The sequence below is a fragment of the Shewanella sp. 1CM18E genome, assembly GCF_023161665.1.
Classification (GTDB): domain Bacteria; phylum Pseudomonadota; class Gammaproteobacteria; order Enterobacterales; family Shewanellaceae; genus Shewanella.
In genome coordinates this window covers 1-115343 of record NZ_JALNTW010000012.1, presented here as the reverse complement: position 1 = coordinate 115343, position 115343 = coordinate 1, and the positions used below count along the sequence as shown (strand labels likewise).

General features: G+C 43.0%; 100 protein-coding genes and 1 other RNA gene (1 of these 101 running past the window's edge). 46 read left to right on the top strand and 55 right to left on the bottom strand.

The window, feature by feature from the left end:
- From MSG37_RS15450 to MSG37_RS15425, 6 genes are all read left to right on the top strand, one after another.
- On the top strand, positions 1-267 hold the 3' portion of the coding sequence (locus MSG37_RS15450) for a pilus assembly protein PilP (protein ID WP_248471561.1). The gene continues 249 nt to the left of window position 1, outside the view; 267 of the gene's 516 nt are visible here — the last part of the coding sequence; its start codon lies beyond the left edge, outside the window; the stop codon is at positions 265-267.
- A 21-nt stretch (positions 268-288) separates the two neighbouring features.
- Complete coding sequence (locus MSG37_RS15445; protein ID WP_248471545.1) at positions 289-2337, top strand: type IV pilus secretin PilQ family protein; 2049 nt, start codon at positions 289-291, stop codon at positions 2335-2337.
- A gap of 214 nt (positions 2338-2551) precedes the next feature.
- Positions 2552-3067 carry a shikimate kinase AroK gene (gene aroK / locus MSG37_RS15440; RefSeq protein WP_248471544.1) on the top strand — a complete coding sequence of 172 codons (516 nt, stop codon included), beginning with the start codon at positions 2552-2554 and terminating at the stop codon, positions 3065-3067.
- A 3-nt stretch (positions 3068-3070) separates the two neighbouring features.
- Entirely contained in the window at positions 3071-4150 is a 1080-nt protein-coding gene (gene aroB, locus MSG37_RS15435) for a 3-dehydroquinate synthase (RefSeq protein ID WP_248471543.1), read from the top strand.
- A 150-nt stretch (positions 4151-4300) separates the two neighbouring features.
- On the top strand, positions 4301-5740 hold the full coding sequence (locus MSG37_RS15430; protein ID WP_248471542.1) for an AAA family ATPase: 1440 nt from the start codon (positions 4301-4303) through the stop codon (positions 5738-5740).
- Between the two features lie 53 nt (positions 5741-5793).
- Positions 5794-6633 (top strand): Dam family site-specific DNA-(adenine-N6)-methyltransferase, encoded by an 840-nt coding sequence (locus MSG37_RS15425; protein ID WP_248471541.1) that lies wholly within the window; start codon positions 5794-5796, stop codon positions 6631-6633.
- Between the two features lie 44 nt (positions 6634-6677).
- Here MSG37_RS15425 and MSG37_RS15420 read toward each other — a convergent pair whose 3' ends face one another.
- Together MSG37_RS15420 and MSG37_RS15415 are read right to left on the bottom strand one after the other, a co-directional pair.
- Positions 6678-6863, bottom strand: a complete 186-nt coding sequence (locus MSG37_RS15420) for a DUF2970 domain-containing protein (protein ID WP_248471540.1) — start codon at positions 6861-6863, stop codon at positions 6678-6680.
- 7 nt (positions 6864-6870) lie between these two features.
- Positions 6871-7203 (bottom strand): hypothetical protein, encoded by a 333-nt coding sequence (locus MSG37_RS15415; RefSeq protein WP_248471539.1) that lies wholly within the window; start codon positions 7201-7203, stop codon positions 6871-6873.
- A 201-nt stretch (positions 7204-7404) separates the two neighbouring features.
- On the opposite strand from MSG37_RS15415, the gene rpe reads away from it, so the two are divergent.
- Genes rpe through trpS form a run of 3 tightly spaced genes read left to right on the top strand, consistent with a single transcriptional unit; the run spans position 7405 to position 9797 of the window.
- A complete protein-coding gene (rpe, locus tag MSG37_RS15410) occupies positions 7405-8079 on the top strand; it encodes a ribulose-phosphate 3-epimerase (RefSeq protein WP_248471538.1) in 675 nt (224 codons plus the stop codon).
- 3 nt (positions 8080-8082) lie between these two features.
- Entirely contained in the window at positions 8083-8781 is a 699-nt protein-coding gene (locus tag MSG37_RS15405; protein WP_248471537.1) for a phosphoglycolate phosphatase, read from the top strand.
- A 5-nt stretch (positions 8782-8786) separates the two neighbouring features.
- Positions 8787-9797, top strand: a complete 1011-nt coding sequence (trpS, locus tag MSG37_RS15400) for a tryptophan--tRNA ligase (RefSeq protein WP_248471536.1) — start codon at positions 8787-8789, stop codon at positions 9795-9797.
- Between the two features lie 65 nt (positions 9798-9862).
- Here the strand turns inward: trpS and MSG37_RS15395 are convergent, their stop codons facing one another.
- Entirely contained in the window at positions 9863-10735 is an 873-nt protein-coding gene (locus tag MSG37_RS15395; RefSeq protein ID WP_248471535.1) for a LysR substrate-binding domain-containing protein, read from the bottom strand.
- A 143-nt stretch (positions 10736-10878) separates the two neighbouring features.
- Here MSG37_RS15395 and MSG37_RS15390 point away from each other — a divergent pair, with 143 nt between their 5' ends.
- A complete protein-coding gene (locus MSG37_RS15390; protein ID WP_248471534.1) occupies positions 10879-11763 on the top strand; it encodes a DMT family transporter in 885 nt (294 codons plus the stop codon).
- A 28-nt stretch (positions 11764-11791) separates the two neighbouring features.
- Here MSG37_RS15390 and MSG37_RS15385 read toward each other — a convergent pair whose 3' ends face one another.
- The 4 genes from MSG37_RS15385 to MSG37_RS15370 form a co-directional block, all read right to left on the bottom strand.
- Entirely contained in the window at positions 11792-12361 is a 570-nt protein-coding gene (locus tag MSG37_RS15385) for a BON domain-containing protein (RefSeq protein WP_248471533.1), read from the bottom strand.
- Positions 12358-12951: a phosphoheptose isomerase gene (locus MSG37_RS15380; RefSeq protein WP_202723307.1), complete on the bottom strand. Its 594-nt coding sequence runs from the start codon at positions 12949-12951 to the stop codon at positions 12358-12360. Before MSG37_RS15380 ends, MSG37_RS15385 begins: the two co-directional genes overlap by 4 nt.
- A gap of 62 nt (positions 12952-13013) precedes the next feature.
- Positions 13014-13352, bottom strand: a complete 339-nt coding sequence (locus MSG37_RS15375; RefSeq protein WP_248471532.1) for a YraN family protein — start codon at positions 13350-13352, stop codon at positions 13014-13016.
- A 113-nt stretch (positions 13353-13465) separates the two neighbouring features.
- Positions 13466-15340, bottom strand: coding sequence for a penicillin-binding protein activator (locus MSG37_RS15370; RefSeq protein WP_248471531.1), 1875 nt, complete (start codon positions 15338-15340; stop codon positions 13466-13468).
- A gap of 102 nt (positions 15341-15442) precedes the next feature.
- On the opposite strand from MSG37_RS15370, the gene rsmI reads away from it, so the two are divergent.
- Both rsmI and rnpB read left to right on the top strand, forming a co-directional pair.
- A complete protein-coding gene (gene rsmI, locus MSG37_RS15365; RefSeq protein ID WP_248471530.1) occupies positions 15443-16285 on the top strand; it encodes a 16S rRNA (cytidine(1402)-2'-O)-methyltransferase in 843 nt (280 codons plus the stop codon).
- Between the two features lie 156 nt (positions 16286-16441).
- Positions 16442-16785: RNase P RNA component class A (rnpB, locus tag MSG37_RS15360), an RNA gene on the top strand.
- Positions 16786-17281: 496 nt separating this feature from the next.
- Here the strand turns inward: rnpB and MSG37_RS15355 are convergent.
- Positions 17282-18490: an NAD(P)/FAD-dependent oxidoreductase gene (locus tag MSG37_RS15355; RefSeq protein ID WP_248471529.1), complete on the bottom strand. Its 1209-nt coding sequence runs from the start codon at positions 18488-18490 to the stop codon at positions 17282-17284.
- 441 nt (positions 18491-18931) lie between these two features.
- On the opposite strand from MSG37_RS15355, the gene MSG37_RS15350 reads away from it, so the two are divergent.
- A complete protein-coding gene (locus MSG37_RS15350) occupies positions 18932-21427 on the top strand; it encodes an Ig-like domain-containing protein (RefSeq protein ID WP_248471528.1) in 2496 nt (831 codons plus the stop codon).
- A 161-nt stretch (positions 21428-21588) separates the two neighbouring features.
- Here MSG37_RS15350 and MSG37_RS15345 read toward each other — a convergent pair whose 3' ends face one another.
- Complete coding sequence (locus MSG37_RS15345; protein ID WP_248471527.1) at positions 21589-22458, bottom strand: LysR substrate-binding domain-containing protein; 870 nt, start codon at positions 22456-22458, stop codon at positions 21589-21591.
- 278 nt (positions 22459-22736) lie between these two features.
- Between MSG37_RS15345 and MSG37_RS15340 the strand changes: the two genes are divergently transcribed.
- The 4 genes from MSG37_RS15340 (at position 22737) to MSG37_RS15325 (ending at position 25981) form a co-directional block, all read left to right on the top strand.
- On the top strand, positions 22737-23003 hold the full coding sequence (locus MSG37_RS15340) for a DksA/TraR family C4-type zinc finger protein (protein WP_248471526.1): 267 nt from the start codon (positions 22737-22739) through the stop codon (positions 23001-23003).
- Positions 23004-23239: 236 nt separating this feature from the next.
- Entirely contained in the window at positions 23240-24370 is a 1131-nt protein-coding gene (locus tag MSG37_RS15335) for an S-(hydroxymethyl)glutathione dehydrogenase/class III alcohol dehydrogenase (protein ID WP_248471525.1), read from the top strand.
- 95 nt (positions 24371-24465) lie between these two features.
- Entirely contained in the window at positions 24466-25305 is an 840-nt protein-coding gene (gene fghA / locus MSG37_RS15330; protein ID WP_248471524.1) for an S-formylglutathione hydrolase, read from the top strand.
- Between the two features lie 349 nt (positions 25306-25654).
- Positions 25655-25981, top strand: a complete 327-nt coding sequence (locus MSG37_RS15325) for a multidrug efflux SMR transporter (RefSeq protein ID WP_220778443.1) — start codon at positions 25655-25657, stop codon at positions 25979-25981.
- Between the two features lie 159 nt (positions 25982-26140).
- Here the strand turns inward: MSG37_RS15325 and MSG37_RS15320 are convergent, their stop codons facing one another.
- Together MSG37_RS15320 and MSG37_RS15315 are read right to left on the bottom strand one after the other, a co-directional pair.
- Positions 26141-26785 (bottom strand): hypothetical protein, encoded by a 645-nt coding sequence (locus MSG37_RS15320; RefSeq protein WP_248471523.1) that lies wholly within the window; start codon positions 26783-26785, stop codon positions 26141-26143.
- Between the two features lie 59 nt (positions 26786-26844).
- Complete coding sequence (locus MSG37_RS15315) at positions 26845-27540, bottom strand: HupE/UreJ family protein (RefSeq protein WP_248471522.1); 696 nt, start codon at positions 27538-27540, stop codon at positions 26845-26847.
- Positions 27541-28360: 820 nt separating this feature from the next.
- Between MSG37_RS15315 and MSG37_RS15310 the strand changes: the two genes are divergently transcribed.
- Entirely contained in the window at positions 28361-28780 is a 420-nt protein-coding gene (locus MSG37_RS15310) for a DUF6491 family protein (RefSeq protein WP_248471521.1), read from the top strand.
- A gap of 6 nt (positions 28781-28786) precedes the next feature.
- Here MSG37_RS15310 and MSG37_RS15305 read toward each other — a convergent pair whose 3' ends face one another.
- Positions 28787-30427 (bottom strand): ShlB/FhaC/HecB family hemolysin secretion/activation protein, encoded by a 1641-nt coding sequence (locus MSG37_RS15305; protein ID WP_248471520.1) that lies wholly within the window; start codon positions 30425-30427, stop codon positions 28787-28789.
- 178 nt (positions 30428-30605) lie between these two features.
- Complete coding sequence (locus MSG37_RS15300; RefSeq protein ID WP_248471519.1) at positions 30606-31826, bottom strand: threonine/serine exporter family protein; 1221 nt, start codon at positions 31824-31826, stop codon at positions 30606-30608.
- Positions 31827-32032: 206 nt separating this feature from the next.
- Here MSG37_RS15300 and MSG37_RS15295 point away from each other — a divergent pair, with 206 nt between their 5' ends.
- The 3 genes from MSG37_RS15295 to MSG37_RS15285 all read left to right on the top strand — a co-directional run bounded on the left by MSG37_RS15295 (position 32033) and on the right by MSG37_RS15285 (position 35538).
- Complete coding sequence (locus tag MSG37_RS15295) at positions 32033-32431, top strand: MAPEG family protein (protein WP_220778433.1); 399 nt, start codon at positions 32033-32035, stop codon at positions 32429-32431.
- 259 nt (positions 32432-32690) lie between these two features.
- Positions 32691-35084 (top strand): YgiQ family radical SAM protein, encoded by a 2394-nt coding sequence (locus MSG37_RS15290; protein WP_248471518.1) that lies wholly within the window; start codon positions 32691-32693, stop codon positions 35082-35084.
- Positions 35085-35196: 112 nt separating this feature from the next.
- Complete coding sequence (locus tag MSG37_RS15285; protein ID WP_220778428.1) at positions 35197-35538, top strand: YkvA family protein; 342 nt, start codon at positions 35197-35199, stop codon at positions 35536-35538.
- 14 nt (positions 35539-35552) lie between these two features.
- Here the strand turns inward: MSG37_RS15285 and lpxL are convergent, their stop codons facing one another.
- From lpxL to MSG37_RS15250, 7 genes are all read right to left on the bottom strand, one after another.
- Positions 35553-36482, bottom strand: coding sequence for an LpxL/LpxP family Kdo(2)-lipid IV(A) lauroyl/palmitoleoyl acyltransferase (lpxL, locus tag MSG37_RS15280; RefSeq protein WP_248471517.1), 930 nt, complete (start codon positions 36480-36482; stop codon positions 35553-35555).
- A 132-nt stretch (positions 36483-36614) separates the two neighbouring features.
- The gene (locus MSG37_RS15275) at positions 36615-37676 is read right to left on the bottom strand and encodes a porin (protein ID WP_248471516.1); all 1062 of its coding nucleotides are present in this window, start codon (positions 37674-37676) and stop codon (positions 36615-36617) included.
- Positions 37677-37819: 143 nt separating this feature from the next.
- Positions 37820-38791, bottom strand: coding sequence for a formate dehydrogenase subunit gamma (locus MSG37_RS15270; RefSeq protein WP_248471515.1), 972 nt, complete (start codon positions 38789-38791; stop codon positions 37820-37822).
- Positions 38792-38898: 107 nt separating this feature from the next.
- Complete coding sequence (locus tag MSG37_RS15265; protein WP_248471514.1) at positions 38899-39489, bottom strand: molecular chaperone TorD family protein; 591 nt, start codon at positions 39487-39489, stop codon at positions 38899-38901.
- Positions 39489-40034: a 4Fe-4S dicluster domain-containing protein gene (locus MSG37_RS15260; protein WP_248471513.1), complete on the bottom strand. Its 546-nt coding sequence runs from the start codon at positions 40032-40034 to the stop codon at positions 39489-39491. Before MSG37_RS15260 ends, MSG37_RS15265 begins: the two co-directional genes overlap by 1 nt.
- Positions 40035-40044: 10 nt before the next feature.
- Positions 40045-42258: a molybdopterin-dependent oxidoreductase gene (locus MSG37_RS15255; RefSeq protein WP_248471512.1), complete on the bottom strand. Its 2214-nt coding sequence runs from the start codon at positions 42256-42258 to the stop codon at positions 40045-40047.
- A gap of 205 nt (positions 42259-42463) precedes the next feature.
- Positions 42464-43429, bottom strand: a complete 966-nt coding sequence (locus tag MSG37_RS15250) for a LysR family transcriptional regulator (RefSeq protein WP_248471511.1) — start codon at positions 43427-43429, stop codon at positions 42464-42466.
- Positions 43430-43971: 542 nt separating this feature from the next.
- Here MSG37_RS15250 and MSG37_RS15245 point away from each other — a divergent pair.
- The 3 genes from MSG37_RS15245 (at position 43972) to MSG37_RS15235 (ending at position 48518) form a co-directional block, all read left to right on the top strand.
- Positions 43972-44667 (top strand): 4Fe-4S dicluster domain-containing protein, encoded by a 696-nt coding sequence (locus MSG37_RS15245; RefSeq protein WP_248471510.1) that lies wholly within the window; start codon positions 43972-43974, stop codon positions 44665-44667.
- Positions 44668-44676: 9 nt separating this feature from the next.
- The gene (locus MSG37_RS15240; protein ID WP_248471509.1) at positions 44677-47712 is read left to right on the top strand and encodes a molybdopterin-dependent oxidoreductase; all 3036 of its coding nucleotides are present in this window, start codon (positions 44677-44679) and stop codon (positions 47710-47712) included.
- 224 nt (positions 47713-47936) lie between these two features.
- On the top strand, positions 47937-48518 hold the full coding sequence (locus MSG37_RS15235; RefSeq protein WP_248471508.1) for a hypothetical protein: 582 nt from the start codon (positions 47937-47939) through the stop codon (positions 48516-48518).
- A gap of 115 nt (positions 48519-48633) precedes the next feature.
- Here MSG37_RS15235 and MSG37_RS15230 read toward each other — a convergent pair whose 3' ends face one another.
- The 3 genes from MSG37_RS15230 to MSG37_RS15220 all read right to left on the bottom strand — a co-directional run bounded on the left by MSG37_RS15230 (position 48634) and on the right by MSG37_RS15220 (position 52018).
- Positions 48634-49200, bottom strand: coding sequence for a lipid-binding SYLF domain-containing protein (locus MSG37_RS15230; protein WP_248471507.1), 567 nt, complete (start codon positions 49198-49200; stop codon positions 48634-48636).
- A 189-nt stretch (positions 49201-49389) separates the two neighbouring features.
- Entirely contained in the window at positions 49390-50934 is a 1545-nt protein-coding gene (locus MSG37_RS15225) for an MFS transporter (RefSeq protein WP_248471506.1), read from the bottom strand.
- A gap of 55 nt (positions 50935-50989) precedes the next feature.
- Positions 50990-52018 carry an HlyD family secretion protein gene (locus MSG37_RS15220; protein ID WP_248471505.1) on the bottom strand — a complete coding sequence of 343 codons (1029 nt, stop codon included), beginning with the start codon at positions 52016-52018 and terminating at the stop codon, positions 50990-50992.
- A 203-nt stretch (positions 52019-52221) separates the two neighbouring features.
- Here MSG37_RS15220 and MSG37_RS15215 point away from each other — a divergent pair, with 203 nt between their 5' ends.
- On the top strand, positions 52222-52815 hold the full coding sequence (locus MSG37_RS15215; protein ID WP_248471504.1) for a TetR/AcrR family transcriptional regulator: 594 nt from the start codon (positions 52222-52224) through the stop codon (positions 52813-52815).
- A 44-nt stretch (positions 52816-52859) separates the two neighbouring features.
- Here the strand turns inward: MSG37_RS15215 and MSG37_RS15210 are convergent, their stop codons facing one another.
- Complete coding sequence (locus tag MSG37_RS15210; protein WP_248471503.1) at positions 52860-53765, bottom strand: hypothetical protein; 906 nt, start codon at positions 53763-53765, stop codon at positions 52860-52862.
- 156 nt (positions 53766-53921) lie between these two features.
- Positions 53922-56582 carry an ATP-binding protein gene (locus MSG37_RS15205; RefSeq protein ID WP_248471502.1) on the bottom strand — a complete coding sequence of 887 codons (2661 nt, stop codon included), beginning with the start codon at positions 56580-56582 and terminating at the stop codon, positions 53922-53924.
- 102 nt (positions 56583-56684) lie between these two features.
- Between MSG37_RS15205 and MSG37_RS15200 the strand changes: the two genes are divergently transcribed.
- Both MSG37_RS15200 and MSG37_RS15195 read left to right on the top strand, forming a co-directional pair.
- Complete coding sequence (locus MSG37_RS15200) at positions 56685-57173, top strand: hypothetical protein (protein ID WP_248471501.1); 489 nt, start codon at positions 56685-56687, stop codon at positions 57171-57173.
- 2 nt (positions 57174-57175) lie between these two features.
- The gene (locus MSG37_RS15195) at positions 57176-58213 is read left to right on the top strand and encodes a porin (protein WP_248471500.1); all 1038 of its coding nucleotides are present in this window, start codon (positions 57176-57178) and stop codon (positions 58211-58213) included.
- A 281-nt stretch (positions 58214-58494) separates the two neighbouring features.
- Here the strand turns inward: MSG37_RS15195 and MSG37_RS15190 are convergent, their stop codons facing one another.
- The 14 genes from MSG37_RS15190 to MSG37_RS15125 all read right to left on the bottom strand — a co-directional run bounded on the left by MSG37_RS15190 (position 58495) and on the right by MSG37_RS15125 (position 73704).
- A complete protein-coding gene (locus MSG37_RS15190; RefSeq protein WP_248471499.1) occupies positions 58495-59514 on the bottom strand; it encodes a hypothetical protein in 1020 nt (339 codons plus the stop codon).
- A 101-nt stretch (positions 59515-59615) separates the two neighbouring features.
- The gene (locus MSG37_RS15185) at positions 59616-61097 is read right to left on the bottom strand and encodes a DUF3131 domain-containing protein (protein WP_248471498.1); all 1482 of its coding nucleotides are present in this window, start codon (positions 61095-61097) and stop codon (positions 59616-59618) included.
- Positions 61098-61116: 19 nt separating this feature from the next.
- Positions 61117-61443 carry an Hpt domain-containing protein gene (locus MSG37_RS15180; protein WP_248471497.1) on the bottom strand — a complete coding sequence of 109 codons (327 nt, stop codon included), beginning with the start codon at positions 61441-61443 and terminating at the stop codon, positions 61117-61119.
- Between the two features lie 43 nt (positions 61444-61486).
- A complete protein-coding gene (locus MSG37_RS15175) occupies positions 61487-62764 on the bottom strand; it encodes a glycosyltransferase (RefSeq protein ID WP_248471496.1) in 1278 nt (425 codons plus the stop codon).
- Between the two features lie 144 nt (positions 62765-62908).
- Positions 62909-63847, bottom strand: a complete 939-nt coding sequence (locus MSG37_RS15170; protein WP_248471495.1) for a hypothetical protein — start codon at positions 63845-63847, stop codon at positions 62909-62911.
- Entirely contained in the window at positions 63844-65226 is a 1383-nt protein-coding gene (locus MSG37_RS15165) for a DUF3131 domain-containing protein (protein ID WP_248471494.1), read from the bottom strand. Before MSG37_RS15165 ends, MSG37_RS15170 begins: the two co-directional genes overlap by 4 nt.
- A gap of 8 nt (positions 65227-65234) precedes the next feature.
- Positions 65235-66629, bottom strand: coding sequence for a DUF3131 domain-containing protein (locus tag MSG37_RS15160; RefSeq protein ID WP_248471493.1), 1395 nt, complete (start codon positions 66627-66629; stop codon positions 65235-65237).
- Between the two features lie 10 nt (positions 66630-66639).
- Entirely contained in the window at positions 66640-67965 is a 1326-nt protein-coding gene (locus MSG37_RS15155) for a DUF3131 domain-containing protein (protein WP_248471492.1), read from the bottom strand.
- Entirely contained in the window at positions 67952-69808 is a 1857-nt protein-coding gene (locus MSG37_RS15150; RefSeq protein WP_248471491.1) for a cellulose synthase catalytic subunit, read from the bottom strand. Before MSG37_RS15150 ends, MSG37_RS15155 begins: the two co-directional genes overlap by 14 nt.
- A 70-nt stretch (positions 69809-69878) precedes the next feature.
- Positions 69879-70322: an ATP-binding protein gene (locus MSG37_RS15145; protein ID WP_248471490.1), complete on the bottom strand. Its 444-nt coding sequence runs from the start codon at positions 70320-70322 to the stop codon at positions 69879-69881.
- Between the two features lie 10 nt (positions 70323-70332).
- Complete coding sequence (locus MSG37_RS15140) at positions 70333-71526, bottom strand: sugar phosphate nucleotidyltransferase (protein WP_248471489.1); 1194 nt, start codon at positions 71524-71526, stop codon at positions 70333-70335.
- 16 nt (positions 71527-71542) lie between these two features.
- Positions 71543-71875 carry an STAS domain-containing protein gene (locus MSG37_RS15135; protein WP_248471488.1) on the bottom strand — a complete coding sequence of 111 codons (333 nt, stop codon included), beginning with the start codon at positions 71873-71875 and terminating at the stop codon, positions 71543-71545.
- Positions 71876-71888: 13 nt separating this feature from the next.
- Positions 71889-73091 (bottom strand): SpoIIE family protein phosphatase, encoded by a 1203-nt coding sequence (locus MSG37_RS15130; RefSeq protein WP_248471487.1) that lies wholly within the window; start codon positions 73089-73091, stop codon positions 71889-71891.
- Positions 73092-73308: 217 nt separating this feature from the next.
- On the bottom strand, positions 73309-73704 hold the full coding sequence (locus tag MSG37_RS15125) for a nitrous oxide-stimulated promoter family protein (protein ID WP_248471486.1): 396 nt from the start codon (positions 73702-73704) through the stop codon (positions 73309-73311).
- 638 nt (positions 73705-74342) lie between these two features.
- On the opposite strand from MSG37_RS15125, the gene MSG37_RS15120 reads away from it, so the two are divergent.
- From MSG37_RS15120 to MSG37_RS15080, 9 genes are all read left to right on the top strand, one after another.
- Positions 74343-76886 carry a TonB-dependent receptor gene (locus MSG37_RS15120; protein WP_248471560.1) on the top strand — a complete coding sequence of 848 codons (2544 nt, stop codon included), beginning with the start codon at positions 74343-74345 and terminating at the stop codon, positions 76884-76886.
- 112 nt (positions 76887-76998) lie between these two features.
- Positions 76999-79008, top strand: coding sequence for an EAL domain-containing protein (locus MSG37_RS15115; protein ID WP_248471485.1), 2010 nt, complete (start codon positions 76999-77001; stop codon positions 79006-79008).
- A 193-nt stretch (positions 79009-79201) separates the two neighbouring features.
- Positions 79202-80185 (top strand): hypothetical protein, encoded by a 984-nt coding sequence (locus MSG37_RS15110; RefSeq protein ID WP_248471484.1) that lies wholly within the window; start codon positions 79202-79204, stop codon positions 80183-80185.
- Between the two features lie 134 nt (positions 80186-80319).
- Positions 80320-80613: a hypothetical protein gene (locus MSG37_RS15105; protein WP_248471483.1), complete on the top strand. Its 294-nt coding sequence runs from the start codon at positions 80320-80322 to the stop codon at positions 80611-80613.
- A gap of 77 nt (positions 80614-80690) precedes the next feature.
- Positions 80691-82184 (top strand): protein adenylyltransferase SelO, encoded by a 1494-nt coding sequence (locus tag MSG37_RS15100; protein WP_248471482.1) that lies wholly within the window; start codon positions 80691-80693, stop codon positions 82182-82184.
- 41 nt (positions 82185-82225) lie between these two features.
- On the top strand, positions 82226-82522 hold the full coding sequence (locus tag MSG37_RS15095; RefSeq protein WP_248471481.1) for a DUF3630 family protein: 297 nt from the start codon (positions 82226-82228) through the stop codon (positions 82520-82522).
- Positions 82523-82573: 51 nt separating this feature from the next.
- Entirely contained in the window at positions 82574-83599 is a 1026-nt protein-coding gene (locus tag MSG37_RS15090) for a serine/threonine protein kinase (RefSeq protein ID WP_248471480.1), read from the top strand.
- 130 nt (positions 83600-83729) lie between these two features.
- Entirely contained in the window at positions 83730-84341 is a 612-nt protein-coding gene (locus MSG37_RS15085; RefSeq protein WP_248471479.1) for a thiol:disulfide interchange protein DsbA/DsbL, read from the top strand.
- 371 nt (positions 84342-84712) lie between these two features.
- The gene (locus MSG37_RS15080) at positions 84713-84925 is read left to right on the top strand and encodes a DUF1107 domain-containing protein (protein WP_248471478.1); all 213 of its coding nucleotides are present in this window, start codon (positions 84713-84715) and stop codon (positions 84923-84925) included.
- A gap of 14 nt (positions 84926-84939) precedes the next feature.
- Here MSG37_RS15080 and zapB read toward each other — a convergent pair whose 3' ends face one another.
- Complete coding sequence (gene zapB, locus MSG37_RS15075) at positions 84940-85143, bottom strand: cell division protein ZapB (RefSeq protein ID WP_248471477.1); 204 nt, start codon at positions 85141-85143, stop codon at positions 84940-84942.
- A gap of 180 nt (positions 85144-85323) precedes the next feature.
- Here zapB and MSG37_RS15070 point away from each other — a divergent pair, with 180 nt between their 5' ends.
- Complete coding sequence (locus MSG37_RS15070) at positions 85324-86805, top strand: Na+/H+ antiporter NhaC family protein (RefSeq protein ID WP_248471476.1); 1482 nt, start codon at positions 85324-85326, stop codon at positions 86803-86805.
- A 65-nt stretch (positions 86806-86870) separates the two neighbouring features.
- Here MSG37_RS15070 and MSG37_RS15065 read toward each other — a convergent pair whose 3' ends face one another.
- The gene (locus MSG37_RS15065) at positions 86871-87491 is read right to left on the bottom strand and encodes an outer membrane beta-barrel protein (RefSeq protein ID WP_248471475.1); all 621 of its coding nucleotides are present in this window, start codon (positions 87489-87491) and stop codon (positions 86871-86873) included.
- 238 nt (positions 87492-87729) lie between these two features.
- Here MSG37_RS15065 and MSG37_RS15060 point away from each other — a divergent pair, with 238 nt between their 5' ends.
- The 5 genes from MSG37_RS15060 to MSG37_RS15040 all read left to right on the top strand — a co-directional run bounded on the left by MSG37_RS15060 (position 87730) and on the right by MSG37_RS15040 (position 93653).
- Positions 87730-89085 carry an alpha/beta hydrolase gene (locus tag MSG37_RS15060; protein WP_248471474.1) on the top strand — a complete coding sequence of 452 codons (1356 nt, stop codon included), beginning with the start codon at positions 87730-87732 and terminating at the stop codon, positions 89083-89085.
- Positions 89086-89309: 224 nt separating this feature from the next.
- Positions 89310-90203: a virulence protein gene (locus tag MSG37_RS15055; protein ID WP_248471473.1), complete on the top strand. Its 894-nt coding sequence runs from the start codon at positions 89310-89312 to the stop codon at positions 90201-90203.
- Between the two features lie 44 nt (positions 90204-90247).
- Entirely contained in the window at positions 90248-91156 is a 909-nt protein-coding gene (locus MSG37_RS15050) for an alpha/beta hydrolase (protein ID WP_248471472.1), read from the top strand.
- Positions 91153-92454, top strand: coding sequence for a DUF4056 domain-containing protein (locus MSG37_RS15045; RefSeq protein ID WP_248471471.1), 1302 nt, complete (start codon positions 91153-91155; stop codon positions 92452-92454). Before MSG37_RS15050 ends, MSG37_RS15045 begins: the two co-directional genes overlap by 4 nt.
- On the top strand, positions 92451-93653 hold the full coding sequence (locus tag MSG37_RS15040; RefSeq protein ID WP_248471470.1) for a BamA/TamA family outer membrane protein: 1203 nt from the start codon (positions 92451-92453) through the stop codon (positions 93651-93653). The genes MSG37_RS15045 and MSG37_RS15040 overlap by 4 nt, the downstream gene beginning before the upstream one ends.
- Before the next feature lie 73 nt (positions 93654-93726).
- Here MSG37_RS15040 and MSG37_RS15035 read toward each other — a convergent pair whose 3' ends face one another.
- The 5 genes from MSG37_RS15035 to MSG37_RS15015 form a co-directional block, all read right to left on the bottom strand.
- Positions 93727-94470, bottom strand: a complete 744-nt coding sequence (locus tag MSG37_RS15035) for a cupin domain-containing protein (protein ID WP_248471469.1) — start codon at positions 94468-94470, stop codon at positions 93727-93729.
- Positions 94471-94880: 410 nt separating this feature from the next.
- A complete protein-coding gene (locus MSG37_RS15030) occupies positions 94881-95954 on the bottom strand; it encodes a DcaP family trimeric outer membrane transporter (RefSeq protein ID WP_248471468.1) in 1074 nt (357 codons plus the stop codon).
- Positions 95955-96227: 273 nt separating this feature from the next.
- Positions 96228-97355, bottom strand: coding sequence for a hypothetical protein (locus tag MSG37_RS15025; RefSeq protein WP_248471559.1), 1128 nt, complete (start codon positions 97353-97355; stop codon positions 96228-96230).
- Positions 97356-97400: 45 nt separating this feature from the next.
- A complete protein-coding gene (locus tag MSG37_RS15020) occupies positions 97401-97769 on the bottom strand; it encodes a cytochrome c3 family protein (RefSeq protein ID WP_248471467.1) in 369 nt (122 codons plus the stop codon).
- On the bottom strand, positions 97769-99292 hold the full coding sequence (locus MSG37_RS15015; protein WP_248471466.1) for a flavocytochrome c: 1524 nt from the start codon (positions 99290-99292) through the stop codon (positions 97769-97771). The genes MSG37_RS15020 and MSG37_RS15015 overlap by 1 nt, the downstream gene beginning before the upstream one ends.
- A 340-nt stretch (positions 99293-99632) precedes the next feature.
- Here MSG37_RS15015 and MSG37_RS15010 point away from each other — a divergent pair, with 340 nt between their 5' ends.
- A complete protein-coding gene (locus MSG37_RS15010; RefSeq protein WP_248471465.1) occupies positions 99633-100406 on the top strand; it encodes a TetR/AcrR family transcriptional regulator in 774 nt (257 codons plus the stop codon).
- A gap of 89 nt (positions 100407-100495) precedes the next feature.
- Here the strand turns inward: MSG37_RS15010 and MSG37_RS15005 are convergent, their stop codons facing one another.
- Positions 100496-100846: a cytochrome c3 family protein gene (locus MSG37_RS15005; RefSeq protein WP_248471464.1), complete on the bottom strand. Its 351-nt coding sequence runs from the start codon at positions 100844-100846 to the stop codon at positions 100496-100498.
- A gap of 10 nt (positions 100847-100856) precedes the next feature.
- A complete protein-coding gene (locus MSG37_RS15000) occupies positions 100857-102359 on the bottom strand; it encodes a flavocytochrome c (RefSeq protein WP_248471463.1) in 1503 nt (500 codons plus the stop codon).
- A 96-nt stretch (positions 102360-102455) separates the two neighbouring features.
- Between MSG37_RS15000 and MSG37_RS14995 the strand changes: the two genes are divergently transcribed.
- Positions 102456-103310, top strand: a complete 855-nt coding sequence (locus tag MSG37_RS14995; RefSeq protein WP_248471462.1) for a TetR/AcrR family transcriptional regulator — start codon at positions 102456-102458, stop codon at positions 103308-103310.
- 120 nt (positions 103311-103430) lie between these two features.
- Positions 103431-104522: a branched-chain amino acid aminotransferase gene (locus MSG37_RS14990; protein ID WP_248471461.1), complete on the top strand. Its 1092-nt coding sequence runs from the start codon at positions 103431-103433 to the stop codon at positions 104520-104522.
- Positions 104523-104579: 57 nt separating this feature from the next.
- On the opposite strand, the gene MSG37_RS14985 is transcribed toward MSG37_RS14990, so the two are convergent.
- The 7 genes from MSG37_RS14985 to MSG37_RS14955 all read right to left on the bottom strand — a co-directional run bounded on the left by MSG37_RS14985 (position 104580) and on the right by MSG37_RS14955 (position 113260).
- Positions 104580-104981, bottom strand: coding sequence for an energy transducer TonB (locus MSG37_RS14985; RefSeq protein WP_248471460.1), 402 nt, complete (start codon positions 104979-104981; stop codon positions 104580-104582).
- 309 nt (positions 104982-105290) lie between these two features.
- Positions 105291-106241, bottom strand: a complete 951-nt coding sequence (locus MSG37_RS14980; protein WP_248471459.1) for an acyltransferase — start codon at positions 106239-106241, stop codon at positions 105291-105293.
- A 7-nt stretch (positions 106242-106248) separates the two neighbouring features.
- Positions 106249-107151 carry an acyltransferase gene (locus MSG37_RS14975; protein WP_248471458.1) on the bottom strand — a complete coding sequence of 301 codons (903 nt, stop codon included), beginning with the start codon at positions 107149-107151 and terminating at the stop codon, positions 106249-106251.
- A 188-nt stretch (positions 107152-107339) separates the two neighbouring features.
- The gene (locus MSG37_RS14970) at positions 107340-108827 is read right to left on the bottom strand and encodes an EAL domain-containing protein (RefSeq protein WP_248471457.1); all 1488 of its coding nucleotides are present in this window, start codon (positions 108825-108827) and stop codon (positions 107340-107342) included.
- A gap of 446 nt (positions 108828-109273) precedes the next feature.
- Entirely contained in the window at positions 109274-110794 is a 1521-nt protein-coding gene (locus MSG37_RS14965; protein ID WP_248471456.1) for a YifB family Mg chelatase-like AAA ATPase, read from the bottom strand.
- 569 nt (positions 110795-111363) lie between these two features.
- On the bottom strand, positions 111364-112620 hold the full coding sequence (locus MSG37_RS14960; protein WP_248471455.1) for a HAMP domain-containing sensor histidine kinase: 1257 nt from the start codon (positions 112618-112620) through the stop codon (positions 111364-111366).
- Positions 112592-113260: a response regulator transcription factor gene (locus tag MSG37_RS14955; RefSeq protein WP_248471454.1), complete on the bottom strand. Its 669-nt coding sequence runs from the start codon at positions 113258-113260 to the stop codon at positions 112592-112594. The genes MSG37_RS14960 and MSG37_RS14955 overlap by 29 nt, the downstream gene beginning before the upstream one ends.
- 93 nt (positions 113261-113353) lie before the next feature.
- Between MSG37_RS14955 and MSG37_RS14950 the strand changes: the two genes are divergently transcribed.
- Positions 113354-114541 carry a DUF5666 domain-containing protein gene (locus tag MSG37_RS14950; protein ID WP_248471453.1) on the top strand — a complete coding sequence of 396 codons (1188 nt, stop codon included), beginning with the start codon at positions 113354-113356 and terminating at the stop codon, positions 114539-114541.
- Positions 114542-115343: the final 802 nt, after the last annotated feature.

The following is a 115343-nucleotide window of genomic DNA, read 5'->3' as shown; positions in this document are numbered from 1 at the left end:
CTAAAACGCCGTAAAGGCCGACTAGAGACCTATGCACTTGATAACTTGAAAATGCGCGGAACATTGAGTGAACAGCAAGATATTTGGGCATTGCTTGAAACCACTGACGGCAGTGTATACCGATTAGGAGTGGGACAGTTTCTAGGTCTTTACCACGGAAGAATTGCTAAGGTAACCCCGCAAACTGTAGAAATAATAGAGTTGATTCCAGATGGTTCTGGTTGCTGGACTGAAAGATACAGCAGCATGGATTTGACTGGAGAATAATTAGAGATGACTGAGGGAATAATGAGATCTTTAACCACGCTAGCAACCAGTTATAAGGATATGTCTTTGTTTAAGGCTATTATTGGTGTCGCATTAATTCTTGGTATGACTCAGCATTCGTATGCCGCTAACCGACTTGTTGATGTTAAATATCATGCAGTGGTAGACCACCAACTTGAATTACAACTGATCTTTGAAAATGATATCCAAGCTCCGGAGATAGCTCTTAACGCTGATCCGGCACAAATTATCTTAGGTTTTAGCGATAGTATTTCTGGATTAGACAAACAGACTCTGCCTATTGATACCGTGGGGGTTGAAACTGTGAGTACCGTGCCTAAAGGCCGTGATTTACAAGTTTTCATTGGTCTCGAAAAGGTAAAGCCTTACCAAGGTAAAGTGGTTGGCAATACTTATCGCTTAACCATTAATGATGAGATCGCGAGTCAAGGCACAGATGCTAATCCATTCGTAAACAGTATTGAGAAGATTGATTTTCGTCGGACCGCTGATGGTGGCGGCGAACTGTTAGTGAAGCTAAATAACAGCTCTGTGGCGGCTAACGTCGAACAAATTGGCGCTAAGCTCGAACTTAAGCTTTATAACACAGACATGGATAGCGATTTTTTATATGTCATGGATGTGTATGACTTTGCTACTCCAGTTAAAAGCTTTGAAACCTTTAAAGAAGATTTAACTGCTAGGTTCCTTATTGATATTGAAGGTAACTATGAATACAACTACCAGCAAGACGGCAGCTTATTCAAGTTAACCATGAAAAAAGCTGAAAGGATGAATATTGTTAAGGAAGAAAAGAAATACGAAGGGCGTTCGCTATCGTTAAACTTCCAAAATATTTCGGTTCGTACAGTTCTGCAAATTATCGCCGACTATAACAATTTCAACTTAGTCACCAGTGACACGGTTGAGGGGGACATCACGCTTAGACTGGATGATGTGCCTTGGGACCAAGCGCTTGATTTGATTTTACAAGCTAAAGGACTAGATAAGCGTATTGAAGGCAATATCTTGATGATTGCGCCAAGTGAAGAAATAGCAATTCGTGAAAGCCAAGAGCTTAAGAATAAGCAAGAAGTTAAGGAGTTGGCTCCGCTGTACTCTGAGTATTTGCAGATCAATTATGCCAAAGCGACCGATATTGCTGGGTTGCTTAAAAGCGAAGACTCAAGTTTATTAAGCGCTCGCGGCAGTGTGGCTGTTGATGAACGAACTAACACTTTATTGGTTAAAGATACTGAAGAGACTTTAGAGAACATTCATCGCCTAATTGAAGTACTGGATATTCCAATCAAGCAGGTATTAATTGAAGCCAGAATGGTAACAGTTAAGGATGATGTTTCAGAAGACTTAGGTGTTCGCTGGGGTATTACAGATCAGCAAGGTGATAAAGGTACCTCGGGGAGCTTAGAAGGCGCTAACGATATCGCCAACGGTACAATTCCGAGTATTGGTGACCGGTTAAACGTTAACTTGCCTGCGGCAGTAGCGAATCCAACCAGTATCGCGTTTCATGTTGCAAAGCTTGCTGACGGAACGGTATTGGATTTAGAACTTAGCGCGTTAGAGCAGGAAAACAAAGGTGAGATTATTGCTAGTCCGCGCATTACCACCTCTAATCAAAAAGCAGCGTTTATTGAGCAGGGTGTCGAGATCCCTTATGTAGAAGCCAGTTCTAGTGGTGCGACAACAGTAACGTTTAAAAAAGCGGTACTCTCTTTACGTGTTACACCGCAAATTACGCCGGATAATCGAGTCATCTTAGATTTAGAGATTACTCAAGATTCTCAAGGTAAAACGGTTGATACACCAACAGGTCAGGCGGTGTCTATTGATACACAGCGTATTGGTACGCAAGTGCTGGTGGATCACGGTGAAACCATTGTGCTTGGTGGTATTTATCAGCAACAATTGATTAGTCGAGTCAGTAAAGTACCAATTCTGGGTGACATTCCGTACTTGGGCTTTATGTTTAGAAATACTTCGGATAAAAATGAGCGCCAAGAGCTACTCATCTTTGTGACGCCAAAGATCGTTTCAGAGGCGCTATAAAATATTCAAGCAGATAAAGCTAGTGCATAACACTAGCTTTATCATTTAGCTCGATACATTTTTGATAGAAATGCATTCCCCGCTTGCCTTAGATGGCACTTAGCTGAGATAATCAGCGGTCAAGTCTCAATAGAGCAAGGTAAGATTAAAGGTCAACTCCGTTTATTTGAGTTGACATAGGCAAACTTAAATAAGATTCAGACGTATAAATCAAATGGCCGAGAAACGTAATATTTTCCTAGTAGGCCCTATGGGGGCTGGTAAAAGCACTATAGGCCGTCATCTGGCACAGATGCTGCACTTAGAGTTCCACGATTCAGATCAAGAAATTGAAAGCCGTACAGGTGCTGATATCGCTTGGGTTTTTGATGTTGAAGGTGAAGAGGGTTTCCGCAACCGTGAAACACAGGTTGTCGCTGATCTAACCGAAAAACAGGGTATCGTCTTAGCAACAGGCGGTGGCTCGATTCAAAGCAAAGAGATCCGTAACAATCTTTCTGCGCGTGGTATCGTTGTTTACCTAGAAACAACTATCGACAAGCAAGTTGCACGTACGCAAAGAGATAAGCGTCGTCCATTACTTCAAGTTGAAGATCCACGAGAAGTGCTAGAAAACCTAGCAGAGGTGCGCAATCCTCTATATGAAGAGATTGCAGACGTCATCGTTAAGACTGACGAGCAAAGCGCCAAAGTGGTTGCAAACCAAATTATCGAACAATTAGGTTTTTAAGATATGACGAAACAAGTTCTGGTTGAGCTCGAAGAGCGTAGTTACCCAATTGAAATTGGCCAGAATTTGTTTAGTAGTAGCGAGCATCTAGCTCGCTATCTTCAACATAAAAACATTCTAATCGTTACCAATGAAACGATAGCGCCTCTCTACCTTGATCAGGTAGAAGCTATGCTGTCGGATTTCGCGTGCGTGACGCCGGTGATATTACCTGACGGTGAGCAATACAAAACGCTTGAGCAGATGAATGTTATTTTCACTTCACTGCTAGAGCAAAACCTTGGTCGTGATACCGTTTTAGTCGCCTTAGGCGGTGGAGTCATTGGTGATATGACAGGCTTTGCAGCTGCCAGTTACCAACGTGGTGTCGATTTCATCCAAATTCCGACTACGCTGTTATCGCAAGTAGATTCGTCTGTTGGTGGTAAAACTGCAGTTAACCATCCGCTAGGTAAAAATATGATAGGTGCATTCTATCAGCCTAAGTGCGTGTTAATTGATACCAACTGTCTCAGCACGCTACCAAAGCGTGAGTTTGCAGCAGGTATGGCTGAAGTTATCAAATATGGTGTTATTTGGGACGCAGACTTTTTTCAATGGCTTGAAAATAACGTCGACGCCCTACGAGCACTGGATACTGATGCACTTGAATATGCGATTAGTCGTTGTTGTGAAATCAAAGCCGAAGTAGTTGAAAAGGACGAAACAGAACAAGCGGTACGCGCGCTGTTAAACCTTGGACACACCTTTGGTCATGCTATTGAAGCAGAGATGGGCTACGGTGTTTGGCTGCACGGTGAAGCTGTTTCTGCTGGCACAGTACTTGCTGCAAAAACATCAAACAAGCTTGGGTTAGTCGATGAGTCAATAGTTTGTCGTATTACTGCGTTATTAGCGGTATTTGATTTACCGACATCAGCACCTGAGACTATGCATTTTGAGCAATTCATTAAGCATATGCGCCGAGACAAGAAGGTACTTAAAGGTCAATTACGATTAGTATTACCTGAGGCAATAGGCCAAGCAGGGATCTATAGTGATGTGACTGATGAGTTACTGGAAGAGGTTATCAACTGCGCATAAACGATGTTGCAGGTGATCGGTGAACTCTAAATTACAAATTAGCAATCATAATTCTAACTCTCCTTATTTAGCTCCAGCTCTTGCTGGTAGTTACTCGTTTTCATTACCTGAAATAACGTATCACTTTTTTGCTAGTTGGGATCGTATTTGATGCCGTTTACAGAATCGACTTTGTTGCCAAGCCAAGATGCATTACTGCAGCGTTTGTTGCATCTAAGTACCTATGGCCAGCAACTTATGGTGCTAACTGGGGAAGATGGAGCTGGCAAGACAACCTTAGTCACAGCATTACTGAGTGAGCTGGAGCAGCATAGCTCGGCATTAGTGATGTGCCCTAAACACTGCGATAGCGCCGAGATCCGTCGCAAAGTATTAGTCCAGCTGTTAAATGATCCGGTATTTGACGATGAGATCCCACTGCCAGAATGCCTGCTCAGTGTCAGTGATTCATTACCAAGTGAGAGTTGTATTGTTTTAGATGATGCTCACTGGTTGCCATTAGAGATTTGGGCTGAGTGTATAGTGCTTAGCCAAATGGTATTGCCTGGTAAATCAATCAAACTATTGATGACGGCGCCTGCTGAATTCTTTAGTGAGCTTACTGAGCAACTACCAGAATCATTGCTAGAGCAAGTTATAGCGGTGCAAATTGAACCATTAGAACAGCCTGAACGAGAAGGTCTCTATTACACGCTGTTAAGCCGCAGTGAACAACACCCATTTACGCCAAGAGACATAGTTAAAAATCGCTTGGAAATGCAACAGGGAACGCCTAAAGAGGTAGTTGATTTATTGAACTTATCTTTAAATGGTGAACCTGAAACGCTAGTAAAAAGATCTAAACTAAAAGCTATTATCGGTTTGTCGGCAGTAATCATTGTAGCCTTACTGGCTAGCTGGCTATTTCTAGGTAGCAGTACCAATAAGTTAAACCAAGCTACCAAAAAGATAGAGTTTGCGGCAGATATTGAAGCGCGCTTTAGTCAGGACGATAGTTTTCTCGAAGCTTATGGCGCTAAGATTTTAGACAAGCACGTGTTTATTAAGCCTAACGTCGCAAAACAAACAGAGATTGATAAACGCCAAATTCAAGCACTAACACAAGCACAAGCAAAAACGCCTCAAAGTAATACGATTACGGAGACGGTTAATGCTTATCCTGCTATTCCTGCAACGAAATTTGACGATGCCAAGCGAGTAATAGGTGAGACATCTAAAGTCGATAACGTTAATGAACATCAACTAGATTCAACTAAACAGTTGGCTTCTGAAATTACTATTAACGCAAATGTTGTGGATCATACTGTAAAGCCAGCTAAGGGCTACACTTTGCAGCTTGCCAGTGTCAAAAAGATAAAATCACTAAATAACATGTTATTGGCTTTGGATGGCGTACCACAAGTGCGAGTCGCGCGTTATAAGCAGCGCTGGATTGTACTTAACGGACATTTTGATAATAGAAAAATGGCGCAAGAGTACTCTGCTAAGCTGGTGGCAAACACGGGAATTTCTGAGCCATGGATAAGATCGTGGCAAAATCTGGGTGAATATCAGTTACAAGAAGTTATTCCAACTCGTGAAATTCAATAATAAACAGAGTACAATCGACAGCTGTCTTTTTCACAAGCATTCGATCAATTTAAATGATTAAAAAACAAAGAGCCTTTTTAAAGTGGGCTGGCGGAAAATTTAAACTGATTGAAGCCTTATCTGCGCATCTTCCTCAAGGTGACCGTTTGGTCGAACCTTTTGTGGGTGCTGGCTCAGTGTTTCTCAATACCAACTACAAGCGCTACTTATTGTGCGACATTAATCATGATTTGATTAACTTGTACAAAATTGTGCAAAAAGAGCCTGAAAAATACATTGCAGCGGCGAAGGCACTTTTTGTTCCTGAGATGAACGAAAAAGAAGCCTACTACAAAATCCGCACCGCGTTTAATGCCACGAAAGATCCTTTCAAGCGTTCAGTGTACTTCTTATACATGAATCGCCACGGTTTTAATGGTTTATGCCGCTATAATCGTAAAGGTGGTTTTAATGTGCCGTTTGGTTCATATAAGAAGCCATACTTCCCAGAAAAAGAGATCCGAGCTTTTTCAGAAAAAGCGCAAAATGCAGAATTTCACTGTATTGGTTATGAGCAAGCGATAGACATGACCGAGGCTGGCGATGTTGTGTATTGCGATCCGCCATATGCACCGCTGTCATCAACAGCGAGCTTTACGACTTATGTCGGAACTGGTTTTTCACTCGATGACCAAGCATTGCTTGCAAGACAGGCACGCCACACAGCTATAGACCGTGGTATACCTGTGTTAATTAGCAATCATGATATCCCGCTAACGCGCGAGTTATACCATGGCGCTCGATTCGACACGATTCAGGTGCAGCGCAATATTAGTCAAAAGGGGAGTGGTCGTAAGAAAGTTGATGAGCTAATGGCTCTGTACGATGACTCTTATCATAGCGAGAATGACTAGTATTCTGCGGATAATTGCTATCGTTTAAGGCTTATTACCTAGGCTTAAGCCAAAACTTGATTAACGATAAGCAGTAACCCAGCAACAAATACCATAGCTACAATCACGCCCATAACAATGAATGGGATCGGTGAAGAGGTTTGAAAATCTCGCAGCCGATTCTTGTTAGTTTGTACTCCAAAAAATGCCGCAATAGTACTCGATAAAACCTGCCACAAATGGCGCAGCATAGTTAGCTTACTTGTTTAGTGGTGAGCTATTGTTGATTGGCGCACTTTCATGGCCGTATAACAATTCAAACAGATCAATAAAGTGCAGTTGATTGGTTTGGCTTTGGCCTGTTAACCAGCTTTTCCAACTTAAATTATCAGTTTGGCTTGCGCAGCGATTACTCGGATGGCTAGCGGGTAGGCTTGGATTGTAATGGCTTTCTTCAGCGTCGCAGGCGCACGCGGCTGAAGCAGAATCAATAGACTTTGATGATAAGGCTAAGCTGGTAACAACGGTGCAGGCAAAAGCGAGAACTGCTGCTGACTTTATCATTGCAGTATTTTGAAATAGTCCCTTCATTTTGCCTCCATTACAAACCTAGTCGCAGTATTATAGCAAAGCCGCTCATATTTTAAACATTTTTAAAGAGTAAATTATATTTTGCTGTTTCTATGAATAATTTTATCTCTGCTAATTGGCTTAAATGGGCGTTCAGGTGTGGAGGGCTATAGCTGCAGCAGGTAGAATAGCGTACTTCTTAAACATTCAGGTGAGTTCGTTATGCGTCCATTTTTGATTGCTCCTTCTATTTTGTCTGCCGATTTTGCGCGTCTAGGTGAAGATGTTGATGCCGTATTAAATGCGGGGGCTGATGTTGTTCATTTTGATGTTATGGATAACCATTATGTGCCTAACCTAACTATTGGTCCTATGGTGTGCCAAGCCCTGCGTAATTACGGCGTAACTGCCGATATTGATGTGCACTTAATGGTTAAGCCTGTTGATAGAATCATTCCAGATTTTGCTAAAGCCGGCGCGTCTATTATTACTTTTCACCCAGAAGCGTCTGAGCACATTGACCGAACATTACAATTAATTAAAGAATCAGGCTGTAAGGCCGGTTTGGTATTTAACCCTGCAACACCACTGCATTATTTAGATCATGTAATGGACAAGCTAGACGTGATCTTGCTGATGTCAGTGAACCCAGGTTTTGGTGGTCAATCATTTATTCCTTCAACGCTAGATAAGCTACGCCAAGTGCGAAAGTTGATTGACGACAGCGGTTACGACATTCGTTTACAAGTGGATGGTGGCGTTAAAGTTGACAATATCGCTGAGATTGCTGCTGCAGGTGCGGATATGTTTGTTGCGGGCTCTGCTATTTTTAATACTCCAGATTACAAAGCCGTAATTGATGAAATGCGCACTGAATTAGCAAGCATCGAGGCGTAATTAATGAGCCCTTTTAGTCAAATAAAAGCAGTGGCATTTGACTTGGATGGAACGCTAATCGATAGCGTTCCAGATCTTGCTGCGGCAACTCGCGCCGTACTTGATGAGTTGAATTTGCCATTATGTACCGATGATATGGTGCGCAGCTGGGTAGGTAATGGCGCTGAAATGCTAATGCGTAGAGCATTAACGTTTGCACTTGAAAGCGCGGTCAGCGAAGAACAGTTGCAAACTACCATGCCCCGTTTTATGCATTTTTATAAGCTTAATTTACAACAGCACAGCGTGTTATATGCAGGTGTTGAGGCGGTTCTAGTTCAGCTCAAGCAAGCCGGTTATCAAATGGCTATTGTGACCAACAAGCCATATGAGTTTACTATTCCATTGCTTGAGTCATTTAATCTTAACCAATACTTTGATTTGGTACTCGGCGGTGATTCACTCGCTAAGATGAAGCCAGATCCATTGCCGCTACAGCATATTTTGCATGAGTGGCAGCTGCCTGCTGAGCAGTTATTAATGGTCGGAGACTCAAAGAACGACATTATTGCAGCAAAAGCAGCTAAGGTTGCCTCTGTGGGCTTGACCTATGGCTATAACTACGGTGAAGATATCGGGCTAAGCGGCCCTGATGCCGTATGTGAACAATTTAGTGAAATAACCGCGCTACTTAAACTGCGCGACAACGCAACGGAGCAATAAACAAGATGACGACCCCCCTAACGAAACCAGTAGTTCTAAGCGGAGCGCAGCCATCAGGCGAGCTTACCATCGGCAACTATATGGGCGCGTTACGTCAGTGGGTTGCAATGCAAGATAGTCATGATTGCCTTTATTGCGTCGTTGACCTGCATGCGATTACTGTCAGACAAGATCCAGTTAAATTACGTGAAGCTTGCCTTGATACGCTAGCACTGTACTTAGCTTGTGGTGTTGATCCTAAAAAGAGCACTGTATTTATTCAGTCACAGGTTCCGCAGCATACTCAACTTGGCTGGGCATTAAACTGTTACACCCAAATGGGTGAGCTTAACCGCATGACTCAGTTTAAAGATAAGTCGCAAAAACATGCTAACAATATCAACGTTGGTTTATTTGGCTATCCAGTATTAATGGCTGCTGACATTTTGCTTTATCAAGCAAATGAGATCCCAGTAGGTCAAGACCAAAAGCAACACCTTGAGTTGACTCGTGATATTGCAACGCGTTTCAACAATGCATACGGCGAAACATTTGTAGTACCAGAGCCATTCATTCCTGAGCACGGCGCTAAGGTAATGTCACTGCAAGACCCGCTTAAAAAGATGTCTAAGTCTGACGATAACCGTAATAACGTTATTGGTCTGCTCGAAGATCCTAAAGCGATCTTGAAGAAAGTTAAAAAGGCGATGACTGATAGTGAAGAGCCGCCAGTAGTGCGCTTTGATGTGGCTGAAAAGCCTGGTGTGTCTAACTTATTGAGCCTAATGTCTGGTTGTACTGGCCAGTCAATTGCTAGCCTTGAAGCCGAGTTTGAAGGCAAGATGTATGGCCACTTGAAAGTTGCAACAGGTGAAGCGGTAGTTGGTATGCTAGAGCCTATTCAGCAGCGCTTTAAAGAGTACCGTGCTGATCAAGCGTTCTTGAATCAAGTGATGAAAGAAGGTGCAGAGAAAGCGCAAATCCGCGCAGAAGCAACTATTAAGAGCGTATACGAGAAGATTGGTCTTATCGTTTAAGCTTGAAAGCTCAATATAAAAACCAGCGATATCGCTGGTTTTTTTATTGCTTGCATATAAGTCATTTATTCTTGGGTAGCTAGCCAAGTGACAAATGCAGCGATAGCAGGTTCTTTTAGGCGTCGTTGTTTACAGCTAAACTGAAACTCGAACCCGGTTAAAATATCCGGTAAATCAAGCTCGATTAACAGGCCTCTTTCAATATCTGCCTGCACCATAAAGTCAGACGCTAACGCGATACCTTGGCCCGCGATGGCTGCTTCAATTGCCATTAAAACGTGGCTAAAAATATGCTGCTGTTGCTCAGCAGGTAATTGCACCTTATTGGCTACAAACCACCTGTCCCAATCTAGTCCTAGCGGCCCTTCATCAACAGTTAACAATGGGTGTAACCTAAGCTCTTCAATGGCACTTTTGTCTGGATTTAACAAGCTAGGGCTAATCACAGGAATTAACCGTTCTTTATGCAGTACGTGGTGATGAAAGCCTAGTTGACCACTTTGCCCGGTAATAAACATGTCTGCGACGTTATCTGTTAATTCGGGATCATTGGTCATCATGTCGAGGCGAATTTTAATTTGCGGATGCTGACGCCTAAAATCACTGAGCCTTGGGATCAACCATTTAATCGCAAACGAGCTATATACCGCGAGGCGCAACTGATCATTACTTTCGCCACTGATTTTAATACTTAAATCGCTCAACTCATTAAAAATTTGCTCTAGACCGTTATAAAGCAAAGTGCCTTTAGCGGTGAGGTTAAGTTGCCTGCCTTCACGCTTAAATAAACGTTCGCCATAATGCTCTTCTAGCTGTTTTACTTGGTGAGACACGGCGCTTTGGGTGATACACAGTTCCGCTGCTGCTCTGGAAAAGTGCGATTGTCTGGCTGCGGCCTCAAAAACCTGTAGTGCTCGAAGTGGCGGTAGTTTACGCATTATCCTAAGCCTAATGGATGAATTTTATGAGTGATGCTTATCATGGTATTAATTTAATTCATGTATAGCGAAAAAACATCATTTTAGTTCGGTATTTTAGAGGCATATTATGCGCAGATAATATGCTCTACAGCGGAATATAGATGAAAACCAACGTCATGATTGCAATGGCAATACTCGTTTTTGGTAACCTTTTTAGTGCCTTGTATGATGTGTCTATCAAATGGATCCCCGAAGGCAGTAATGCTGCAACCTTTCTGCTACTGAGGCAATTGCTGTCGGTGCTCATGCTATTCCCACTGTGGATTTATGCAAAAAGGCCCTCAACGAAGCATTTAAAAGTGCACTTCTTTCGCTCAAATACCGGGGCTTTGGGTGCGGTTTGTTTGATCATGGGATTGATGTCATTACCTATGGCTACAGTGAGCTCGTTATTTTTTTCGGCGCCATTAATGATTGTCTTGATGGGCTGTGTATTTTTAAAAGAGAAAGTGACAGCTATCCAGTGGGCAGCGACTATTTTGGGCTTTATTGGTATTTTGATTTTATTACGCCCAAGTGAAATTAATTGGTTTGGTATTGCGGTATTAATCTCGGCATTTACTTTTGCGTTAAACCAACTCGCACTGCGTAAATTACCGGAAACTGAAAGCCCAACTGTGACTCTAATGCTCTATAACATTCTCAGCATTCCACTGACATTGATTATGGTGTTAGTACAGGGTTTTGAAGGGGTAAACTGGACTCTAATAGGCATGGCTGCGCTGAGTAATAGCTTTTTACTCGCTTATCATTGGTCGTGCGTATTGGCTTATCGCAAAGCGCAGGCGAGCCAGATAGCAATTGCTGAATACACTGGTTTACTGTTTTGTGTGTTGTTTGGTTGGTTGCTGTTTGACGAATGGTTGGATGGCTTAAGCTGGGTTGGAGCGGGCTTTATTGTGCTGCCATCGCTAATTTTACCTTGGCTTGCTGCGCGTATTGCATTGTTGAAGCCAAAAAAAATCATCGAGCAAAAAGCGGGATGATTTTCTAAGTCAAATATCAGTAGGGGGATTAAGCGTCGACGTATTCAAACACCTTAATCACTTTACGCACGCCGGCAGTATTACGTGCAACTTCAACTGCTAAATCGGCTTGTTCGCGTTCCACGTAACCTATTAAAAATACTTCGCCGTTTTCAGTCACGACTTTGATATTGGTGACATCTAAACCACTTTCATTGAGCATGCGGCCCTTCACTTTGGTGGTGATCCAAGTGTCATTGCTACGTGTGGTGAAAGAGGTTGGGTTACCAATGCGGATTTGATTGTGGATCTTGCCGCCAATCTTTAACTCTTTTACGGTGCGGATCGCTTTGTCGCGCAGCATTGAGTTTGGCGCTTGGCCAATCATCAATACATTTCGGTTCATCACCACACCGCTGATATTGGCTTGGTTCTTTAAGTCATCATGAGACGCCAACGCACTGGAGATATTAAAATCGGCGTTGGTATCATCAATTTGGGTCTTAAAGCTGCGCTCGTCATTAACCATCATTGCACCGCCAACTGCGCCGACCATAACGGCACCAGCACAGCCTTGTAGCATTAATACAATAGCGATTAATGGGAGCAGTGATCTCATGCTTGTTCGTCCTGTGGGAACAACGTACGGTCAATATTGTCGCATAAACAATGGATTGCAAGTAAATGCACTTCTTGAATACGCGCAGTAACGTTTGAAGGTACGCGGATCTCAACGTCATTAACGCTCAGTAGTCCAGCCATTGCGCCACCGTCTTTACCGGTAAGCGATACGATGGTCATGTCACGGCTTAGGGCTGCTTCCATTGCTTTAATTACGTTACCAGAGTTACCGCTGGTAGAGATAGCTAACAAGATATCGCCTGGTTGACCCAACGCCATGATCTGCTTTGAGAAGATCTCATCATAGCTGTAATCATTAGCAATTGCGGTAATGGTTGAAGTGTCACAGCTTAGTGCAATCGCAGGCAATGGCGGACGTTCAATTTCATAACGGTTTAATAATTCTGCAGAAAAATGCTGTGCATCACCTGCGCTACCACCGTTACCACACGCTAGAATCTTGTTACCACTCAGCAGGCAATGAACCATCATTTCTGCGGCTTTAGCGATTGACTCTGGCAGAGCTTCAGATGCATCAATTTTAGTTTGAATTGATTCGGTAAAGCTGTCTTTAATGCGTTCTAACATGGATAAACCCTATGTTTATTTGCCCACTTATAGCTAGGTGGTGCAGATGAAAATTAAACTATTTAAAAGGCATCGCGGATCCATTGAACCCCTTGAGGGTCGGCCGCAATAACATCGAAACGACAGACGGCGTCAATTCGATTTAACTGTATGTAATGGCTTGCCGCTTTTCTTATACGCTGGCTTTGTGCTGCGCTTAGCGCGTTAACTGCACCACCATAACGCGATGGAGAGCGGTATTTTACCTCAACAAAGACCCAATCGCTGCCATCTTTCATTACTAGGTCGATTTCGCCAAAACGATAGCGTACGTTTTGTTCGACAAAAGTTAGCCCGCGTTGTTCCAAATACTGGCGTGCATTGTATTCGGCAATTTGGCCTTGGTCATTGGTATTTACCATCAAACTTGCTCGTCCTTGTAGCTTAAATTTGACTATATCTTAAAGCATGAGCCGAGACTATTTGCCTCGACTTATTTAACTGTAAATAAGGTTAAAGACATTATATATCGACTTTACAGCGGGCGTAAGTTACCTCTTTGGTAACGACCCCAGCTAAGTTGGCGGTTCAATGTGCCATCTGGCTGAACGGATAACATGCCGCTGCGTCCGGTAAATTGGTAGCCCGGTAGTGCGCGCATTTGCGCGAGCTTGCCGACTAAATCAAGAGCATCATAACCCATGATATACAGGCGTTTACGACCGTTGCTCCAATTTGGCCATAGTTCGTTAACCATGCGAGTTTCTGTGTTTGGTGTTATCAACCAAGGAATGTCGCTAATGGTGAGGTTATTAAGTTCGTTAGCGGTCTCACGGTCGTTGCCTTCAACGCGGCTGCGGCTGGTGGTATAAAGCGGTACAGGTTCCGCAAACACGCTAAAGTTCACGTCAATAAAAGGCTTTAATAGTGCTAAATCTTTACTGGCTGAAATCATGTAAATAGCATCAATGTCGCGACGAGATCGAAAATCGGCTTCAATTTTAGGCGTTAGTATCGCTTTGATACGAGCAATACGCTCTTTACTGTCAATGACACCTAATGACTTTTGTACCGTGACTTTCATTTTGTCACCGCCATCATAGTAATGAATTTCCGCAGCGTTGTTAGTCAGTGTTTGCCATGCGCCATTAAAGCTTTCAGCCATGCGGCGGCCAATTGCGTCGTTACTTACCAGCAGTAGTGGCTGCTTAATACCGTCGTTATATAGGCGCTGAGCGGCATCAATTGCTTCATCGGTTGGTGATAATGCAAAAAAGAACTTGTCTGGATCTGCAGTAAACGTATCAATATGGTTTAAATACAGTTGTGGGATAGTTTTGCTCGTAACCGGAGTAACTGCAGCAGTCGGCGTGACTGGAGATACCGCTTCAGCTGTTGGCGTCATGTTTTGTAGCTGCTCAACTTCTGATTGCAGTAAAGGACCAATAATAAACTCTGCACCTGCAGTAACAGCTTGTTGATAAGCCGCTTGCGCGCCTGTTGCTGTATCAAAAAAGTTTAGCGCAATATCGTCATCACCCTTGGCCATGTAGTTAGCAATAATGCCTTGTTTGACTGTGTTAGCAATTGTGGCGCGCGGACCCGTCAATGGCAGTAATACTGCAATGTTCTTAGGCTGATAAGGCTGGGTGTTAAGTGCCTTTTCTAAGTCAGTAGGCAACTTTGCAGCAGCAGGGTGACGCGGATTTAATTGCTGCCAGCTGCCTAAGTGACGCACTAAATCGTTAGGGTCAACCGCATAATGTTTAGCGATATAAGCTAGCTGAATCCAACCGGCAAAGATTGGGTTTGCAGTGTCATCTTTAAAGTTGAGTAAGGTTTGCTCGCTAATAGGCTGCAATGAACCCCAAATCTTATCGTTGACCTCAACTGCTTGTGAAGCAGGTAAGTATTTGCTGAGTAAGCTTAATTGCCTTACTTCATCAATGGGTTGGTTGATTGATTGATATAAGTGAGCTTTAAATTGGTAATAGCTAACCCATTGCCAGTTTGGTAGTGACCAATTGCTTGGGTAATTCAGCTCGCGCAGGGCGTGGTCATAAGTTGAAACCATCTCTAATACGCGGGCTGACAGGTAGATATGCTCGGCAAGTATCTCAGGTTCTTGGCTAAGATCTTGGGCAATAGATTTTAGCGCTTTATCTGCTGCGCTAGCATTTCCTTCATTTATGAAGGCGTGCGCGGCAAGTAAAACGTACTTATCGCGGTTTTGCTTATTTTTTTCGTTAGCGGCTAATGCAAGATATTGCGATGATGCCTGAGTTACTGAAGCTAGAGAAACCTCAGTCTTTTCAGTCTTTACCGGTGCAGACGTCGTGCCGCAACCGAACAAAACTGCAGATAAAATCGCGCAAGAAATAAATTTTGTTGTATTCAGTCTTTTTAACACGGGTCTTCACTCTGGTAAGATGCTGCTATTAGTTTAACCTGCTCTTCCCCTTGGCGAAAGTATTGTTAGAAACTCTTGCCAACACTCAATACAGAGGTAGATATGGACCTGTCGGTCGCGCTTTACATTGTTCCCACTCCGATTGGGAATTTAGGAGACATCAGTAGCCGTGCATTAGAGGTGCTGAATCAGGTATCACTTATCGCCTGTGAAGACACTCGACACAGTGGCAAGTTATTAAGCCACTTTGGCATTGAAACCCGTAAAACGGCGTTGCATGACCACAATGAACGTGACAGAGCGCAGTGGATCATTCAAAAGCTGGGTAATGGTGAAGCTGTGGCCTTGATTTCAGATGCAGGCACACCGTTGATCTCAGATCCTGGCTATCACTTAGTAAAACAAGTGCGTGATGCCGGGTTTAATGTTATCCCGTTACCAGGCCCTTGCGCGGCAATTACTGCGTTATGCGCGTCAGGTTTACCATCTGACCGTTTCTCTTTTGAGGGCTTTTTGCCATCAAAAGAAAAGGCAAGGTTAGATAAATTAACTGCGCTCAAAGATGACCCGCGCACATTGATTTTTTATGAGTCACCGCATCGTATTGTGCACAGTCTAGAGTCTTTAGTTGTCGCTTTAGGTGAGGACCGTGAAATCGTGATGGCACGTGAAGTGACCAAAACTTTTGAAACATTTTTATCAGGCCCTGCTGCCGAAGTGCTGCAAACCGTTAAAGATGATCCGAACCAGCAGCGTGGCGAAATCGTATTAATGTGCCATGGTCACCGCAGTGATGAAGAGTCTGAATTCTCGCCGACAGTAATCAACACGCTTAAACTACTGTGTGAAGAGTTGCCATTGAAAAAAGCCGCTGCTGTAGCTGGTCAAATTTACGATATTAAAAAGAACGCACTTTATAAGCATGGTTTGGCGATAGGACTTTAAGGTCTAATTGTATTGGCTAACGTTTGATCTTGGTTTGGAGTGAGTGTTGCCTATTGCTAAGTGAATGAGTGGCTCTATTGCTAATAGATGGAGCTCTAATTCACAGTATGCATGAAAGTCCTTGGTTTGTTGCTTGAGCTTAGCTATAATCCGCGCCGAGTTGGCTAGACAGTTGCCGCGTTCGTAAGAACGGGGAGGAAAGTCCGGGCTTCAAAGAGCAGGGTACCAGGTAACGCCTGGGCGGTGTGAACCGACGACAAGTGCAGCAGAGAGGAGACCGCCAACTTCGGTTGGTAAGGGTGAAAGGGTGCGGTAAGAGCGCACCGGGCGACTAGTAATAGTTCGTTGCAAGGTAAACTCTACCCGAAGCAAGACCAAATAGGGTCCCGTATGGCGCTGCTCGCGTTGGGACCGGGTAGGTCGCTTGAGCCTGTGAGCGATTGCAGGCCTAGATGAATAACTGTCCACGACAGGACCCGGCTTATCGGCCAACTCACCTACTTAAAGAAAAGCCGCATCTCGAAAGAGGTGCGGCTTTTTTTGCTTTATAGCAATCAGCATAAGAAATTGATCTACTAAGTGCGATTTTTGGCAAACTGATTCAAGGCGAAAAGCTGCAATAATGGCTATTTCCTTACAAAGCTATTCAACACAGAAGTAGGTAGCTCAAAACGCTCCAGAATGGCGATGTTTAGTGATTTTGATGCTGTGGCTGTTAATAAGCAAAGCGGGAGTTTAAACCTAGTTTGATTATGCTCTTCACTCGTTGCAAGCTGCATGGTCTTGTATGTTCCAGACATACATAAGACATTTCCTCCATCCATGGAGGTCAGATGGAGCGAATGTCATTAAAGCACGACTAAATGTTTATACTGATTGGTATTATATCAGGTACAAAATGGTAGCCCACTTTTGGAAGGGCACCAGCTTATCTGGCACCTATTAAAAAAAAGCTTTCAACAGCAGTGTTGAGGAATTTTTTGTAAGGCACAAATTCTAAGCGGGTTTAAATAAGCACTTTAAGCGTTTGAAAATAATCAAACGTGACATAGCTAAATAGCCGCTAACGGTTTTTTGATGTAAGCGGAAAATCGTATCGTATAGGCGGCGCACTAAGCGGCCCTTTAAGATCAATCTGTCGTTCATCATGGTGCTAATAGCAAAGTTATGGCCGATAGCGACCACCATGCCGCCATCGTTGTAGACGAATGGTTTGAGTGGTTTGCCCTTTAAGTGAGCGACTAAATTTTTTGCCAAATGCACAGCTGCACGGTTAGCGGCCTGAGCTTTTGGCGGAACTTGGCTGCCATCTACTTGTGGAATGGCAGCGCAATCACCGAGTGCAAAAATCGATGAATCAAATGTGGTTGCTAGCGTTTGCTCAACCACTAATTGGTTAAGTGAATTACTTTGCAATCCGCCAATCTCTTTTAACCAGTCAGGGGCTTTAATGCCAGCCGCCCAAAATTGTACATCGGCATTAAGCACTTGACCGTCGCTGGTGGTCATACGATCCGCTTCAACACTGGCAATACGGGTATTAAGCATTACATTGATTTGATACTTTTCAAGTCTTAATAAAGCTTGTTCAGACATTTTCACCGGGCCATTGGGTAGCACTCTATTGGCCGCTTCAATCAAGTTAATGTTAAGCCATGCAGCATAAGGGTTTTCGCTAAGCTCAGCGCTGACCTTAGCTAGTTCCGCAGCAAGCTCTAACCCTGTTGCACCCGCGCCGACAATATTAATTGTGCAATCTTTACCTGAGCGCAGTAATGAACTGATTTGGTGCCAGCTATCACGTGCCTGCTGAGGTGTATCTAAGAACAAGCAATGCTCTTTTGCGCCTTGGGTGGCGAAGTCATTACTGATCGCGCCAATGGCAATAATGAGGTAATCGTAAGCTAGCGTATCGGTTTCGCCATTCGGTTTGCGTACGACTAGTTGTTTTGCCGCTCGATTAACATCAGTCATCCAAGCTTGGTAATGCATATAGCCATTTTTAGCGCCGTGGCTGAAATAACAAATAGTGTCGAGATCGCTGTCAAAGGTGCCAGCGGCGATTTCATGAAAGCGTGGCTTCCAGTAATGGTGAGTTTCACCTTCAACCAGAATAACTTCATCTTGGCTATTCACACTACGACCTAGCATACTTGCGATTTCAAGACCTGCAGCTCCACCGCCAACAATAACAATACGAGACATAATAATTCCTCTATGCATCGACAGATGCAGACATAATTTGAAAATTGAAATGAGCCTTGGGACTGAATGGGGATACGAAAGGTATGACCGAGTGCAGGGCTATTAGATGGCGCTCATTATAGTTATCGTCGTATTTGGAACAATTGGCTCAAAAGGTAAATTACTTTTACCAATCAGTAATAATAAGTGTTGTAGTTACCTTAGGAAAATGCAGAAGGTTTTGAGCTTAGATTTGGATATTTCTTGTTTTGCAAAACCTTTGTAGTTGCACAAGTTGATGAATATTAGAGATTTGTTGATTAAAAGGTTTTTTGATTCTCCAGTGAATTAAATGCGACTTGCATGTTGAAATGTTTCTTTTGTGTAAATAGAATGATGCCGCAATCCTATGTTTCGTCGGGGGTGTAGGAAAGGAATTCAAAATATATAAAAGGACTTAAAATGAAAAAAAACTTTTCATTAACGTTACTTGCAGCTGCTATTCTTGCTGGTTGTGGTGGCAGTGACTCATCTTCTGAAACATCACCACAACCGGTTGTTAATACTGCTCCCGTAGCTGCTGCAGATAACTTGTTGGTTCAGAATAATGCAGCGATTACGTTCGATGTACTGGCAAATGACTCAGATAGTGATGGTGATACGTTAACTATTACGTCAGTGGTTAACCAGCCAGAGAGTGGTACCGTTGAAATTGTTAATAATCAATTGCTTTATACTCCAGAGAACAATGTTGCAACTACAGATTCATTTACTTATGAAATTAGTGATGGTGAACTGACGGCTACCGCAGAAGTTGCTGTGACAGTTAATCATACCTTAACTATATCGGGACTTGTAACTGATTCACCTATTGCTAATGCATTGGTTTCAATTGCTATTGGCGATGACTTGTTTGAAGTTGAGGCCGATAGCAACGGTAATTATTCGTTGCCAATCACTATTAATGACATGTCTGCGCTTGTGCTTATCAATGCCAAAGGCAGTGCCGAGCAGGAGCAAGAAAGCGTTGAATTAGTAGCGATCGTAGGGCAAACAAGTACTTTGCTAACCAAGGCGGGTGAAGAGCGCCATTTAACCAATGAAGAAAAAAACTTAACTAATGTTACGCACGTATCTACTGCTAATTATTTGTTAGCTGAGGACCGTTCAGAAAGTGGTGAAATCACAACTGAGCTGCAGTTTAACCAGTTAGCGAGCGAAGTATCGCCCGAGGAATTAGTTCAAACATCGGCTTTCATTAAGTTATTGGTTGATAATGCCAATTTCGAGATCCCAGAAGGCGAAACTGTTTTATCTATATTAGAGCTAGATGCTGAAGCAGCAGAAGGTGGAATAGATACCAGTGAAGCTATTCAAGCTTATTTAGTGACAAATAATCATGTTGATGCGCATGGAGAGCTCACTCAGGCTTATGTTGCTGCATTAGAGGAAGCGATTGAAGAGACTGTCACTGATGAGAATGTGATTGAGCAATTTAGCGGTGAGCAAATTGCCAATAAAACCATGCTTTCTTTATACGGTGCAAAGCAAGGTTGGAATCAGCACTCTGGAATGGGAATGAACTTCAATGCTGATGGTTCCGGTGAGTTATATAAAAACTTTGGTAGTCATGATGACTCTGCTCCGGTCGATCTTACTTGGTCTGTAGTAGACGGTAATTTGAATGTGGAGTATCAAAATCATTCTTATAAAAGCTATCATTATATTCCTTACCCCTATGAAGCTTTGGTCGTTGATTATGGTTTTTCTCAAGTAGTCGTTGATGAGCTGATTGAGGCTACTGATGCAGGGCTAATTACTGAGCCTACGTTTAATATGGAATCAGGTGTGGCAAGCTCAAGTACTCGTTTAATAACTAGTAACTCAACTAGTTATCAAGTAGTTGTTAACGAGGTAGAGTATACTCAACTAAACCTTCCTGACTCAGTAACGACATGGTCCAACCCGACTCCAAGAGTTACCGATGAGCATTATTATAACCAGACTTTGATACACAGCCCTGAAAGTGCTTTTGATGGAAAAATGCTTGCAGATATAGAAGGTAGCTGGGTATTGGAGCTTGAAAACACAGTGGTCAGCGCCTACAACCAGGTTGAATTCACCTCTTTAATGGCTGATTTTGTTACGATTTCAGGATCTTCAGCAACCGCTAGAATATCCAGTCAGCAGTTTGAAGCATCACTAACTGAAGGTGTTTTAGCATTAACGAGTGGTAATGTTGTTTATAAATTTACTCCGGTAAAAACTGAGGGTAAAGGTCACTTAGCTCAGATTGAAAAGTGGGTGGATAATAAGCTCGAGCTGGTTTTAGCGAGACAGATTGCTAAATTTGATAATAGTTATGGGCGGTTAACGAATAATTTAGTCACTAGCCTACCAAATGCTCAAATAGCTTATATTAATGGGAGTATTCAGCAGCAATGGGATGGTGACAAGTTAAAGTTAGAAAACCTTTGGGGTTATAAGTTCAATCAGGATGGCACATTAAACCGAGGAATTTATGGTGTAACTGCTGAAGATGATTGGGAAGGTATAGGTAACGGTATTGGGTATTTTTATTTAGGTGATGATAGTTGGACATGGAGTCAAGCTGGACGGAATGTCAACTTAATGCAATCACTAGATTGGTCCGAAAGGCACCGCACTTGGGAAGTTATTTCTGTAGATGACCAAGGTCGAGCTTTAGTTTTGGAGCATGAAACTCGGGGCTGGGATATTAATAATAACGGTATTATTGAGGATAATGAGTACGGACAACTTATTTTTCCACGTATTAACGTCATTAAAAACAAGGATTTGAGCGATTGGCAAGCAGAGTGGCAAAATACCATTAATCTTGGATTGCTCTCTGTAAATGCTCCTACTGCGAAAATGCAAAAAGAATCTGCATTATCAGTCAAGTCACTAAACAATAGAGATGCAGTTGTTTTGAAGTAAATGCTGATAGCTTGTTTTATTGCTTAATATCTCGAGCGCATTTACTCTCAATAAAATTGCTATAAAGCTATAATTTACAAAACGAGTCGAAACTATCAGTTTTGACTCGTTTTTTGTTTTTGAGAGTACGGAGATATGAGCCTGGCTGTTATTTATTTAGATTACTTTAAACCCGCGCTTAAGTGTTCGAGCAACATACGCACTTTAGGTGAAAGGTGGCGGTTTTGTGGATATAACGCCCAAATCCCTTCTTCGGGTTGACGGTTTTGTTCCAGCAATGCCGTGAGCTCGCCGGCTTCGATATAGGGCAGTACGTAATAGTCCGGCAGCTGCACTATACCAATACCTTTAATGGCCGCATCTACTAATGCATGACCACTATTACAGCTCAAGCTGCCTTTGACCCGAACATTACGGGCTTTGCCATTCTCTTGAAAGCGCCAATAATCCATGGTGCCAATTAAGCAGTTGTGTTGATCAAGCTCTGATAATGAATGTGGAATGCCATAAGTAGATATATAGCTAGGTGATGCACAAACATATTGGGTACGACTGCTAAGCTTTTTGGCCATCATGCTGGAATCTTCTAGATGCCCAAGTCGAATGGCCAGATCGTAACCTTCATCAACTAAGTCTAACTTTTGATTAGTGAGATTAAGCTTCACCTCAAGCTCGGGGTAGAGCGCTGCAAAATCATTAATTAACGGCGCAATGGTCATTTCACCATAGGTCACAGGGGCAGTAATTTTAAGTAGCCCACGTGGGCTGGTTTGCAAATTGGTGATGGCGCGTTCGGCTTCCTCTAAACCATCGAGTACTTGGCGGCAATGTTGATAATAGATGCGACCCACTTCTGTTACTGACACCTTTCGGGTGGTGCGATGAAATAATTTCGATGCAAGTCGTGTTTCTAGTGCGCTGATTTGCCGGCTAACTTGGGCTGTCGATATACCTAATCGTTGTGATGCCTTAGTAAAGCTCTCTGCTTCAGCAACGGCGACGAACTCACTTACACCTTCCCAATTAAACATGCAGCTTCCTTATGGGGGTTGAACCAACTATTTTTACTGTATGGTAAAAGATATTTGCTATTTACGCTAATTATCATCTTATAAGAAATAAATATAATACATCCATCGAGTCGAGCAGTGATTATTGGATATTGATAAATAGCGTTAATCACTCATGAGTCTTTAGCCTATGTCGACTAAAGAGCAGACTTCAACTATAGGTTAATGGCTGCCAATTGGATAAGCCATTTGTCTTTATCATTTATTGGGCAACACAATTGTCATGCAGAGGTATCAATATGGCGGGTGGATGGTCTAGAGATGGTGCAATACAAGACCAAATCGACAGTAGCGTCGAAGACGCAGTTGCACAGGCAAGAAGTCGACTGCGTGACGGTATTAGTTTACAGCATTGTGAAGAATGCGGCGAAACGATCCCTGAGGCGAGAAGAGTAGCTGTGCCAGGTGTTCGACTCTGTATTCATTGTCAGAATGAAATCGATAACAGCCAGGCGAAGCAACATCTGTTTAATCGCCGCGGCAGTAAAGATAGCCAGTTACGTTAAATAACCAGCTGTATCAAATGGTGCTAAGCAGTAACACGCTTAGCACCGCCTTTAAGGCATATGTTTTAAAACTGCTTCTGTAAAGAATGAAGCAATTTCCAAAAGATTATTACCATATGGTAAAGGTAAATTACCTATTGATGGGATTATCAAAATCTAACAGGTAGTTATAATCTTTCCATACCCACTGCGGTGACACACCGTAATTTAGAGTTTAATAAAAGTAGGAATACAAGATGACAGCACAAACAATCAAATCAAAAGCCGCAGTTGCTTGGGCAGTTGGTCAACCATTATCGATGGAAATCGTCGATGTAATGCCACCGCAAAAAGGTGAAGTGCGCGTTAAAATGATCGCCACTGGCGTATGTCACACTGATGCATTTACATTATCAGGCGATGATCCAGAAGGTATCTTCCCTTGTATTCTTGGCCATGAAGGCGGCGGTATTGTTGAGTCAATCGGTGAGGGCGTGACAAGCGTTCAAGTCGGCGACCACGTTATCCCACTTTACACTCCAGAGTGTGGCGAATGTAAATTCTGTAAGTCTGGTAAGACTAACCTTTGTCAAAAAATTCGTGAAACCCAAGGTAAAGGTTTGATGCCTGATGGCACTACGCGTTTCTCTAAAGATGGCGTTGATATTTTCCATTACATGGGCACGTCAACTTTCTCTGAGTACACAGTATTACCTGAGATTTCTCTAGCTAAAGTGAATCCAGAAGCACCACTTGAAGAAGTGTGTCTGCTAGGTTGTGGTGTTACAACTGGTATGGGCGCGGTAATGAACACCGCTAAAGTTGAAGAAGGTGCAACCGTTGCTATCTTCGGTATGGGTGGTATTGGTTTGTCTGCGGTTATTGGCGCAGCAATGGCTAAAGCTTCACGTATCATCGCTATCGATATTAACGAAAGCAAGTTCGACTTAGCACGTAAACTTGGTGCCACTGATTGCATCAATCCAAAAGATTACGACAAGCCAATCCAAGACGTAATTGTAGAGCTAACTGACGGCGGCGTAGATTACTCATTCGAGTGTATCGGTAACGTACACGTTATGCGTAGCGCATTAGAGTGCTGCCATAAAGGTTGGGGTGAGTCAGTAGTTATTGGTGTTGCAGGTGCAGGTCAAGAGATCTCAACTCGTCCATTCCAATTAGTGACTGGCCGTGTTTGGAAAGGCAGTGCATTTGGTGGCGTTAAAGGCCGCTCTGAACTACCTGAATACGTCGAGCGTTACATGGCTGGCGAGTTCAAGTTAAACGACTTTATTACTCACACTATGGGTCTTGAGCAAGTTAACGAAGCATTCGACCTAATGCACGAAGGTAAGAGTATTCGTACTGTTATCCACTTCGATAAGTAATTCAGTAGTACAAAACAACAAGCGCTTTCGGGCGCTTGTTTTTTTAAGAGAGTTAATGACTCTCGATGTCACAAATTTATAGGAGTCGGTATTAAATGACCGTTGAAAATATCAGTGTAAATAAGAGCTTTGGCGGTTGGCACAAACAATACAGCCATCATTCTAAAACCCTTAATTGCGCCATGCGATTTGCCATTTATTTACCGCCTCAAGCGTCAAATGGTAAAAAAGTGCCAGTGCTTTATTGGCTGTCAGGTTTAACCTGTACCGATGAAAACTTTATGCAAAAAGCCGGCGCTCAGCGTATGGCTGCAGAGCTTGGTATTGCGATTGTTGCGCCAGATACTAGCCCGCGTGGTGACGATGTTGCCGACGATGCCGGTTACGATTTAGGTAAGGGTGCTGGTTTCTACGTTAACGCGACTCAAGCACCATGGAACCGTCATTACCGCATGTATGATTATGTGGTAAATGAATTGCCACAGTTGATTGAATCTATGTTCCCGGTTAGCGATAAACGCTCAATTGCGGGGCACTCGATGGGCGGTCACGGTGCACTTGTCATTGCAATGCGTAACCCAGAAGCATATCAATCAGTATCGGCATTCAGCCCGATTGCTAATCCAGTTAATTGCCCTTGGGGTAAAAAGGCATTCACCGCTTACTTAGGCCGTGATACCACAACTTGGGCTGAATACGATGCTAGCTTACTTATGCGTCAAGCAACGGAGTTTGTCCCTGCATTAGTGGATCAAGGTGAGGCTGATGATTTTCTTATCGAGCAGCTAAAGCCTGAAGTGCTAGAGGCTGCAGCTAAGGTAAGCGGCTATCCGCTAACGCTCAACATGCAAGAAGGTTTCGATCATAGCTATTACTTCATCTCTAGCTTTATCGAAAACCATCTGCGTTTCCATGCTGAGCACTTGGCTAAATAGACTAGTCATCGATTAGAGCAGTGTGTGACTTTAGAGGGAGAGATAGCAAATGGTGATTACTTCCCTCTATTCATTAACTTTATCGAAAACCACCTGCGTTTTCATGCTGAGCACTTGGCTAAATAGACTAGTCATCGATTAAGGACACGCGATTCTGCGCTGAGATACTGACTTAAAAGCTGCCTGTAACGGCAGCTTTTTTATTGCCTTAAAAAAGATTATTACCTAAGGGTAAAAGTCATTTGTACTTTATGGTGATTATCAATATTACCCAGATGAATATAATAGCTTTATTGATTTAAACCTCTTTGCAAACAGAACTTTGCAGAGCAAATAACAAGGTAATAGCATGAGCTGGATTTTTCTTTTATTGGGTGTGGTCGCGGAAGTGTTATCGCATGTGGCACTCAAGGCCACCGATGGTTTTAGTAAGCCCTTACCAGCGGCGCTGGTTATTTTGGGGCACCTCACTGCTTTTATCTTTTTAGGCCAAGCAATGAAGGGCATGCCAGTTGGTGTGGTGCATGCTTTATGGGCCGGTTTAGCGATTGTGTCAGTGACATTAATCTCAGCACTATTTTATCGCGAACATTTGGATATGACGGCCTGGGTTGGCATGGTGCTGGTGGCAGCAGGTGTCATGATGATTAACTTTTCACAAGGTCATGCTCATTAGCGATAAGCTTAGTAATGTAAAATCAATGAAAGCCCGCAAAACCTAGTGTTTGCGGGCTTTTTGCTGATTGCTTTAAGGGGTAATCTAGCAAGTAATGCCAATATCTCGAACAGCATTCACCCCAGATACTTACAACTTTGCACCCCTTAACTAAATGGGTTACCCCTTAATTATATAAGCGCCTTTGGTGGATAAGGTTACCGTAATAGGTTGGTTCGTTTTGTTTTTCCAATACCAACCGTGTGAGCCAGAAAACGGTGTGGTCAGTGTGCCCTGCATTTTACTGGCTGTCGTAATCGCAAAGCTTTCGTAAAATCCGGTGCTATCACCTTGTGGTTCGCCATGAAAATCAAAAAATAGCTCGCCGCCATCGGTACGCCAGTCGTACTCCAAATGCTTGCCTTGATTGAGTAAAAACTTGTATTCCAAGCCTTTACCGGCAGGGATAACAATATCGACTTTATCTTGGCGCATGCCAGGCTCTTGCGCTCTTGCTTGCTTTATTTCACTTACCGTCGGTGCAAGAGCAATCGCTAATGTATTAGCGCTAGGGGTAGGGTTTTCAGCTGATACTAAAGAGATCGGGCTTGGGTCTGCTTGTGCCGCTTCGGCAATCTTGGTCAGTCCCATGGCTTTACCTATTCCTGTCGGGTCTATGTTGTATTCAGCGGGTAAAATAGCGGTAACCAGTACAATTGTGCCGATTATTCCTGCACAAAGACTGGCTTTAAGCAGCGTTGCATTCGAGTGGACTGGAATGATGTTTTGCTCGTGATGATTGCTTTGGTTATTGATATTTTTCATTGTTTTTCCTTGTCTTTATCTTATTTCAATATTGGTTTGAGTGTCTAACGTGGATGCTTCTAGTTAATGAAATAGCCTGTTAGTTGGAAGCCCACAAGCATTACGCCAGCGCTCATCAACAAGGTATTTGTCACTGTTGAAAACTGCAGGTAACTTTTGTGCCGACGCCAGAGACTTATTAAAATGAGCACTAACCCAAGTGCCAAAAACTGGCCGATTTCGACCCCAATGTTGAATGCTAAGATGTTAGGAACGAGCCCATCTTGCGGTAATTGAAACTCCTGAATTTTAGTTGCCAAGCCAAAGCCATGAAACAGCCCAAATATCATCACTGCGACTTTTGTATTGGGTTGAAAGCCAAAGACTCTTTGAAAGCCACCTAAATTATCAAACCCTTTATAAATAATAGAAAAGCCAATAATAGCGTCGATGAGATAGGCATTTACTTGTATGTCATAGTACACACCAGCAAGCAGGGTAATGCTGTGGCCAATAGTGAATAGACTCACATACAAGAGTACGTCTTTAGTGCGGTAGAGGAAGAAAACCACACCGACTAAAAACAATAAATGGTCATATCCCGTGACCATGTGTTTAGCGCCAATATAGATAAAGGGCAGAATTGATACCCCTTGGTTAAGGGTTAAAAATTGCTTGGTACCTTCATCGACACCGTGAGCAAGCAGTGAAAAAGAGGCGAATAGCCCGCATAGCAGCACCATTAACTTAATGGTTGTGGCCAAAGGTTGGCTCATTGCTGTTTCTCCAAATTATTTTAGATATGATTAAGAACAGCGAAATAGGCTGATATATATATCAGTCGCTTATGCTCATATTTATAAAAGCGATTTAAATACTGGTTGTCAGTTATTTGATAATCGCTAAAAAATAATTAGTAGTGTGGAGGCGGAAGCGGTGGGGCATAGCGGTGACCCTCGTAGCGCATATCGTTATCGCTAATGGTCGCCGAGTGAATAAACTGGCTGGAAAATACCCTCTCTACGGGTATATCCGACGGCGTATGGCCATGATTGGCATGGTCATGTTCGGTTATTGGATTCGGGTCTGTATTGAATGTGTTATCGCCGTTGATTGCAGAGTCGCTTGCAAGGTAAGCGGTGACCGATTCAGTAGCATTAAATGCGCTAGGGGCATGTGAGTGATGACTGAATGACTCAACTACTGCATGGCTATGATGGTGGTATATCGATTGTCCTAATGGGTGTTCACCATCGGGATATTGCACAGAATAGGCTGAACTTACGGAAAAAAACTGACAAACAAAAAGCATTAGCATGATTGCCAATGTTGATTTTGAATGTTGCTTAGGCTGAAGGTTAAGCCTAAACATATTTTGCAGTCTCTGAAAAATAATAACCTCTTATCTGCCTTATAATTGGCATTGTGACTTGAGCATTAAATCAGATCGGCTTTAAAAGCGCTAGCCTAGATAGCGTCATTATTAAGCAAGTTTAATTAACGGTATTGCACCTTGTAGCGTAAGTTTAAATAGCCGTTTGTTGCTTATTAACCGCGTGCGACTACAGTTAATTTTATTCAGGCAGGAGATATCTTATGCGTACATTAGCAAAACTATTATTGATATTGAGCATTGCATTGGGCGGCTGTGCAGCAACTGAAGCCAATAAAGAGCGTGATGCTATGTATACCTTCCCGGCTCTTGAGCAAGTTAACTCGATTGATAATTTCCGTATGGATGGCTGGGAAAGTGTCGATCGCTACTCGATCATAGTGGGCGTTCGTCCAAACCAAAATTATTTGTTGATCCTTAATGGTGGCTTGAATGATTTAAACTTTGCTCAAGGCTTAGCTGTTAGCTCAACCATGGGCAAAGTTGAAGCAGGCTTTGACTCGGTGTCTACGGTGCAAGATCCTATGATGAAGTCGCAAATTAAGCGGATTTATAAATTAGAAGATAAGCAGCAAAAGAATCAGATTAAAGCCCAAATAGAGGCTTTTGCAGATAAAAAATAGCAATCATCAAAAATGATTTTTCACCTGAAAACGCCATTCCCAGCTATTTACTTCAGGGCCAGAGGTAAAGGGCACGCTTAAATCAATATGGGCCACATTACCGTAGCTGGATTTTGAAGAGTAAATCCTTGCACCAATACCAAAGCTGCCAATTGGCGAGGATATCGCGTTGTTATTATCGTTGCCGCCAAACGCTTGGCCAATATCAGTAAATACCGCCCAGCCTAACTCTGCGAGTTGGTAAAGATCAATATTGGGGTAGTTACGTAGCTCTGCAGTCAATGCCCATTGATTATCGCCATATTGGTAATCATTAGGATAGCCGCGAATGCCAGTTTCATCGCCAAGTGCAAACGGTCTGTCTAAGTAATTATTTTTTGAAGTGCTTAACCTTAGCTTTGAGTATGCGGTCCATTTGGGCGCGAGTTGGTAAAAATATTCCGCTGCCAGGTTCAGTTGGTAGAAGTCCTTTTGGCTGGTGGCAAATACCCCTTCGCCGTCCATTGCGAGCAACAGCAGTTGCTCATCTGCTTGGTAGCCGCGACTCGATTGCCAATTGATATGGTAGCCGATCGGTGAATCGTCGTTGAGATCGCGGGTTTCAATGCCTAGCTTAATAAAATGCTGCCAACCTAAATTAAAGTCTTCGTTGTAATTGATCAGGTGAATATTTTGTAGGACTTTAAAGTCATCTTCAATGTATTGATATGCCAGCCATGGATAAAGAAAATCTCTATCTTGGGGCAGCTCTGAAGTCGGGTAATTGTCTACATGGCTAAATTCATGGCGATCTTGAGTTATCCCCATAATGATCCGTGACAACTGTTGCTCATCTTTATCTATTAACCAGCCTAGCCGAGCATTGTTGTAGCTAACCGCGTGTTCAAATTCATTAGTGTCTTGACCATTTTGCTTTAAGGTGTCGATACGTAAATCATTCAAATATTCAGCCGAATACATGTGATTACCATCGAGGGTATAGAAAGGTTTCTCAAAATAGAGATGTTGCGCATGACCGTCACTATTATCGTAAAAATCGGCTGCAATGGTCGCGTGTTTGATAAAATTTACCGGGGCCTCAATAGCAAATTTATAGCCGGTTCTGTCGGCATTAGACTGGTATTTAAAGCGGGTTCTAACGCCATATCCAAATAAATTATCTTCTTTTATACCGACAGAGAACTTACTTTCGCCACCGCTGCGGCTAGCGTTAAATGTCGGTAGTAACGACCAGTTATCCCAAGTCTCGACTAAAACATTTTGCCCTTCGTCGGCAAGGTCTGCATCGGGTGCTGGCTCTGAGTAAGTGATTTTTGCATCGCGGATATAGGGCTCTGCTCGTAAAATACGTTGCATCTCATCAAGATCTTTTTGGCTGACACTTTGGCCTTCTTTAAAGCTAAGCTTATTGCGGATAACGTTATCACGGGTATTGATATGTAGGTAATTAGCCCAACGATGGATAAAGAAGGTTTCAGGATCTGAGAGATCAAAGATATCGTTACTCTTGATGACAATATTTTTGGTGGGCTTTTTTTGTTGAGCATCAGTATTGGGGTTAGCGATAACGGTTTTATTTTCAGCAGAAGTGGCACCCGCATGGATGCTTACAAGACATGCTAATGTCACGCTGAAAAGCCGTTTCATCCTATCGGTTATCCTCCTTGGCAAGATCCATTAATAACAGAAAGTAATAAAGCTGTCATATTGATTAAGTGTAGATGACTCAAGCAATAACGTGCTGATTTACTAAGCTGAAAGTGATGTGAGGCAATAAAAAAGAGCGCTTAAAGCGCTCTTCCTATCTAGAGATAAGTAATAGTATTTATAAGGTACGTCTAGGTGGTACCGCGACGTTGGCAAAGATAAGTCCAGCGACAATCGACATAAAGATTAAGAATATTTGAATGCCAAGGTGCGACTGGTTAAAAATGGTTTCGCCCAAAATAAGGGTGTTCAGGCCGATATAGGTTTTACTACCGGGAACCAAGATGACAATACCTTGCAGTAGTGCAATAGATGCTGGAGCCTTCATCCAGCGGGCATATAAATTGGAATAAATACCTACCGCCAAAGCGCCAAAGAAAATACCAATAGACTCACCGAAGTAAATTGCGCCTAACATGGCTGAGAAAAAGGCAACGATTCCCGCCAAAATTCCCCAAGGCGAGTCTTTTAAGCGCGCTTTAAAGATGATGACCAGTGCAGTTGATAAGATTGGCACCGCAGCCCAAATAGCCCAAGTCGGTAAGGTTTCTGGCGGTACATAAGTGGTCTCACCAAAAATGGCTTTACCGATTGCCATCCCCAGAATTACCCCAAAATACAGCTTAAATAGCAGCATAAAGGCATCCATCACCCTTGCTGTACCCGATATCAAGTCTCGAGCGGCGAGTTCAGCGAGGCCCAAGGTTAAGGCTAAACCGGGGATAAAGATGATAATCCCCGATAGGATAATAACGGGAATATTGACAGACGGATCGATTTTGGCAATGCCATAGGCAAGGATGGCACATAAAATGGCGGCAAGGGGTTCGAGCATTTCTGCCATGCGTTTTGAGCGTTCGGCACGGTAAACTAAACCGTAGACCATTAAGCCTAGCATTCCAGACCAAAATACATCGTTCCAACTGGTGCCCATCAGCATGGCAAATGCGCCCGCTGAAGTGCCAAAAGCGAGCAGAGTGAGTTTGGTGCCGTATGGATTAGGTTTGTTGGCTATTTCTTCTAGACGCTCAAGCGCTTCTTGCAGGGTACGTTGACCAGACATGAGTTCTTCAACCAACTCGTCGGTGCGAGCCAGTGCGCCTAAATCGAGATCACCAGGTTTTACGCGGGCAACGTGGTTGTACTCTTGATCTTCATCGTGCTGCAGCACAAAAGTCATCGCAGTTGGCGAAATTAAAAAATAACCTTCTATTCCCAGTACATTAGAAACACCTTGTAAGTGGGTTTCTAAGCGGTAGGCAGGTGTACCAAATTTATGTAGCGCTTTACCGAGTTTAATAATAAAACGGCGCTTTTCTAAAAACTCTTGATTATCCACAATCTCAATTCGCTATTGGTGACTTAGGGTTTGTATTTAAAAACAGTGCCTTAAAGCTTTTTTAGTTATTGTTTTATCTTACTGTTTTACGGTCATCATTTTACGAGCGCATCTTACCTTATTTGAGATAAAAAAGTTGCCATTTATTTACATGATGTTCGTTAATTGTAATGCTGGGGTGTTGCGATTAAATAATTGGAGTGAAGATGCCGCTTGCTATCTCAGGCTTGTATATCAGCCTCACAGCGTTACTGACCGTTTTACTCACGTATCGGGTAATAAAATTAAGACGAACTCATAAAATAGGTATTGGCACCGCGGGCAACGAATCACTGACTTTATCGCAGCGAGTACATGGCAATTTACTTGAGAATGCACCAATTGCTTTGCTGTTATTAGTCGTCGCCGAGCTAAATGGCAGTAGTAGTTTAATGCTGCATGTTTTTGGTTGTGTGTGGATTATTGCACGGGTGCTGCACGCCATTGGTTTAACCCAAGGTAAAGGCGGTTACCACATAGGTCGCTTTTGGGGGATGATATTAACTTGGAGCGTGATTGTGGGTTTAGCGCTGGTTAACTTGTTTGCTTACGTGATGAGTCTTTAGAATTGTTAGCCCGAAATAGCCCAGAGCAAATGAGCTTATTTCAGTGATATAGCATGTTAAGAATAACGTTAAAACCCGCTAGAGTAATACCCACAGCCAAATTATGGGATAAGCAGCTATACTAAAAAAAGCATCAATTTGATGCTTTTTTAGTCACACCTTGCAGGCGTAGCCTGTTATACTCCGCGTCCCCGTTGCGCGAGCAAGTAGGGGCGCAATATCTGCGTAATTTTTGTATTTCAGTTAGGCTGCCTAATCCATGCAAGTAGAATCCACGTTATTTACCTTTCCAAAGTATCGCCCTGAGCTCACGCGCCCAGCGCCTTTCTTGCCTATGTCTCGCAAAGAGATGGCCAAGTTAGGCTGGGATAGTTGTGACATCATTATCGTCACTGGCGATGCATACGTGGACCATCCAAGTTTTGGTATGGCGGTGATTGGTCGCATGCTCGAAGCTCAAGGTTTCAGAGTGGGGATTATTTCTCAGCCTGATTGGTCAAACAAAGAAGACTTTATGAAGTTAGGTAAGCCTAACCTCTACTTTGGTGTGACCGCCGGTAACATGGACTCGATGATCAACCGTTATACCGCTGAGCGTCGTATGCGTCATGACGATGCTTACACTGCGGGTAATATCGGTGGCAAACGCCCTGATCGCGCGGTAACGGTTTATACCCAGCGCTGCAAAGAAGCCTTTAAGCAGGTACCTGTGGTAATTGGTGGTATTGAAGCCAGTTTACGCCGCATTGCCCACTACGATTACTGGTCTGACAAAGTGCGCCGCAGCGTGATTTTAGACGCTAAAGCCGACATCTTGGTTTACGGTAATGCCGAGCGCCCATTGGTTGAATTGTCACATCGTTTAGCGGCAGGTGAGCCGATAGCTGAATTACACAATATCCGCGGCACTACAGTCATTCGTAAAGAGCCGTTGCCTGAATGGAAGGGCATGGACTCGCGTAAGATTGATCAGCTGCATAAGATCGATCCTATTCCTAACCCGTATGGCGCCGATGACGTAGGTTGTAAAAACCTGTCTGGGCCTACGGATGAAAAGATTTTTGATAATGATGCGCCAAAGGCGATTAGCGTTCAGCCAGCTAGACCTAAGCCATGGGAGAAAACCTATGTCTTACTGCCAAGCTATGAAAAGGTGTCTGAAGACAAATATCTCTATGCCCACGCATCACGTATTTTGCACCAAGAGCAAAACCCTGGCTGTGCTCGCGCGCTGTTTCAAAAGCATGCTGAGCGTGCTATTTGGGTTAACCCGCCTGCGTGGCCGCTAAATACCGATGAAATGGATGGTGTGTTTGATCTCGCTTATCAGCGCGTACCGCACCCATCATACGGCAAAGAGAAAATTCCAGCCTACGATATGATTAAGACCTCGATCAATATCATGCGTGGCTGTTTTGGCGGCTGTTCGTTCTGCTCTATTACCGAGCATGAAGGCCGTATTATTCAGAGCCGTTCGCAAGACTCGATCGTTAAAGAAATTAAAGACATTCAACAGAAAGTACCGGGCTTTACCGGGGTAATTTCTGACTTGGGTGGTCCAACTGCCAACATGTATCGCTTAGGCTGTACTAGTGTAAAAGCCGAGAGTACCTGTCGCCGTTTATCTTGTGTGTTCCCATCGATTTGTGGCCATTTAGATACCGATCATCAAGCTACCATTGACCTGTACCGCGCCGCACGTGACGTGCCGGGCATTAAAAAGGTATTGATTGCGTCAGGTGTGCGTTATGACTTAGCCACAGAAGATCCGCGTTACGTTAAAGAGCTGGCAACTCACCATGTTGGCGGCTATTTAAAGATTGCGCCTGAGCATACCGAAGAAGGTCCGCTTAATAAGATGATGAAGCCGGGCATGGGCACTTACGACAAGTTTAAAGAGCTTTTCGATAAGTACTCACAAGAGGCGGGTAAGAAGCAATATTTGATCCCTTACTTTATCTCGGCACATCCGGGGACCACCAATGAAGATATGGTGAACTTGGCGTTATGGTTAAAAGGCGAGAAGTTTAAGCTCGATCAAGTACAAAACTTCTATCCATCGCCAATGGCAAATGCGACCACGATTTATCACACTGAGCTTAACTCGCTGAAAAACGTTAAACATACCAGTGAAGAAGTTTCAGTGCCTAAGAAAGGCCGTCAGCGTAAGTTGCATAAAGCCCTGCTGCGTTACCATGATGCAGAGGGCTGGCCGCTGATCCGTGAAGCGCTAATTGCCATGGGCAAAGAGAAGCTGATTGGTAATGGTCCGAATTGCTTAGTACCAGCAGAATCTCGTCAAGAGCGTGAGGCGATTCGTAACAAGAAGAAGCTGAATACTAAAGATGACGGCAAAGGTAAAAAAGCCTTTACCCGTTTCTCGGGCGATCAATTTGATGATCGTAAAGAGGGGGCCAAGTCTGGGCAAAATAAATCAGGGCAAAACAAGCCCGGTGCTAATAAAGCTGGTGCAAACAAAGCAGGCGCAAATAAGCCAGGCGGTAACGCTGGTGGCAATAAGTCAGGTCTGAATGGCCAATCTGGACAAGCTAAGTCAGGGCAAGCTAATTCTGGGCAGGGCAAGCCGGGCCAAGCGGGCAAACGTCCTCCTAAAAAGAATGCCTGGGGAACTACGCCTAAACACCAAAGGTAAATAGGCTGTTTTTTGGAATGCTGGCGACAAGCTTGCTATAGCTATATCAGCTAAAATGAGGGAATATCTTATACTGACAGGTATAAATATTCCCTTTTTTATGGGTGCGAAAATGACGCAACAAACAAACGATAATATTGAATATAGCGATGAAAGCTTTTGGCTGAAGGTAAAACTATTTGCTAAAAAAGCCGGTCGTGAAGTGATCGATAACGCGCTGTGTTTGTATTATGCCGCCAAACGTCCAGACACGCCTAAATGGGCTAAAACCGTCATCTTCGGCGCACTAGCCTATTTTATTTCACCGATTGATGCGATCCCCGATTTAACGCCAATTATGGGGTTTTCTGATGACTTAGGCGCGCTAGCCGCTGCTTTGGCTATGGTGTCTATGTATGTTGATGATGGTGTTAAAAACCAAGCAGCTGAGAAAACCGCAGCTTGGTTTGATTAGCTTAAACCTTAGCCTTAATAAAGCGATGCTTCGCCATCTGGGCGGTTCTTAAAGCGTCTATGTAACCACATATACTGGCTTGGCTTAGCCATAATCGACTCTTCAACAATCTTATTGATAAAGCAGGCGCCAGCGTGTTCATCCCCCTTAGGAAACTTATCTATCATTGGCTCTTTAATGGTTAAGGTGTAGTGACCGCTATCGTTGTCACGTACAAAAACCACTGGCACGATGGCACAATTTGTATTGTCCGCTAACAGGCTAGTTCCCGTTGTTGTACAAGCATTTTCTACCGCAAATAGCGGCGCGAAAGTCGAGCGACGACGGCCGTAATCATGATCCGGTGCGTACCACATAAAGGCACCATCATTAAGCGCCTCAAGCATAAACTTAACGTTCTTACGATGAATTAACGTATGACCACCTTGAGAACGACCTTTGAGTTGAAAGTAATCAAAACACGGATTATTGTTTGGGCGATATACCGCCATGCCTTGTGCATATTGGCCAAAGGCACGACCACTAAGCTCAAGGTTAAGTGAATGTACGGCGATCAGCAGTGCGCCGCGGCCTTCAGCTTTTAGTTTGTCGATATGCTCCATGCCAACCACTGTGGTGTGTTTAGCAATGCGTTCATTAGACCAAAACCAAGCCATGCCCGTTTCAAGTAGGGCCAAACCGGTATTTTCAATATTCTGTTTGGTTAGCTTTTCACGCTCGGCGTCAGTCATATCTGGAAAACACAGCTCAAGATTTCGCTTGATAGTGCGTGTGCGACGTTTCATAAAGCTAAGTACGACGCGGCCGAGTAGTTTGCCGAAACGAATTTGAATCGCGTAGGGCAATAGGCTGCAAAGGTAGCTAACGCTAATGATTAATAACACACACCAATATTTGGGATGTAACATTGCGAGCGAGAAGGTTGGTACTGTGTACTTACTCATGAGAGGTAGAGCTTTTAGTGATACTGAAAAATGTCGCGCGATTATACGCGATGTTTAGCCTTTCAGCTCTCTCTATATTAGATAATTCAGCCGCATTAAATATGCGGCTGATAAGTAGAGTGTTTTACTTAGTTAGCCTTGCCAAGTAAGGTTAAAGTCATATCTAAAGCCGATAGTAACAGCATGATCGTCGTCACGATTATCAAAACTCTTGTCTAGATATTCGAGGTGCACACGTACGTTGTCGATTGGGTTCCACTCTAGGGTGGTGTTAAAACCGTTGTAATCGGCTGAGGTGATATCGTCGATACCATCTTTAAACTGGAAATAACCTAACTTAATTTTGTAGTCATCAAAAATTGGATAGGCTAAAGCGGTATCTAGAGTGCTACCACTGCGATCTTTATTCATGCTGCCAGTGTCATAGTTATACTGTTTGTCTTGGTAACTAATTGCAAGGTAGAGGTCATTACTAAAGGTATAGGCCACCACGCCACCAATCGTTTTATCGTCACCTTCTATATTTTGTGCATCGGTCGTATTTTGCGTGACATAACCTAAACCAATGTGTAGCTGGTCGATATCGTAACCCACACCAAGGTTGACCATATCTGTCGCATCATCACCGTTGTCGCCGTCAAATTGTGCGCCGGCCATCCAAGTAAAATCGCCAGTGACTAATTGGTAAGTAACAAAGTTATCGACGAAAAATGGGCTTTCATGGTCGTAAGCGTATGGGCTGTTGCCATGATTGAAGATATCAACATATTCAGCCACTAAAGTGTACTGAGCTGGACGTTGCTTACCAATCCCCACTTGACCATAAGGTGATGCAATCGCAGCGTAGGCTTGGCGGGCTTTACCAAAATTACCCGAGTTGGCAATATCGACACTCCATTCGCCTTGAGCTATTGCGGTCCAACCGTCAGCAAACTCGGTGCTGGCTTTAATGCCAACGCGAGAAAGTGCATCGCGCACATCCCAAGTTTTATCTTGGCTATCATCTAGATAGCTCAAGGTTGGGCGAATAGAGCCATACAAGCTGACTTGGCTATTTTTGAACTGTGATGGTGCGGTATTATTTTCTAGTTTGGCGATGCGCGCTTCTAGCTCCGCTGTGGTTGCGTCGCTAGCGTAAGCGTTTATGCAGCAAAGGCTTATGGCCGCTGCTATAAGTGATTTGAATGTGTGCATTAGTGTATTTCCCTATCTTTCGGCTGCAACAAGTCGCCCTCTCTAAGGAGTAGAGTTGGTGCAGTGCGATTAAATATGATTAGTTGCTGTGCCCATCAGCATTTACGCTGATGGGCGGATGAAGCGTTATGTTTGGATTAGCTTTAAGCTTGTTGCTTTAGCTCTTTGAACCAAAGATTGTGGTGCTGTTTAGCCCAGTTCTCATCGCAGTAACCTGAGGTCATATTTGACATGCCACCTTCAGACATAACAGTCGCCATAAAGATATGTACGACAGAGAATGCACTGATGATAACGGTAGAGATAATATGGACTAATAGCATGGTATTAGCGGTATTTTTGGTGACCACAAATGTCTCTGGGAACATCATAGTTAGTCCTGATACCACCATCAGGCCGCCAAATAGGGCGAATACCCAGAACCACAGTTTTTCACCCGCATTGGCAAAGCCTGCATCAGGGTGATGCTTCTTACCAGTATTTAGGTAGCCACCCAACACAGCAAACCACTTAACGTCGTAGCTAGCGGGAATTTGCTTTGGCGCCCACATTAAGATCATCAACACGTAACCTAAGATGAATGGGAATGCCATTAGCTCGTGCAAGCCGCTTGATAAACCGACCAGTGATGCCCAGCCTGATTGATTCATACTCGGCTCAAAGTATAAGCGGCCACCTGCTAGCACTAATCCTGTTAGGATAAGTAGCATGCAAGCAATCGCGCCCAGCCAATGCACGCTGATGCTCAAGCCTGACCATCGCTTAATTAACTTGCCAGAAAAGCCTTCATCTAAGCGTGAAATGCCATTCACAATAATGAATATGATAAACAGGCCGATGACAGCAAATAAGCTGGCGTAGACTAAAAATGCAATGGTATCTGTTGCGCCCAAATAGCCAAGCACGGTTTCATTGGCATCTTCAGGTATTGCAGCCGGTAGTTGCAGCTGTGGTTGAGTAGGCATACCGCGTAGCTCTGGTATGTCACCTGCAATGGCTTCAACTTTAATTGGCTGCCATTGTTGTGGTTGCAAGCTTGCATCTTCAGCCATTGCGGCAGTTGAGACAAACAGGCCAAGCACAATAAAACTTAACCATTTTATTGCTCTGTTCATAGGTCACTCCTTTGGCGATGTTGTTCGCCTCTTTTGGCTACACAGCACATTTGTTGGTGCTGTGGTTAAAGCCAGATCCTGAAATGTAATAGGTCGTTGGTTGACGCCTACTCATGCAGTTGTTTAGTGATAAAAAGTTGCAGCTCAACAGCAAACTCGCGCCAAAAATCATGTTTAGCGTGTTGTTTAATGCCTTCACAGAAAGGATTAATCCATACACCAAGGTGCTTATTAACAAACTCATCAGCTATAGCGTCGAGTTCGTTAGCGGCATAGAGGTTATTGGCTTGTCGCTGTTCACTTGCAAGGGCGTGCACACAGTAAAGAAACTCCAGTTCATTACCGATAAAATCGGCAGGTTCATTGAATTTGTCATCAATGACTAAGCCTATTTGCTGATAGAAATCGGCAACTTCAACAGTTTCATCTGTGTTCATGACATGGTTACCGCTGCGGTACACCCCTTCATAAGGGGCAACCAACAACTTATATGGCCCAATGCACATTCGATTGAAGTCGAACTCCAATTCTGATGCGTCATCAATGAATTTTTTCGCCTCAACGAGCAGGGGGCTTTGCGGATTATTCAACTCTAGATAAGTGATTAACCCTTGCAATGCTTCAGCTTCTGATGGAAAGAAGATCATTGATTTAAAGGCAAAGTACGCTGTTGCCATCGGACCATATTGGTTTGTCATTATGCGCGTTCCTTAATAATCACCATGTTAGGTTTTGTGATGCAGTCGCCGTATCCAATGCCTTGCTTACTGGCTGATGGCTTCTTAAGCACTTCGTCAATATTGCCGATTTTGATACACTCAACTGGGCAACCAGTAACACAGGCTGGCTGCATGCCACGATCGAGTAATTCAACGCACATATTGCACTTATCTGCCTTGCCGTCGTCTTCACGAATGCTCACTGCCGAGTATGGGCAGGCGCTGGCACATAGGCCGCAACCTGTGCACTTTTCACGATCTAACACCACAATACCGTCGTCTCTGACGTGGTAGGCCTTTGCAGGACAAACCATTAAGCAAGCTGGGTTTTCACAATGCATACATGAGTGCGATAGCCACACATCTACCGCACCGTCATCGCGCTTAACTTCATAGCGATCAACCTTACGGAATCGATGGTTCTCTGGTAGCTCATTGTGAATTTGGCAGGCAACAGTACAGGCACCACAACCGACGCAGTTTTCTTGTCTGAAGACAAAGCCTACTCTTTTGTTCATAGTCATTATCTACTCCTTAGGCTTTTTCTAGCGCGACATTAGTCGAGTGGTAGGCTGAACAGCCGCCCATATCGGTCAATTTGTCGGTGGTCAGGTTGTTGGTACAGCTCGCTTTACCGTAAGGGTCCATTCGGCGCCAGTTGTTTTTTGGTGCCATAACGGTGCCACGGCCAACTTGCCCAGAAACTTGCGCAGTAAAGAATGCTTCGCCACGATGGTTACTGAGTCTGACTCGGTCGTTGTTTTTAATGTCTAACTCTTTTGCATCTTCGGTATTGATCTTGGCCAAATATGCTGGGAAGTTACGGATGTACTTAACGTTGTAGAAAGAGCTGTTAGCACGCTGCGGGATCGCGGGTGATAACATACGGAACGGCAACGTCTTCTCTTCTGGGATCATCTCGTCTTCAGGCAAGCCGAAGTCAATAACTGGATGGTAGCCAGCATCTTTCATCATTTGTGAGTAGAACTCGATCTTGCCGCTATCAGTTTTATATTTACCATCACCAAAGTAAGGGCGTTGGTCATAAACGGTGACAAACTTGTCTTTAATGATCTGCTCGTAAGTGATGTTATTGTGTCTAAATGCGGGCTCTTCAGTGTCTAAGAAGTCACGTAAGATCTGTTCGTAATCAACGCGCATCTCTGGGTGATAATCTAGTCCCATATGCGCCGCTAACTCTTTAAAGAAGATCCAGTTATCTTTAGATTCACCTAAAGGCTCAATCACTTTTTCAGAAGTTTGCATGTGGTAGCAGTTGTAGTCAGTACCCATATCTGGGAACTCAAACTGGGTAGTTGATGGCACAATGATATCGGCAAGTTCTGCGGTATCTGTCATCAAGAAGTCGTGTACTACTAAGAACAAGTCGTCGCGCATTGCGCCTAAGCGACAGGCATTTGAGTCCGGCGCAACAGAGACAAAGTTACCGTTGTAGTTGATCACAGCCTTAATTGGCTTGATAGGCTTACCGTAAGCGGTTGGGTTAGTTGGATGGATCGCCTTAGCGATTTCTGTCATGTTGACATGACCAACAGTGTCGCCATTAGGGTGAATATGGTCAGCTCGGCCTTTTGAGTAGTTAAGGCTGTCGTCAGCTTGGGTATTATCATAGATAAAACCATTACCAATTTTGCCATATTGACCAGCAACAGCGTGCATCATGGCGATGGCACGAGACATACGCGCACCGTTGTAGTTACGCTGCATACCGTAGCCTAAACGAATGACTGACAACTCTGACTCGCCATACACTTTGGCAAACTCGAACATTTTCTCTCTTGGTACGCCGGTAACTTGTTCGATCTCGTCATAGCTCATTTCATCAATACGTTTGAGCAGATCTTGATAGCCAAGTGTATTGGCTTCAATAAACGCCATATCTGCTAAATCATTATCGATAAGGTATTTCATGATCCCTGTCGCCAAGTGAGTATCGGTACTTGGCTTAGGTTGTAGCCAGATATCTGCTTGTGACGCAATGGGTGTGCGCATAGGGTTAACGACTAATAACTTGGCACCGTTATCACGAGCTTGGTTAATAAACTTAATACCGTGAACGTTAGTGGCTGTTTCGTTTTGGCCCCAAGAGATATAGCAATTGGTGTAAATGTTGTCGTATGGATCGGGTCCTTGATAAGTACCTGTGACAGACTTCAAACCTTCATAAGCCGCGAAAACACACACTTTACGATCGAGCTTACGAGCACCTACAGCGTTAAAAAAACGGCTTGGTCCGCCGTATTTACCAATAACACCTTCATGACCCGAGTAGCTGTATGGCAAAATGGAGTCAGCGCCATGTTCCTTGATGATCTGTTGTAAACGGCTAGAGATTTTGGCATAGGCCTCGTCCCAGCTAATACGGCGCCATTTACCTTCGCCTTTTTTACCTGCGCGTTCCATTGGGTGCAAAATGCGGTCGGCAGCATAAGTGTACTGCACATAGGCATGACCTTTAACGCAAGGAGATGTCCCCATTTTCTTCATCTCGGATGCGCCTTCGACATAAGTCATACGGCCATTTTGTACGGTAAACTTCAGCAGACAACGGTCGGCACAGTTTCGCTGACAAGTGTGATAAACGATTTTACCTTCGCGTTTCAGCATCTTGTCTGGTGCACCGCCACGTTCAGTTGCATTGGCAATGCCTGGCATTAAGCCAGACAAGGAGCCGACAACAGAACTAGCTCCAACTCCCTGCAGGAAGGTGCGTCTGTTAATTTTCATATGTTTTCCCCATCTTGATAGTGTTGATTCACTATTTATTTTTGTAGCAAGTACGACATTGATATTGCTCTGTGAGTTGGCTTGCTTCAGGCGTAGCAAACGGTCACTCGGTTACACACGTTTTTCTGGTAAAACTCCTATAACTGCAAACTCACGATCTCTCATCGATCAGAGTTCGACTTCCCTATGGATTTAACTAACGACGCTAGTCTTCACTTGCTAGACGCCACTCTCTTTCTAGTCCGCAAATGAGTTTTGATTTGACCCAATTAAATGCGGCCGAATGGTTGGTATTGCCAAATAACACGTAGTTACCTATCTCGCGATTTTCTCGGCGGCGAGTTCGGCATTTTTGTGCTAACTCGTCTGGCAATTTGACGTAATCAATCCCCGGTAGCATGTTGACGAATTGACGGGTGAATTGATTACAGCTAAGAGTTATTGCATCACTTTCGCTTAAAAGGCGCATCGCTGAGGCTAAACTGTCGGTATAACCTTCAACTTCCATGCACAGGTCTTTCTCTCGACATAAGTTGACTAATAGTGGGCAGCTGAGATCATCGTAGTTATCGATTTCTAAGCAGGGATAGCGAGAGAGGTTTTCGAGAGTAATTGCTTGGCTTAAAACGGGATGATTGCGCTTGGCAAGAATATATAGGCTATCGGTTTCGCTAAACATTTCGTAGTTTAGGTTCTTACCATTGAAACCTTCGTATACCACTACAAAGTCCATGTCGCCATTAGCTAGTGCCGTGGTGCAATCATGGGTGAGAACTCTGACATCAAATCTTAGATTTGGCGCTTCATTTAAGATATCTTCTCGCACGACTTTCTGTACTGCGTAGACAAATTCATCGTAGGCATGGATAACAAATTGCCCGCCAGAATCTGCCGGAGTAAACACCGAATGCTGCATCTCAATTTTTTGATATTGTTCGACTAAACTTTTAGCCATTGGGATCAGTTGGTGAGTTTTTTCTGTGGCAACAAAACCTGAACAACGTCTTATAAAGAGAGAATCTTTAAATATATCTCTTAATATTTTAAGTGTTCTGCTTACACCCGAAGCTGTCATACCTAATTCATTTGCTGCTTGATGGCTTTGTCCGTGTTCATATATAGCAATAAAGACTTTTAATTGGTTGTAATTTAAAAGATCTATTTTGTTCATAACAAATACCTGCTGCAATAATTAAATTCTATAATCTATATAAGAGTTATAATGTGCAGTGTTATATGTCACATTTTTAATAAGCTTATTTTTGTAATTTTGATATATGTCTCGTGTTTTACATATTAATATTAGCAAATATCAGAATGTGATATTTGAGTTGGCTATGTCTTTTATCTTTCAATTCAATGGTTAAATAGTTATCTGTCGATATTATCAAAAATATTTCCGGCGCCAATTAACACTGTATACCATTGTTTTTAATATTTATTTTTTATATATTGTTGAGTTTGTGTTTTATCAGAGTGATAGCGTTGATACGTTTTGTTGCATTTATATTTTAGGTGGCTGATACCTTTAAATCTATCTCCGGATTTTATTTCATAAAAAAATAAATTATTTTTCTATTGTGATCCTTAGTTGATATTTATTTATTGAAACGCTTCCTTGTTTATATTTTTATATTTTTGAGTGTATTTTAAATATAAAGAATTTATAAGTGAGAAAATTAATATTTATCACTTTTATAATAAGGAATGAATATGTTGGATAGACGGTCCATATTAAAAATGGCTGCTGGTGGTGCAATGTTAACGCTGATCCCCAGTGCTCAACTTCAAGCTAAAACTTCTGGTAAAAGGTTAGCGATGGTGTTTGATGTTCGCCGTTGCACTGGGTGTCTATCTTGCACGGTGTCTTGCGCTATGGAAAACCAAACGGATGCAGGACGTTGTCGTACTCGGGTGAATCAAGCTGCTATTGAAACATCAACGGGCTTTGCGACACTGGCGGTTCCTAACCAATGTAATCAGTGTGATAACCCTGCTTGTGTTTATGTTTGCCCTGTAGAGGCGACTTATAAACGCGAAGAAGACGGCATAGTGGTGATTAACCATGACGAATGTATTCATTGCCAATTATGTGTTGATGCATGCCCTTATGGCGCTCGCCGTAAAGATGAAACCTTAAATTCACCACCAGAGAAATGCAATTTCTGTATTCACCGCACATCGGCGGGTTTACTGCCGGCATGTGTCGAAACCTGTATTGGTGAAGCGCGTAACTTTGGCGACCTAAATGATCCCACTAGTACTGTGTCGCAACTTGTTCGCGACAATAAGGTATACGCCATGTTGGCAGCTGAAGGGACCAAACCAAATATTTTCTACATAGGCTTGCCTGAACAACCTCAGGACAAACAGATTTTGTCACTTAACTTTCTTGAATGGCAACGCTAGGAGCTGACAATGGACAGACGTAAATTTTTAACTCAAGCAGGCGTTGTTTCTGTGGCTGCTGCAACAGTAGGCTGCAGTGATAAAGACTCTCCAATTCACCCGACTCGTAGTCAAGATGTGAGCTGCTTTGGCCATCCTATTCCGGCTGAATGCCTGCAAGACGCTAAGGGCGATTGGCAACTCACACCTGGCATACGTACCGCGTATTCTCGTTGTTTTAGTTGCTACAACATTTGTGGCTTACGTGTACGTATTGATGACAAGAATGACAAAGTGCTAAAGGTGGGGGGTAATCCTTATTGTGAGAATAACTCTGGCTCTCCACTACCAATCGAAACTAGCGTAAAGCAAAGCTATATCGCACTTGCCGGCGAAAAAGGCTTAACCAATCGTGCTACCACCTGTGCCAAAGGCGCTAGTTGTGCTGACTCTGTTGATGATGAGCGCCGAGTGACTCAAGTGCTTAAGCGTGATGGAAAACGGGGTGAAGGCCGCTGGGTCACTATTAGTTATGAGCAAGCATTACAGGAGATTTTACAAGGTGGAGATCTGTTTGGTGAAGGTCATGTTGAGGGCTTACGTAGTTTGCGCCAGCTCGATAAGCCAGCTAAACCGGGGTTCCCTGAATTTGGTAGCGCGGCCAACCATCTATTTGCAACTTATTGCGCCGAAGATACCTTGCGTGGCAGCTTTTATGCCCGTTTTATGCAGCAGGCTTGGGGCACAAGCAACTTGGGCACTAAACATGCCTATTGCGGTGCGGCGCAGGCAACAGGTTATAGCCTAGGTATGGCAGCAGGCTTTGAAGAATGGCTCAATGACGTTGACTGGGAAAACGTTGAGTACGGTTTATTTATGGGGACCAGCCCAGGCTCATCAGGGGTTAGTCTTAACCGTGTTGGCCGCGGCCTTGCTGATAGCCGCGTTGAGAGAAAGTTTAAGTATGTGTGTGTCGACCCACTGCTGCGTACCACAGTGGCTGCAGATACCAACGCCACTTGGTTAGCTGTTAAACCAGGCCAAGATGCCGCATTTTCTTTTGGTGTTATTCGTACCATGTTAGAAGAGGGCTGGTTTAATAAAGCGCACCTTGAAGGTGCGAGTGAAAAAGCGGCTAAAGCCGCTGGCGAACTTAACTATACCAATGCGGGGCATTTAGTTATTACTGATCCTAAACATCCTGATTATCGCCGTTTTGCTAAGGCTAAGGACTTTGGTTTAGGTGATGATGAAGCCATTATTGTAAAAGCTGGCAGCAATCGTCTGGTCTCTGCAGAAAGCGGTGATAAAGCTGAGTTATTTGTCAGTAAAACCCTTAAAGATAGTCGCGGCAGAAAAGTGAAGTTGGCGTCTTCTCTTTACCTATTAAGAGCTGAAGCCCAGCGTACCAGTATGAAACAGTATGCGGCTAAATCAGGCATTAGTGTTGATGCGATGCGTCAAGTGGCACAAGACTTAGGAAAATATGGTCGTAAGGCCTGTGTTGCTGGTAATGGTGGTACCAATTCTTCAGACGGTTTTGTAATGGGCTGGATTTGGGCGACGTTAAATACCTTAGTCGGCAGTCATGACGCTAAAGGCGGCGCTATTTATGGTAATGGCCCTATAGGCGGCATGGAAGGCCGTTACGATCTGGCGAATATCGATAATGGTGTCAGCCTTGATGGCGTGGTCAATGCTTGTCGTGATGGCGCTTATGAGTCATCAACTGAGTACAAACAAAAACTAGCTAAGGGACAAAACCCTTATCCTGCTAGCACGCCTTGGCATGAAGTTTTGCCAGCAATGAATGCTGCAGAGCAATGGACTAGCCATGCTAATAACGATCCTTACCAGGCCAAAGTGTTATTTAATTGGCGTAATAACTTCCTCTATAGCGCGGCATCGATCAGCCAAGAGGTCGTAGCAAGTATCGCTGATCCTAAGCGTCTACCACTGATCATTGGCATTGATTGTCATATGAATGAGACCAACCGTTACGCTGATTACTTTATTCCAGACCGTTCCATGCTTGAGGAATATGCAGCAGATAGAATGTGGGGATCGCACATGTTAGGTGTGGTGGCAGCTGCGCCATTGGTGACGCCAAGAACCGTTAAAAATGCCGCTGGACAGCATGTGTGTATGGAGCAGTTATTAGTCGATATTGCACTCGATATGCAGCTCCCCGGTTTTGGTAAAGGTGCCATTGCCCGTGAAGATGGTACAAAAGCCGATCTGCTTTGTTTTGAAGATTGGCATGCTAAGTATTTAGCGAACGTGGCTGCGCAGTGTGAAAACTTACCAACAGTAACCGCTGAAGATAGACATTGGGCAGGTCTTGAATATGCAATGACCCCCTTGATGCCTAAGCTCAATGCTAGTGAAGCCGCTGAAGTTGAGGCGTTATTATCGCGCGGTGGTTATTACGTGGCAGATGAACGTTATGACGGTGACTTTATTAAAGGGGCAGGCCCTAAGTGTTTGCAGCTTTATCATGAGGCGGTCGCCCAATTGCGTCATGCCTATTCTGGTGAGCATTATCCGGGCACGATTACTTATCATGAGCACCGTTTCTGGAATGGTGATAGTTGGGAAAGTCACTGGCCTGCTGCTGAGTATCCGTTGCTGTTTTCAAGTTACAAGGCCACAGTTCGTTCAAACTATGCCGTAGCGTATAAGCGAATCGCAGAGATTAGCCCAACCAACTTTGTATTTATGCATCAAGAAACGGCTAAGCAGCAAAACTTACAAGACGGCGATACAGTAAGACTGGTAACTGCGAACGGTAAACCCGCAGAGGGGTTGCTGCAAACTGACTTTGGCGTCGCGCCTGGAGCTGTGTGTGTATCCCATGGTTTTGGTCATTCACAGGGTTTTGGTGGTGATGACAGGGTGATTAATGGTGAAAAGCTAGCTGCGCTAAAAGAGCGGGCTGGTGGCGTTGCGATTAATCAAATGATCCCATCAGATCCTACTCGTAAACAATCAGCAAGTATGCTTAATGACTACTGGACTGGGGCAAACTGCCGTCATGGTATTCCGATCCGTGTCGAGAAAGTGTAATGGCGTTTTAAGATTGAAAAGAGTCTTGAAGCTAACAAACTAACAATTCGTTAGCTTCGAGATAGACTGATTTGTCCGGCTCAAAATTTTTGTTTTATCCTGCAACCTTCCCCTCAGTATTATGTTTGGCTGAGGGGCTTTTCTTCTGTTTAATCAAAGCAAATTGCTTCAGTTAAAATTTATCTCTTTGTGATAGTGTTAGTCACAAATCATCGGAGATAATAATGAAAACAATAAAATACTCAGCCCTTGCACTAGTCGCTGCTAGCTTTACTGCACCAGCAATGGCCACTACAGTTGAACAGAATGCTTTTTTCGATAACCTTGCAGCCCATTGTGGTAAAGCGTTTGCCGGTACGGTGACAGCGGGAAATACCGCAGATTCGGCATTTAGCGGCAAAGAACTTATCATGCATGTGCGTGAATGCAGTGACACTGTGCTGAAAGTGCCATTTCACGTAGGTGATGACCATTCTCGTACCTGGGTAATAACCAAAACACCTTACGGATTACATCTGGCCCATGATCATCGTCATAAAGATGGCACTGAGGATAAGGTGACAATGTACGGCGGTATGACTGCTGATATGGGCAGTGATACCGAGCAGTCATTCCCAGTTGATGCCTACTCGATTAACAACTTTAGAGAAAATGGCTTAGATGTGTCGGTGACTAACGTTTGGCATATGTATGTTAAGCCACAAGAGTTTACCTACCGCCTAACCCGAGAAAATCGCGATTTTAGAGTCGATTTCGATCTCACCAAGCCAGTTGCTCTACCTCCAGTACCTTGGGGCCATAAGTAGTCTGCGTTGCGGGTAAATATTGAATCGCCAAAACAGATTTCGAGCTTCTAATGCTCTAGATGTAGTTACTAAAAAGCCCGCTATTTTGCGGGCTTTTGTTTTTTTACTTTAAAAGTTACTTATCTTCAAAGGTGAATGATTGTCCGGCAAGTGCAGCTTCAAACATCAAACCGCCTTTGGCGACTGTAAATATCGCCATACCGTTAATGTAGGCGGCTTTAGCTGCGCTCTTACCTGCGCCAGCTGAATTACCCGTTGTTCCTGCTTGTGCATTGGCGCCAATATTAATGGCGACTGCAGAGGCTTGGGCACCAAATTCAAAACTGCCGCTAGTGAATTCGTTATAGGCCTTTTCATCTTTAAAAAAGATAATCTCGCTGTAGGCTTGGCCCCCTAGCTGAAAACCGAATGATACTTGAGTTAGGCTGGTATCGCCTGTGTAAGTGCCAGCACGATAAACTTGGCCTTTACCGTAAGCGGCTCCTATACCAATGCCGCCTTTTCCTACAGTAGGAAATAGCGCATAACCGTAGGCGTTATTAAAGAATTTCTGAGTTTCATTAGCTTGTTGAAAAGTGCTTTTAGCTTGGGCATAGCTATCTTCTGCTAAAGCTTGTGGGACTAATAGCATACCGGCAAGCAGACATAAGCTGGTGGCAATTTTCTTGATAAAGTGAGTCATTCCATTCTCCTAATCGTACAAACAGGCTAGACCTTAGCATACGCTTACTGAACGGAAAGTGAATGGCTTTAGTTAGACTTATTGCCAACATAGAATAATGACTGGTTATGAGTTTATGTTGGCTGTCGACTTTGTAGAGTTTATCTAGGGAGCCTTTTTGAAATAAGGGTTCAAGCTCCATGTCATTAATTAGCGCTTTGATTGCTCTTTCATCTGCTTGGCTGCTAACTTTTTACCTATGATTAGGATAGGTGCGAGCACAAACAGCGAGATAATAAACCATTGAAAATTATTGCCGCCAGCTACGGCTGCGGTTTGCAGTTGTAGCTGGCTTGAAAGTAAGCTAGCTACGCGCTCCGGTGTGGCCTGCAGCATACCTTGGTTTAACACTTGCGTTATAGTGGTTTGGTAATGAATAAAGGTAGCGCTCATTTGATTAAAATGTTGTCCGAGTACTGCCATAGAACTACTCGACTCAACACTCATCATCCGTGAAAACAGTGCCATACCGACTAGGCCACCCAAGGTTCTAAACAGGTAGAAGTAACCCACACCCTGGGGAATATGTTCCTTTTTAAAACTCGATAAAATTGAGATCGACACCGTGACATTGAGCAGGCCGACGCCCAGCCCGCGCAGAATTAATGCTGGCAACATATCGCTAGCACCACTGCTGACGCTGCTACCAGATAGCGAGACGCTTGAAAGTAAGATCATCAGTACCCCAATCGGCACTACGGCATCGGGTTTCAGTGTTGGGTGATTACAGATCCACACACTGAGTAATAAGCCAATAAACATACTGGCAAATGCAGGCAGTTGTAGCCAACCTTGTTCGCTATTGCTGTAATGCAGCACGCTACCAAGGTAAACACTGATGAGCATCGAGGTGCCAAGTACGGCAAAGCCTGCGAGAGCAGCGTTGTACATAAACACCTTATTCTTTAAGGGGCTTAGCACATCACTGGCTATATACTCCCCCTTGCCCAACTGCTTGGCTATGACAAATACGGCTAACAAAGTGAGTGCAGCACTGACCAGAGTGAACTGGGTAAAGTTGCTGTTATCGAACCAGTTATAGTATTGACCACGCATTAAAACCAGAGTGATGCCGCCCATTGCCGCACTTAAGGTTATTGCTTGTAGCAGGTTCAATGTTATTAACTGTTTGTTGTCGATGTAATCAAGAGGGCGCAGCCAAGCCCATGCTAATACCAACAGATACAAACTCGATTGCGCTGCAAAAACAAGCTGCCATAAACCATTTTCGGCTAACTCAGCAATGAGCCAAGGGTAAATGCCCATAGGTAGCAGGGTGGTCATCAACATCATGGCGCCTTCTGCAATAGCAATGTCTTGTAGCGACAGGTTGCGTAATACCAACACCTGCGCTGCCACTAACATACTACTCGCCGCAATGCCTGTAATGGCCCAAGCAACAAAGTGCCCAGCAACATTATCACTAAAGCCTAATTGTAAGCTGGCGACAAGCCCTAGCCCCGAACCTAGAGTAAGCAATTGCTTTGCACCAATGCGATAACTTAACCATGAGGCCAAAGGTAGTGTCAGTAATTGCGCCAAAATATAAATAATATTGAACCAAGAAGCATCATCGGCCGACAAGCTTAATGAGCCTGCAATTTCATTGGCAGCAGCATTGTAGATAGCCGAGGTGATCCCAAATGGGATCATGGCTAGGGTGACGATAAGAATAAGTTCGCGATGACGATTCATAATATCTGCTCTAGAAAAAGGTATGGGTTAATGCGAGCACTAAGGGCTAATAAGACTAACTATTACTACCAGTGTTAATACTCACTTCTGCAGACAGTCCAGGTACGATCCGACCTTTAAGGGCTTTAGGAATCGTTAAGCTGATTTTAACTGGGACTCGCTGCACGACCTTAACGAAGTTGCCGGTAGCATTATCAGGTGGTAATAAGCTGAACTGCGCTCCGGTTGATGGCGAGGTGCTGCTGACTGTGCCTTTAAGCGGTGCGTCTGGAAACATATCCAGCACTACATCAACGGTTTGCCCCGGCTGAATATGGGTTAGTTGAGTTTCTTTAAAGTTGGCTTCTAGCCATAACTCATCGGTGGGTACTATGGCTAATACGCCAGAGCCAGCGTTAACAAATTTACCAAGTTGCAGGGATCGGTTACCGATACGGCCAGAGATAGGCGCCAAAATTTGAGTATCTTGTAATGCAAGCTCGGCGAGCAACAAACTGGCTTGTGCTTGTTGTTGCTGAGCCAGTATTTGAGTGCGCTCAGTTTCTAGGTTGATCAGCTGCTGCTTGGCAGCCGATAACTTAAACTTGGCTGCTTGCAAATTGGCACTGGCAATGCGGGTTTTATTGGTTTGTGCGTCGTGCTGAGTCTTGCTGACCGCATCGGTTTTGACCAATTTTGCATAGCGAATGAGTTCTTTCTGCTCAAAGTCATAGCTTGCTTTGGCGACCTCCAGATGCGCGGCTGTTTCATCAATATTGACGTGCTGTAAAACGGCGCGGCTTTTATTGCTGTCCAGCGATGCAGTTACCATGGCTAAGGTGGCCTTAGCTTGATCTAGACGGGCAATATAATCCCGAGGATCGATGACGGCCAACAGTTCGCCGGCTTTAACTATTTGGTTATCTGTAACCAATATCTTAGTTATACGGCCTGACGCTTCGGCGCTGATCGGGGTGATCTCGCCATGAATATAGGCGTTATTGGTTTTTTCGGTATCTCCATTAGTGACAAAAGTGTTGAACGTCATGCCTAGTATGGCAACGAATGCAAGGGTCATCACTGTGGCTTTTGCTTTGGAATTCATAATATCTCACAACTTATCGTACTGTACTGGACGGTACGATAAGTTATTTGTTATAACTAGATCAAGTTAAATTTTAACCAAAGCGATAAAAAGATCGCTTGGGATCGCCAATAAACGCTCAGCGCGCTTATTACTCGCTTGGCTGAAATTGCATGAATAACACAGACCTGTTCTAATTAGGCCGATACAGGAGAGGTACCTAAATGCGCCCATCTACGCTAAAGAAACAACAGAAAATTATCGATGTCGCGACGCAACTTTTTTTTGAGCAGGGCTATGCCGAAACGAGTTTAGATCAAATTATTGAGGTGTGTGGTGGGTCAAAACAGACCCTTTACAGTTATTTTGGCTGTAAGCGTGGGATTTTGATCCAGGTAGTGACTCGCTGTACTGAGCAGGTAGGTAGTGCTTTTCAATTTGATGCTAAGGCGGATTTAGCTGAGCAACTTAACCAGTTTGGTTATGAATATTTAAAGGCTTTGTGCTCCCAACCGATTATCGATATCTATCGAATAATTGTCACTGAATCGCGTCGTGACAAAGAGCTGGTGGACTTTTTCTTATCACGGGGGCCGCACCGTTTTTATCAAATGTTGAGTGACTTCTTAAAGTTACAAACCACTCTTGGGAAGCTGAATATTGATAATCCAGATCAAGCGGCTAGCCAGTTAATAGGCCTGCTACGTGGTGATTATTACCAAGATGTGGTACTTGGCTTGGGGGTTCCCTCTCAAAATGAGATCCAGCAATATTCAGTGCAAGCTATCAGCATTTTCTTACGAGGCTGTCGAGCTTAAGCCGTTACAGTATTATCACACCGTAATCTTTGCAAAGATTACGGCTAGTCTTCTTTGAGTTGCTTTTCTTTTTTCTGTTCATCTTCTTGCATTAATTGCTGCAAATAGGCTAGTTCTTCAGAGCTAAGTAGTTGCTGGCTTGCCTGCATTGGCTTTTTAGGTTGTTGAGCTAATTTTCCACGTAAAAATGCAGCGCGAGTGATCTGTTTTAAACCGTATATTGCCAATAAATAAATGGTTAATAACAGTATTAACGTTGTCGCGGCTTGGTTAACGATAAATACTTGGTCGTCGATATAGAAAGGGATAATGATAAGTAAGGCTCTCAGTAACCAGTTACTCATTAGTGCAAGTGTTAGCACCAGTAACCAGCGAAACTTGATATCTTTTAATGAGTCCTGATGTACTCTGGAAGTTCGCCCTGGATAGCGGCTCAACATCTTAATGATGTAAAAAAAGTAAAGCGCAGTTTGAATGAAAAGCAGTGCAGGAAGCAATAGGCTAAGCAGATGTAAGTCTGTCAGTTTTGATAAATGTGCTAATTCGAATAGTGGCCAGTTGTGACCAAATAGCAGCCGGAAAGCCGCGGTAAATATGACTAATATTGCGACTAGAATAGCGGAATAAAAATGAGCTGAGAATCCAATGGGCTGCTCAATGTCATTTAAGCTGCGATCACAATACAGGTAAAGCAGTGGCATCAACAAAAAATAGACGGGAATGATTAAAATAAACAATAGCTGGAGAGGCGCTGGGGCGTTGCTGTTGGTGAGCAAACCGGTAAAAAAATACAGTGCCATTAAGCTAAAAATCGCACCGAGGATTTTATGATTACCACTGCGCTCACTGTAAATATAGCGGATATATAAACCTAGGCCTAAGCAGTGAATACCGCCAAGCAAAGAGATCCACCAATAACCTTGTGAAAAAAGCTCATTAAACTCATTCATGTAACTTTATTTCAACTGATTACTAGATGAGATGCAAGTGTTGAATAAATAGACGACTTTGAATAATAACTTCTAACCTTTTCTGAGAGTAAGTGGCAACTTATTATTGCCACCGTTCTCTTAGTGTAGAAGTAAGTAATAAACTTGCTTAGTTTACTAGCTGGCCAGTTTGGGAATTGTTCTTAGCTTGTGCAGTAAGGCTTCTTTTTTAAATGGCTTAGCAAGGTAGTCGTCCATACCTGACTGATAGCATTTTTGAATATCTTGATCGAGCACACTTGCTGTTAGGGCAATGATAGGTAAGCGTTGCTGCGAGTTGTCACTTTCCCAGGCTCTAATTTTCTCGGTTGCAGTGAACCCATCCATAACTGGCATCATGCAGTCCATCAAGATGGCGTGAATTGCTTCTCCTGTGCTGATAAATTCATAGGCCTCTTGGCCATTATTGGCGATGATAAAATCAAAGCCTGCTTGCTTGATCAGTAATGATGCGACCTTTTGATTCACTAGATTATCTTCAACGATCAAAATAACCACATTAACTTTGTCCGTTTCATTGCTATTTTTACCGCTATTATCTGATGTTGCACAATGTTGTTTTAGGCGTAAGTCACGGCGTTCAATACCATTGTGAATTGCGTTTTTAAAGCGGTTACCCAGCAGTGGCAGAGTAATAGTCGCATCCATATTGTCTTGAGTTCGTTTTTCTGTAGGCGTGTTTACCGCAATGGTGAAAATATTCTTTTGCTGCAGTAATTCAGGCAAAGTGCTAATAGCATCTCTGGTTGAGCATGAGCTATCTACAAACAGTAAATCGAATGTTTGCTTATCTTGGAGCAAGTCAAAACATGATTGGTAGTGATAATTGAGGTTGAATCCTTGCTGTTGACACTCTTTGTCTAGCAGCTGATTTAACTGAGAATTATTAGAGATAAGCGCTGCAGTTAACCCTTCGAATTGATTCGAAGTAGGTTTTTCCATAGTGATGATTTGTGACTTTAGCGCGATGGTAAAGCAACATCCTTCACCTTTAACTGAGCTGATGCTAATCGTTCCGCCCATTAACTCGACTAACTGCTTACAAATTGCCAATCCTAGGCCGGTGCCGCCAAATTGGCGCGTAATAGTGTCATCCTCTTGGGTGAAAGGAGAGAATATTTGCTCTTGTTTCTCTTTGGCAATCCCTATTCCAGTGTCGTGAATGCTTATTTGCATATCAATATAGCCAGCAGTGTCTTTAGTGCATTTAGCTACGACTTTGATACTACCTTCGTTAGTGAATTTGACTGCATTGGAGAATAAGTTCATTAACACCTGTCGCATACGATGTTCGTCGAGCGAGATCAGGTAAGGGATTTCATCGTCAATTTCCACTTCTAAAGTGAGATTTTTCTCTGCAACTTTTGCCAGCACTATGGTTAAAGTGTCGTAAATTACCTCGGTAATATTGGCATCCGTATTGGTGATAGACAGATTTCCAGATTCGATTTTTGATAAATCGAGGATGTCGTTAATTAATAGCAATAAGGTTTGCGATGAGGTTTCAATGGTTTGCAGATATTCATTTTGAATGGCTGTTAGCTTAGTGCCAGCCATAATATCTGACATACCAATAATACCGTTTAGTGGGGTTCTAATTTCATGAGACATATTGGCCAAGAATGAACTTTTAGCTTGGTTGGCTTTTTCTGCTTCGGACTTTGCTCGAAGAATCTTTTGCTCATTTTGATGGCGCTCGTTAATCAGGTTATTAAGTTTGTTGGAAAACAGGCTTAGTTCATCATGGCCACTTTCATTGATTTTTTTCGAGTAATCATGGGTTTCTTCAATTTGCGACATGGTTTTTATGACATGACGTAAGTAGTTGATGATACGGCCATATAAGTTGGCGCCTATCAAGCCAATGATTAACAGTGAAATGAACAGTGCTGCGCAAAATAACAGAATTAGGTTTTTTGATTGCTCGATTTCGTTGTGAATATTGTTCGTTAATTGGCTAGAAAAAGTCCCAACAACAAATTGTATCGAGCTTAGGCGCTGGGCAAAGGCTGCCAGACTTTGTTGTGGATCTTCAGCTAAGGTATCGCCATTTAAAATATGGCTCCTAAGCTGGTAACTTTGTTCGAATGCTTTATCAGAAAAGGTGTTGAGCAGTAGTGATACTTGCTCTGGTTTGGCGTTGATATCAATAAACCTTTCAACATAAAGCTGCTGACGTTCGGTGATGGTATTAAGTTGGTTGAGTAATTCACTGCTGTTGCGATTTAATAGTAATTGATTAATTAACCATTTTTCTTCGGTTGACCATAATGAAAGCCATTGCAGCTGATATAAGATGGCGAGTTCACGAGTAATTTCTTCACTAACGTCTGAGCGATCTTTCTCTAAGGTATTAATGGCTTGAACTTGTAGTTCATTGATCCAAACAGACCAATCATTTAGCCCCAAGGCATCAACTTCAGCAAGCTCACCTGTGGCACTAGTCATACTTTCAAGCCAAGATTGCATCTCTGCAGCATACTGAGGTGTAAAAGCTTTTGGTAACTGCTGCTCTACATCTTTAATCGCTGCATTTAATTGGTTGAAATCGACATTAACACCAAGTCTAAATAGCTCCTCTCTCGCTTGGTTAATGTTGTTATTTAAATTTGATAATGATTGCAGAAAGTCGATTTTATGATTGACTGTATTTAATTGCTGAACATGGCTTCTTTGGGCTTTGATTTCTAAGCCAGATAAAAACGAGGCGAAGATAAGAGGCAAAAGGACAAGCGCCAACATCCGTGTTTTTATTGAAAAATGGTTCAATAAGTTCATTTCTGCTCCATGAATTGAACAAGTTAGCGGTTATCTTGTGGTTTAAACAAGGCTTTACTATATTCAGCATAGTACAAAACTATCTAGGACTGAGGGTTTTTAATGTTTAAGGGACTAAACAGGCTAATACGGCTGCTATGCCGCTCGTTTTTTGTCGTACTTCTATTCCTTTTCGCCTCAGTTAACGCGTCAGCCGTTGTTGCTGAAAATGGTGATGTCGAATTTGCAGTTTTCAGTTTAAACAATGATTTGCCACCGTTAAGTAAAAGCAAAGCACGTATGCTTTATCGCGGAAAATCAAAGCGGATCTCAGGTAGTTTAAAGATCGTTTTGGTCGATTTGCCCGAGGCGTCTATTCATCGTGAAGACTTCTATAAAATGTTATTAGGTAAGTCCGTTTCTCAAATGAATGGCTATTGGGCTGGGCTGGCTTTTTCTGGCAAGGGCTCCCCACCTGAAGAACTAGATAGTGACGATATCAAGCAAATTTTAAAATGGTTAAACGATAATCCTAATGGCATTGCTTATGCGCCTATTGAGTCAGTACCTGAAGAAGTGAACATATTAATAACCGTGCCACAGGGAGAGTAGTCATGTTATTTCGTCGAATTGCCGCTTTTGCTTTACCTATGTTGCTGCTTAGCCCTGCAATGGCTGCTATTGAGCTCACCGATAATATTAACCTAAGTGGTTTTGGCTCTACTGCAATCAGTAAAACTGACAATCGCACGCCATTATTCATCAGTCGCGAAATTACTGATGAAGCTTGCTATGACTGCGATACGGTTTTTGGTTTGCAGTTAGATGTGGATATTTTTGATGGTTTTGCGGCCTCTGGCCAAGTGGTTAAACGCACTCAAGATAAATGGAGTGATCCTGAGCTTGAATGGGCTTACCTATCTTATGAGCACAATGAGTTTGAGGTAAGAGCAGGGCGATTGAGGTTGCCACTATTTTTAGCCTCTGAGTACTATTATGTGGGACAAGCTTATCCTTGGGCTCGCCCGCCACAAGAAGTTTATGACAGTATTTTGGGCTTCACTTCATACGATGGTTTATCACTCGCTTGGAACTACGAGTTATCTGATGGTTTGCAGCTAACCGTGTCACCTTATTATGGATTTGAACGCTTAAATGAAGTGGATTTAGGTAATCTAAAGTTAGAGTTTGATACCGAATATATGGCCGGAATGTATGTGGATTTAGTTGGCTTCAATTACCGAGTTCACAGTGGCTATATGCAAGTTAAATATACTCAACGCCCCTTTCCTGTAACTGAAAAACTTGATATTTACACCTTAGGTGCGGAATACAGTTATGAGTCATGGTTATGGATGGCAGAGGTTGAGGTTGATCGTATTCAAGCTAATTGGTATGCCTCTATGATCTATACCTTTGATGATTTCTCTCCTTATTTAACCTACGCCGAAAGTCATCAGTCCCGCAAGAGTAAAGGGGTAACTGCGGGCGTTAGATACGATGCGACATCCACCATTTCGTTAAATTTAGAGTACCAAATGGTCTTCTCCAGCGAGGAGGGAAATCGGGGGCAATTTATTACATCGCCCCTTGAATACGATGAAAGCTCAGATGTTGATTTAGTGACCCTCAGCATCAATTTTGTATTTTGATTATGGATAACATTCTATTTTGGCTAGTTTTTTACTTGGCAATGCTAGTGCTCTCAACCGTTATTGGTTATAGCAAGGGCAATGTTGTAGCAGGGGCGCTATTAGGTTATGTATTGGGACCAATTGGCGTGTTATTACTTTTATTCAGTAAAGACCGCCGAAAGCTTCCTTGTCCAGAGTGCCACGCTAAGATCCATCGGCATTCTTATTTTTGTCCTAACTGCCAGCAAAAGATATTTAATCGTTTGAAATGATAATCTAGATTGCTAGCGAGTGGAGTGTTAGAACTTGAATGAGTAACTAATGCTGATGGATCCATCTTTAAAGCGGCCGGTATCAGGTCCTCTATCTGCACTATTCCAGCGATTACCTGAGTAGTTATTGTATTGCACAGTAATCGTGCCTGGGCGCCAGTCAAAGTAGCCAAAGCCATAAGTAAAGTCGGGGTTCCAGGGCTGTTTCTGCGCACTATCTAAATAATAAAATGCCGTCGCGTTGACATACCAATTCCCGACAATGGAATACTTACAACCTAAACTAACGGTTTGATGTTGCGTTTTATATTCAACACTTTCTAAATCGAAATACTCAGGCGTGTAGTTATAATCAATTTGGCAGCCAATAGCGCCATCATCAGTAAACGATAGCCAGTCAATAAAGGGTTTAGTCACAGGAAACTTCCAACCTAATGACCAAGTTCCTTGCGAGAACTTTGTGCGCTTAACTCCATCGCTTGGGTTGAAGCGGTTACCACCGTAATTTGAGTAGAGCAGGCTAAATGTATATGGTCGCCAGTCGCTATAACCAAACACATAGGTAAAGTCCGGGTTCCACGCTTGCTGCAGATCTTTATCAAAATAGTGATAAGCGGTGGCTGAAACAAACCAATTACCTATGATGGCATATTTTAATGACAGGCTAGCGGTGAAGTTTTGATTACTTGGTCCTGTGGTCGAGTTTGCGGGTAATACTGCCGGCGTGTCTACTAACGGATAGCCTAGGTTGATGCTAGCACTCCATCGCTTGTACCAAGGTATATCTGCATCCCATTCTTCGATAGGCAGCATAAACGAACTACTTATCCCTTTCCAAACTAGCTCAGCTTCGCTCTCACTTGGATTATCTGTGGTAGGTGTTGGAGGCGTATTGATAATGGCTGCAGGATTACTCTTAGGAGCATGTTTAGCCATTTGAGTTTGGTGCTCAGCGGCGCTGCTCGAAAATGTGAGCAGAGAACTGATACCTAGCAAGGTAACAACTTTAGTATTGCTACTGTTTTTCCACATTAAACGTTGAGTCAATCTGCTTCCTTGCCTGAATGCGCTTGCTGCCTGCGCTCCCTATAAATGATTATATACTGTGTATCTTGCAGTGATTGTGGCTGCTACTGCCATATTATTTTTTAATGGTTTATGGCTGATATAGCCGTAGTTTCTTGTTTAGTCTCTCGTTGCCCCAAGGAGGGGAGAATTGCCCGCTGGGCGCGAGATTTATACCAAAGACTGACTAAGATCAGTGAGTTAGTATTTATATTATAGGCGGTATTTGTTTTACCGTTGGCATAAAGGCCAGTTGGGATAACGTTATGACGAGCGCTATTACTAATAACGAGTTCGGCAAGCTGTTGGCTATAGGCTTCATCAAAAAGAACGCTCATAGCAAATGCCGCTTTATTGCTAAAGGTTTGTGGGTAACTAACAGCTTTGCCTGAGTGAGATACACTTTGCCAAGGCTTACCTTGGTAAGTGATATTGTTGTATAAAAACCAAGGTGCTTTGTTTAACGAGTCTTCAGCGTAGGCTGAGAGTTTGCTAGTCGTTTGCGCATTTTGTTTATGCAATTGATATAGAGATAAAAGCTGATTCCAGCATGATTCCTCATAGCCTATTTCTATGGCGTAGAGTAGGTAAGGGTCTAAAGTGAAAAAGGGTAAATTGCCTTTATCAATAAGCAGCTTAATACCATCCAATTCAGTGGTTTCGAGTTTGTCACATTCAAAAGCGGTAGCAACATTTAGGCCCGCAAGTTGGTAGCCGGTTGCAGCATATTGTAAATAGCCTAAACGGCCTTCTTGGCGAAAGTATTCTTTTTTAGAGGTCAGCTTAGTGCCGTATAAGTTGCCCTTGTGAGTAGCACGCTCAAGCAACCACTTAGATTTGAGTTGGTGTATTTTATTGGCCAGAAAAGGTTTGTGGCGCTTGAGTATTTCCAGCCAAATATACAGCCTGCCTAAGTCTAGTGCAGACCAGCCATTACCATTAGCAGCTGTTTGACTCATTCTGCCTGAGGGCTGAGCTGTACGAGTATTATATTGTCTATTGGGTAAGGTCGCTTTATATAGCGGCAACTCGAGTAGCGTATCGAGCATTTTTTCGAGCCTGAATTCCGTGAGTTGTTGCGAGTTTTCAGATAGTGCTTCAAGCGCTAATAATCCGCCGATACCACTAGCGACATCCCACATGGTTGCGTGAGTGTAGCCTTGTACTGAATCAATCAAACCTGTAGTCGCATTCCAGTTTCTATCAAAATAGCGTTTGGCTTTATTGATGAGTAATTTTTCATGGCGAGTTAACTCAATAACGGCTGTGTGCTTAGTTGGGTTTAGCTCTGTCGCTGTTGGGGTAATTTTCGCGGATACTTGTTTAGTCTGGTTCGTTTGGTCAGCTTGAGTGACTAATTCTGAGTCATGACTAACCTTCGGGATCACCGCTCGGCGTTGAAAGTGGATGATTACTGGGGGTGAGTCTTTTGTATGTTGTAAATTACGTGAAATGCTTTGTGGTTGGGCGGGCAACTCAGGAGCTGAAGCCGCGGCACAAGTATTTATTAGTGCCGCGAACAGTAAAATGAAGAAGCAATAGCTTGAGTGGTGAGTTTTGGGCATGCCATCACTGAACCATTACTTAGACTAATATAGTGTTGATTTGCTGATTAATTGCACGAATTTCTTGGCATAGATCTTTGATGGCGCTCTCTTCCGGTAATGTACCTGCTTGTGAGCTAGACTCTACGATTTGGGCTAAAGTCATAGCATCTTGCGCACAGAGATTGCTAAACATACCTTTTAATTCATGGGATATTTTGAATAAACCATCGAGATCGTCACTCATGTACCTTTGTTGAATGACACTATCGCATTGACCATATTCTTCCATGTATAGGTTTAGCAGCATTTCCACCATAGAGTCATCATCACCGCATATTGCCTTAAGTTCTTCAATTTTTATCATCACTCGCTTCCTTGCTTGGCTACATCCAATGTACTTGTTGAGGTTATAAGCTGGACTCAAATGGCGCCGCTTTGACCTTGGCTAACCAAGTGGATAATGCCAGTGGGGTCATTAAGGCCTCATTGCCAAGCTCGCAGTCTTTGGCATTCAGTAATTCATCGGGTAGCGTATCTATGATTAATTCAAGATCTTCAGCAGTTCTAACATGCTCATCAATCACTTGTGCCATCTCTTTACTGTAATAAATATTTCTGGCTCTTAGGGCGGTAACGAGCCCCTGTAACAAGGTTAACCAAGTGCTCATGGGCCCTTGAGTGATAGAGGCTGATTCTGCTGCTGAATCAACAAAAGCAAAGGGGATAGTATCTATTTTTAGGTTGTGCTGCATAGCCGCCAGAATCCAATCAGTATCGAATGAAAAATCAAATACGCTTGGTTTAGCTAAAATGCAAAAAAGTGCTTCACGGCTAAACAGTTTATAGGCCGCTTGTGTATCGTGAATGCCTTTAGAGAAGATACTCGAACCGACCATTCTTTGCATATGGCGCAGAGTCTTGATCCCTACTCCCCAGCGTTGTTCTTGTTTTACCAACACTGACATTGGATGTTTTCGGTTGCCCAGTACGACTTGTGCATGTTGCTCAATAAAGGGCTGCAGTATTAGGCCTAATTGCCCCATATGCACTGAGTTATCCGCATCGGTATATAGCACTGCATCGACATTGTCTTCTAAGGCTTTTACACAGCCGTGAATAATCGCGCCGCCTTTTTTGGAGTCATCAACGTGCTGCAGGTTTGCCAAAGGGCCGTGCTCAAGCTTAATGCCATCGCTGAGTTTTAGTACCTGAATTTTAGCGCTTTGGGCCGAGTTTTCGGCTATCCGAGTAGCGATATCGAAACTTGCGTGAGGGCAGCCATCGTCAACTGGATATAAGCGCCAGTCGATGGGGGTGTCGCGGCAGATCCAATCTAATTGATTGACTTTGGTTAGCAATGAGTTTTCACCGTTAGGGTTGTTGCTGGATTTACCCAATAATCTATGGTGTTCTCCCCACATAGCAAAGACGACACCCACTGTGATTGGTTGTTTAATTTGTTCGGCATATTGTCTTGAAAGCACAAGCTTAACAGCAAGTTGAAAGGCTAGTGGGCAGTCCTCTTTTTGCGATAGCAAAATCAGCTGCTCTGGCGGAGTTCGTTGCAGATCGAGTAAAGAGTCTGCTAATTCTAGCAGCGCCTCTTGGTGAGAAGCTTCGGTTAGGTCAAACTGGTTGCTTGCCGCGCGGTAAAGTTGCTCTAGATCTTCTCTGGGGGTCATCATAACGAGTCCTTTCTATGGTGTTGCTCTTCCTGATAAACGGCGGCAAAACTATTTAGAAATAGAATCTAGCCGTTACCTATTAGGCTAGTAATAGATTTAAAAAACAGCAAGTTTCTAGGCGATTTGTCATGTGTAAATTGCCTATTAGTTTCGGTTTTTCTCTGAGGGCTTTTCTTGCTGGTCTGTTTTCGCTGGCTGTGATTCTGCCTGAGTTGGGATCGGCTCAATTTGGCGTTTTTGTTTTGCTTCAACTTGAGGGTTTTGTGTTGGTAACAGATTTCCTTTAGCCATTGGACTTTGTTGTGCAGCAGCTGATATTTCTGTGGCAGATGAGTTAACTTGTTCTGTTTGTTGTTGCGGTAAATTTTCTTGCTCGACAGGTTTTGTAAGCGTGCCTTCTGCTAAAACTGGCGCAATGGTAAAAGCAGGTGTCTGCGATACATTAGTTTGGAGCCCTGATAGTTTTTTTTCACCACTGTTTTGTGCGTTTTGCTGGATTTGTTCTGCCGAATAGGGGTTAGCAACTACAGCCGTTATATCGCTATTTTGCTCTAGACGGTTGAGTCCAAGTCGCGGAGACATAAATTCAAAAACGGCTAATTTGTCATCCCATACTTGTAATACGCTAAGCTCCAGATCCAGTGACGCATCTATACCAGCATTTATGTCATTCACTTGCATCGCGACTGACAGTTGGGTGTTAGCGGTTTCAAAACGCTGATGTAATTGCTGTTGTAACTGCGACCAGTTTGTTCCACCTGTGAGCAGGTATCGAGTACTGTCAGCCCAATATTGGTAAGCAATGGGATCTTGGGCTTTATCGGCAGCAATGGCTGCTAGAGAGGCCGCGAGTCCAGCACCTTGCCACATTTGCTGTGGAGAAAGGTTTTGTGAATTACCCATAAACTGGATACTGAGCTGATGCCAATGTGCAGCAGCTTGATCGTAGGCACCTTTTTTAACGAGGTAATTGCCTTTACTAAAGGGTTTAAGAGAAAGTGGCTGTGGCAGCGCATAGGCTGCAAGGCTAATGAGCAGACTAAGACTCACTAGCGTAATTGCCCAGCGATAACGTTTACTCATTTGAAGGTCTCCGTTAGGCATTTTCCGGGATGATTAAAGCGCGAGTTAAAGCGAACGTCACGATATTGCTTGTCGCTATTTGGCTGGTACAACTTACCTACCTGCTTATAGAGCAAGGCTTCCAATACTCCAGCATTAGTTTTTAAGGTAATGCTTTTTTCATAGGCACTAGAGCGTTCATAGCGCCCTTCATACCAGCCGCGCTGAGGGTGATACATCTCTTGCACTAAGGTGAGTAGTTTTTCGGTGTAGTCAGTTTTCCAAAGTGCCCACATTTGAAATGCAACTCGGGTTGAAACTAATGCCAGCTGATCATGGCTACTGCCATCTTCAGCTACCGTTATCCAAGGGGTACCGAGTGCGTAAATTGCATCGTAAACAAAGTAAGGTTCACCCGAGACAACGTGTTCACCTCTAGCGGTATAGATACGTTCTTGCTGCCATCTGCTTTGCTGCACTAAATAAATAGAGTCGGCCATTGCGGCTAAGCCAACATTGCTATGAGAAGCATCGGATGAACTGAGATCATCGATATCGTCCCAATTAAATTCTAATCCTAGCCACAGGTAGGGTGTACTAAAAACAGGTCTCAGTACATCGGTAAAGCGCGGATCTCTGCCATCAAAGAGTAGATCAATGCCATTGATAGTAATCACTTCATAGGGTTCGAGGCTTATATTTCTATGGGGAATAATCCCCCAATCTAAGTAGCCATAAGATGCATACTCTTCTATACCAAGTCGTCCCTCTTTGTATGGGTGAACTTGGCCCCCAGAAATATTACCGCCGTATAGCTCACCTTGTTCAGAAACAAGGCTACAAAAATTCCATCTCAGTACGCCTTTATCTATGTATTCGGCAAATTGGGGATTATTCTGTTTGGTTATCGCCAGCGAAATAAGTAAGCGACCTATATCGATAGCTGACCAGCCGAGTTCTGCACTTTGATTGGCATAATCGACCATGCCTCTACTGCTGGTGGAGTAAACTTTATTGGGCACACCTTGGCGAGTGAGCGGCATGTTTGCCAAAAAATCGATCGCCATGGTGAGACGCTCATCGTGCTCTCGTGATGAAATAAGCTCGAACTGTTTAGCGGCTTGCAATGCAATCAAATAGTCTGCCAGTGAGGTCATATCCATAGTGGGATAATTATCAATAGAATTAACGAGTCCGGTAGCGAGTTGGGTATTATTGCTGAAATAACGCCATGCAGTATTGGCCCACACAAGCTCTTGCTCGTTGAGCTCCCCATGGCGCCCCTGGCGAAGCAGTTGTGACTGATTCACCCCAGAAACGCCTGACTGCACCCCTTGATAGATAAGACCACAGCCTTGTAGACAAACAACGATTAGCGCTAGCGCACCATATCTGTGCATAGAAGGCCTTATTGCGATGCTAACTGTTTAGGTAAGCATTGGCTTTGATATTCAAAAGGATTATTGAGCGCTTTGTCCCAAAGGCTTGGTGCTGTTTTATCTTGATATTGCAGTAGCTTGCCTTGTTTTTTGTAGAGTAAGATCTCTAGTAAAATGCCGTTATTGTTTGAGGTGAAAGTATTGATTAAGCCTGTGCCATTTTCATAAATACCTTCGTAAAAGCCTTTCTCTCGGTCGTAAACATTACTCACATGTTCAAATAGCAAATCGGTATACTCAGTATCCCATAATACCCACATCCCCATGGCGCCTTTAATCGCTACCGCCGCATATTGGGGTAAGAACTCTCCGGCTTCTGAAATGGTATTCCAAGCAAAACCGTCGGTATAAATGGTGTCGTAAACAAAGTAGGGCGCGCCTGCTAATTGATGCTCAGTACGAGCGGTAATAATGCCGGTCTCGTGATAACGCTTTTCCTGAACTCGATAGATTTGCAGCGCAAAATCAGCGACCCAGTCGTGGCTATAATCGTCATCGTGAGCAGTTCTATCACTCGTAACGTCCCAGCCAAGTTCAATACCATCTAAAACATAACTTTCGGTCACTACATAACTATGAGCTTTGAGTTTGCGGGGGTCTCGAGTGTCGTAAGGGATATCATAGCCGTACATATTGATTGTTGCGTAAGGCTCAGGCATCAATGCCTGATCGGCATTAAAGCCCCACAATTCGAATCCTTTAGCGGCATACTCTTCATAGCCTAAGCGGCCTTCTTGTAAGTACTGAACTGGCTTGCCAGGTTCTAGAAGCGCGCCAAACATGGTGCCGTTTTCATCGATAACATTGCAAAAGTTCCAGCGCAAAACCGCTGAGTCGATAGCACTGGCATATTGCGGGAAACGATGTTTAATGATGTGCAGCCAGATAAGCAGTCTCCCAAGATCTAAAGCAGAATAGCCAATCTCACCAGGCTGGTTAGCGTAATCTACTTTTGCTGCATTCTGTGTGTTGTAGGCTTTGTTGGGCAGCTCACCCATAAACAGATCTATGGTGTTGAGAGTGGTAATAAATTTGGTAAAGCGGCGATCAAACTCTTCGCGCTTAATGATGCCAAACTCTAATGCGCTCACCATGCCAGCTAAGTAAGATGATGCATCCCACCAGGTAACTGATGGGTAGTTATTTACCGCATTAACCAGCCCTGTGGATTCTTGATAGTTATTTTCAAAGTACTTCCAGGCAATGGTTGCCATTTCTAGTTCTTTTTCGGTGAGATCTCCTGAGCGCGGTTCAGGTGTATCCCAGTGGCTATGTCGTTTGACTATGTCATTTGAAAAGCCTTGATAGCTATTGCCGCAAGCTGTCAGGGCGCATGTTAAGCATAATAGTGGTACTAAGCGCATACAGTCCCCTTTATTGTTGAGCGTCAACACCAATATTGAGTAAAGAGCCACTCTGGATATAGGCGAGTGACTCTAAAACAATGCCGTTGGTGTTTGCTGTAAGTGTTTTATTTATTTCACCATTACTTTCATATAAGCCTGAATACCAACCTTCGGAGTCGGAGTTAAGTTGGTTGACGCCGTTGATTAACTTGGTTGCATAAGGGGTGTCGTATAGCGAGTACCAGCCAAAGGCTGCTTTGGTTGAAAGGGTTTTATAAGCAGAGGCATCTTCGCCTGTATCGGTAATTGAGTTCCACTTTTTGCCGTCTGAAAACACTGTGTTGTAAACAAAATACGGGGCTTGGTCTATGTGGTCTTCGCTTACAGCTGTAAGAATACCTTGTTGCTTAAAGCGCGCTTCTTGCGCTTTATAAACACGATAGGCAAATACCTTAGAGATACTGTCACCGCCAAATTCTATGCTGTCGAGAATATAAGATTCACTCACAACATAGTTATGAGCATGATACTTGGCAGGATCGCGGCTATCGGTTGGAATATCTACGCCGTTAATGTTGATAAGTTTTAAGTAGTCAGCATATTTAAGGGCGTTAAATACATCGCGCCCCATTAAGCTCAATGCTTTAGAAGCATATTCTTCATAGCCAATACGCCCCTCTTGCACCAACTCTATTGTGTTGCTAGCGGAGAGCCTTGAGCCATACATGTATCCATCTATGGTCATGGCAGTAATTTGCCAATGCGCTAATACCGCATTCACTTGACGGTTAAACTGCGGGTACTGCCAGATTAAAATATTCATCGGCACCAATATTCGGCCAATATCAATAGCCGACCAGCCAATGCCGCCTTCTACAGGGGTATTGTCGTAGTCAACCATGGCTAATGTTTGGGTGTTGTAGGCTTTGTTGGGGAGTTCGTCTCTTACTAATGGCAGGCGTGCGAGTGAATTAAGGGCTTTTTCGGTTTTAAGGCTAAACTCCTCAAAGCCTATGACATTAAGCCTATGGGCTGAAATTAGGGCCATTAAATATGAAGCCGTATCCCACATGGTTGTAGATGGATAACCGTCAACAGAATTAACTAAGCCGGTGTTGTCCTGATAGTTATTTTCAAAATACTGCCATGCAATATTAGCCCATTGATATTCTTCATCGGTTAATACTCGGTTTTCTCGAAATGGAATTGGCTCGCTTGGGGTAAACGACAGGTTACCCAGCACTTGATTGTATTCACGAGTTTCAATCGTAAATGCAATGACTAAAGCGGTAAAAAGGCCTGCTAAAAATACAATGTGGTGGCGCGCTTTAACCCATGAGCTAGTCGATTCCATAATTTAACTCCTCTACGTTTACTTGGCTGGGTTCATTGGACGCTGGTGGCGACCAGCAAGCTGCGGCGATCATTCCCCACATCGCCATCATGTTATTTAGGGCCCAAAAACTATTTAAAATTAAGCCGCCGAGGGAGTAGTTACCAAATAGCTGTGCACTATAGGCATACCAGGCAAATCCCATGCTGGCAGCACTTAATGCTAGGACGGCAATCTGTGGGATCACTAAGTGTAAAAAACGTCCCTGTTGTCGATTTTTCGGTGTGGTGGGAAAACTGATCTTCTTGCCGCGCAATACCGTCCATAGAGCTTTTAAATTCACGGGGAAAAAGGATAAAAAGTTAGTTTTACCTTGATACCCCGCAATGCCCCATGTTCCGACCATCATTGCCAGTTCTGCAGTGATCACAAAAGGTAAAAAGTGCAAATAGAAAGTGGTGTCGTAAGCACTGACTGGGGCAATACTTGTGAGGAAATAAACAATAGGGCAAGCAAGAAAAATGATATTCCAAATGGCGGACAAGTTGGACCAAAAGCTCGCGCCATACATTAATTTTTGCTTGAGGCTCATGCCTTTTTTAAATAAAGGGTTATCATTCATAAAGATATCGATAGAGCCGCCAGAATATTTAAATCTTTGTACTGTCCAGCTTTGTAAATCTTGTGGCGAAAGCATTTTGCTTTCTATCTGTGGATGCTGGATAGAACGCCATTGACGTTCAGTATCGCTATGTAGAATGAGTGAGGTATAAATATCTTCTGATACGTGGAATTTGTAGGGGGTAAATTCAGTATCGAAAATAATCTCTTGGCGCAGATTACTCGAGATACTGCTATCGACTTGTTTTTCTTTAGTCAGTTTTCGAATTTGCTTTTCTACCGCGTCATGCTCTTGGCTAATTTGCTGACTATAGCTACGCAGCGCTGCCTCCATAACGGCTTCACGGCGGTGAATCGAGCCGGCGCCGCAGCAAAATGATGCATTGGCCCAATTACGCCTGCGTTGAATGACGTCGTAAAACATTTGTGGGTCATTGGCGAATGGGTCTTTGCCTAATGTGACCGGGCCATAGAGTTTTTCAAAAGCACTGCCGAGCCAGCCAAATGGTGTTCCTAGGCGACGCTTGAGCCATAAAGGTAAACGCTCACCAGCTGGGAGATCAAAGAACCATTGTGGTGTTTGTACCCAGGCAACATCGGGATCTTTAAAATAACCTAGGGTATTAGACAGTATGCTCGGGAAGGGGCGAGTATCGGCATCGCAGATCACAATAAAGTCGCCATAAGTTTGTTCTAAAGCGTTCCTAAGGTTACCCGCCTTATAGCCAATATTACTGTCTCGAGTAATGTATTCAACATTGAGATCGGCTGCCAGTTGTGCCATCTCTGGTCTTTTTCCGTCATCGAGAATGAAAATGCGGATTTCAATGTCGTGTGGATAGGTTACTTTGAGGGCATCTTTAATGCTCAAAGCAACAAGCTCTGGCTCTTCATCATAAGTGGGAAATAGAATATCGACACTTACAGGTCTGTCATCCATTGGCTCTTTAATACATTGATTGATTGAGTTTGGTGGGCTTTGTTGTGGCTCGTCTTTGGTTTTCCAAAGATTAAAAGTAAATAAGATTGTACCGATAAATGCACATGACTCGGCAAAGGCTAGTGGCAGTGAAAACCACATAGCGTCATAGTTTAAGGCAAAGCCCCAGCGCCAAATGAGATACCACAACCCGAGGCAGATATTGCAGGTTGCTAGGTATTGATAAAGCAACTCTCTCGGTAAGCTATATGGCGTTGCTTGCGGCGGTTTACGTTTTTCAAACTCGTTGAAGTAAAAATCCATCTAGCTATTCTCCGTATACGTACTGTTAGCTTAGCCATCAGCTAGCAGGGCTAAAGGCATCAATCCAGCTCTAACCTGCTTCTTTTAAGAGTTTGAATGTGTTGCATTTATCGGTTGATGTGTACTCTATGGTGTCCGTTAGCTCTTGTACTATCTTCAAGCCTCTATTGCTTTGCAGCCAAGTAGTCGGATCATCTGCTACTGGCTCAACAAAATCTGCAGTAGGTAAGTCCTCGAGAATATGCTTAGGCATGGCGCTGCCATAGTCAGAGATCTCAATGGTGAGCTGCTGTTTGTGATTGAGATGCGAGCTTATGTCGAATAGTGGCCCTTCAGTGTTGCCGTAAGCATGCTCAAAGACGTTGTTAACAACTTCAACTAGGCAAAGCTCCATTTGGCCAATAATGCTGAGATCTACATTAAGTTGTTGCCAAAAAGGCACTAGATCATCAGCCACAAGGCGCGAGGCTTCTAAACTGCTGGTATATTGTTTGTGAAACGTCCTTGTATTCACTGATAAATTCCTATTTGACTTGCTGCAAAATTGCCGAAGAGCTAGTTGAGTTTAGCGGTCGATTTTCAGCGTCTTCGATATTTGATTTTGCGAGTAATGGTCTAGAGACATTACGGTTTTTAAGAATATTGACGTATTGGCACTCGGCTAGCTTTTGGGTGTAGCCATCATGGCCTAATAGATAATCGCCAAACATCGTTTTATTAACGATATAGGCGTCATTAGCTAGATGAATGTAGTCGCAAATAAGTGTATTACTGACAAGGCTTTTGCTTTCAACCACGCAATTAGCACCGACTACAGCTGGGCCGATAATAGTGGCACCATCTTGAACTTCAGAGCCGCTACTGATGAGTACTGGGGGGGTGATTTTGCATTTGGTGACGTCAACACTAGTATTTATACCGACCCAAACACCGGGCGACACTTGGGTGCCAGGAATGGGGTAGCCTTTAACTACGCCGTTAAGGATGTCACTAGTGACTTGCCATATATCTTTTACCTTACCCACATCGAGCCACTGGAAGTCCATTTTTATCGCGTAGAAGTTGGCCTGTCTTTCTACGAGCAAAGGGAATAGGTCGCTACCTATATCAAATTCAATGTTCTTGGGGATAAAATCAAAAATTGCCGGCTCAAAGATATAAATTCCTGTATTGATGTTGTTAGATAGTGCTTCTTCTGCAGCAGGCTTTTCTTGAAAGCTGGTCACTTGATTAAATTTGTCGGTGACGACTACGCCGTATTTACTGACTTCCGATGGGTCGACTTCGCGGGTAATAATTGTGGCGAGTCCACCATGTTTTTTATGGTGTTCAATAGCTTGTTTTAGATCCAGATCTATCCACGCATCGCCACACACTACGACAAATGTTTCGTCAAAAAAACCGGAAAAATCTTGGATTTTTCTCATCCCGCCAGCGCTTCCTAGGGCTTGGCTAATAAATTTACCGTTAACCTCTTTGGCTTCATAAGAATAGGAAAGCTGTACATTGAAATGGTGGCCATCACCAAAGTAGTTTTCAATGACTTCAGCTAAGTGACTAGTATTGATAACAACCTTATCAATACCATGCTTAGCAAATAGTTGGATCATTGATTCCATTACTGGTTTACCTAGGATAGGAATCATAGGTTTTGGAATCGCATAAGAGATAGGTTTTATTCGTGTGCCTTTCCCTGCGGCGAGGATCATCCCTTTCATTATATTTACCTCTGTATTAGGCAGTTGCTGCGACTGCTGCTTCAATTGTTGGGTGGCTGAGAATTAGCTTATCCATACGGGTGAGTTTGAGGAGATCGACAATAGGTTTTTGTGGATTAACTATGCTGATCTTAGTATTACGTAGCATTTTATACGCCCCCATCACGGCACCAAGCCCACTGCTATCCATAAAGCGCACTCCACCTAAGTCGAGGACTAAATGGTCGCGTATATTGCCTTTGATACTTTCAAGCTCCTCTCGAAAAGAGGGGGCAAGTTTGGCATCAAATCGAGCTTCATTGACCTGAATGACTGTATATTGGCCTTTCTCAATTATTTCGAATTGCATAATGTTTCCTCTTTTAATTACCTTTCCATTCAAAGGTTAACAAGCTGATGTCATCATCAAATTGTTCAATACCACACCAGTTTTTTACAATATTGACTATGGTCTCGGTTTGCGCGTTTGCGGGCTTGTGAGCGAGCTCTTGTACTAGTTGTTTAAGGCCCTGCTCTGAGTATTGTTGTTTACTGGCCGACTCGGCTTCAGTTATGCCATCTGAATATAGAAATAGGCGATCGCCATGATTAAGTTGCACTTGCTCTGTTTTGTAACTGGCAAAATCAAACATCCCAGCGACAAAGCTGTCTTGTTCAATAAACTGCGAGGATTGTTTGCTAGTTTGCAACCAGATCATAGGAGGGTGACCTGCACTGGCGTAGCTTAAGGTGCCATTGCGGATATTTAACACCGCATAGACCATAGTGAAATATAGGTTGTTATTGTCTTGGCTTAGATAACTTTGATTGAGGCGAGAAAGTACTTCGCTAGGATCCCTCAACATATAAAATGGGTCGGTATCTTTCTTTCGTTTTACGTTTGAATGGGTACCAGAGTTAGCGCTAATACTTTGCTGGATGGCAAAAGACATTAATGCCGATGCCACTCCATGCCCTGCAACGTCAAACAAGTAAACTGCGACATGCTCTTCATCGAGTTGCATGCAACCTAGCATGTCACCACCAATTTGCGCGCTGGGGACATGGGTATAATGCAGTTCCACTCCGGGAAAGCTGGTTTGGCTAGGTAGCATGCGCTGAATTAGCGCGTTGGCCGAGTCTAAGTCTTGATGGATAGTGGCATAGGCTCGGTCCAACTCGATATTTTTGGCAACTAGCTGATTGTGCAACTCTAAGGTTCTAAATCCAGCTTTTAATCTAGCATCGAGCTCATTGATATTGGTTTCTTTGGCAACAAAGTCGTCGGCGCCGGCATTAATTCCTTCAACGATAGAGTCATCGTCATCGCGACCAGACAGTAAAACAAAGAAAATATAACGGCTATAATCGGGGGATTTTAAATGGAAGCAGAGTTCGATGCCGTTTAGTTCAGGCATCATCCAGTCACTCAACACAAGTTGAATGGAAGGGTGTTTTTCTAGTTGAGCAAGAGCCTCAACACCATTGAGCGCTGTGACCACTTGATAACCTCGTGAAGACAGTTTGTTAGTCATCAATAGTTGCATGACTTTGTTATCTTCAACGAGTAGGATTTCTTTGCTCAAACTACCAGCCTCCGTGCCGTAAACCGCAGCTGAGCTAAATTAGCCTCAGTTTGGAATAAGTCCTTTTACTTTTCAAAAGTCTAGTAGTGAATTCTGTATACGACAAGGACAGGGCTGGAACTGGAGTGAAAAAATTATAGGTCTTGAATGAAATCCTTATATAACAAGGGTTTTGTTGCTATTAATTTACTTGCAATACCTAAAGAAAGTTTAGATATTAATCTTGGTTAGAAATGCTAATTCGCTGGTGGCGATTAGAGTGTGCTTTAGGTGGTTTGCCGGGTGCCGGTTTACGCTCTGACATCAAGTGGCGAATAGCCATGATTGGATGTGGTAGAAGCATTCTAGGGCCTGCAAAAATCATAATTTCGCGCGCTTTAGCTTTCATATGTGGTTTATAGCAATGCACAGGGCATTTATTGCAGGTGGGTTTCTCTTGACCGTAAGGACAACGATCTAATCGGGTATGAGCATATTCGATAAAGTCGTCGCACTCTGCGCATGGATGAGCGGGGGCATCCTTATGGTGAGCTTTGCAATAGATTTTCACCATAGCGGAAATTGTTTCAAACTCGCGAAGAAGCTTGCCACTGAGAAGCTGTTCAAATGCCATGGGATACCTTAGTGCCTTACTGGGTTATTAGTATAATAAAAGGCTTAGCATGAGCTGACAAAATTTAAGCGTTAAACTTTGAAGATGTGCACAAAATATTGGTTTAAGTTTAGCAAATGTAGGCTTGGTCTAAGTGCTTAACTTGCTGTAAATCAATATTTTGTTGCTGATGATAAAATTACCGCTTGTCAGAATGATCCGCACTGGCTTAAAATTCGCCGCCCTGCTTTGAACTGATGCCTTGGCGGCGGCAAATTAGCGTAAATAAATATTGAGCCAAGGATACTTTTTACTCGTTTAAACTATCCAGCTTTTCATTGCTCAAGATTATGATTTTTATGCTTAAAATTAAGTTTATAGACCCGTGATTTTTTATTAGTAATACCGTTAACTTCCAATGCACCTTCCTTAAGTCGCTGGTAAGTCCAAGAAAACCCAATTCACTTAATTCTAGGAATAACAGCTGTTATTCCTATGGGCCGCGTTGTGCTGAATTAAGATCTAAAGCTGATAGATGTGACACCACAAGTAAAATGAATATTGATATTAAAAATGCGTTTTTATTGGCCTGTAAAGCGGCAAAACAATTTGCTCTTAAGTCTAACGTGTTGAAGGTTAAAGTCGTAATTCTGTACTCAATGTTGCCAGTATCTTTCGCTACAGCCGCTGAGCACAGCGGTGATGTTGCCGAACCAACTATGGAAATAATAGAAGTACGTGGTATTCAAGCCTCGATGAAGGCTTCTATAAATGGTAAAAGGTTTGCTGATGCTGTAGTTGATGTGGTGACTGCAGAAGATATAGGCAAGTTTCCCGATAGTGATGTAGGTGAGTCTTTGGCGCGAGTACCGGGTGTAGCGGTGAATCGTCAGTTTGGTCAAGGCCAACAAGTCTCTATTCGTGGAGCATCAAATCAACTGACTAGCACCCTATTAAATGGTCATTCAGTTGCTTCGACGGGATGGTTTGATCAACAAACCACTGACCGGGGCTTTAACTACACCTTGCTGCCGCCTGAAATGATAGGTGAAATTGAAGTTTATAAATCTTCTCAAGCTGACATCGCTGAAGGTGGTGTGGGTGGCACCGTCATTATTAACACTCGTAAACCATTAGAGTTGGCAGCTAATTCGATTTTCTTCAGTAGTAAGCAAGATTATGGCTCAGTATCTGAAGAGCTTGACCCGGAGTTTTCAGGTTTATATAGCTGGAAAAATAACGCAGAAAGCCTTGGTGTTTTGCTGGCAGCAACCGACTCTAAAACACAATATCAGCGTAACGGAATTGAGTCACAAATTGGTTGGGGCGATATTGTACCAACAACCTTTGAGCAGCAAAGGGAGCATACAGCCATCAATGCCGTTTTACAGTATCGCCCGACAGAAAGTTTAGAGTTTGGCTTAAACATCATGCAATTGGACATGCAGGCTAACAATGCTAATACCTCCTTATTTTTGATGTTTGCTGATGATAAAGAAGCGGCCTGTGAACAAAGAAATGCAGCAGGCACTTGTATTTTTTATCGTCGCGATGCCTATGATAGCAGTCCTGCTTGGGGGCAAACTTGGGTACGCGAAGCCAGTATGGACTCTAATACCTACGATTTAGACTTTACCTATGAAACTGATTATTACACCCTTGAGGGCTTAGTGGGTAACACTCAGTCCGAAGGTGGCACTAACACCACGGCAAACTATGGTTTTTGGTTAGGGCAACCGGGTGACTTTGCGGGTACTTATGACGCCGCTGGCGATATGATTAATATTGATATTGCGAATAAGGTATTTGGCGCAGACGATTTTAATGGGCCCTTAGCACCAGAAGCTTGGTCGCTAAGAAAGCAACCTAATTCTGATGGCGAAACTTATGCAAAATTTGATTTAACTGTGCCTGTTGAGTTGGGGTTATTTACAGCGGTTAAAGCCGGAGCTAGTTGGGCAGATCATGAGGTAAAACAAGAGTCATTTGAGGGCATAGTAAAGCAGAATCTTATTGCAAAAAACGCCTCGGCTTATTATGCAGGAACGGTTTCTTCTGGTGGTGGATTTACCCTACCTAAGCCAATGCTTGACGCAATGCTCAATGACGCTAAAGCAGCAATTAGCCATTTTGACGGCAGCGGTCAGGTTTATAAATCGGGCTACGGCACTATAACTGAGCAAAATTTGGCGATATATCTAATGGCGAACTTCGAGTCAGAGCGCCTCAGAGGTAATGTTGGCCTACGTTATATCTCGACAGATGTGTCATCTGACTATTATCAGCTTAAAGCAGATGGTACTTATGCTGATGATTTGAGTACTCAAAGCTCAAGTTATAGTGATTTTTTACCCAGTATCAATATTGCTTATGATGTGTCGAATAATGTGATTGTGCGTGCGGCTGCATCGCAAGTGATTTCACGACCTAATTATGACGATATGTTTGCTTCATCAGCATTGTCAGGTTTTGGTGACAATATCATTGATAATGAAGTGGTTGATAAAGGTAATATCGCATTAAAGCCCTTTAAAGCCACCCAAGCTGAGTTAGGAGTAGAGTGGTACTTTAATGCACTTAGCTTAGTTTCCGCGACATATTTTATTAAAGATATCAGCTCATTTATTACCTCTGAACAGCTGTTAGAGCAGAGTGTTGGTATTGTTGATCCTGATTCAGGCAAGGATAGTTGGACAGTCTCGACTAAGAAAAATGGCTCAGGCGGCTTGATACAGGGTGTTGAGTTGCAGTTGCAAACGGGTTATGAAAACGGATTTGGCTATACGGTAAACTATACGTTTGCAGATTCAAATGCACCTGCACATTATTACCCAGATCAAATCGGCGTGTTTTCGGACTCATCGAAGCACACAGTTAACTTGGTCGGTTACTACCAAGATGACGACTTTACCGCGCGTCTTGCTTATAACTGGCGCAGTGCTTATATGATCCGAGAGTTACCTGGCTATTACGGTAATCGCGAGCACCAAGCCTACGGCAGCATTGATTTTAGTAGTAGCTTCAATATTACTGATTATCTAGCGATTACTTTTGAAGTGGTAAACCTACTCGCGGCCGATAGTATTCAACTTGGTGTTGCTAGTGATGAAGCCGAGGTAAAACCTGAGTTTAAAAATAATTACCCCGTGTTTAGTGCTGAAGGTGAAGCGCGTTATAAGTTAGGTTTGGCAATTCGGTTTTAATTGATAGATAGGTTCATTTTGCACAAATGGCCTAAAGACGTCATTATCGGCTTTAGGCTTGGTGAACAGTTAATATTACTCAATATTTTTGGGCTAGCCCAAGGTTTAATGCATGATTTTAAGCAATATTTTTGCGAGAGTTTCAAATTGGAGTAAAGACTCTAAACTCTACTTATCGGATTTGGCGGCAATTGCTTTGTTGCTACTGCCTATTACGTTAGCTAACTCGCTAGCGATGTTGCTTGGTCATGGCTTTAGCGCGCTTGAGATTGATTATGTCTCGGAGCTACTGTTTTATATTTCTAATATATTAATTAATCTGTATCCAACCACATTTTGTATTATTGCCAGTTATTATCTGTCACAAAAAACTAACGCATCGAGTGCGATTTTTATTATTTATGGTTTAGTGATGTTTTATATCTTATCGATAGGGCATCTCGATCTTTCTACTAGCTATACTTTGCCAAATAACCCGTTATTAGCATTGTTAAGTGCGCTCGTGACTTACTTGTATTTTCTATATTTCCCCATCCGTTTACTGGATCCCAATTCGTTCGATTTCGCCTCTAGATTGATGAAATATATCGTGCATATTTTTTGTTTTTCTATTTTGGCATTACTGTTATCTCAATTAGTTTTGCATATAGGTAGCTACCTAAAAGAGGGAATCACCTCAATAGGTTTAGATCCACTGACTTTTACTGGTGGCCTGTTGTATCAAACGTTTCTTGGCATATTGGGAGCTGTAGGTATAAATGGCCACAACATGCTATTCGCGGTTAAGCAGCAAATTTATGCCGACACGCTGACGAATCTGGATGCATGGAATGCGGGTGAAGCCTCGGTGAATATTATTAGCCAAGGCTTTTATGACGCATTTTTGTCGATGGGCGGCTCAGGAAACTGTATTAGTTTATTATTATGCGTGCTGCTCTTTAGTCAAAAATATAACCATAAAATGCTCGCAGTAGTGGCGATCCCTATGGTGATGTTCAATATCAATGAAGTGCTACTTTTTGGCCTACCTATTCTGTTTAATCCGATCATGATTGTGCCATTTATATTAGTACCTTTGGTCAGCTTCGTGATTGTTTATGCCTGTATCGCCTTAGGCATAGTGTCGCCTATTGTGAGCATTGTTAACTGGTTAACGCCGCCTATATTTAGCGGTTATTTTGCTATGGGTGAACAACTAGATGGCGCCATATTGCAAATAGTCGTCATTGCTATAGGCATCTTTATTTATAGGCCTTTTTATCTGGCTTATGTGGGTAAACATCTGGTCTCGGTTGACCCTAATACTAAATATGCCGCTGCAGAAGGCTCAATATTTAATAATGTGCTGCGCAGTGTGCGGGACTCAACTAACAATAGTATTACTCAGTCATCAGCACAGAAACGGGTTGCTAAGATTTTACGTCAAGGCAAGCTGGTCATGTTTTATCAAAAAATTCAGTCATTGCAGGAACCATCGCAATATAACTATGAAGCACTAGTGCGGTATGTTGATGAGAGCGGTAAATTGTGCCCGCCAGTATTTATTGAAGATTTTCAGTTACTAAAAGCCATGCCTCTGCTAGATAAACTAGTGCTAGAACTAGTACTTGCTGACATCAAAACACTGGCATTACCAAATGGTTCACGGGTCGCTATTAATGTCTCAGTTGCCTCGATAGAACAAGTTGATTTTGTTAATCATTTACTCGGACGTCTTGAACATTACGACATTTCTCCAGCAAAGATTGAGATCGAAATTACTGAGGAAGCAATGTTAAGTGACAAGGTTTACTTAACGCAGGTCATGCAGGAATTGCAGGCAAAAAATATAACCATTTCAATGGATGACTTCGGTTCTGGTTATGCCTCGTTTCCGCATTTGCTGCAATACCCATTTAATAAGGTCAAAATTGATCGATCATTGCTGCTGGATGCAACATCAGAGAAAGGCCGAGAGATATATAAATTAGTGGCCAAGCTAGGGGCAATTGCTAACTGTAAAGTGGTCGCTGAAGGTGTGGAACACATGCAAGAATATGAATTTATCGCAAATTGTGGCGTTGATTTAGTGCAGGGGTATTATATTGCCAAACCTATGCCTGTTGAGAACTTGCTTAGTTAATTCGGTTAGCGATTAGGTTATTTATCCTTTAAAACATTCAAAAAAACGAATATTTTTGATACCCGATTAAAAAAGAGATATAAATACCGGATATATAGAAAAACAATGCATTAGATATAATGTATTGTTTTAGCTTATCCGCACTAGAATCTGTCTATGCGGCGGATGTTTTTATGGCCAAACCAGGTGGAAGATGATGACAGAAGCAACCATTATATTACTGATTGTAATAGGTGTTTACCTCTATACGCGCACTCAGAAAGCAGCAAAAGCTGAAAAGGAACAGGCAGCGAAACAAGCTGAGCCCGTTCAAGAAGCTGCAGAGTCTGAAATGAAGGATGTGACACCTGATGCTGCTGAAGTGTCGACACCCACTGTTGAAGGCGTGACTTTTGAGTCTAAGCAGGATTCTGAGTCTAAGCAGGATTCTGAAGTTAAATTAGATTCAGAGCCAGAACCGGTTAAAACCAGGGAAACGGAAGTTCAAGCAGAAGAGATCGTTGAGGCTCACTCGGCGGTTGAGACTCCGTCTGAATCTGTTGTTGAAGTCACCGATAAAGCTGAGATTAAAACTGAGGCTAAAGTTGAGAGCGTTGCTAAGGTAGAACCGCGAGTTGACATTGAGCCAGCCGCTGAAAAAACCGTCGAGCCGCTAGTTGAAAAAGCAGCTGTTCCTGTTGAGCAAGTAATAGAACCTGCAGTAAGCGCAGAGCCTGAATCGCCAGCTAATGTTGAGGCTGAGCCTGCAGTAAGTAATGAGTCACAAACACAAGCGGATCTATCTTGGGCTAACCCGAAATTAACCAAATCAATTAGCGAACTTGACGTTGCTCAAGATTCTCCTGCGGAGCACCTAGCAATTTCAGCCGCTATTGCTGAATGTTACAAGCAGCGTAAGCAGGCTGAATATGTGCAATATGGTGCAGGTTTGTCGCAACAATACCTAGAAGTATTTGCAGCGTTTGTTAAAGGCGTTAAAGCTGAAAATCCTGATGCCGAAGTTAAAGGTACTGCTATGATGCATCTATCAACGTTACTCAATGATAACGGTGAGTTTGATAGTGCAATTTCAATCTGTAAAACAGCGATTGAATATGGCTTAGCTGATGGAACCGTAACCGGTTTTGAAGGGCGTATTACTCGCATTGAAAAGGCGAAGGCTAAAGCGAGTAAATAACACTAGCCCGTAAAGCTCTGCCATTACTAATCAAGCCGTGTAGAATAACTGCAAGGGTTAGCAAAAAAAGCGAACTCCAGAGAAAGATCCGGAGCTCGCTTTTTTTTCGCGTTAAATTTAATAGGACAAGTAATATGAACTTTAAAAAGCTTTGGTTAGCTGGTGCAGTGGCATTAGTCGCTACCGCTTGCACTCAGTCGCCAGAATGGACTTTGCTTTATTACCCTGAGGGACAAGTTAAGCCAAGCGTGGCCGATTCATCAGAGTTTATTACTGGTTATTACAAAACGATTGAGCAATGCCATGCCAAAGGTAAAGGTTTGATCCGTTTAAACGGTGATGCAGGTGATAGTTATTTATGTGGCTACCAGTGTGAAGCGAGTGATAAGTCTCTGACCTGTAAAAATGTGGTCACAGCACAAGAATAATAAAGTGAAACTCACTGAGGGTATTACGCAGAGGTAGTTGGCATTAGTCGCAAAACAGATACTAGGATTGGTAAAATATGCAGTTAAAACAGGATTTTTTTGAGCAACTATCAGGGTTTTATTCACAGGTGTTTCCCCTTGGAATAAGTAACCCACACTGGCTCGCTTGGAGCCAAGATGCGGCTAATTTAATTGCGATTGAAAAACCTAGCGATGCGTTACTGCAAGGATTATCTGGTAACGCGCAAATAGCCGATGCTAGCTATTATGCCCAAGTTTATAGTGGTCATCAGTTTGGTGGTTATTCGCCGCAATTAGGCGATGGCCGCTCAATTATCCTTGGTGAAGCGATTGGGCCACAAGGTGCTTGGGATGTTGCGTTAAAAGGCGGTGGACCAACTCCGTATTCACGACACGGTGACGGCCGGGCGGTTATGCGCTCGGCGGTGCGTGAGTTTTTAATATCTGAAGCCTTACACCAGTTGCATGTGCCGACAACTCGAGCATTAGCGGTTATAGGCTCTGACTTACCTGTTTGGCGTGAAACCCAAGAAACTGCAGCCATAACTGTGCGTCTAGCAAAAAGTCACATCCGCTTTGGTCATTTTGAGTTTTTTTGCCATAGCGAGCGTGGCGCTCCAGACAAGCTTAAACAGCTAGTTAACTTTACGATTAAACAGCATTATCCTGATCTCAGCTGTGACGCTGCAGGTTATAAAGCGTGGTTTACTCAGGTGGTTCGTGATACCGCTAAAATGATAGCTCATTGGCAGGCGATTGGTTTTGCGCATGGCGTTATGAATACCGATAATATGTCTATACTCGGCGACTCATTCGATTTTGGCCCTTTCGCGTTTTTAGATACTTTCAAAGAAGACTTTATTTGTAATCATTCCGACCCTGAAGGTCGCTATGCGTTTTCGCAGCAGCCGGGGATCGGGCTATGGAACCTGCAGCGTTTAGCGCAAGCATTAGCTCCCATAATTGCATCAGATGATCTTATCGCGGCGCTTAATCAATACCAAGTTGAATTGGTGCAACAGTATTTACGCTTAATGCGGGTAAAGCTAGGTATGGCAGTTTCAGCTACTAAAACTGCAAGCCCTGAAGCAGAGTCCGACAAGGGACTTGTTGATACAGAGCTTGATAATAGCGATCTTGAATTGATAGGCGGCTTGACCATGCTGATGGAACGTAATCATTTAGATTATACCAATAGCTTACGTAGCTTTGGCCAGCTTGATCCTCACTCTAAACATAGCTCGTTACGAGATGACTTTATTGATGTAAATGGCTTCGATAATTGGTTTGAGGCTTATCAAAAAAGAGTGGGAAATATCCATGATGTTGAGCAGTGGCAAGCTCAGCGTAATAGAGTCAACCCTAAATATATTTTGCGTAACTATCTTGCTCAGGAAGCCATTGTAGCTGTTGAAGAAGGTAACTTAACTCCACTGCATGAATTACAGCAAGTGTTACAAAAGCCTTTTGATGAGCAGCCAGAGTTTGATGATTTTGCTAAACGGCCACCAGATTGGGGCCAAGGTTTAATTATGTCTTGTAGCAGCTAACACTGCTTTGTCGGTAAAAATATAATAATAAGAGTAAACTAATGAAGTTAACGTCCATCAAATTAGATCGTGAAACCTTAAGTTTATCGGTGCAGTCTGACATCGACTTTGAGCAGTTTGAGTTATTCGCAGAGCCTTTTGCTAAGGCGCTAGACTGCCGAGTAGTTGAAAGGCAATGGGGCGCAGATCGTCATCAATGGTTGCTTGAATTTGAAGGTTCACACCTACAGCTCAATTATGAGTTTTATGGTGATATCTGTTGGTTATCTACCGACAGAGAAGATGAATTTGAAGTCTTGGTATATTTGGCTGAATTAATGAAGCCTTACCAGCTTTAAGTCGATTTTAGATGCAAATGGCAGGTGTCATTTGCTTATGAGTAAATTGCTATGAATATAACCCCACCGTCATCATCAGCAGAGCAATCGAGTTCTGCTTTTCATTATCAGGCATTAACGCCTGATTTAATTTTAACGGCCATAGAAACATTGGGGATTTATCCTGAAACTGGATTGTTGGCGTTAAACAGCTATGAGAATAGGGTTTACCAATTCCGTTGTGACCGTGGCCAGCGCTATGTGGTGAAGTTCTATCGCCCGGAGCGATGGAGTGACGCGCAAATTCAAGAGGAACATGATTTCTCTGCCGCGCTTGCTGAACAAGAGGTACCTATTGCGACACCTGTGATTATCGATGGCAAGTCTTTACATGAATATCAAGGATTTAGATTTGCACTGTTCCCATCTATCGGTGGTCGGGCATTTGAGGTTGATAACCTTGATCAATTAGAGCAGGTTGGCCGTTTTATTGGTCGCATTCATCAGTACTCAAAACAGGCTGAGTTTAGTTATCGCGATACCATGTCACCTAAGTTACTCGGTGAAGAATCATTGCTGTGGCTTAAAGGCTCAGGGCATATTCCAGCCAGTTTAGAGCTGCCTTACTTCACTGTGGTTGAACAAATTCTCGAGAAATCGTCAGCTTTATGGCTGCCTGATCATTATAGCTCTATTCGTTTACATGGTGATTTGCATCCGAGTAATATTTTATGGACGCCAGACGGGCCAGGGTTTGTGGATCTTGATGACGCAAAAATGGGACCTGCCGTACAAGATATTTGGATGATGCTTGCAGGTGACAGACCGCAGCAGCTATTGCAGTTAGAGGTTTTACTTGAAGGCTATGAAGAGTTTTGTGAGTTTGATGTTCGCGAGTTAAAGCTTATAGAACCTTTAAGAGCGATGCGTATGCTGCATTATAACGCTTGGCTTAGTCGCCGTTGGGGCGATCCTGCGTTTCCAATGAACTTCCCATGGTTTGCGGAAGATAAATACTGGGAGCAGCAGATCCTCGCGTTTAAAGAGCAATTGGCTGCACTAGATGAAATGCCTTTGAGTTTGACGCCGCAATATTGATTTTAAAAGGCTTATGCCACGTACTTTGTAACAGAAAAATGAACTTTTGCGCTTGAGGTCGACTCAAAAGCACATTATGTTATGTCGAAATTACTAGCGTGATGCAATATTTGCATCGAGGGGAAGTTAAATGAAAAAAGCTCTATTAGTTGCATTTGCACTATTGATGGCGCCTATGGCTGCAATGGCAGCTCAGTTTGAAGAAGGCGTGCATTACACAGTTATTAATGAAGGCCCAGGTACGGCAAAGCCAGAGATTGCTGAGTTTTTCTCTTTCTATTGCCCACATTGTTATACATTCGCTAAAGAACAGGTGCCAAAAATCAAGGCTACTATTCCTGAAGGTGTGACTTTTAAGCAAAATCACGTTGATTTTATTGGTCGTGAAATGGGTGTAGAAATGTCACGCGCATTTGCTATTGCTCACCAGCTAAAAATTGAAGAAAAGATGGAGCATGCACTGTTCTCTGCTATTCAAGATAAGAAGCAGCGATTCACTAGTCTTGAAGACATTAAAGGTCTTTTCATTGTTAATGGTGTAGACCCTAAAGCATTTGATGCAGCAGCTAAATCATTTATGGTGAATGCGCAAATGTCTAAAATGAAGCGCGACACTGAAAACGCTAAAATTGCCGGTGTTCCAGCACTGGTTGTAAACGGTAAGTACCGTGTTGAAACCGGCGCGATTAAGTCTTACCAAGAACTATTAGATATCGCTTACTACTTAGCAACGCAAAAGTAAGCAACCTAAAAGCGATTAAATCGAAAAGGAGCCTATGGCTCCTTTTTTGTTGGCAGTGATTAATTCACCGCTGAGCAAATATCAACCTAATAATTAACCTGCGGTGTAAAATCGTTTCTGGTACCTAAAACGGCGTGGAAGTTGAGAAATAGAAGATAAATTCAACTGATTTTTGGGAGTCAAAAAATTAGCGGCTGACAATAAAAATTGCCTAATTTTGTTATACGTTTGATTGCCAAGAATATTTTATTTTTAATAACATTCTGATTCAAAAATTTACAATTAAATGCTCAAATAAATGAAACTCTCATGGTAAAACACCTGTCCAACTTAAAAATTAATAACAACAAACAAAGTTGTCGGGAGGTCTTGTGAGAGTTTTTCCTGTCTATGCACCTAAACTGATTGTAAAGCACGCGCGCATATTCTTGACTGGAGTGATCTGGGTGAAGGATTTAGGGCGATTAGAATTTGATAAAGGTAGGTTTTTACTGCCAAGAAAAAGCCTGCCTAAGGTTAAGCAGGCTATTTTAGAGCTCAACGAGTTGATTGAGTCTCAGAGCAACGAGATGCAAACTGCATAACGTTTGAAATTTTATTAGTTTACTTCGTCGTTGAGTAGACCAACTAAGCCAGTTACTTTCTCGTTCCACGAGTTCAGTTCTTGCTGTAGTTGTTGGTTCTGCTCTGACAAGCCTGTATTTGCCTGCTTCTCTTCCTCAAGCTCCATTTTTAGTAGCTCAATAGTTTCTAATGCAGCTTGGATTTTTGTTTCCAATTTCGATAAAAGTTCTAGGCTCATGAGGAGTCCCTTTAATAGCGAGATGATAGCTCCGATTCTAGCAGTGACGGGCTATTGCTGAATAGCTAATTATGCTAAATGCACAAAAAAGAGGCGATAAAATAGGTGTGAAAGGTTTTTTTTTGCACTTGTTAGTAAGTCGTTAGTATTCTTCTATTTATTTCTTATTGGATCTTGGTGATGAACGACAGTTTGCTGATACTGATTCCTCTGCTGTTAACCCTGAGTTTAGCGCTAATAATTCGTAAAACCTTAGTTGCATTAGGTGTCGGTATCGTCTCTGGCGCACTGATCTTAACCCAATTCCATTTTACTGAAGCCGTGGCTTATCTTGGCGATAAAGCTTGGCTGCAATTTTACCGCGATGGTCAATGGCAAGCATGGCATTTGAACGTGTTGGCCGCGATGTTGCTGTTGGGCATGATGACGCAACTGCTCGCTCGAGGCGGAGCGGTAAAACTATTTGCTGATTGGCTATATCACCGGATTAAAAGCGGCCGTCAGGCACGTATCGGTGTGGTAGTGCTTGGTTGGGTGGTATTTATTGATGGCATTTTTAGTTGCTTAGCTGTGGGTCATGTTTGTCAGCCTCTAAGTCAGCGATACAATATGTCCCGTGAACAAATAGCCTACTTGGTTGATTCCAACGCATCGCCTTTATGTGCTTTGTTGCCTTTTTCAAGTTGGGGACCATACGTAATGGCGATTTTGGCGGGTATTACTCTGTTACCTTTAACGCCGCTAGAGTCATTTATTGAGATTGCCAAAACCAATTTTTATGCCATTACAGTTATCCTACTATCGTTTTTAATTGCTTGGTTTGGTGTTGGTTTTAATGCTGCGGCAACTATAAATTCAAGTGACGTTGATGACGTTGATGCAGGCAGCCCGTGGTTGTTGGGGCTGCCCATGATGACATTGTTAATTGCATCCGTGGGTTTAACTTTATATTCCGGCGCGCAAAACGCACAAGGTTCAAGTCTTAGTGATTGGATTACGTCTGCAGATATAGGCGAAGCCATGCGAAATGCTTGTTTGTTAGCCACATCGCTCGCGATCTTGCTGTTAAAGCTAAATGGCCGCAGCTTAAGTTTGTTATTGGGCGATTTGGTCTCTGGCGCGCGCACTATGAGTTTTGCCATTTCTATTTTACTTTGTACTTGGCTAATTGGCGCAGTGATTGCCGATTTAGGCGTAGCAAAAATGCTCGCAAGTTGGGCTGAGCAGTTTTTGTCGAAAGAGATGTTAGTTGCTGGCACCTTTTTACTTTGCGCGATTATGGCGTTTACAACCGGCTCAAGTTGGGGAACATTCGCGATTATGATCCCTATTGGCGCCGAGGTGGCGCTTGCTGTTAATCCAGAGTTATTGCTAGCGAGCCTAAGTGCTGTAATGGCGGGTTCTGTATTTGGCGATCACTGCTCGCCAATTTCAGATACGAGCGTGATTAGCGCAACCAGTTCAGGCTGTCAGCCACACGATCATGTTATTACTCAATTACCCTTTGCGATTATTGCTGCAATAAGTTCATTGCTAGGGTTTCAACTGCTCAATATTGGGGTTACCACTGCTTGGGCTTGGTTAACAGTGATTGTTACCGCTGTTTCTATGCTGGCAATTTATCATAAACGCTCCCGCAAGTTTGCCCTTGTGACCCAATAGTTCGCTAACAAAAAGCCGGCAACTAATACAAATTAGTTGCCGGCTTTTTGGTATTTATTTACAGCTTAGAAACGGTAGTCAACCGATAGGTATAGTTGTTGGCTGTCGTTGAGTGATGCTGTTTCTGTTCCAGCTACAGCATTATATGGTGTAGGAACTGGCTGATTGTTTACGTCGTAATCTTGCTTCAAGTAACGGTAACCAATTTCAGTGCTTAGGTTGTCATTAATCTTATACATAACACCTGTTTGACCACCCCATACAAAACGGTTGTCCGAATCTACTGCGCTAGTATCTGGGCTGATGTGGTTTACACCCGCTGTTGCACCAATAAACCAGTTAAGCTTGTTGCTGTCGCCCAGGCCAACTAAGTAGTCGTAAGACATCAAGAAACTTTGTTGCTTTGAAAAATCGTCTGAATTGTAAGAGTACGTACCATACACACGGTTAGCGTCATTTAAGTAAACACCAGCTCTTAGTTCGTAAACGGCATTATTTTCAGTTTCTTTCACATGTGTTGTCTGAGGGCCTCCAGCAATTGGATTTTGAATATCAGGCACATATGAACCTTTGTAAGAATTTTGCTGTGCGCCAACACCGCCACCAATAAACCAGTCTGCAGCCATAGTCGGTGCTGAGATTGCTGTTGCCATTACAGACGCTAGGATAAGTGCTTTAGTTTTCATGTTGTACTCCAAAGTAGGATAAATAGTTTCGGTGTTGCGTTTTGTTGGGCACATCATAGGCGAGGCTTGCTGAATAAGAACTGAATGATATTAACAGTCGCTTATGTTGAGTATTTTGCTATATAGCTATCTGTGAGTTTCTGGTAACTTATTGAAAAATAATGTTGAGTAGATTGATGTCTTTACCATAAAGCGGGAAATCATCGAGCTGCTGTCAAAAATAATTGCAGAGGATTGTGTGGATTTAGTTTTTGTTCATGGATGGAATGTAACCAATACCGACACTTATGGTCAGTTGCCACAGGTACTAGAAAAGCTGTCTGATGCAGACTCAAAATTATCAGTGCACCATATTCATTTGGGGCGATATATTAGCTTTGACGATGAGGTTCGACTCGACGACATTGCAAGAGCGTTTGATGATGCTCGGTTAAGTTTGTTAGCTAATAAACCTTTTGCCGCCATTACTCACTCCACGGGGGCACCAGTAATGCGCCAGTGGTTACAAATGTTTTTTTCTGGCACCGATATTAAAACCTGTCCGCTTACTCACCTAATAATGTTGGCCCCTGCCAATCATGGCTCTGCACTGGCGCAGTTAGGAAAATCCCGAGTGGGGCGAATTAAGAGTTTCTTTGCTGGAGTCGAACCGGGGCAAGCAGTTTTAGATTGGTTGGAGCTTGGCAGTACTCAACAATTGCAACTTAACTTGGATTGGTTGAGGGAGTTTAAGCTAGGTGAGGGGCCTTGGCTCTTTGTGCTAACAGGCGAAACTATTGACGATAAGCTTTACGATTATCTTAATAGTTATACTGCGGAGTCAGGTTCAGATGGTGTAGTTCGAGTTGCTGCTGCAAATCTTAATTTTACCTATGTTAAGTTAGTGGAAAGTGCCGAATCCTGTAATGGTTTTGATGCGCGCTGTGTTGTTAAACTTTCACAGAGTCAATATGTTACCCCACAGCATAAGGTTGCTTTCGAGGTGATTAAAAAAGCCAGTCACAGTGGTAATAGTAAAGGAATTATGACTTCTGTGACGTCTCGTAATGCCAAGCGAAAGCCTGTGGTGCAGCGGATTTTACAATGCCTAAATACCCGTAATACCGAGCAATATCAGCAGCTTTCTAGCTTGATGGCAACGGCAAGCGAGAGCGGCCACCGAAAGCAATTTCGTGGCAGTATGTTGGTTGTGCGGGTTAGTGATGATTTAGGCAATCCGATTGAGGACTTCGATATTGTGTTGCTTTCAGGTGCTGATTTTTTGCCGGGTAAGTTTAAAAAAGGCTTCATGCTAGATAGGCAAAAAAACTTGAAAAATAGCCATGTTGTGAGTTTTTACCTTGATAGCAATAAACTCGCTAATATTAGTAATGGTCAGCTAGGTTTGCGGATTGAGCCTAGGCCAGATAATGGCATGTGCTATTACCGCAGTGCAGAATTTCATTCTGAACCTAAGCAGGTTGCATTGCTGCTCCAGCCAGATCAAACCAGCATTATTGATATCGTATTAACTCGAAAGCGCCATCCAAATCTATTTACTTTAATAAATACTGATGCAGGTGGAGATTTCAAGCAACTTAATAATGACTGGTGATATAAAATGTTGGTTAATTTGGCTGATGTCTTATAAAGTTGATGGGCTTTGTTGTAACTTGGTTTTTTACTCTGCACTTTTGTTGTTATTGTTGTATTTAAGTCTGAGTTCAGTTTGTTAAGTAATAATTGCGGTATATGGTCTTATGTGTATTTCCACTCATCATGATGTTTTTTGATTTACAGCAATCGATGTTTTTCTTCAAGTAAAGGTTTAATCTATAAATGCTTAAAATGATTTCTATTCTGGCAGCACTTTCGGTGCTGCTTTTTGTTTCTCCATCTCAAGCTGACTCTATTGAAAGAGAGCCGCATAAAGAGCTGTACGACAGAACATTTCCTATTTGGGCTCAAGAAGCGATTGATTTAGGTCATGAGTTACCTAAACCGTACGGCTTCACATTGAACTACATGAACATGGATCAGCCCTTGGTGGTCGACTCGGTTGGCTTTTCAGGTTTAGCTGGCTTAGACGACATTCTCAGCATCAAAGGTAGTCTAGCGGAGCAAACCTCAGAAACACTCTCTTTGAGAGGTGATATGTGGGTATTGCCATTTTTAAATCTATACGGGGTTATTGGTCACACCAAAGGAAGCAGTATCGCTAACGTTAAGCTGGAAGCTGATTTAACAGAGGTGCTGCCGCCGCTATTTTGTAAGTTCAACCCATGTAATCTTACTAGCCCAGCTTTTGATTTTATATTGGACTTTAAAGGTACTACCTATGGTGTTGGCGGAACCATAGTTGGCGGAATTGGCAATTGGTTTGCTTTGCTTGATGTTAATTATACCAACACCCGTTTGAATATCCTCGATGGTGAGATAAGCAGCATTGTTGTGTCTCCTCGTGCTGGTTACCGCACTGAGTATAACAATCGTGATGTACAAATTTGGGTGGGCGCCATGTACCAAAATGTGGAACAAAACTTCAGTGGTTACTTGCGTGATATTGGCATTCCACTAGGCAATGCCAAATTTGAGGTGAACCAACATTTAGCCGATAAGTGGAATGGTTTAATCGGTAGCCAGATTAGTTTAACTAACAATATCGATCTATTGATGGAGTTTGGCTTAGGGACGCGTACCAGCTTTATGATGGGTGTTGGTTATCGTTTTTAAAGTGTGTTTTGCCGCTGGTTGTTTGAAATGTTTTGGAGATGAATATGCGCATTATCATTAGCGTGATGCTTGGTTTTTTACTGGCAGGATGCTCAGCTGTCGATATAGTGGATGCTCGCGATAAAGCAGCTTTGCAAGATGTGGGCTTTGCACAACATCAGCTCACATTGCAAGAGGGCGGCGAGCTTAACTATTGGCAAGCTGGCCAAGGTGAAGTGATATTATTGCTGCATGGCTTTGGTGGCACTGCAGCAACCAGTTGGCAAGATGTGATGATAAACCTAAGTAAGGATTATCGGGTGATTGCGCCTGATCTTGCATGGTTTGGCGAATCATATAGTCAAGGCGCTGCGAGCTTAGCGACTCAATCCAAGGCGGTTAGGCAACTGATTGCGGCGCTTGATCTAGATAAGGTTAATCTAGTCGGGATCTCTTACGGCGGCTTTGTCACTTTTGATTTGATGATCACTGAGCCGAAAGTAGAAAAAGCGGTATTGCTTGCCAGTCCTGGAGTACTGTTCCCAGATAGCGAACTGGCTTTAATGAATCAGCGTTTTAATGTTGATGAAGCCAGTGATATTTTTGTGCCGCAAAACCCAAAACAAATGCGCCGTTTACTCGATGGCACCTTTGTTGATTTCCCTTGGTATCCTGGTTTTATCGATGCCGGTATTTTTGAAAAGTACTTTGCTGGCTACCTCGATGAAAAACGCCAATTAATTGATAGTTTACCTGCTGACCGAGACCGGATTGCAGCTGAAGTATCAGTTGAGTCTTTGCCGCCAAGTATGCTGATTTGGGGCGAGAATGATAAGGTGTTCCCGCTCAATTTAGGCATTCAATTAGCCGATTATTTAAGTGCGCCGATAGTGATTATTCCCAAGGCTGCACACGGTTTAAGTAACGATTATCCAGAAATAGTGACTCAATCTATTAAGGCGTTCGTGCAATGAGTTTTTGTCAGCGTTTAACTCATGTCACAGGTTTTATAGCCATCGCTTTACTCAGTGCTTGTAGCAGTAATGATTGGCAAGTGAGAGCCTTACCTAGTGAGGCTGCGGTTAGCGCAGTGCTAGATGATGAGCCCGATCTTAATCAGCTGCATGCGTTGTCACTGCAAGAGTTACCTTTAGTGCCTATTCCTGAGGCGGTTCGACCTTGCTGTGCGTTTGGTAATGCGCAAAAAGTTAAGGTTGGCCCAGTGCCGATCCCATTTTTTCGTTATGCGAACACGTTAGCTGTTGATAGTGTTGGCCCTCATGCGTTCGAAGCCGGTACGTTTAGTTTTCAAAAAGATGCGCCTAATGGCAAACGTGGCACTGAGCATAATGGCCAAATGTATACACTAAAGGGCGGTTTTATCGATTTGGCCCATGTTCGTGATACTGCAGACAATGCAATAGCGCTATTTTATCGTATCTACCCTCAACTAGGGTTACCGCAAACAATTAAACTGCCCGATGAAATCGGCCCACGAGTCATTGAGCTTAAAGAATTTGATACGTCGTCATTAACGCCTAGAGAGCGTTGGGAATCTGCCGCTGCCATAGCGGCAAGGCTGGCATACTTTATGGCTGAAGCCCATGAGGTTGCGCAGTGGCATGGCTACCGAAGTTGGGCGCCTTGGTCTGAAACCGTCTCAGCTTATTCCCCAGAAGATCTCTACTCAAACATGCTTGGGGCGAAAATCGCGTTAGGTTTACTAAATAATAATCTTGCTATGAGTAAAGAGCTCTACAACCAACATATGACCCAATGGTTGGCGGCTACGCTTGCTTGGTTAGAGCCGGTTTCTATTGCGCAAACCAATGCACTTTTTGATGTGATTGATGGTTATTGGTGGGACTCTAACCAAGCATTACCGAGTAAGTTTATGCTGCTGAAACGCCATTATGAACTCGGCGATAAGCAGTCACCTTACCTAGTATCAAAACAACTTGCTGAGCAACATGCTAGTTGGCAAGAGATAAAGCCACTTTATGCAAAACACAATCAAGCGCACTCACTTTCACTTAGTAACACAGTGCATGGTATTGAAATTGATAAAGTTGCAACGCAAAAGCTGATAGTGGCTGATAAGTTTAAACACAGCTTTAAGCATATTCCGACAGCACTTTGGCAAAACGGTTTTACTCAAGCTGATTTCAAACTCATAAGCCAATATAACCAAGCTCAAGACACCATTGAGCTGCAACAGCATCTGCAATCAGAATCGGCAAATGAGGTTGCTAATCCACTGGAGGTGAAATGACGGAAATGAGCAAAGCGTCCTATTTTATTAGGTGTAGTCGATTTTCGCTCATATTAGCCTGCCTTGCTTTACCCGCAACCTATGTAGTGGCTGAGGAGATTGAAAAGGATGCTGAAGCAGCTGATAACCAAGAGTCGCAGGGATGGGTTGAAGATTTTTTACAAACCTTAGGTGCAGATGGTGAGTTTGACCCAAACAAGCTTATCGATTTTAGCTATCTTCCGGGGCCATTTTATAATCCTGAAATGGATTTAGGTGTTGGGATCTCGGCAGTAGGTTTGTACCAATTTGATCCAGACGATGAGGTTAGCCAGCTATCTTCATTGGTGATTAATGGTCTGGCATCGACTAATGGGGCGTTAGGTGTAGCCATGGCAAATAAAACCTTTATCAACCAAGATCAGCAAAGGTTTTATCTCAATGCCGAAATATTTGATGCCCCAGATGTTTTTTATGGTGTTGGTTACGATGATAACCATCAACAGGCGAATAGGGTTGAGTTTAATCAGCGCATAGTGTCAATCAACCCTATGTTATTGCAGCGGATGAGCCCAACGAGTTTTGTTGGTATTGGTTTTGATTTTAGCTATGCAGATGCCAGTAAAATTGACCCGTTAGATTCTGCTGTCGATCCTAGTTTGCTTGATGAAAGCTCTCGCAGTGTCGGCTTAAATGTGCTGTTAAATCACGATAGCCGCGACAATGTATTAAACCCGCAGTCGGGGCGAATTCTTGAGATAGATGCCGCTTTTTATCGGCAGTATTTAGGCAGTAAAACAGACTTTGATGTGTATAACGCGCTTTATAGTGAATACATGCAAACAGGGCGTGGCGAAGATATCTTAGCTTGGCAGGTTCGTGGGCGATTCACTAGCGGTGACGTGCCATGGGATCAACTGTCAAAAGCGGGGGGCGGTGACTTACTGCGCGGTTATACATCTGGGCGTTATCGCGATAAGCAGATGCTGATGACCCAAGTTGAATATCGGCTCAATTTACCGGGGCGTCACGGCATGGTTTTTTGGGGCGGAGCCGGTGTGATTGCCGATGATATTAGTGGCTTTGACGCCAATAAAATCTTACCTAACGGTGGGATTGGTTATCGGTTTGAAGTCAAACCTCGGGTTAATTTGCGCTTAGACATGGCGTGGGGTGATGGTGATAGTGGCTTTTATTTTAACGTTAATGAAGCGTTTTAGCTTAGTTTCACAGCAAACGAAAAAGGGCCCTATTGGGCCCTTTTACATTAACGACTTTGCTCGTTTATAAAGCTTACTTCTTGAAGATAGCTTCGTTAGTACCGTAAGGGCCTAAGTTTAGATCACGCTTACGGATTTCATCTACGCGGTCGAAAGCTTCTTCAGCTACTCGTAGATTTTGCACGTCTTTACGCCAGTAGTACTTAAAGCCGTTAAAGTGTGCGTTGTTTGGGTACCAGTACATTACACCTAAACCTTTGTCGCTCAGGATTGGCGTGTTGTGGATCGTTGCGCCAGGAATATAGAAGTATTGACCTAGAGATAGTTTTTGGAACTTGTTTTGCGCTAATGTTTGGCTTTCACCTGTGACTACGTAGTAACACTCTGGCTGACCATGGAAATGTGGTGCGTGGTCTGAACGGCCGCCATCAGTAATACCAATTACAGTTGGGCTGTCTGAAAGTTCTTTCCAAATGTAGCCAACAGGTGATTTAGATTTATCACAGTCAGCGATCTCTAGAACGTTACCGTCATCGTCAAGTGACTTACAGAACTGCTGATCGGCTGGAATGCTGCTATTTGACTTGATAGTAGTAAAGTCAATTTCACCTGCTTCCCATGCTGCAATATAAGCTTCAACTTCTGGGTTAGCACACTGTGCAGGCATAGTATCTTGTGGCGCATATGGCGTGCTGTCGTATGGGACTGGCGTCATTTGCTGGTATGGTAGCTGTGCGTGATCGCACTGTGGCCCTTGAGCTAAAGCAGCGGTAGAAGTTAACGCGGCGATGCCGAACATCATTTTTAGTTTCATCATTCTTATCCTATTTTTAGCTGGTGCAGCTAAAGCTGCGATATTGTGCTCGTTTTAACGGGCTTGAACTAACAATAAAGTGATAATTAGCCTGTAAAGTTGAATTGGATCACGCAGCGTTTTTAGCAGCAAAATTATTCGTGAACTTAGTCGCGAATAATCTTTTTTTCGGTAGTGATAGAGCACACGTTTTTAAATTTCGGCTGCAATCTAAAGTGACAATAGAGTCGGTTTATTTGTATTAGCGACAGATGCATTTACGATAGTTTTTGGCTGGCTTTGGTCGCTTGACTGAACGTTTTAATTGCTTGAGTTTGAGAAAAAAAGCCTGCTTTATAAAGCAGGCTTTTTGACTATTTAAAGGCAGTGGATTTTGCAGGGTTTAGAGTAGATGAAGACTCTTTGAGCTACCATTAAATATAAAACTGCAAACTAAGCTGAGCGTAATTCGATGCGCCTTGGGGGGCTGCTTTGCCAGTATAGGGATTTTGGCCATCATCAATTTGGTAGCGACCCAATTCAAACCCTAAGGCTAGCACCGGAGTTAAGTTGGTAAATAAATTAACCCCTGCATGGAAGCGATCGGTTTGCTCAACGTCTGTCATTGTCACCCCATAAAATAGGCTAGAACGAGTGCGTTCAGTCCAAAAGTGGCGATACGCAAACATGGCAGCTTTAGTTGTTTCTATTTCGCCGTTAATCATGTCTCGCGCAGCATCAGTACCTACGTAGCGACCTAAATTACCGTAATGTAATTGCAATCTTAGATCGTCTTTACCAATAGTATTTAGTTTTGCTGCAATTGATACGCCTGCGCCAAATTGCGCGCTATCTTGCGGGTCTAAATAACGTAATAGGCTAGATATTGATACGTTACCCCAGTCGCCTTTTTTATCGAAGCGAATGACGGCATCGGGCACATAGTCATTACTGGTATCAACCCACTTCTTGTCTGTGACAGTGCTGCCCGCTTGGGTGCCATAGGTGTAAGGGTTTTCCAAAGCAAACTGCCAGCTATCTGTGCTGTAACGCACCAATGTTTGCCGCACCATGGTTTGGCCTGCCAGTGGCACGCCTAGATCTGCGGTCTCAGCAAAGGTACTAGTATTGACCATGGTTGACCATGTTTGGCCGGCAGTAAAGTCGTCGTATTTGATATATGCGTGGCGTAAACGCGGGCTGTATGAATTAGAAAATACTGCATTGCCTTGGGATGAACCTGAGAAGTCGATTTCAGCAAAACCGCTGACATCACCGTGAGTAATTCCAACATTAAAGCGGCTTTCTGCTGCGCTAAATTGGGTTCGTTTAGCTGATTCTGCAATACTGCCGCCACCTGTCCAACTGTCTTGGAAGGCTATATCGCCATCAACATAGCGTGCATTGGCTTTAATGAATCCGCCAAAGTGATATTCAGTTGCCATTGTTGATTGTGAAAAACTAGCGATTAAACAAATAAAAATAGAGGCTTTAGTTATCGATTTCATTGTTTCTTCTTATTAGGAAAGGGACAAAAAAAGCCCAAATTCGTAAGGTATAAAAGGGCTTGGTCCATCAAGGTATTTGTTGGTAGGGATGAAGTACCAGAACAATACTTGCTAGAACCTAGAGTGTGTAGGGATAACAAAAGCGAAGTGAGAGCAGCTTCGCTTTTGCCGATAACGCTGGTTAACTTTGTTACATCAGCCAATGTTTTTTACGTGTTCCTGTGCGCGAAACATTTGCTAGCCGTAACCTAATAACTGTAAGTTCAGCAGTTATTAGAAGTAGTATCCGAAGTTAATGTTTACGCGTTTATCCCAACTGTCACCCATTTCTGGTAGACCAACATGATCATTGTTAGCAGTAGAGAAGGTCATGTTCTTACCCATAACAAAGTCGACCATGGTGTAAGTTGGGCCCGCTGAAATTGCACAACCGGTTACGTTTTGTAGGCTGTTATCAAATTCGTCATCGCTAACATCTGGCGTCATAATGCCAAAGTCGTTGTAGCACTTAACGCTACCCCAATCTGTTGGAATGGTTTTCGCTAGGTTTAGGTTATACGCCTGACCTTTTGAGGCGATCTCGTACTGCCAGCTCACCACTGAAACACCGATAGTGTTCTCGTGTTCTTTGTCGTCGTACTCGTATTGCATTGCTTGTAGCTGCAGGTTCCAGCCGTTGTAACTGCTGTCTAAGTGCAATGCTACTGCATAGCGATCGCCATTTTCTTCAAGATTGCTGTTATAGATCTGGCCATACTGAGCTGATGCACCGATAGTCGTTTGACCACCCTCATGCTCGGCTGTGTATGTTTGGCGAATGTTGAACTGATTAGTCTCTTCGTTGGCATAATCAGTACCGTTAATGGTGCCTGTGTAGATGTCAGTCGAATAACGTTTGTTCTCAGACGGGCCGTACTCAGCACTCTTATAGAATGCTAGGTCGGTGTGCCAGCCATTTTTTTCATAAACAGCTTTAATACCTGTGTCATGATCATCTTCAAAACCTAAGTAATAAGGAATGCCAAACCAGTAGCTGTTTGAGATGAAGTCGCGGTTACCAAAAGGCACCTTGTTGATACCAAGCTGCAGTTGCCAGTCAGGATTGACATCATAGTAGGCATAACCGTACTTGATGTAGTCAGTACCAGACGTGAAACGGTATTCTGCTGATAAGCCCCAGTCGCCATGCTTACCATCGAACTTGATTGCCGCCATATCAAAGTAAAAGTCACCGCCTTTATCTTTGTTAACTTGGTCATAGTCACGGTAAGCGTAGTTAACACGCACTGCGCCGCCTAGCTTGATACCATCTTCCGTTTGTTCTGCCGCATGAGCAGTTCCTGAAAGTGCGATTGCTGTAGCCACCATCGACAACATAAACTTAGTGGTTTTCTTCATCATCATTCCCTATTACTTTTTTAGGTTTTTTAAATTAATCAGTCAAAATTACATCTCTTCAAACCAAGTACGGTGACACTCTGTACAAAGCGGTGCTTTCTTCTCGTGCTCTGCGTGACACGCTAAGCAACTTGCACCTTGGTTGTAATGCAGCGATTTATGAGGATGTGCTTCTGGAATAGCCAGTTTGCTTTCATCCACAGGAATGCTGTTGATATCGCCATGACACTCAACACATGCGGCATCGGTAGTGTTCTTCTTTGCAGAACCTTGATGACATGTTTGGCAACCGTCTTGGTAGATAAACTCATGGTTTACACGACCTTCAGTTTTGCCTTTTATCTTGATTAGATCGCCAGCCATAACGCTGCCTGATACTGAAAGACTAAGTAGTATGCTTAGTAATAACTTGTTCATTACGCGGCTCCTTGAGCATCAGCTTTGATTGTTTCAGACACTATGATCCCCATTACTAGACACTCTAGGCATGAAGTTGAGCTCAAGCGTGCTTCACCGTGGATGCCGCCGGTTACTTCGCCGATAGCATAAAGATTCTTAATAGGTGCCATTGAGCGACCGTCGATAACGCGAGCATCTAAGTCGGTTTTTAGACCGCCCATGCAGTAGTGCACTTTTGGCCAAATACGCGACACAACAAATGGACCTGTTAGCTCTTCAGCTGTATCCATTTTGCGGTTAAATAGCGGGTCTTTGCGGTCTTTAACGTGCTTGTTGTATTCAGTTACGCTGAGCTTAAGCTCTGCTGCAGGAATATCGAACTTAGCTGCAATTTCATCTAGTGAATCAACTTTCCAAGCCATTTCGTCACGTAGTGCACGTACCACACGGTCATCTTTGGCGTAGTTGTTGTAGTTGAAGAACACCACTGGGTATGCAGGGCTGCCATCAGCATTACGGTTTTTCATAATGGCTTCAGAGCAAGTCTTACGGTCTGCACGCTCATCCATAAAACGTTTACCGTTTAGGACGCTGATTGCTACACCTTGGTGCCAGCCGATAGATAGCAATGCGTTTGACCAACCGAATCCACCTTCATCAGGAGAACCCCAGTGGCCAGTTTGGATTAGGTTCATATGCACTGGTAGTGCGCCGTGTGCCATAGCTGTTAGCGTCACTTCACCTGTTGCGCCTAGTGCGTTAGTGCAATCTAGTGTTGGATCTAGAGATGGATCAACCGCTTCACGTAACGCCATGTTGCGCGCAAAACCACCGTTAGCGAGTACGACAGCTTTGTTAGCTTTTATGAAAATAGTGCTACCAGTAGTGAGATCTGGGAAACGGTAGTTTTTACGGACTTTAACACCAATAATTTTTTGGTCGTCCATAATGAAATCTTCGATATAGTGCTGTAGACGGTGCTCAACACCTTCTTTAACACCTGTTTCATAAAGCTTGGTGGTAATATCACCACCTGTACCGTGTTGGGTGCGGATTGCACGCGCTTTATTGTGGCCACCTACTTGGATGTTAAAACCATCACGGAATTTAACGCCGGTATCGATACAAAGATCATATGCATCTAAAGAACGGTTAGCGATAACGCGCAAGGCAGCTTCGTTTTGCATGCCGCGACCAGAGATAATTTGGTCTTTAACGAGTTCTTCTGGCGAATCATCGTTAACACCCTGTGCGAGCTGGATTGGGTTTTTAGGAATAGCTAACCAACCACCGTTGATTGCAGAATTACCACCAATCACTTGCATCTTTTCTAAAACAAGTACTGAACCTAGACCTTGGCGCTTAGCATTCACTGCCGCTGAAAGGCCAGCAAAACCAGAGCCTACAACAATAACGTCAGCGCTTTCGTCCCAGTTGATTTCACCACAGGTTTTAGCCTGAACGGTACCTGGTAATGTTGCCGCTAAGCTACCAACAGCAGCACCAGCACTTAATTTTAAAAAATTTCTTCTACCTTGCATTTTGTAATCCTCAGAATGGGAATGAGGTAAATGTAAACGCAAGTTCAGTTGCTAAAGGTGAACTAAGTCACGGCATTTTTTCAGTGACAAATTTATTCGTGAGTCATATCTCGAATAAATTTTCTCTGTTAACGACTGGGCGAGAACGTCACTCGAAAATGTGAACGGATTCAGAATAGAGTTACAAGTTATTGCTGTAATGTTTATATGACGTAATTCACAAAGCCTACCAATAAAGCAGTATTAGCGTGAAGTGAATCCCGATTAGGAAAGAGCTATCTATAATCTGTAATTGTTAAAAGCGCATAATTGCGCTAATTAGAAATACAGGTTGTTATAAATGAAATGTCCCACTGATGCACTGCCTATGATGCGCTGCAATCAAATACTTGATGCGGCTGAGCAGCTTATTGAGTCGCAGGGTATTGTGTCGTTCAAGTTCTCTCAATTGGCAAAAGAAGTGGGCTGTTCTACCGGTACGTTATACAAATTTTTCGAACGCAAAGAAGATGTACTAGTGTGCTTATTTTTACGCAGTGCCACTTCTAATCACTTGCCGATATTTATTAACAAATACCCAGATTTAACTGCCCAAGAAAAAGTGCTGTTACCCATTTTGTTTACATTTGAAACGATTAAACGCAGTAAAAGCTTTTTTACTCTACGTTCAGTATCGGTAAATACTATGGTTTGGCAGCTAGCGAGTGACGAAAAAGTTGAACGCTTTAAAAAGCGCATCAATGCGTTTTGGGGCTGGTTTACTGAATCGCTGAATGAGGCTGTAGCAAGAGGCGAATTAGATGCCACGCCGCTGCAAGTTAAAGAGCTGGTTCAAGGAATTACCTTTTACTTAACCGGTTCATTAACCCAATTTGAAAGCCAGTTGATTGCGCCTGAATATTTATCCAACCGTCGCGAGACCTGTTACCGACATTTGGCAAGGCTAATGGCGCAGTACAAGTGGGTTAAGCCGATTACTCCTGAACTGTTTGAGTCGCTCGAACAAAGAAGTTCAAGCTTTTTTGATAAACACTACCGTGACCATATGAGCTGCAGCGCTTGTAGTGCGTTGGCTTGTACCGGTGTGGATACTAATAGTACTTGCTTACGCTAAAGCAGATTTAAACTCGAATTTTAAAGCGTTAAATATCAACAAGCCCAAAATTAATTCTGGGCTTGTTGTGCAGACGGTTATATCAAGCCTTACTTAAATTTTGGATAGTCAAAGTTGTGGCAATCCATACAAATCGCTTGCTTCTCGGTATGCTCGCCGTGGCATTCCATACACGGTGCCTCTTGGCCATAGTGCATACTGTCATGGGGGTTTTGCTTCGCTGCATGACCTTCGCGTTTGGTTTGCTCCGCTAGGTCTCCCATGTCGTGGCACTGTAAGCAAGATTCATCTGAAGGATAGTTTTTCAATCCTTGGTCATGGCAAGACTTACAGCCTTCTTCATATAGGGCTTGGTGATAGTCACGCTTATCTCTTGCTTGGGCAGACAGGGCGATGACGCTGCTAAATACCAGCACAAGTAAAGTTGTCATTGGTTTCATGTCGGTATCCTTATGCTTTCATCATCGAACGTGCGGCTGTTACACCAAATGCCATGCAGTCTGGGGTAGAGCAACCACCAAGTCGGCTTACACCATGCACACCACCCGAGACTTCACCTGCTGCATATAAATTAGGAATTGGTTTACCATTTTTGGCTGCAATTACTTGAGCTTTGGTGTTGATTTGAATACCACCTTGGCAGTAGTGCACCTTGGGCCATAATCGCTGCACGATAAATGGCGCTGTCATATAGATCCCTGTACTCATATCCATGCGCTTGCCAAATTGAGGATCATCGCCAGCCTTTACGTATTTATTCCAATCTTCAATTTGCTGTTTAAGCGGCTTTAGTGGTAAGTCGAAATGTTTGGCGATAGCTTCAACACTATCGAATTCCCAGGCAACGTTATATTTAAGTACGTTTTCCATCGAAGGATCTTTTTGCGCTTCATGCTTAGGCGCAATAAGTAGCGCTGGATTAGGCTTGCCATCTTTGTCGCGACGTTGGATCTCAAGATCTGCACGGTGCTTACGGTCTGCAGTTTCATTCATAAAACGCATGCCAGTATTGCGGTCAATGGCGATTGAGTGCGGGAAGTTGTATAAAGAGAAACCTGCGCCGTAACCAAAGCCACCTTCATCAGGCGATGCCCAGGGGCCAGACTGAATAAAGCTTAAGTGAATTGGCATTGCACCTTCAGCTAGCATGGCTATCAAGCCGTCACCGGTGGCCCCCCGAGCATTAGTGTGGCCCACTTCATCACCCAGAGTTGGGTCGAGTGCTTGGCGAAATGCTACGTTAGCCGCGAAACCACCGGTTGCGATAAGAACACCCTTTTCGGCTTTAACATTAATCAGCTTGCCTGAGTCTTCATGATCTGTGTGATAACCTTTACGTACTTTAATCCCTAATACTGTGCCGTCATCAGCGGTAATCAAACCTTCAAACTTGTGGCGAGTTTTGGTTTTAACGCCATAACTACGGGCGGTTTTTAACATTGGGCGGATAAAGCCTGCGCCGCTGCGTTCAACCACTTGGTGACTACGTGTAGCGCTTGTACCGCCAGTATTGATGATATGGTCGCGATATACACAACCACAATCTTTGGTGAGTTGATAAATATAAGGGCCTAATTCAGCACTATGGCGTAATAAGGCTTCGTTGGCATAACCTCGGCCAGAAGCGAGTTGGTCTTTTACCATTAGCTCAGCACTGTCTTTGATGCCAAGCTTGCGTTGTAAATCTGTATCGGCAAAGCAGGCTTGACCCGCATTCAGAGTCGAGTTACCGCCATACACACCTAGCTTTTCAAAAACCACGATATCTTTAGCGCCAAGTTTGCCTGCTTCAACTGCGGCTGCAAGCCCAGCAAAACCAGAGCCAACGATAACGACTTCATGGCTTTCATCCCATTTTATATTTGATGATTGCGCATTGACTGTAAGAGGAGCAAAAGCACCAACCGCTGCAGCACCTGCTCCGAATTTTAGAAATGAACGTCTTGTTTGCATTTTTAATTCTCCATTTAGCTTGGAGACACAATAAGCTTGAGACTGACGCTCAAATATGCGTCAAATCACACTTCGTATAGGGGGAGAAAGTTTTTTGTGGATGCCTTCAAGAAAATCTTTCTTCTAAGTATCTATATCGATATTTCTCCTTATTATCAAAAGTATAGAGAGAATAAAGAGAGTGTTAATATGCAATGCCCGGGTAGAAATTTAGATGCTATTCGCTGTAATCAATTGTTAGATGTAGCCGAAAAATTGATTGATGAGCAGGGGGTTGTATCTTTTCGGTTCGCTCAAATAGCTAAAGGTGCAGGCTGTTCAACTAATACTCTGTATAAATATTTTGAGTCAAAAGAAGATGTATTGGTTTGCCTATTTTTAAGAAACACCACATCAAGCCAGATCCCAGTGTTTATTGATGAAAATCCTGATTTGAATATCCGAGAACAAGCTGTGCTACCGATCCTCTTTACTTTTGAAGTGGTAAAGCGCAGCCCGATTTTTAATATTCTTAGAGTTGTAGCAATTAATAGTATGTTTTGGCAATTGGCGAGTTCTGAGAAGGTGGAGATCCTAAAGAGTCGGGTAAATCTTTTTTGGAGCAGAGTGAAAAGCCCCTTAGAAGAGGCCGTTAAAAAAGGCGAGCTAAAGGCTACTTCACTGGAAATTGATGACTTAAGTCAGGCGCTTTACTTTTTTCTTGCTGGAGCAACCTCGTCTTTTGAAAGTCGACTAATGGATGAGCAGTACTTTATCGCAAATGATGATGTTGGCTATCGGCATATCAGTCGCTTAATGAATCATTATCAATGGCGTGAACCCATTACACGAGAAATGATGCAGAGTTTGTCAGGGCGTATTAATGTTTTTTTAGATAAAAGTCGGGGAAATATCCGAAGCTGTGACTCATGTTTAGCTATCGGCAAGCGTTTTGATTGTAGGCAGGAGTAGTTGATAGAGTTTACTTTAGAGCATCGCCTTAAGTTGATGGATCTTTAGCTACCCCCCGTTTTACTTGACTTTTTTATGACCACTGATAGGCTGCTCAGTCAGTAATCAAGGTGGTATACAATGCAAATAACTTATAATTTAAAACCTGCGTTAGAGCGCCGAAGCGAACAGTTTAACCCTACAACTAATGTTGGTTTTGGCAACCTCAGAACTGACCACATGTTTTTGATGGATTATCGTGATGGTGAGTGGTGTGACCCACGCATCGTTCCTTATGGTCCATTCGAGGTGGCTCCTGGGGCTATCGCGCTGCATTATGGTCAATCAGTGTTTGAAGGTGCTAAAGCTTTTCAGCATGATGATGGCGAAATTTATACCTTCCGAATCGACAAAAATGCCGAACGTCTTAACCGTTCAGCAGACATTCTTTGTATTCCAGCCTTATCTGAACAAGTACAGGTTGATGCGATTAACGCATTGATCGATGTCGATCGCCTATGGTTCCCGATGCAAGAAGGTGCCTGCCTTTATATTCGTCCATTCATCTTTGCTACAGAAGACCGTTTATCCGTAAGTCCAAGTGAAAAATATACTTTCTGCGTAATGTTAAGTCCTAGCGGCCCTTATTATAGCGATGGTTTTGATAAAGCGATTCGTTTGTTGATTAGTGAGCGTTTTCACCGTGCAGTATCTGGCGGTACAGGCGCATCTAAAGCTGCTGGTAACTATGCGGCATCACTAAAAGCGGGCAAGGCTGCTGCAGAATATGGCGCTGCTCAAGTGTTGTATTTAGATGCGAATAACAAGCAGATTGAAGAGGTGGGAGCGATGAACCATTTCCACGTGCTTAAAGATGGCAGCATTATCATCCCTAAGTTTACCGACACCATTTTAAAGTCGATCACTTCGCAATCGATTCTTGATCTAGGTGAGATATTGGGTTGTGAAGTACGTCAGGAAACAGTCATGCTTGACCAGTTCATTAGCGACATTGAATCCGGTGAGATTATTGAAGCGGGCGGCTTTGGTACTGCAGCTGTTGTATCTCCAGTAGGTTCTTATATCTTTGAAGATAATCGGGTAATAACGGTTGGTGACGGTAATGTAGGTGAACATACAAAACGCATTTATAAAGTCTTAACCGATATTCAAAAAGGTCACCTTCAAGGCCCAGAAGGTTGGGTGCAGCACGTTAAACGTCTGCATGAATAATCCAAAAAAGGCTCCTAATAGGAGCCTTTTTTATGCCGGTAAATAGGCCTTTTAAGCTTAAAGGCTTACGGTTGTGCTGACTTTTACCGCTTGATTTTGGAAGTTTTGAGGTGCCGGATTAAATTGATATGCCTCAAATTTTTTCAAAGCTTCAGCGTCTATTGTTTCACCGTTTGTAGTATTTATTACATTGACTTGGCTCATGTATCCATCTTCATTAATAATGAAGGATATTTTGTACGGCGATGTAGTTTGTTGTGTTGTATTTGAGGGGGGGACTACATTTTGCCAATCAATCAGATTGTTTTTCGGGAACCAGTAAAAAGCTACTTCACTACTGTTAACTTCAATAGGTTGATTACCAATGTAATGACTAAGAGGGCTACTTGTGCAACCACTCGCTACCAATACTATGGCTAGCGTTCTTAATATATTTAAACACCCACCCTTTTGATACATCTGCGTCATCCTTGTTAATTGATGTTAACTTCGAGTGTAAGGTATAGGTAAGAGCTGGCTAAGTCCAGTCAAACATTTGACTTACTGGCCTAGCTCTATTTTTGGTGGCGTTTATTATGCTTTTTTAGGGTTTTAATGCCGAGTTAAAAGGAGGAGCTTGCTTTCCTGCTGGAATAATTTTGCGTAATTGTTGTGTGAAGTGGTTGGTTATACTGAGTGGGTTGTGTGGCGGATTGTTGACGTTTATTGTAATTGGGAGATAAAAAGCAGCGTGATTCGCTGCTTTTATAATTATCATATACTCGCTGTTTAGCTCTTACTATGAATATTCTGTTGTTGGTTAACATTTGCACTTGCAGAGTTGTGCTTTAGCATTAATTGATGAATTTCTTCATCTTTTCTTTCCCAAACCTCATTCAACCAACGTTGGAAATCTACACGATAAGCTGCCTCTGAAAAATAACGCTTATTATCGACTTCAGGCACAGGCAATACTTTTACGCGAACCACAATCTTTTTCATGCGGCCATGCATCACTTCGTATAACGCATCTTTTTTAAAGACTTCAGGGTACAATACTGTGACATCTAGCAGATTGGTAAACTGCTCTCCCATTGCTGATAGCGCAAAGGCAATTCCGCCTGCCTTTGGCCGCAATAAGTAACGATAAGGAGAGTCTTGACGAACCCGCTTATCTTCAGTGAAACGACTGCCCTCAACGTAGTTGATAATAGACGTCGGCATACCGCGAAACTTCTCACAAGCTCGGCGAGTTGTATCTAAATCTTTACCTTTTAGCTTCGGGTTTTTCTTTAGCTTTGCAGGGCTCGTGCGAGTCATAAACGGCATGTCTAGCGCCCAACATCCTAGACCTAAAAATGGCACATACATCAGCTCTTTTTTTAGAAAGAATTTCAGCATTGGAATGTGGTTTCTTAATACATAAGTTTGCGCTGCAATATCAAAACCACTTAAATGGTTACTGATCAACAGGTACCAACTGTTTTTATCGAGGTTATCTAGTCCTTCGATATCCCATTCAATATCGGCAAGTAGATACAAGATCCCACCATTACAGGTAGCCCAAGCCCACATAAAGCGATTCATTATATGGGTTAAACCATTACGAGCTGGAGTGAAGGGGACGAGTAACTTAATGATGCCTCCCACACTTATTAGTGAAGCCCAAATCACAGTGTTAATGATCAGTAAGGTGGTGCTTAAAAAATATAAAATAGAACCAGGTAAAAAGTTCAACATTGTGCGCTTATGCCTCTTCTCGATGGTTTGTCTGTGCAAACTCGGTTAGTACTTGGTCTTTTTGTTGCCAAATGAGGTTAAGTTGTTCTTGGAAGTGGATCTTAAACTGGCGATCTTTTAAATAGTCGCCACGTAACTCATCACCAATCTTACTAACACGGATATGTACCTTCACTTCTTTCACTTGGCCACTAATGAAGTCCCAATAAGAGGGGACTTTGTTTGGGTAGTAGATTGAAACATCAACTAATTTATCTATGTGTTCACCCATAGCAGATAGCGCAAAAGCCATGCCGCCAGCTTTAGGTTTTAATAAGTGATTATATGGGGAGCTTTGCTTACTGTGTTTGACTGAATTAAAGCGTGTACCCTCAACAAAATTCATCACACTAACGGGTTTGCTCTTGAACTTAGCGCAAGCTTTTCGGGTTATTTCGATATCTTTACCGCGTAGTTTAGGGTTACGTTTTAGTTGAGTATTGCTGTAGCGACGCATAAACGGAAAATCTAAAGCCCACCAAGCTAAGCCGAGGACCGGTACATAAATGAGCTCTTGTTTAAGAAAAAACTTTAAGAAGGGAATTTTGCGGTTTAATACGCGTTGCAAAATGAGGATATCGACCCAAGACTGATGATTCGCGATAACCATATACCACTCTTTGGTCGACAGCTCGGTGTCGCCTTCAATAGTCAGCTTAAAAGGGTGTAGGGTATTTTCAATGATATTGTTAATACTAATCCAAGCGCTTGCACAGAAATCGAGAAAGTGGGTGCAAATAACGCGTGTCACTGATAACGGTATGAGTTTAAAGAAGCTCATAATAAAAATAGGAAAGACCCAAAATAGGGTATTAATGAAGTAGCAGCAAAAAGCCAAGCCGCCCCTTATGCATGACACCATTGCGCCCATTCAAAACCTCAATAATAAATTTGGAGACTTATAGTACTCGTTGTCAGGTTTTGTCTCAATCTAGATGTTAAATTTTGATTAATAGGTAAAAGAAAACTGAGGTTTTTTATAGATAGATAGGAAAGGCGTTGAGTAGGTTTTAAGGTTTTGTGCACCAACCTTGTAGTGATAAGGTTGGTGCTTATTTATTAATGATTAAGTAAGTAATCTCTTAATTCTCTAGCTGGTAAAGCTTTAGCATATAGCCAGCCTTGATGTAGGTGAATACCAAGCTGTTTGAGCATTTCTGCTTGTGTTTGGGTTTCAACACCTTCCGCAATAATACCGATATTCATCTCTGTTGCTATGGCAATATAAGATCGAATTAAAAAAGCTTGGTTGAGCTCTGTTGTAAGCATTTTAGTGAATGCTTTATCAATTTTTAAATAGTCGAACTCAAGTTGTTGTAACATTAATCCGCCACCATAACCTGTGCCTACATCATCGAGCTTAATTTGGCAGCCGAGTTGCTTACAACCGGCAATAAATTCTCGAACCTTTGTCCAGCAACTGATTGGATGACGCTCTGTTAGCTCAAAACACAATTTTTCTATAGGATACGCGCGATCTGCCAAATGCTGCAAATAAGGCAAAATGTTGCCATGTTCAATCTGCTGAGCACTAATGTTGATACTACATTTTGCTATTTGCTCACTAAGTAATAGAGACTTTAGCTCATTAAGTGTCGTTTTTATCATCCATTGGGTTATTTTAGGCATAATTGAATCTTGCTCTAAATAACGGATGTAGCTGCTAGTCTCGCGGTGACCGCCACCTTTAACTTGCCACCTCAATAGTGCTTCAACGCAATATGTCTTGTGGTTATTGGTGTCTATAATTGGTTGATATGCCAAGTAAAATGCTTCTTTTTTTAGTGCTTGAGCAAATTTTTTGTGCCAATAGAACTTTATTATCGGGAGTCTAAATAGATAAGTGCTCCAGATTAATATCAAACAAGGCAGCAATAATAATAGGAATAACGTCAACCATAGTTGATTTCGGGCTGATTCATTAGCGCTTAATATGTATTTAAAGTCAGAGTCATCTGCTTGATATTCAATGGTGAAAAATGGGTGGGGTTGGGTTCGACGGTTTATCCATTCAACACCATTAACCTCAACCGTAATGTCGCCACACGCTTGGCATACTGCGAGTTCGTTAGTAATCGCTTGTATCGATTGCACTGGAACAAAGACTTTTGCCACACTATCAGTGACACCAGCAAAAACAGCCTTTTGCTGGTTGAAGGTTCTATCATCACTACCTTCAAACAGACCATGACCATCCATATGCCGGCTAAGTAGTCGTCCGCCCGAAGGCGCAGGCCATCGACCGAGGGCCGAACAAATTATATTTTCGCCATTAAATCGTACCCAAGGCACAGGAAGTGTACTTTGCTTGAATAATTTGTTTTTCAGAAGGCTAATGGTTTTGTCAGAGCAGTGACTCTCCTGCTGCTCTTGTAACATTTGCTGCACTTGAGTCATTTGAATCTTGGCTGTGGCGAGTCTTTTTTGGTAGTCGCTATCTAGCATGATAGCGACATCTGTGAGTTGTTTAGACAGTAAATAGTGACTCAATCCAAGTGACACAGCCAACAAGCCAAGAAAAATAATTCCTGCAACCACTGAAGTCATTGCATATTTGCTATTGTATTTAAATTTAGTTGGCATGTGATTAGTAGCTATATCGTTTTTAAAATTAATAATTTGTGCAGTTAATAAAAGGGTGATGGCAATAAAGCTTGGTATTAGCTTTTACCTGTGTTGCAACAGTTACTGCCATTGACTCAAATGCTAAAAAAGCGTTGTCTGGGTGAGTCTAAGGTAAATGAATGTTTACTACTTCAACGTTGTCGGGTTAACGAAGTCGGCGGAATTTACTGGAATATTAAGTGCTATTCAACTTATTTGTTAACTGATTAACTGTTATTTAATCTAGCGCAGTTTTATAAGGCGTTTTTTGGAATTTAGTCACTAAAAAGTGCTTGATATACCTCTTAAGTATAAGAGTGTTACCGAGCGTATTTAGTTTTATATTAGAGCTATCTGTTAATAAAACCGGTATTTACCTTGTAATTAGTTTATTGCCTTGCGAGCGAGGCAAGTAATCTATCCATGGCACGGTAACCTAACGCTTGAGCGATATGAGAGCGGTCAACTTTAGTGACTTGTTGCAAATCTGCAATGGTGCGGGCTACACGTTGAATGCGGTGGTAGCTGCGCACAGATAAGCCAAGTTTACTAACACTTTGCTCTAAAAATACTAGATCTTTGTCATCAAAAAGAGCGTCTTGTTTTAATTGCTTCCCAGATAACTGGCTATTTAGTACACCGCTACGGGCCAATTGAACCTCACGGGCACGAAGAACTCGCTCTGCAATTGTTTCGCTAGTTTCAGCTTGTATGTTTGAACTATTCAGTGCGCCTAACGGCAGTTTAGGGACATCAATCGTCAAATCAAATCTATCAAGAAACGGTCCTGATAATTTAGCAAGATAACGTAATATCTGTTCATTGCTAGCCCTAGCATTATCTGTATCGCCACAAGGGCTGGGGTTCATAGCGGCAATTAGCTGAAAACGACTAGCAAAAGTCAGTTTGGCTGCAGCGCGAGAAATGCTGACTTCACCTGTTTCCATGGGTTCACGTAGACAGTCGAGCACTTTACGAGGAAATTCAGCCACTTCATCGAGAAACAATACACCTCGATGGGCGAGAGATATCTCCCCAGGTTTAGGTTGTGCACCGCCCCCGACTAATGAAATTGCCGAGCAAGTATGATGTGGACTCCGAAACGGTCGATGGTAGAAATGGTGAGGCTTAATATTCTGTCCAGCAACAGAATGAATGGCAGCGACCTCTAAGGCTTCATGATAATCGAGTTGCGGCAATAGTTTCATCATGCGGCTAGCTAGCATGGTTTTACCTGTTCCGGGAGGCCCAAGCATTAGCAAGTTATGGTTACCTGCTGCGGCTATCTCTAAAGCTTGTTTAGCTTGATGTTGACCAATAACCTCACTCATACACGATTGCCGGGCTGTATCATTTGGTTGTAACCACTCTAAACTTGGATCAATGCTTGGAAGGCTAGACTGACCATGTAAATATGCAGCTAAAGATTGTAGGTGCGTGGCAAACCGAACTTGCTCAAAGCCGACTAATTCAGCATCTTCTCGGTTTTCAGTAGGCAATACTAAAATACTATTTTGCTTGCTGGCATCAACTATAACCGGCAGTAACCCTTGGCAGAATCGAATTTGTCCTGAAAGTGCCAGCTCACCAACAAACTCATGGTGTTTAATTGAATCGAGTGGAATTTGTTTTGAAGCTGCAAGGATCCCTATGGCGATAGGGAGGTCGTATCGCCCACCTTGTTTGGGTAAATCTGCAGGGGCAAGGTTTACAGTAATGCGGCGCATCGGAAACTCAAAACCCGCGTTGATGAGAGCACTACGAACTCTTTCTTTGGCTTCCTTGACTGAAGCCTCGGGTAATCCAACTAAATTAAATGCGGGTAATCCGTTGCTTAAATGCACTTCAACTTGTACCGATGGAGCTTCGACGCCACGGCTGGCACGGGTCGCTACGCAGGCGATGGGCATAAACAAATCCTTTTGTTTTATGTATTGATTTTAGTTTAGCTAAAGTTTGGTGGTTTGCTCAGGTGTCAGCAAGGTTGGATTTTGTCTAACAGTTTTTATTATCAAGCTGTGCTTGATGAACCTCATAGGATTTCATCCTACATTACCGCTAATCAAACTTTGTTTGATATTAACGTCGTCAGGTTAAGCCTGACAAATGTCGTGAGCTTCGAGCTCACACACGGGCAAAAGGGGCCTAGTCAGAACCATCATCCATGATAGCTCTACGGTATTTTTGTCTACTCACCCGGCAACTTCGATGGGAAAATATTGCTCTCTATATGGTTTTTAATAAGCTTAGCACTCTAAGCGTAACTATTAATCCAAACCATTCCACCTTTCTAACTTGCTTCTGAAGTGTCTGCACATGTGCTGCAGTAGACCGTTGGAACCACGGATGTCGAAAGATGCATTAAATGCTGCCTAAGAATTGGTGACACAAAGGTTCACAGCTTTAGCTTTAAAGCATGCAACAGTTTCAACCCCAGACCCAATTAATCCACAACAATCAAATCACCTAAAGGGAATCGTTAACGGCTTTCTTCTTTAGCTTCAAAGACCAAGGTGGTACGAAACTCAACGCCATTATCATGTGGCTCATAACTCCAGCCCATGCGTTCGCAGATCCTTTCGACGATGACTAAGCCAACACCATAACCGGCATTGTAAGTTTCATTGCCGTCATGACGATTGGTGATGGTTAGCGTATGTTGCTCAACCTTAATCGCAATATCGCCGATACTATAGCTAAAGGCATTTTTGATAACATTGTTGAGTACTATGGCAATAAAGCTTGATGGGGCATGTACGGTAGCGGCATCGTCAACGCTTAAGTGATAGCTGCTACCTTGACGGGCGAAAAGTACCGCCATTTCAGTTAACTGTTTTTGTAATGCTTCTGCTAAATCAACATCGGCAAAATAGCGCGGGCTGATGGACTCTTTACCTAGTAGTAAAAAGGTTTCCGTAAGAACCTGCATTTCATCGCTGGCTTGCTGTAAACGCTTAACAGCATTGACGGCCACAGGATGTTGATCAGGGATCTTTGCCAGCAGTTCAGCTGAGCCTTTTACCACGGTTATCGGCGTTCTCAATTCATGGGAGGCAAAGTGGCTAAACTCCTTCTCGCGTTGAAAAAAACCATTAATGTCATTTTTACTATCCAGCAAAGTCTGCTCAATATTTCGGGTTTCGACAAACTTAGTGTCTACGTCAAAAGGCGGATCATCTGGCGACATCTGAGCAATTTTTTGTTCAATAATCGTCAGTGGCTTTGATAGTGTGCGAATAAAATACAGACTGTATATTGTCATCAATAGACCAATTAACAGACCTAGAATCAAAATGTAGTCGTGTAGGTGCTCTTCATATTCATCAAGGTAGTCATCGGCGTCGTCTTGAAACACAACATACATTAAGCCCTTGCCGGATGGATGAGTGCTTACAATAAAGTGTTTGTCCTCTTCACCTCTGAGTTCCTCATATACACCTGGAGAAGTATAAGCATTGAGCCAGTGTGGAATGTTTTGTTCGCTCCAATAAGTTTTAAACTCATTGGTATTAGGTAATACCGTTTTATCGCCATAAACTTTATAGTCTTGGTTATAACGATATACCTCTGTATCCAGCCAATGATTAAGGCTGATTTTTTCGATTTGGTTTTCAGCGATGTAAATCAAAGACCAGAACAGGCTGAACATGGCAAACGTCATCAACCCGAAACTCCAACGGATTTTTCGGTAGATGCTTGGAAAGTGCTTATGCTTTGAGTCGGTAACCTTGTCCATGAATTGTCTCTAGTCGTGAATCTTCGAAGCCTTTGTTTAGCGCTGTACGTAAACTATAAATGTGGCTACGTAATGCATCACTCGGTGGTGACTCATCTCCCCACACTGCATCAGTGACATCTTGCCGGCTAACAATGCTAGGAGCCCGCTTTATCAGGACTTTTAATATCTTGAGTTGGATACGGCTGAGCTTGATAGGTTGTTCTGCTCGAGTCACGATACCAGTTTGAGTATTAATATTAATGTCGGCAAAAGTGAGTACCCCGACATCCTGTCTTGGACCACGATTACTTAATGCATGTAATCTGAGGCTTAACTCCTCCATTGCAAACGGTTTGAGTAGGTAATCATCTCCACCTGCTTTAAAGGCTGCCACTTTGTCTTCAAGGCTATCTTTGGCAGTTAAAAACAATATAGGCGTATTGCAGTATAGATCTTCTCGTAGCTTACGTACCGCACTGATGCCATCAAGTTTAGGCATCATGATATCCATAATAATCACATCGTAACTATTTTCAGACAAAAGCTTGATTGCGGCTTCACCGTGATAAGCGCAATCAATGACCATGCCTTCAAGTTCCAAATAGTCGGCGATTGTTTCGGCTAGGTTGTGACTGTCATCAACAATTAAAACTTTCATAGATTATTTTATCTTTCTTCACGATCGCTTCACGGTCATAGATTTAACATACAGCCAAATTTGATAATCATCTTACAAAATAAGGGTATTTAGATGAAAAAAATAGCTTTAGTTTCAACACTTGCTCTGATTTTAACTGCTTGTGGCGGTGGAAGCGATAGTTCTTCTGATAATGGTAACAACGGTAATGGCGGCGACAATGGTAACGGTGGTGCAGTAACCGCGCCAACTGCTGTGAAAGGCGCTATTGAGTCTATTAGTGAGAACAAAAAGACAATTGTTGTAAACGGCTATAGCTATGATGTTGCCGGTGTTTCATACGGTGACGTAGAACTGGATAGCAATGCTCTGCAGCCTAATATGATGGTGCAAATCGGCAGCGCACAAAAAGCTGCAGTACAGGTTCAACTTGAGCCGACTATCACTGGTAAAGTGACTAAGATAGATCGTAATGCAGATACCTTCGATATTAACGGTATGACGTTAAGTTATAAGTTATCTGACGAAATCAACCAGTGTGACTGGGTTATGGTATCTTCATTGCCAACTGCTAATGCCGGTTATAAAGTACTGTCTGTTGTTAAGTTTGAAAACGATGAGCTAGTTAATCATTACGAAGTTGAAGGTCCAATATCGAGTATTAATGCGACTAACGAAACCTTTAAATTAGGTGCTGGTATTACCGTTGTTTATACTGGAGCTAAAATTGAAGCGCCTATGAATGGTCTTGAAAAGGGACAGTGGGTTGAAGTAGAAGGCTCTCTAGGTAATGGTCAGTTTAATGCTACTAGCGTGGAAGTTGAGGACTATAACGACCTAGCTAACGATACTGAAGTTGAAGGTATCGTGACTTGGGTTAATCCGGAGCAAACAGCATTTGAGCTTAACTACCAAGGTCGTTTTGTTGTCAATGCGCAAACTAAGTTTGAAGAGGGTATTAAGTCAGATCTAAAGCAAGGTGCTTTAGTTGAAGTGACGTCTGTTAAGCAAGGTACTAAACAAGTCGCTACTGAAGTTGAATTTGATGATGACAATTCAACAGGTGATGACAACGATAACGCTGGTAATTGGGAAGAATTTGAACAAGAAGGTCAATCTTCTTTATTTGACTTCAATTCACAAAGTTTTGTGATTAATGGTGTCCAAGTCTTTGTCGATGCTCAGACTGCATTTGAAGATGGGATTGAGCGTGACACGATTCACCTAAAGCATATTGAAGTAGAAGGTGTAGTGATCAACGGTCAGAACATCGCACGTGAAATTGAAGCAGACAACGACTAATCTTTTAGTTACTTCCGCTTGTGTTTGAAATGTAAAAAGTCCTGTAGGTTAGCTTGGAGTTGATACTGGGTTAACCAATGAAAATGCCTTCTTATTATAGAAGGCATTTTTGTATCTGCCGTATACGGCTCTTTATACCTCTATAATAGTGAGTGCTCTGATGTAGTGAATACGGAACAATCACAGGCGTTTTATAGAGAGTGGTCGTGACATCTTATGAGCTTCGCTTAAGATATTCTCCAGAACATCCAATTCATGCTTATATAAAGAGAATACTGCTCGATAGCTATAGATATATAGTTAGTATAAGTGGCTTTTATAAGTGCCTATATAAGCTTTGGCAGGTTGCAGCTTATTATAGAGGTCTTTAGCTGCGCTCTTTATATAGTTCTAGTGAGCATCGATTATCCTCAAAACTAAATTAAAACGGACGTTATCTTTACTTAACAGTTAGTCTTGCTCCTAGAGTGAACCTTAAGGGCTGCTGAATTGGCTAATATCAGCACCAAAATGAACAAGTCTGTGGATAACCTGTCTGTTAGCTGTAACTAATAAAGGTATAAAAAATAAATGTATTTTTCTTTCAAAAAGCGCTTGCGCTCAGATCAAAACTCCCTATAATGCGCATCCACTGACACGGCACAGCAGGCCGACTACCCAGCGTAAACGCTAGATAGAACGGGACTTACAGCGGTGTTAGAGAGATTAACTTCTACGGGAATTAACCTCAGGTGACAATCGCTTTAAGAGCTTCGGGTTTTGCTTCTTTTCACGAGAGTGATTAAGAAATCATCGCTTGAAA

Bases quoted from the DNA above. Each gene is read 5' to 3' on its own strand.
- MSG37_RS15445 (WP_248471545.1), top strand. From the start codon at position 289: ATGAGATCTTTAACCACGCTAGCAACCAGTTATAAGGATATGTCTTTG.
- aroK (WP_248471544.1), top strand. From the start codon at position 2,552: ATGGCCGAGAAACGTAATATTTTCCTAGTAGGCCCTATGGGGGCTGGT.
- aroB (WP_248471543.1), top strand. From the start codon at position 3,071: ATGACGAAACAAGTTCTGGTTGAGCTCGAAGAGCGTAGTTACCCAATT.
- MSG37_RS15430 (WP_248471542.1), top strand. From the start codon at position 4,301: ATGCCGTTTACAGAATCGACTTTGTTGCCAAGCCAAGATGCATTACTG.
- MSG37_RS15425 (WP_248471541.1), top strand. From the start codon at position 5,794: ATGATTAAAAAACAAAGAGCCTTTTTAAAGTGGGCTGGCGGAAAATTT.
- MSG37_RS15420 (WP_248471540.1), bottom strand. From the start codon at position 6,863: ATGCTGCGCCATTTGTGGCAGGTTTTATCGAGTACTATTGCGGCATTT.
- MSG37_RS15415 (WP_248471539.1), bottom strand. From the start codon at position 7,203: ATGAAGGGACTATTTCAAAATACTGCAATGATAAAGTCAGCAGCAGTT.
- rpe (WP_248471538.1), top strand. From the start codon at position 7,405: ATGCGTCCATTTTTGATTGCTCCTTCTATTTTGTCTGCCGATTTTGCG.
- MSG37_RS15405 (WP_248471537.1), top strand. From the start codon at position 8,083: ATGAGCCCTTTTAGTCAAATAAAAGCAGTGGCATTTGACTTGGATGGA.
- trpS (WP_248471536.1), top strand. From the start codon at position 8,787: ATGACGACCCCCCTAACGAAACCAGTAGTTCTAAGCGGAGCGCAGCCA.
- MSG37_RS15395 (WP_248471535.1), bottom strand. From the start codon at position 10,735: ATGCGTAAACTACCGCCACTTCGAGCACTACAGGTTTTTGAGGCCGCA.
- MSG37_RS15390 (WP_248471534.1), top strand. From the start codon at position 10,879: ATGAAAACCAACGTCATGATTGCAATGGCAATACTCGTTTTTGGTAAC.
- MSG37_RS15385 (WP_248471533.1), bottom strand. From the start codon at position 12,361: ATGAGATCACTGCTCCCATTAATCGCTATTGTATTAATGCTACAAGGC.
- MSG37_RS15380 (WP_202723307.1), bottom strand. From the start codon at position 12,951: ATGTTAGAACGCATTAAAGACAGCTTTACCGAATCAATTCAAACTAAA.
- MSG37_RS15375 (WP_248471532.1), bottom strand. From the start codon at position 13,352: ATGGTAAATACCAATGACCAAGGCCAAATTGCCGAATACAATGCACGC.
- rsmI (WP_248471530.1), top strand. From the start codon at position 15,443: ATGGACCTGTCGGTCGCGCTTTACATTGTTCCCACTCCGATTGGGAAT.
- MSG37_RS15355 (WP_248471529.1), bottom strand. From the start codon at position 18,490: ATGTCTCGTATTGTTATTGTTGGCGGTGGAGCTGCAGGTCTTGAAATC.
- MSG37_RS15350 (WP_248471528.1), top strand. From the start codon at position 18,932: ATGAAAAAAAACTTTTCATTAACGTTACTTGCAGCTGCTATTCTTGCT.
- MSG37_RS15345 (WP_248471527.1), bottom strand. From the start codon at position 22,458: ATGTTTAATTGGGAAGGTGTAAGTGAGTTCGTCGCCGTTGCTGAAGCA.
- MSG37_RS15340 (WP_248471526.1), top strand. From the start codon at position 22,737: ATGGCGGGTGGATGGTCTAGAGATGGTGCAATACAAGACCAAATCGAC.
- MSG37_RS15335 (WP_248471525.1), top strand. From the start codon at position 23,240: ATGACAGCACAAACAATCAAATCAAAAGCCGCAGTTGCTTGGGCAGTT.
- fghA (WP_248471524.1), top strand. From the start codon at position 24,466: ATGACCGTTGAAAATATCAGTGTAAATAAGAGCTTTGGCGGTTGGCAC.
- MSG37_RS15325 (WP_220778443.1), top strand. From the start codon at position 25,655: ATGAGCTGGATTTTTCTTTTATTGGGTGTGGTCGCGGAAGTGTTATCG.
- MSG37_RS15320 (WP_248471523.1), bottom strand. From the start codon at position 26,785: ATGAAAAATATCAATAACCAAAGCAATCATCACGAGCAAAACATCATT.
- MSG37_RS15315 (WP_248471522.1), bottom strand. From the start codon at position 27,540: ATGAGCCAACCTTTGGCCACAACCATTAAGTTAATGGTGCTGCTATGC.
- MSG37_RS15310 (WP_248471521.1), top strand. From the start codon at position 28,361: ATGCGTACATTAGCAAAACTATTATTGATATTGAGCATTGCATTGGGC.
- MSG37_RS15305 (WP_248471520.1), bottom strand. From the start codon at position 30,427: ATGAAACGGCTTTTCAGCGTGACATTAGCATGTCTTGTAAGCATCCAT.
- MSG37_RS15295 (WP_220778433.1), top strand. From the start codon at position 32,033: ATGCCGCTTGCTATCTCAGGCTTGTATATCAGCCTCACAGCGTTACTG.
- MSG37_RS15290 (WP_248471518.1), top strand. From the start codon at position 32,691: ATGCAAGTAGAATCCACGTTATTTACCTTTCCAAAGTATCGCCCTGAG.
- MSG37_RS15285 (WP_220778428.1), top strand. From the start codon at position 35,197: ATGACGCAACAAACAAACGATAATATTGAATATAGCGATGAAAGCTTT.
- lpxL (WP_248471517.1), bottom strand. From the start codon at position 36,482: ATGAGTAAGTACACAGTACCAACCTTCTCGCTCGCAATGTTACATCCC.
- MSG37_RS15275 (WP_248471516.1), bottom strand. From the start codon at position 37,676: ATGCACACATTCAAATCACTTATAGCAGCGGCCATAAGCCTTTGCTGC.
- MSG37_RS15270 (WP_248471515.1), bottom strand. From the start codon at position 38,791: ATGAACAGAGCAATAAAATGGTTAAGTTTTATTGTGCTTGGCCTGTTT.
- MSG37_RS15265 (WP_248471514.1), bottom strand. From the start codon at position 39,489: ATGACAAACCAATATGGTCCGATGGCAACAGCGTACTTTGCCTTTAAA.
- MSG37_RS15260 (WP_248471513.1), bottom strand. From the start codon at position 40,034: ATGACTATGAACAAAAGAGTAGGCTTTGTCTTCAGACAAGAAAACTGC.
- MSG37_RS15255 (WP_248471512.1), bottom strand. From the start codon at position 42,258: ATGAAAATTAACAGACGCACCTTCCTGCAGGGAGTTGGAGCTAGTTCT.
- MSG37_RS15250 (WP_248471511.1), bottom strand. From the start codon at position 43,429: ATGAACAAAATAGATCTTTTAAATTACAACCAATTAAAAGTCTTTATT.
- MSG37_RS15245 (WP_248471510.1), top strand. From the start codon at position 43,972: ATGTTGGATAGACGGTCCATATTAAAAATGGCTGCTGGTGGTGCAATG.
- MSG37_RS15240 (WP_248471509.1), top strand. From the start codon at position 44,677: ATGGACAGACGTAAATTTTTAACTCAAGCAGGCGTTGTTTCTGTGGCT.
- MSG37_RS15235 (WP_248471508.1), top strand. From the start codon at position 47,937: ATGAAAACAATAAAATACTCAGCCCTTGCACTAGTCGCTGCTAGCTTT.
- MSG37_RS15230 (WP_248471507.1), bottom strand. From the start codon at position 49,200: ATGACTCACTTTATCAAGAAAATTGCCACCAGCTTATGTCTGCTTGCC.
- MSG37_RS15225 (WP_248471506.1), bottom strand. From the start codon at position 50,934: ATGAATCGTCATCGCGAACTTATTCTTATCGTCACCCTAGCCATGATC.
- MSG37_RS15220 (WP_248471505.1), bottom strand. From the start codon at position 52,018: ATGAATTCCAAAGCAAAAGCCACAGTGATGACCCTTGCATTCGTTGCC.
- MSG37_RS15215 (WP_248471504.1), top strand. From the start codon at position 52,222: ATGCGCCCATCTACGCTAAAGAAACAACAGAAAATTATCGATGTCGCG.
- MSG37_RS15210 (WP_248471503.1), bottom strand. From the start codon at position 53,765: ATGAATGAGTTTAATGAGCTTTTTTCACAAGGTTATTGGTGGATCTCT.
- MSG37_RS15205 (WP_248471502.1), bottom strand. From the start codon at position 56,582: ATGAACTTATTGAACCATTTTTCAATAAAAACACGGATGTTGGCGCTT.
- MSG37_RS15200 (WP_248471501.1), top strand. From the start codon at position 56,685: ATGTTTAAGGGACTAAACAGGCTAATACGGCTGCTATGCCGCTCGTTT.
- MSG37_RS15195 (WP_248471500.1), top strand. From the start codon at position 57,176: ATGTTATTTCGTCGAATTGCCGCTTTTGCTTTACCTATGTTGCTGCTT.
- MSG37_RS15185 (WP_248471498.1), bottom strand. From the start codon at position 61,097: ATGCCCAAAACTCACCACTCAAGCTATTGCTTCTTCATTTTACTGTTC.
- MSG37_RS15180 (WP_248471497.1), bottom strand. From the start codon at position 61,443: ATGATAAAAATTGAAGAACTTAAGGCAATATGCGGTGATGATGACTCT.
- MSG37_RS15175 (WP_248471496.1), bottom strand. From the start codon at position 62,764: ATGATGACCCCCAGAGAAGATCTAGAGCAACTTTACCGCGCGGCAAGC.
- MSG37_RS15170 (WP_248471495.1), bottom strand. From the start codon at position 63,847: ATGAGTAAACGTTATCGCTGGGCAATTACGCTAGTGAGTCTTAGTCTG.
- MSG37_RS15165 (WP_248471494.1), bottom strand. From the start codon at position 65,226: ATGCACAGATATGGTGCGCTAGCGCTAATCGTTGTTTGTCTACAAGGC.
- MSG37_RS15160 (WP_248471493.1), bottom strand. From the start codon at position 66,629: ATGCGCTTAGTACCACTATTATGCTTAACATGCGCCCTGACAGCTTGC.
- MSG37_RS15155 (WP_248471492.1), bottom strand. From the start codon at position 67,965: ATGGAATCGACTAGCTCATGGGTTAAAGCGCGCCACCACATTGTATTT.
- MSG37_RS15150 (WP_248471491.1), bottom strand. From the start codon at position 69,808: ATGGATTTTTACTTCAACGAGTTTGAAAAACGTAAACCGCCGCAAGCA.
- MSG37_RS15140 (WP_248471489.1), bottom strand. From the start codon at position 71,526: ATGAAAGGGATGATCCTCGCCGCAGGGAAAGGCACACGAATAAAACCT.
- MSG37_RS15135 (WP_248471488.1), bottom strand. From the start codon at position 71,875: ATGCAATTCGAAATAATTGAGAAAGGCCAATATACAGTCATTCAGGTC.
- MSG37_RS15125 (WP_248471486.1), bottom strand. From the start codon at position 73,704: ATGGCATTTGAACAGCTTCTCAGTGGCAAGCTTCTTCGCGAGTTTGAA.
- MSG37_RS15120 (WP_248471560.1), top strand. From the start codon at position 74,343: ATGTTGCCAGTATCTTTCGCTACAGCCGCTGAGCACAGCGGTGATGTT.
- MSG37_RS15115 (WP_248471485.1), top strand. From the start codon at position 76,999: ATGATTTTAAGCAATATTTTTGCGAGAGTTTCAAATTGGAGTAAAGAC.
- MSG37_RS15110 (WP_248471484.1), top strand. From the start codon at position 79,202: ATGATGACAGAAGCAACCATTATATTACTGATTGTAATAGGTGTTTAC.
- MSG37_RS15105 (WP_248471483.1), top strand. From the start codon at position 80,320: ATGAACTTTAAAAAGCTTTGGTTAGCTGGTGCAGTGGCATTAGTCGCT.
- MSG37_RS15100 (WP_248471482.1), top strand. From the start codon at position 80,691: ATGCAGTTAAAACAGGATTTTTTTGAGCAACTATCAGGGTTTTATTCA.
- MSG37_RS15095 (WP_248471481.1), top strand. From the start codon at position 82,226: ATGAAGTTAACGTCCATCAAATTAGATCGTGAAACCTTAAGTTTATCG.
- MSG37_RS15090 (WP_248471480.1), top strand. From the start codon at position 82,574: ATGAATATAACCCCACCGTCATCATCAGCAGAGCAATCGAGTTCTGCT.
- MSG37_RS15085 (WP_248471479.1), top strand. From the start codon at position 83,730: ATGAAAAAAGCTCTATTAGTTGCATTTGCACTATTGATGGCGCCTATG.
- zapB (WP_248471477.1), bottom strand. From the start codon at position 85,143: ATGAGCCTAGAACTTTTATCGAAATTGGAAACAAAAATCCAAGCTGCA.
- MSG37_RS15070 (WP_248471476.1), top strand. From the start codon at position 85,324: ATGAACGACAGTTTGCTGATACTGATTCCTCTGCTGTTAACCCTGAGT.
- MSG37_RS15065 (WP_248471475.1), bottom strand. From the start codon at position 87,491: ATGAAAACTAAAGCACTTATCCTAGCGTCTGTAATGGCAACAGCAATC.
- MSG37_RS15055 (WP_248471473.1), top strand. From the start codon at position 89,310: ATGCTTAAAATGATTTCTATTCTGGCAGCACTTTCGGTGCTGCTTTTT.
- MSG37_RS15050 (WP_248471472.1), top strand. From the start codon at position 90,248: ATGCGCATTATCATTAGCGTGATGCTTGGTTTTTTACTGGCAGGATGC.
- MSG37_RS15045 (WP_248471471.1), top strand. From the start codon at position 91,153: ATGAGTTTTTGTCAGCGTTTAACTCATGTCACAGGTTTTATAGCCATC.
- MSG37_RS15040 (WP_248471470.1), top strand. From the start codon at position 92,451: ATGACGGAAATGAGCAAAGCGTCCTATTTTATTAGGTGTAGTCGATTT.
- MSG37_RS15035 (WP_248471469.1), bottom strand. From the start codon at position 94,470: ATGATGAAACTAAAAATGATGTTCGGCATCGCCGCGTTAACTTCTACC.
- MSG37_RS15030 (WP_248471468.1), bottom strand. From the start codon at position 95,954: ATGAAATCGATAACTAAAGCCTCTATTTTTATTTGTTTAATCGCTAGT.
- MSG37_RS15025 (WP_248471559.1), bottom strand. From the start codon at position 97,355: ATGATGAAGAAAACCACTAAGTTTATGTTGTCGATGGTGGCTACAGCA.
- MSG37_RS15020 (WP_248471467.1), bottom strand. From the start codon at position 97,769: ATGAACAAGTTATTACTAAGCATACTACTTAGTCTTTCAGTATCAGGC.
- MSG37_RS15015 (WP_248471466.1), bottom strand. From the start codon at position 99,292: ATGCAAGGTAGAAGAAATTTTTTAAAATTAAGTGCTGGTGCTGCTGTT.
- MSG37_RS15010 (WP_248471465.1), top strand. From the start codon at position 99,633: ATGAAATGTCCCACTGATGCACTGCCTATGATGCGCTGCAATCAAATA.
- MSG37_RS15005 (WP_248471464.1), bottom strand. From the start codon at position 100,846: ATGAAACCAATGACAACTTTACTTGTGCTGGTATTTAGCAGCGTCATC.
- MSG37_RS15000 (WP_248471463.1), bottom strand. From the start codon at position 102,359: ATGCAAACAAGACGTTCATTTCTAAAATTCGGAGCAGGTGCTGCAGCG.
- MSG37_RS14990 (WP_248471461.1), top strand. From the start codon at position 103,431: ATGCAAATAACTTATAATTTAAAACCTGCGTTAGAGCGCCGAAGCGAA.
- MSG37_RS14985 (WP_248471460.1), bottom strand. From the start codon at position 104,981: ATGTATCAAAAGGGTGGGTGTTTAAATATATTAAGAACGCTAGCCATA.
- MSG37_RS14980 (WP_248471459.1), bottom strand. From the start codon at position 106,241: ATGTTGAACTTTTTACCTGGTTCTATTTTATATTTTTTAAGCACCACC.
- MSG37_RS14975 (WP_248471458.1), bottom strand. From the start codon at position 107,151: ATGGGCGCAATGGTGTCATGCATAAGGGGCGGCTTGGCTTTTTGCTGC.
- MSG37_RS14970 (WP_248471457.1), bottom strand. From the start codon at position 108,827: ATGACTTCAGTGGTTGCAGGAATTATTTTTCTTGGCTTGTTGGCTGTG.
- MSG37_RS14965 (WP_248471456.1), bottom strand. From the start codon at position 110,794: ATGCCCATCGCCTGCGTAGCGACCCGTGCCAGCCGTGGCGTCGAAGCT.
- MSG37_RS14960 (WP_248471455.1), bottom strand. From the start codon at position 112,620: ATGGACAAGGTTACCGACTCAAAGCATAAGCACTTTCCAAGCATCTAC.
- MSG37_RS14955 (WP_248471454.1), bottom strand. From the start codon at position 113,260: ATGAAAGTTTTAATTGTTGATGACAGTCACAACCTAGCCGAAACAATC.
- MSG37_RS14950 (WP_248471453.1), top strand. From the start codon at position 113,354: ATGAAAAAAATAGCTTTAGTTTCAACACTTGCTCTGATTTTAACTGCT.